General features: G+C 62.1%; 85 protein-coding genes and 4 pseudogenes (1 of these 89 cut by a window edge). 41 read left to right on the top strand and 48 right to left on the bottom strand.

Features of this window, described 5'->3' with window-relative positions; translation table 11 throughout:
- A partial coding sequence (locus WOC76_RS24515; RefSeq protein ID WP_445928490.1) for a multicopper oxidase domain-containing protein occupies positions 1-84 on the top strand: 84 nt, incomplete at its 5' end.
- 74 nt (positions 85-158) lie between these two features.
- Entirely contained in the window at positions 159-932 is a 774-nt protein-coding gene (locus WOC76_RS24140) for a bestrophin-like domain (RefSeq protein WP_341387347.1), read from the top strand.
- Here WOC76_RS24140 and WOC76_RS24135 read toward each other — a convergent pair.
- Positions 910-1,935 carry an AraC family transcriptional regulator gene (locus WOC76_RS24135; RefSeq protein WP_341387348.1) on the bottom strand — a complete coding sequence of 342 codons (1,026 nt, stop codon included), beginning with the start codon at positions 1,933-1,935 and terminating at the stop codon, positions 910-912. The genes WOC76_RS24140 and WOC76_RS24135 overlap by 23 nt on opposite strands.
- Positions 1,936-2,276: 341 nt before the next feature.
- Between WOC76_RS24135 and WOC76_RS24130 the strand changes: the two genes are divergently transcribed.
- From WOC76_RS24130 to WOC76_RS24120, 3 genes are read left to right on the top strand one after another with little or no spacing between them, the layout of a single operon-like run.
- Entirely contained in the window at positions 2,277-2,642 is a 366-nt protein-coding gene (locus WOC76_RS24130) for a group I truncated hemoglobin (protein ID WP_341387349.1), read from the top strand.
- 4 nt (positions 2,643-2,646) lie between these two features.
- A complete protein-coding gene (locus WOC76_RS24125) occupies positions 2,647-3,603 on the top strand; it encodes an FAD-binding oxidoreductase (RefSeq protein WP_341387350.1) in 957 nt (318 codons plus the stop codon).
- Positions 3,603-4,133: an HPP family protein gene (locus tag WOC76_RS24120; protein WP_341387351.1), complete on the top strand. Its 531-nt coding sequence runs from the start codon at positions 3,603-3,605 to the stop codon at positions 4,131-4,133. Before WOC76_RS24125 ends, WOC76_RS24120 begins: the two co-directional genes overlap by 1 nt.
- Before the next feature lie 19 nt (positions 4,134-4,152).
- On the opposite strand, the gene WOC76_RS24115 is transcribed toward WOC76_RS24120, so the two are convergent.
- The 7 genes from WOC76_RS24115 to WOC76_RS24085 all read right to left on the bottom strand — a co-directional run bounded on the left by WOC76_RS24115 (position 4,153) and on the right by WOC76_RS24085 (position 10,063).
- Positions 4,153-4,773: a DUF3280 domain-containing protein gene (locus WOC76_RS24115; protein ID WP_341387352.1), complete on the bottom strand. Its 621-nt coding sequence runs from the start codon at positions 4,771-4,773 to the stop codon at positions 4,153-4,155.
- Between the two features lie 80 nt (positions 4,774-4,853).
- A complete protein-coding gene (locus WOC76_RS24110; RefSeq protein ID WP_341387353.1) occupies positions 4,854-5,519 on the bottom strand; it encodes a response regulator transcription factor in 666 nt (221 codons plus the stop codon).
- A complete protein-coding gene (locus WOC76_RS24105) occupies positions 5,516-6,892 on the bottom strand; it encodes a sensor histidine kinase (protein ID WP_341387354.1) in 1,377 nt (458 codons plus the stop codon). The genes WOC76_RS24110 and WOC76_RS24105 overlap by 4 nt, the downstream gene beginning before the upstream one ends.
- 140 nt (positions 6,893-7,032) lie before the next feature.
- On the bottom strand, positions 7,033-7,209 hold the full coding sequence (locus WOC76_RS24100) for a hypothetical protein (RefSeq protein ID WP_341387355.1): 177 nt from the start codon (positions 7,207-7,209) through the stop codon (positions 7,033-7,035).
- Positions 7,210-7,588: 379 nt separating this feature from the next.
- A complete protein-coding gene (locus WOC76_RS24095; protein WP_341387356.1) occupies positions 7,589-7,864 on the bottom strand; it encodes a hypothetical protein in 276 nt (91 codons plus the stop codon).
- Between the two features lie 68 nt (positions 7,865-7,932).
- Complete coding sequence (locus tag WOC76_RS24090) at positions 7,933-9,483, bottom strand: alpha/beta hydrolase (RefSeq protein WP_341431643.1); 1,551 nt, start codon at positions 9,481-9,483, stop codon at positions 7,933-7,935.
- A gap of 43 nt (positions 9,484-9,526) precedes the next feature.
- Positions 9,527-10,063, bottom strand: a complete 537-nt coding sequence (locus WOC76_RS24085) for a hypothetical protein (protein ID WP_341387358.1) — start codon at positions 10,061-10,063, stop codon at positions 9,527-9,529.
- A gap of 404 nt (positions 10,064-10,467) precedes the next feature.
- On the opposite strand from WOC76_RS24085, the gene repA reads away from it, so the two are divergent.
- From repA to WOC76_RS24065, 4 genes are all read left to right on the top strand, one after another.
- Entirely contained in the window at positions 10,468-11,682 is a 1,215-nt protein-coding gene (gene repA, locus WOC76_RS24080) for a plasmid partitioning protein RepA (RefSeq protein ID WP_341387359.1), read from the top strand.
- Positions 11,679-12,719, top strand: a complete 1,041-nt coding sequence (repB, locus tag WOC76_RS24075) for a plasmid partitioning protein RepB (RefSeq protein WP_341387360.1) — start codon at positions 11,679-11,681, stop codon at positions 12,717-12,719. The genes repA and repB overlap by 4 nt, the downstream gene beginning before the upstream one ends.
- A gap of 187 nt (positions 12,720-12,906) precedes the next feature.
- Positions 12,907-14,223 (top strand): plasmid replication protein RepC, encoded by a 1,317-nt coding sequence (gene repC, locus WOC76_RS24070; RefSeq protein WP_341431642.1) that lies wholly within the window; start codon positions 12,907-12,909, stop codon positions 14,221-14,223.
- A 199-nt stretch (positions 14,224-14,422) separates the two neighbouring features.
- On the top strand, positions 14,423-14,842 hold the full coding sequence (locus WOC76_RS24065; RefSeq protein WP_341387361.1) for a DUF1403 family protein: 420 nt from the start codon (positions 14,423-14,425) through the stop codon (positions 14,840-14,842).
- A gap of 234 nt (positions 14,843-15,076) precedes the next feature.
- Here WOC76_RS24065 and WOC76_RS24060 read toward each other — a convergent pair whose 3' ends face one another.
- A complete protein-coding gene (locus WOC76_RS24060; RefSeq protein ID WP_341387362.1) occupies positions 15,077-15,598 on the bottom strand; it encodes a SagB/ThcOx family dehydrogenase in 522 nt (173 codons plus the stop codon).
- A gap of 150 nt (positions 15,599-15,748) precedes the next feature.
- Positions 15,749-15,964: a hypothetical protein gene (locus WOC76_RS24055; protein WP_341387363.1), complete on the bottom strand. Its 216-nt coding sequence runs from the start codon at positions 15,962-15,964 to the stop codon at positions 15,749-15,751.
- Between the two features lie 224 nt (positions 15,965-16,188).
- Between WOC76_RS24055 and acsA the strand changes: the two genes are divergently transcribed.
- The 6 genes from acsA to WOC76_RS24025 are packed head-to-tail and all read left to right on the top strand — an operon-like array spanning position 16,189 to position 22,196.
- A complete protein-coding gene (gene acsA / locus WOC76_RS24050) occupies positions 16,189-17,970 on the top strand; it encodes an acetate--CoA ligase (protein WP_341387364.1) in 1,782 nt (593 codons plus the stop codon).
- Complete coding sequence (gene pdhA / locus WOC76_RS24045; protein WP_341387365.1) at positions 17,967-18,953, top strand: pyruvate dehydrogenase (acetyl-transferring) E1 component subunit alpha; 987 nt, start codon at positions 17,967-17,969, stop codon at positions 18,951-18,953. The genes acsA and pdhA overlap by 4 nt, the downstream gene beginning before the upstream one ends.
- A complete protein-coding gene (locus WOC76_RS24040) occupies positions 18,950-19,945 on the top strand; it encodes an alpha-ketoacid dehydrogenase subunit beta (protein WP_341387366.1) in 996 nt (331 codons plus the stop codon). The genes pdhA and WOC76_RS24040 overlap by 4 nt, the downstream gene beginning before the upstream one ends.
- On the top strand, positions 19,942-21,108 hold the full coding sequence (locus tag WOC76_RS24035; RefSeq protein WP_341387367.1) for a dihydrolipoamide acetyltransferase family protein: 1,167 nt from the start codon (positions 19,942-19,944) through the stop codon (positions 21,106-21,108). The genes WOC76_RS24040 and WOC76_RS24035 overlap by 4 nt, the downstream gene beginning before the upstream one ends.
- Positions 21,105-21,368: an acyl carrier protein gene (locus tag WOC76_RS24030; RefSeq protein ID WP_341387368.1), complete on the top strand. Its 264-nt coding sequence runs from the start codon at positions 21,105-21,107 to the stop codon at positions 21,366-21,368. Before WOC76_RS24035 ends, WOC76_RS24030 begins: the two co-directional genes overlap by 4 nt.
- A gap of 9 nt (positions 21,369-21,377) precedes the next feature.
- On the top strand, positions 21,378-22,196 hold the full coding sequence (locus WOC76_RS24025; protein WP_341387369.1) for an ROK family protein: 819 nt from the start codon (positions 21,378-21,380) through the stop codon (positions 22,194-22,196).
- Here the strand turns inward: WOC76_RS24025 and WOC76_RS24020 are convergent.
- Positions 22,188-23,978, bottom strand: coding sequence for an ABC transporter ATP-binding protein/permease (locus tag WOC76_RS24020; RefSeq protein ID WP_341387370.1), 1,791 nt, complete (start codon positions 23,976-23,978; stop codon positions 22,188-22,190). The two genes, WOC76_RS24025 and WOC76_RS24020, sit on opposite strands and share 9 nt — an antisense overlap.
- Positions 23,960-24,211, bottom strand: coding sequence for a hypothetical protein (locus tag WOC76_RS24015; RefSeq protein WP_341387371.1), 252 nt, complete (start codon positions 24,209-24,211; stop codon positions 23,960-23,962). The genes WOC76_RS24020 and WOC76_RS24015 overlap by 19 nt, the downstream gene beginning before the upstream one ends.
- On the opposite strand from WOC76_RS24015, the gene WOC76_RS24010 reads away from it, so the two are divergent.
- The gene (locus WOC76_RS24010; RefSeq protein ID WP_341387372.1) at positions 24,210-26,381 is read left to right on the top strand and encodes a glycoside hydrolase family 3 N-terminal domain-containing protein; all 2,172 of its coding nucleotides are present in this window, start codon (positions 24,210-24,212) and stop codon (positions 26,379-26,381) included. The two genes, WOC76_RS24015 and WOC76_RS24010, sit on opposite strands and share 2 nt — an antisense overlap.
- Here WOC76_RS24010 and WOC76_RS24005 read toward each other — a convergent pair.
- From WOC76_RS24005 to WOC76_RS23995, 3 genes are all read right to left on the bottom strand, one after another.
- Positions 26,362-27,945 (bottom strand): alpha-amylase family glycosyl hydrolase, encoded by a 1,584-nt coding sequence (locus tag WOC76_RS24005; protein ID WP_341431641.1) that lies wholly within the window; start codon positions 27,943-27,945, stop codon positions 26,362-26,364. The two genes, WOC76_RS24010 and WOC76_RS24005, sit on opposite strands and share 20 nt — an antisense overlap.
- 77 nt (positions 27,946-28,022) lie before the next feature.
- On the bottom strand, positions 28,023-29,144 hold the full coding sequence (locus WOC76_RS24000) for a DNA topoisomerase IV subunit A (protein WP_341387374.1): 1,122 nt from the start codon (positions 29,142-29,144) through the stop codon (positions 28,023-28,025).
- On the bottom strand, positions 29,141-30,814 hold the full coding sequence (locus tag WOC76_RS23995) for a DNA topoisomerase VI subunit B (protein ID WP_341387375.1): 1,674 nt from the start codon (positions 30,812-30,814) through the stop codon (positions 29,141-29,143). The genes WOC76_RS24000 and WOC76_RS23995 overlap by 4 nt, the downstream gene beginning before the upstream one ends.
- Positions 30,815-30,963: 149 nt before the next feature.
- On the opposite strand from WOC76_RS23995, the gene polX reads away from it, so the two are divergent.
- The gene (polX, locus tag WOC76_RS23990; RefSeq protein WP_341387376.1) at positions 30,964-32,733 is read left to right on the top strand and encodes a DNA polymerase/3'-5' exonuclease PolX; all 1,770 of its coding nucleotides are present in this window, start codon (positions 30,964-30,966) and stop codon (positions 32,731-32,733) included.
- 60 nt (positions 32,734-32,793) lie between these two features.
- On the opposite strand, the gene WOC76_RS23985 is transcribed toward polX, so the two are convergent.
- Both WOC76_RS23985 and WOC76_RS23980 read right to left on the bottom strand, forming a co-directional pair.
- Complete coding sequence (locus tag WOC76_RS23985) at positions 32,794-35,664, bottom strand: discoidin domain-containing protein (RefSeq protein WP_341387377.1); 2,871 nt, start codon at positions 35,662-35,664, stop codon at positions 32,794-32,796.
- Positions 35,665-36,019: 355 nt separating this feature from the next.
- Positions 36,020-36,394 (bottom strand): hypothetical protein, encoded by a 375-nt coding sequence (locus tag WOC76_RS23980; RefSeq protein ID WP_341387378.1) that lies wholly within the window; start codon positions 36,392-36,394, stop codon positions 36,020-36,022.
- A gap of 149 nt (positions 36,395-36,543) precedes the next feature.
- Between WOC76_RS23980 and WOC76_RS23975 the strand changes: the two genes are divergently transcribed.
- The gene (locus tag WOC76_RS23975) at positions 36,544-36,720 is read left to right on the top strand and encodes a hypothetical protein (protein ID WP_341387379.1); all 177 of its coding nucleotides are present in this window, start codon (positions 36,544-36,546) and stop codon (positions 36,718-36,720) included.
- Between the two features lie 6 nt (positions 36,721-36,726).
- The gene (rtcA, locus tag WOC76_RS23970; protein WP_341387380.1) at positions 36,727-37,848 is read left to right on the top strand and encodes an RNA 3'-terminal phosphate cyclase; all 1,122 of its coding nucleotides are present in this window, start codon (positions 36,727-36,729) and stop codon (positions 37,846-37,848) included.
- 28 nt (positions 37,849-37,876) lie between these two features.
- On the opposite strand, the gene WOC76_RS23965 is transcribed toward rtcA, so the two are convergent.
- On the bottom strand, positions 37,877-38,416 hold the full coding sequence (locus tag WOC76_RS23965) for a hypothetical protein (protein WP_341387381.1): 540 nt from the start codon (positions 38,414-38,416) through the stop codon (positions 37,877-37,879).
- Positions 38,417-38,469: 53 nt separating this feature from the next.
- On the opposite strand from WOC76_RS23965, the gene thpR reads away from it, so the two are divergent.
- Together thpR and WOC76_RS23955 are read left to right on the top strand one after the other, a co-directional pair.
- Complete coding sequence (gene thpR / locus WOC76_RS23960) at positions 38,470-39,099, top strand: RNA 2',3'-cyclic phosphodiesterase (RefSeq protein ID WP_341431640.1); 630 nt, start codon at positions 38,470-38,472, stop codon at positions 39,097-39,099.
- A 94-nt stretch (positions 39,100-39,193) separates the two neighbouring features.
- Positions 39,194-40,318 (top strand): CapA family protein, encoded by a 1,125-nt coding sequence (locus WOC76_RS23955; RefSeq protein WP_341387383.1) that lies wholly within the window; start codon positions 39,194-39,196, stop codon positions 40,316-40,318.
- A 115-nt stretch (positions 40,319-40,433) separates the two neighbouring features.
- Here the strand turns inward: WOC76_RS23955 and WOC76_RS23950 are convergent, their stop codons facing one another.
- Positions 40,434-41,279, bottom strand: a complete 846-nt coding sequence (locus WOC76_RS23950; protein ID WP_341387384.1) for an SDH family Clp fold serine proteinase — start codon at positions 41,277-41,279, stop codon at positions 40,434-40,436.
- A gap of 59 nt (positions 41,280-41,338) precedes the next feature.
- Between WOC76_RS23950 and WOC76_RS24510 the strand changes: the two genes are divergently transcribed.
- Both WOC76_RS24510 and WOC76_RS23940 read left to right on the top strand, forming a co-directional pair.
- Entirely contained in the window at positions 41,339-41,701 is a 363-nt protein-coding gene (locus tag WOC76_RS24510; protein ID WP_445928488.1) for an MTH938/NDUFAF3 family protein, read from the top strand.
- Between the two features lie 67 nt (positions 41,702-41,768).
- A complete protein-coding gene (locus tag WOC76_RS23940) occupies positions 41,769-41,942 on the top strand; it encodes a hypothetical protein (RefSeq protein WP_341387386.1) in 174 nt (57 codons plus the stop codon).
- 70 nt (positions 41,943-42,012) lie between these two features.
- On the opposite strand, the gene WOC76_RS23935 is transcribed toward WOC76_RS23940, so the two are convergent.
- From WOC76_RS23935 to WOC76_RS23910, 6 genes are all read right to left on the bottom strand, one after another.
- On the bottom strand, positions 42,013-42,804 hold the full coding sequence (locus tag WOC76_RS23935) for a DODA-type extradiol aromatic ring-opening family dioxygenase (RefSeq protein WP_341387387.1): 792 nt from the start codon (positions 42,802-42,804) through the stop codon (positions 42,013-42,015).
- 135 nt (positions 42,805-42,939) lie between these two features.
- A complete protein-coding gene (locus WOC76_RS23930) occupies positions 42,940-43,260 on the bottom strand; it encodes a DoxX family protein (protein ID WP_341387388.1) in 321 nt (106 codons plus the stop codon).
- A gap of 161 nt (positions 43,261-43,421) precedes the next feature.
- Entirely contained in the window at positions 43,422-44,807 is a 1,386-nt protein-coding gene (locus WOC76_RS23925) for a TolC family outer membrane protein (RefSeq protein ID WP_341431645.1), read from the bottom strand.
- Positions 44,808-44,901: 94 nt separating this feature from the next.
- Positions 44,902-46,437, bottom strand: a complete 1,536-nt coding sequence (locus tag WOC76_RS23920) for a DHA2 family efflux MFS transporter permease subunit (protein WP_341387391.1) — start codon at positions 46,435-46,437, stop codon at positions 44,902-44,904.
- Complete coding sequence (locus WOC76_RS23915; protein ID WP_341387392.1) at positions 46,434-47,567, bottom strand: HlyD family secretion protein; 1,134 nt, start codon at positions 47,565-47,567, stop codon at positions 46,434-46,436. The genes WOC76_RS23920 and WOC76_RS23915 overlap by 4 nt, the downstream gene beginning before the upstream one ends.
- Positions 47,560-48,033: a MarR family winged helix-turn-helix transcriptional regulator gene (locus WOC76_RS23910; RefSeq protein WP_341387393.1), complete on the bottom strand. Its 474-nt coding sequence runs from the start codon at positions 48,031-48,033 to the stop codon at positions 47,560-47,562. Before WOC76_RS23910 ends, WOC76_RS23915 begins: the two co-directional genes overlap by 8 nt.
- Positions 48,034-48,206: 173 nt before the next feature.
- Here WOC76_RS23910 and WOC76_RS23905 point away from each other — a divergent pair.
- The 3 genes and pseudogenes from WOC76_RS23905 to WOC76_RS23895 form a co-directional block, all read left to right on the top strand.
- Positions 48,207-48,386, top strand: a pseudogene (locus tag WOC76_RS23905) (hypothetical protein); the annotation flags it as partial.
- 228 nt (positions 48,387-48,614) lie between these two features.
- Positions 48,615-50,147 (top strand): FAD-dependent oxidoreductase, encoded by a 1,533-nt coding sequence (locus tag WOC76_RS23900; RefSeq protein WP_341387394.1) that lies wholly within the window; start codon positions 48,615-48,617, stop codon positions 50,145-50,147.
- An 899-nt stretch (positions 50,148-51,046) separates the two neighbouring features.
- A complete protein-coding gene (locus tag WOC76_RS23895; RefSeq protein ID WP_341387395.1) occupies positions 51,047-52,498 on the top strand; it encodes a ferredoxin reductase family protein in 1,452 nt (483 codons plus the stop codon).
- Here WOC76_RS23895 and WOC76_RS23890 read toward each other — a convergent pair whose 3' ends face one another.
- On the bottom strand, positions 52,499-52,747 hold the full coding sequence (locus tag WOC76_RS23890; RefSeq protein WP_341387396.1) for a hypothetical protein: 249 nt from the start codon (positions 52,745-52,747) through the stop codon (positions 52,499-52,501).
- A 154-nt stretch (positions 52,748-52,901) separates the two neighbouring features.
- Here WOC76_RS23890 and WOC76_RS23885 point away from each other — a divergent pair, with 154 nt between their 5' ends.
- Together WOC76_RS23885 and WOC76_RS23880 are read left to right on the top strand one after the other, a co-directional pair.
- Positions 52,902-54,671, top strand: a complete 1,770-nt coding sequence (locus WOC76_RS23885; protein WP_341387397.1) for a cation:proton antiporter domain-containing protein — start codon at positions 52,902-52,904, stop codon at positions 54,669-54,671.
- 107 nt (positions 54,672-54,778) lie between these two features.
- Complete coding sequence (locus WOC76_RS23880; protein ID WP_341387398.1) at positions 54,779-54,913, top strand: hypothetical protein; 135 nt, start codon at positions 54,779-54,781, stop codon at positions 54,911-54,913.
- Between the two features lie 284 nt (positions 54,914-55,197).
- On the opposite strand, the gene WOC76_RS23875 is transcribed toward WOC76_RS23880, so the two are convergent.
- Together WOC76_RS23875 and WOC76_RS23870 are read right to left on the bottom strand one after the other, a co-directional pair.
- Positions 55,198-56,760 (bottom strand): SulP family inorganic anion transporter, encoded by a 1,563-nt coding sequence (locus WOC76_RS23875; protein ID WP_341387399.1) that lies wholly within the window; start codon positions 56,758-56,760, stop codon positions 55,198-55,200.
- Positions 56,761-56,787: 27 nt separating this feature from the next.
- Positions 56,788-57,291 (bottom strand): carbonic anhydrase, encoded by a 504-nt coding sequence (locus WOC76_RS23870; protein WP_341431644.1) that lies wholly within the window; start codon positions 57,289-57,291, stop codon positions 56,788-56,790.
- Between WOC76_RS23870 and WOC76_RS23865 the strand changes: the two genes are divergently transcribed.
- Positions 57,199-57,498, top strand: coding sequence for a hypothetical protein (locus WOC76_RS23865; protein ID WP_341387446.1), 300 nt, complete (start codon positions 57,199-57,201; stop codon positions 57,496-57,498). The two genes, WOC76_RS23870 and WOC76_RS23865, sit on opposite strands and share 93 nt — an antisense overlap.
- Positions 57,499-57,996: 498 nt before the next feature.
- Here WOC76_RS23865 and WOC76_RS23860 read toward each other — a convergent pair whose 3' ends face one another.
- The 4 genes from WOC76_RS23860 to WOC76_RS23845 all read right to left on the bottom strand — a co-directional run bounded on the left by WOC76_RS23860 (position 57,997) and on the right by WOC76_RS23845 (position 61,169).
- Positions 57,997-58,233, bottom strand: coding sequence for a thioredoxin (locus WOC76_RS23860; protein ID WP_341387400.1), 237 nt, complete (start codon positions 58,231-58,233; stop codon positions 57,997-57,999).
- 12 nt (positions 58,234-58,245) lie between these two features.
- Positions 58,246-58,998 (bottom strand): MarR family winged helix-turn-helix transcriptional regulator, encoded by a 753-nt coding sequence (locus WOC76_RS23855; RefSeq protein ID WP_341387401.1) that lies wholly within the window; start codon positions 58,996-58,998, stop codon positions 58,246-58,248.
- Positions 58,999-59,676: 678 nt separating this feature from the next.
- Entirely contained in the window at positions 59,677-60,222 is a 546-nt protein-coding gene (locus WOC76_RS23850; protein WP_341387402.1) for an NADPH-dependent FMN reductase, read from the bottom strand.
- Positions 60,223-60,230: 8 nt separating this feature from the next.
- Entirely contained in the window at positions 60,231-61,169 is a 939-nt protein-coding gene (locus tag WOC76_RS23845) for an NAD-dependent epimerase/dehydratase family protein (RefSeq protein WP_341431639.1), read from the bottom strand.
- A gap of 195 nt (positions 61,170-61,364) precedes the next feature.
- On the opposite strand from WOC76_RS23845, the gene WOC76_RS23840 reads away from it, so the two are divergent.
- The 3 genes from WOC76_RS23840 to WOC76_RS23835 all read left to right on the top strand — a co-directional run bounded on the left by WOC76_RS23840 (position 61,365) and on the right by WOC76_RS23835 (position 63,444).
- Entirely contained in the window at positions 61,365-62,402 is a 1,038-nt protein-coding gene (locus tag WOC76_RS23840) for a LysR family transcriptional regulator (protein WP_341431638.1), read from the top strand.
- A gap of 109 nt (positions 62,403-62,511) precedes the next feature.
- The gene (locus WOC76_RS24505; RefSeq protein WP_445928487.1) at positions 62,512-62,697 is read left to right on the top strand and encodes a DUF6522 family protein; all 186 of its coding nucleotides are present in this window, start codon (positions 62,512-62,514) and stop codon (positions 62,695-62,697) included.
- Between the two features lie 96 nt (positions 62,698-62,793).
- A complete protein-coding gene (locus tag WOC76_RS23835) occupies positions 62,794-63,444 on the top strand; it encodes a DUF488 domain-containing protein (protein WP_445928486.1) in 651 nt (216 codons plus the stop codon).
- A 197-nt stretch (positions 63,445-63,641) separates the two neighbouring features.
- On the opposite strand, the gene WOC76_RS23830 is transcribed toward WOC76_RS23835, so the two are convergent.
- The 4 genes from WOC76_RS23830 to WOC76_RS23815 form a co-directional block, all read right to left on the bottom strand.
- Positions 63,642-64,757, bottom strand: coding sequence for a DNA-3-methyladenine glycosylase family protein (locus WOC76_RS23830; protein WP_341387404.1), 1,116 nt, complete (start codon positions 64,755-64,757; stop codon positions 63,642-63,644).
- A 30-nt stretch (positions 64,758-64,787) separates the two neighbouring features.
- Complete coding sequence (locus WOC76_RS23825; RefSeq protein WP_341387405.1) at positions 64,788-65,426, bottom strand: DUF2231 domain-containing protein; 639 nt, start codon at positions 65,424-65,426, stop codon at positions 64,788-64,790.
- 565 nt (positions 65,427-65,991) lie between these two features.
- Positions 65,992-66,276, bottom strand: a complete 285-nt coding sequence (locus WOC76_RS23820; protein WP_341431637.1) for a hypothetical protein — start codon at positions 66,274-66,276, stop codon at positions 65,992-65,994.
- 213 nt (positions 66,277-66,489) lie between these two features.
- Positions 66,490-67,153 (bottom strand): IS6 family transposase gene (locus WOC76_RS23815; RefSeq protein WP_341387407.1). Its coding sequence is split into 2 segments (ribosomal slippage): positions 66,490-66,727 and positions 66,726-67,153, totalling 666 coding nucleotides; the frame shifts between segments, so codons are not numbered across the junction.
- Between the two features lie 365 nt (positions 67,154-67,518).
- Between WOC76_RS23815 and WOC76_RS23810 the strand changes: the two genes are divergently transcribed.
- Together WOC76_RS23810 and WOC76_RS23805 are read left to right on the top strand one after the other, a co-directional pair.
- Positions 67,519-69,366, top strand: a complete 1,848-nt coding sequence (locus WOC76_RS23810) for an OprO/OprP family phosphate-selective porin (RefSeq protein ID WP_341387408.1) — start codon at positions 67,519-67,521, stop codon at positions 69,364-69,366.
- A gap of 64 nt (positions 69,367-69,430) precedes the next feature.
- On the top strand, positions 69,431-70,189 hold the full coding sequence (locus WOC76_RS23805; protein ID WP_341431636.1) for an IS5 family transposase: 759 nt from the start codon (positions 69,431-69,433) through the stop codon (positions 70,187-70,189).
- A gap of 35 nt (positions 70,190-70,224) precedes the next feature.
- On the opposite strand, the gene WOC76_RS23800 is transcribed toward WOC76_RS23805, so the two are convergent.
- Both WOC76_RS23800 and WOC76_RS23795 read right to left on the bottom strand, forming a co-directional pair.
- A complete protein-coding gene (locus WOC76_RS23800) occupies positions 70,225-71,565 on the bottom strand; it encodes an ATP-binding protein (protein ID WP_341387410.1) in 1,341 nt (446 codons plus the stop codon).
- On the bottom strand, positions 71,562-72,221 hold the full coding sequence (locus WOC76_RS23795; protein WP_341387411.1) for a response regulator: 660 nt from the start codon (positions 72,219-72,221) through the stop codon (positions 71,562-71,564). Before WOC76_RS23795 ends, WOC76_RS23800 begins: the two co-directional genes overlap by 4 nt.
- 109 nt (positions 72,222-72,330) lie before the next feature.
- On the opposite strand from WOC76_RS23795, the gene WOC76_RS23790 reads away from it, so the two are divergent.
- The 3 genes and pseudogenes from WOC76_RS23790 to WOC76_RS23780 all read left to right on the top strand — a co-directional run bounded on the left by WOC76_RS23790 (position 72,331) and on the right by WOC76_RS23780 (position 75,404).
- On the top strand, positions 72,331-74,007 hold the full coding sequence (locus WOC76_RS23790) for a bifunctional metallophosphatase/5'-nucleotidase (protein WP_341387412.1): 1,677 nt from the start codon (positions 72,331-72,333) through the stop codon (positions 74,005-74,007).
- A 197-nt stretch (positions 74,008-74,204) separates the two neighbouring features.
- A pseudogene (locus tag WOC76_RS23785) lies at positions 74,205-74,540 on the top strand (IS6 family transposase); the annotation flags it as partial.
- 192 nt (positions 74,541-74,732) lie between these two features.
- A complete protein-coding gene (locus WOC76_RS23780; RefSeq protein WP_341431635.1) occupies positions 74,733-75,404 on the top strand; it encodes a DsbA family oxidoreductase in 672 nt (223 codons plus the stop codon).
- A 56-nt stretch (positions 75,405-75,460) separates the two neighbouring features.
- On the opposite strand, the gene WOC76_RS23775 is transcribed toward WOC76_RS23780, so the two are convergent.
- The 5 genes from WOC76_RS23775 to WOC76_RS23755 form a co-directional block, all read right to left on the bottom strand.
- Entirely contained in the window at positions 75,461-77,386 is a 1,926-nt protein-coding gene (locus WOC76_RS23775; protein ID WP_341387414.1) for an outer membrane protein, read from the bottom strand.
- A 763-nt stretch (positions 77,387-78,149) separates the two neighbouring features.
- Positions 78,150-79,682, bottom strand: coding sequence for an efflux transporter outer membrane subunit (locus WOC76_RS23770; RefSeq protein ID WP_341387415.1), 1,533 nt, complete (start codon positions 79,680-79,682; stop codon positions 78,150-78,152).
- Complete coding sequence (locus WOC76_RS23765; RefSeq protein WP_341431634.1) at positions 79,679-80,806, bottom strand: efflux RND transporter periplasmic adaptor subunit; 1,128 nt, start codon at positions 80,804-80,806, stop codon at positions 79,679-79,681. Before WOC76_RS23765 ends, WOC76_RS23770 begins: the two co-directional genes overlap by 4 nt.
- A 94-nt stretch (positions 80,807-80,900) precedes the next feature.
- Entirely contained in the window at positions 80,901-84,050 is a 3,150-nt protein-coding gene (locus tag WOC76_RS23760; RefSeq protein WP_341431633.1) for an efflux RND transporter permease subunit, read from the bottom strand.
- A gap of 605 nt (positions 84,051-84,655) precedes the next feature.
- Positions 84,656-85,768 carry an efflux RND transporter periplasmic adaptor subunit gene (locus tag WOC76_RS23755; protein WP_341387417.1) on the bottom strand — a complete coding sequence of 371 codons (1,113 nt, stop codon included), beginning with the start codon at positions 85,766-85,768 and terminating at the stop codon, positions 84,656-84,658.
- A 615-nt stretch (positions 85,769-86,383) separates the two neighbouring features.
- On the opposite strand from WOC76_RS23755, the gene WOC76_RS23750 reads away from it, so the two are divergent.
- Complete coding sequence (locus WOC76_RS23750) at positions 86,384-87,088, top strand: response regulator transcription factor (RefSeq protein ID WP_341387418.1); 705 nt, start codon at positions 86,384-86,386, stop codon at positions 87,086-87,088.
- Entirely contained in the window at positions 87,081-88,439 is a 1,359-nt protein-coding gene (locus WOC76_RS23745) for a sensor histidine kinase (RefSeq protein ID WP_341387443.1), read from the top strand. The genes WOC76_RS23750 and WOC76_RS23745 overlap by 8 nt, the downstream gene beginning before the upstream one ends.
- A gap of 55 nt (positions 88,440-88,494) precedes the next feature.
- Here WOC76_RS23745 and WOC76_RS23740 read toward each other — a convergent pair whose 3' ends face one another.
- The gene (locus tag WOC76_RS23740; RefSeq protein WP_341387419.1) at positions 88,495-90,138 is read right to left on the bottom strand and encodes a hypothetical protein; all 1,644 of its coding nucleotides are present in this window, start codon (positions 90,136-90,138) and stop codon (positions 88,495-88,497) included.
- A gap of 1,549 nt (positions 90,139-91,687) precedes the next feature.
- Here WOC76_RS23740 and WOC76_RS23735 point away from each other — a divergent pair.
- Positions 91,688-92,010: pseudogene (locus tag WOC76_RS23735) on the top strand (integrase core domain-containing protein); the annotation flags it as partial.
- A 995-nt stretch (positions 92,011-93,005) separates the two neighbouring features.
- Here WOC76_RS23735 and WOC76_RS24500 read toward each other — a convergent pair.
- From WOC76_RS24500 to WOC76_RS23720, 3 genes are all read right to left on the bottom strand, one after another.
- The gene (locus WOC76_RS24500; protein ID WP_445928489.1) at positions 93,006-93,332 is read right to left on the bottom strand and encodes a transposase; all 327 of its coding nucleotides are present in this window, start codon (positions 93,330-93,332) and stop codon (positions 93,006-93,008) included.
- A 25-nt stretch (positions 93,333-93,357) separates the two neighbouring features.
- On the bottom strand, positions 93,358-93,726 hold the full coding sequence (locus WOC76_RS23725) for a VOC family protein (RefSeq protein WP_341387420.1): 369 nt from the start codon (positions 93,724-93,726) through the stop codon (positions 93,358-93,360).
- Between the two features lie 114 nt (positions 93,727-93,840).
- A complete protein-coding gene (locus WOC76_RS23720; RefSeq protein WP_341387421.1) occupies positions 93,841-96,048 on the bottom strand; it encodes a PQQ-dependent dehydrogenase, methanol/ethanol family in 2,208 nt (735 codons plus the stop codon).
- 364 nt (positions 96,049-96,412) lie between these two features.
- Between WOC76_RS23720 and WOC76_RS23715 the strand changes: the two genes are divergently transcribed.
- A complete protein-coding gene (locus WOC76_RS23715; RefSeq protein ID WP_341387422.1) occupies positions 96,413-98,500 on the top strand; it encodes an adenylate/guanylate cyclase domain-containing protein in 2,088 nt (695 codons plus the stop codon).
- Here WOC76_RS23715 and WOC76_RS23710 read toward each other — a convergent pair.
- Positions 98,400-98,623: pseudogene (locus WOC76_RS23710) on the bottom strand (SAM-dependent methyltransferase) (its annotated part continues 88 nt past the right edge of the window); the annotation flags it as partial. The gene WOC76_RS23715 and the pseudogene WOC76_RS23710 sit on opposite strands and share 101 nt — an antisense overlap.

Here is a 98,623-nt window from a genome sequence, read left to right as displayed (position 1 = left end):
GAGTTCGTCTATCACTGTCACATCCTCGAACATGAGGACAGCGGCATGATGGCGAAAATCCAGGTGGTTCCGGCGCCCCGCTGAGTCGGGGCGAACGGGCGCGTCCTGCGGCCGGGCGGCGACGTCCGGCCGAATCTTCTCGGCGCAGGAAATGGGAAATGCTCGATCACCTTGCTCTCGATCACTATCCGGTCGGCGTCGCCGCGATCGCGCTGTCGGTCGCGATCGTTCTCGCCTGCCAGATCGCGATGAGAAAGATCATCAGCCCCGAGACCCTGAAGAAGGCGCATGAGGTCGGGGGCTATTATCTGGCGCTCGTCGGCACGTTCTACGCCGTTCTTCTGGGCCTCGTCGTGCTCGACGCCATGGCGAAATTCCAGACCGCCGAGAAGACGGTGCAAAACGAGGCGAAGGCGCTGCTCTCCATTCTGTCCCTTGCCGAACAGTTCCCGCGCGAACAGGCGTCGATCAAGGCCTTCGTGCGGGACTATGCGCGCGAGGTCGCCGCCGACGAATGGGCGCGCATGGAAAAAGGCGAAATCAGCCAAAGGGCCCAGAACGATCTGCTGGCGCTCGCCCATCTCGTCAAGGGCCTCGACCCCAAGACCCAGAATCAGCAGTCCGTGCACGCCGCCATGCTGTCGGAAAGCATTTCCCTGTGGGAGAGCCGGCTCGAGCGAACACGGGTGTCGAACTTCGGCGTTCCGAGCGCCGAATGGACGGTCCTGCTCGTCGGGGCGCTGATCACGATCGCCTTCACCTTTTTCTTCACGATCGAGAGTCACGGCATCCATCTGATCATGCGCGGCATGGTCACGCTGCTGATCGCGATGAGTCTCTACCTCGTTCTCCTCTTCGGCTCGCCCTTCTCGGGCGACCTCAAGGTTTCCGAGCGCCCCTTCCTCTTCGTCACGGATGTCGCGTCGCATTAGAGCGCCGGCGCTTGCGCGTCTCCTGCGGGCTCTCGCCGAAGAGCGATTTGTAATAAGCGGCGAATCTCGACGCGGAGGAAAAGCCCAGATCGAACGACAGCTCCGTGATGCTCGCGGCGTCGCGATCGCGGCTCAGCCGCTCATGGGCGATGTTGAGCCGCTCGCGTCTCTGCCAGGCCATCGGGGAGCAGCCGAATTTCCGCAGGAAGGCGTATTGCAGGCCGCGCGCCGAGAGGCCGCTGATCTTTTCCATCTCGGTCTTGGTCAGCGGTCTGTTGAGCCGGTTGCGCATGGCCTCGCACACCGCGTCGATGGCGCCGGGCGTGAAGCCCGCGGCGCGTCCGTGGTCCCCCGCATCCTCCGCGACGAGATCCGGCGCGAGCCAGCAGGCGAGCTGCCGGTAGAACCAGTCGTCGACGCCGATCCGTTCGAGAAGGGCGGGGTTCGCGCCGAGCGCGTCGATGTAGTTGCACAGATGACGAAAGGCCGCGACGAAATTGATGGAGCGGCATTCGAGGTCGAGAAGCCGCGCCTCCTCGGCGCAGCACTCGACGTCGTCGGCCCGCGCCGCGCCGCGCATGGCGGAGAGGGTGGCCCTGAGCCGCGCGGAATCGATCCGCGCGATGAGGACGGAGCGGGTCTGGGTGATCCCGTAACGGTAGTCGCAATTGAACAGCAGAAGCGCCCGCCGCGCCGCGCCCCACTGATACTGTCGCGGGCCGATGCGCAGGGTCGTGGCGCCGAAGAACGGCACGAGGAGAAAGGTGTCGTCGGGCGTCTTGATGCCGAGCCGCATGGGCGTCGACGCCGCCGCGCTGAGTTCGAGCCCATTGACCCGGATCGTCGACATTTTGTGACGAAACCGCGTCTCGCGGCTCGCCGACTCGTAGATTTCGATGCGGCCGAGCGCGCCCGCCGCAAGGGCGGCCGCCTGATCGGGATCGGTCGCATGGCGGGCCTGGTTCTCGCCAAAGGCGAGCGGCGGCAAGGGAGTGGAGCTCACGGATCTCTGCATCGGCGATCAAGGCGCAATCTGGCGGCAGGCCGGACATGGCGGCCGCGCCCCCCGGCGCGCGGCCGATCATATGCGCGCCCGCAAGCTTTGCAACTGGACGTTTTTCTTGAACAAAATCGCCGTCAGTGGCGGCGCGCCGGGCTTTGCCGGACCGGCGCCTCGCTTTGCCGAACCGGCGCCTCGCTTTGCCGAAACCGTGTCGCCCGGCCGTCCCCGAACGTCCTAGTCTGACGCTGATCGTCAGCCGCGCAGGCTGGCGCATGGGTTTCGCGAAGAGATGGGTTTCGCGAAGGCGCATGGGTTTCGCGAAGGGGAAGAGAGAAACACGAATGTCCAGCCTTTATGAACGTCTGGGCGGCGAGAAGGCCGTCAACGCCGCCGTCGAGCTTTTCTATCGCCGCGTTCTCGCCGACGGCCGCATCGCGCGCTTTTTCGAGGACGTGGACATGGAGGACCAGATCGCCAAGCAGAAGAGCTTTCTGACCATGGCGTTCGGCGGCCCCAACAAATACACCGGCAAGGACATGCGCAACGCCCACAGGCGCCTCGTCGAGAAGGGCCTGAACGATTCGCATGTCGATGCGGTGATCGACAATCTCAACACGACGCTGCGCCAGCTCGGCGTGCCCGAGACGGAAGTGAAGGAAGTGGCGGCGCTCGCCAATTCGGTGCGCGACGACGTTCTCGGGCGCTGACCCCTTGTCGCTGCTCACCTACATGGATCGCCCGGTGCCGATCGCGCCGGGCGAAACGGTTCTCGAGGCGCTGCTGCGCGCCGGGATCGAGGCGAAAAGCTCCTGCCGCGCCGGAACCTGCCAGACGTGCATGCATCGCGCCGTCTCGGGAACGCCGCCGGAGGCGTCGCAGCGGGGCCTCACCGAGGCGCAAAAGGCGATGGGCTTTTTCCTGCCCTGCGTCTGCAAGCCCGAGACGCCGCTCGCCATCGCGCCGCGGGACGACGCCGGCGCCCGCCGCGAGGCCGTGGTGCGCTCGCTCGAGCGGCTCTCGCACGACATCATCCGGCTGCGGATCGAGGCCGACGACTTCGACTACCGCCCCGGCCAGTTCCTCGAACTCATCGCCGACGACGACCTCAAGCGTCATTATTCGCTCGCGAGCCATCCCGAGGACGATCCCTACCTCGAAATGCACATCCGGCTGCACGAGAACGGCCGCATGAGCCGGCGGCTGACGGAGCGCCTCGCGCCCGGCCACAGGCTGCATGTCGCCGGCCCCTCGGGAACCTGCTTCTACGAGGGCGTCGACCCGGATCAGCCGCTCGTGCTGATCGGCGCCGGCACCGGACTCGCGCCGCTCTACGGCGTGCTGCGCGACGCGCTGAAGCGCGGCCACCGCGGGCCGATCCGCCTCTATCACGGCGCGCGCGACCCGCGCGGCCTCTATTTGCGTGACGAGCTGGAGGCCCTTGCCGGGAGCCGCGAGAACCTCACATACCGGCCTTGCGCGCTCGACGCGGATGCGCATCTTCGCGGCGACGTGGCGGCGGTGGCGCTCGAATCGGAGACGGGTCTCGAACACTCGGCCTTTTTCCTCTGTGGCGGCGAGAATCTCGTGAAGCGGCTGAAACGCGACCTTTTCATGCGCGGGGCGAGTCTGCGGGCGATCCGCGCCGACGCGTTCACGCCGGGCGCCTGATGGACCACACTCCCGCCGGGGTCGCCTCGAGCCGGTCGCGGCTCCTGTCCCTTGCCTATGCGGCGATCGTGTCGGGGCTGTCCATGGCCGCGATCGGCGGGCTCGGACTCGCCGCCGGCCAGCCGTGGCTTTTCCCGAGCCTCGGGCCGACCATTTTCATTCAGTCCGTCACGCCCGCCGCGCCCGCCGCCCGGACGTGGAACACGATCGCCGGTCACGCCATCGGCGTCTGCGCCGGCTTCGCCGCGCTTTTCGCCTCCGGCGCCCAGGTTGCGCCGGCGGTCATGGCGAGCGGCGCCCTGTCCCCGGCGCGGGTCGCCGCGACCGCCGCCGCGGTGGCGGCGACCGTCGGCCTGCAATTGCTCCTGAAAGCCCAGCATCCGCCCGCCGCGGCGACGACGATGCTCGTCACGCTCGGCGGCCTGAAGCCGGACTGGCGCACGGTCGGCGTCATCGCGGTCGGCGTCGTGTTCATCGCCCTGCTCGGCGCCCTCGTCGTGCAGCGGCATCCCGACCGGGGCCGGGCGTGAGGCCGGCGCGGCGCAAGCGTCAACGATCCGCTCGCGCCGCCAGCCCCTCGCGGCGCCGGCGCGCGGTCTCCGGTTCGACGAGCTCGTAACGGATCAGGAATTTCAGCGCCCGGCTCCAGGACTCGTCCGTCTCGCCGCGCAGATCGGTCTGCGAGACATGGACGAGCGCGCCCGTCCGCGCGTCGCGGATGCGCAGTTCGAGCGTTTGCTCCATGACGCTGATCTTGCGGAAGAAACCGACGAAGGACATTTGCGCGCCGAGCGCGGCTGCGGCGTCCGCGTCGCAGCCGTTGCATTTGCGCAGCCAGTGTCCGGCGACCATGGGGCCCGCGGCGGCGCGCGTGTCGACGAGCTCGAACAGGCCCGATTGCGCCAGCAGTTCGCGGGCGAGCCCGGTCATGCGCTGAAGCCGCGCCGTTTCCGCAGGGCTTTCTCCCGCAATCGGGCCGCCGGCGGTGAAATCGTCGAGCTCCATGTCGAAGACGGCGAGCCTGATGGGCGGCGGCGCCCTATCGGCCCCTTGCGCCACTTGCGCCCCTTGCACCCCTTGCGTCTCTTGCGCCCCTTGCGCGGGAGCGCAGACGAGCGCGAGCCAGGCGGCGGCCGCGGTCGTTGCGATGATTTTTCTCGAGCGCGCCATCGTCGTTCATCCCCTTTGCCGAAAGGACAGCGGGGCTACGATGGACCGCGCGGGCCTCTGTCGCTTCGGCGGGGCTCCCGTCAGCGGCCGGGCAAATCTCCCGCCGCGTCGTCGGTCTCGACGAGACGCGCGGCGAGGGCGAGCCAGACGAGATGCGCATCCGTCCGCGCGCCGATCTTGGACTTGATCTGATAGTGGTAGTTCTGGACGGTCTTGGCGCTGAGATGGAGACAGGCCGCGATCTCCTCCGTCGTTTTGCCGAGCGCGACCAGCCGCAGGATTTCGGTTTCGCGCGGGCCGAGCCCGTCGACGAGGGAGCGCTCCCCGAGCCGTTCGGCGGCGATTTCCCGCGCAATGTCGTCGCCGAGCGCCCGGCCGCCGCGCGCCACGGTCGCCACCGCCTCGATGAGGGCGGCCGCCTCGCCGCTCTTGGAGACATAGCCCGCGGCGCCCGCCTCGAACGCCTTCAGCGCGAAGGCGGAGCCGCTGTGCATGGTGAACACCAGAATGCGGGCGGTCCTGTCCCATTGCCGAATGTGGCGGATGGCCTCCAGCCCGCCGGCGCCGGGCAGGGAGAGATCCATGATCGTCACATCCGGCGCGAGGTCGCGATAGGCCTGATAGGCGGCGGCGGCGGTCGCCGCCTCGCCGACGACGCGGAAGCCCGGACGCCGCTCGAGCAGGCGGCGATAGCCTTCGCGCACGATCGGGTGGTCGTCGACGAGCAGAATGGAAACGCCGCTCATGCCGTGGCGAGCCCCGCGGTCGTGAGCGGTATGCGCGCGGCGACGCGCAGGCCCTGTCCCGAGCGGCCGATCACGAGACTGCCGCCCAGAGCGGCGATGCGCTCGCGCATCCCCAATATGCCGTGGCCGGCGGAGGCGTTGACGCGCGCGGGATCGCCGCCGCCGTCGTCCTCGACCGTCACCGCGATCTGGCCGGCGCCCGCCCCGCTTTCGACGCGCAGCCGCACGTCGCTGGCGCGGCCGTGGCGCATGGCGTTGGTGAGGCACTCCTGCGCGATGCGATAGACGCTGATCGAGACGGCGCGCGGCAGAACGGCGAGATTGCCGGTCACGTCGAGATGAACCCTGGCGGGCGCGCCGGGCCGCGCGTTCCAGCCGGCGACGAGCTGGACGAGACAGGCCTCGAGCCCCAGCTCCTCGAGGTCCTGCGACCGGAGCCGCGCCAGCGCCTCGCGCAGCGTCGTCATCATGCGCCGCGCCGCCTTCGAGATGGAGCGGGCGTCCTCGGCGAGATCGGGGCGGTCGCTTGCGCCCGCCTCTATCGCCGCCGCGAAGGCGAGCGTCGCCGTGAGGCATTGCCCGAATTCGTCGTGAAGGTCGCGCGCCAGCGCGCGCCGCTCCTCCTCCTGGACCTCGAAGAGGCGCTTGGTCAGCGCCATGCGCTCGGCCGCCGTATGGGCGAGGCGCGCGGCGAGATCGTTGACCGCTCTGGCGATGAGCCCGAATTCCGCCGTCGGCGCAGCGGCGATCGGGCGCCAGTCCTTTCCGCCCTCCAGCCGCCGCAGCCCCTCGACGATGGTTTGCGTCGGCGCGAGCGCCCTGGCGATGGCGAGGCCCGCCAGCAGGCAGATCGCCGCGGCCATGGAGGCCGCGACGCCGAGAACGACCGTGATCTGGCCCCAGGCCTGCCGGACGGCCGCGCCGGCGTTGGCGGACGCCACCACGGCGCCCGTCTCGGGCTGCCGGACGGTCAGCTGGCGGACGACCGGCGTCTCGGGGCCGAAGATCGCCCTGTAGGCGCGCGAAAACCATGCGGGCGCCGCCGCGCCCACGCCCTCAAGGCGGCTGCACAGCCGGCGCGGCTCCTCCCCCGCCGGCGCGAAGGCGACGCACACGCCGGGCGAAACGAGCTTCAAGGTGGCGAGCGACTCCCAGTTGGGAACGGGCAGCACCTTGTCGCGGCGCATGCTGCCGCGCCACAGGATTTCCCGCCAGAACAGATTTTCCAGCTCGAAGGCGACGCGGTCGGCCGTGGCGGCGGTTTCGGCCTCGACGCTTCTGTGGGCGTCGATCATGACGAGGGCCGAGGTCGCCGCGAGCGAGACGGCGACGATCACGATGAGCTGGGCAATCAGTCGAACGACGAGACGCATGGACGGCCCTCCGCAGCCGGGCGCGAGTCTAGCCGCCGGCGCATCCGCCGCCAATGCGTGAGACGCCCTGCCCGCAAAGGTCGGGCAAATTGCCTAAAGGCCGCCGCAGCGGCGGGCGGCAAAAGCGCCCGCGAGACGCCCTAGCCGCGTCGGGGCCGCGGCGTTCGGAACCAGTGGAGCAGGGAGAGGCCGGCGGAGATGAGGCCGCAGCCATAGACGACGGCGCCGAGGTTCTGATCCTTGATCCCGTAACTCACCACGGCCAGGGACATGCCCAGAATGGCGACGGCCAGAGGGGCCGCGCTCCGCTCGCTCATTGTGTTTCGCCCTTTTTGGTGTTTCGCCCTTTTTGATGGGCTCCCGGTCGGCTGGCGCAAAGCTGGCGCGTTTCCAGCCGACGCCCCGATCCTATCGGGCAAACGGGCATAAATGGGGCGGCGCGTCAGGCTCGGGATCGATTCTCCGCCGGACTGAAGTCTGCGCGCATTGCGCGCGCCGGCGCCGGGGCTCTGACGTGTGTTTCCAGGCCCTCCTTGCGAGGAGCGGAAACAGAAAGAGGCGTGCGCGCCGCGCATGGCGCGCTCATGCCGAACAATGTTTGCCCCTAATGGGCTGCCTCTGTGGGCTACCTTTGTGGGCTGCCCCGCGGCCGTCCCTCCCACCGTTGATGGCGGGAGGGGCCGGCTTGGGACAAGCTTACTGCTGCTGCGGCTGGTCCGGGCGCTCCTGCGTGCGTCCCGTATGCCTCACGCGCGCGACGCGGCGATGGCGGCGCGAGCCGCGCGTCGGGCTTCTCGGCCGGCTGACGCGCGGCTTATGGCGGAAGCCGGTGAACTGCCGCTCGTTGGACTCGAGCGCCTCGGCGTCCGAAGAGGCGAGAGAAACCAAGGGGACGGCGGCGGCGGCGGCAAAGAGCGCGGTGAGGAACGAACGGCGCGACAGCGTTTCGCGGCCCTCAATTTCATTCGACATTCTGGAAGTCCTCCCATCAATTTATCTGGTCATTGACGGGCGGACTCTGATCGTAATCCCTCCTGCCGTCAAGTTTGCCGGCCGCTTCTTTTGGGCGCGCGGCTGCGCGCCGGCGGCGGCGGCGCGGGCGGCGGCGCCGTCCGGGTTTCGCTCTCCGCGGGCGCCGCGGGCAGGCCCGTGAAGGCGTCGATGCGCTCGAGCAGATAGGGAAAGAACGGATTCGACGACATGCGCAAAAGCGCGTCGAGGCTGACGATGAGCGCGCCGCGCTCGCCGCGCGGGGCGAGCGCGCCGAGGGTGACGCCGAAATCCTCGCTCCCGTCGGGCGTCAGTCCGTAAAGCTCGTCCGTCAGGGGAAAGGGCAGCGCGACATGCGAGAGCGAGAACACGCCCTTCGGATAGAACAGCCCGAGTCGGCGCGTGCGCGCGTCCGTTTGGCCCGCCTCGACGACGCGCTCCTGCGCCTCGTCCGTCCCCTTCCCCGCGTTTTCGACGATCGCGAGGCGGTATGTCCTCGACCGAGGCGGCGCGATCTCGGAAAGCCTGGCGTCGGCGGAGGCGCGCAGCAGCGGGCCGAACTTCTCGTTCCGGTTCACGTCGAACAGCACGAGCTCGCCGCCGTTTTCGGGCAGATGATCGTAAAGGTCCGTCAGGACGCTGCGCGTGTTCACCGTGGCGTCCATCACGGACTGGAAGGTGAGGACCGGCGGCAGCCGGCCCAGCGTCCCCTCGCGCTCCGCCGCGCGCATCTGACGGCTGAGCGCGTCCGTCAGCCGATAGGCCTGCCGCGCGCCGTTCACGGGGAAGGAATTATATTTGAAGGGATTGAATTCCGGCATGATGGCGAGCCAGGCCGCCTTGGCGAAGGCCGGAAGCGCGGCGGGAAGGCCGGCGAGGCCGGCGAAGCGCGCGAAACGGGTGACGCCGACCATGGGCGAAACCAGGATCAGGCGGTCCGCTTGCGCAAGCCCGCCATCGGCCGCGGCGTCGAGCGCATATTTCATCGCAAGCGCGCCGCCGTTCGAGAAGCCCACGATGTCGAGCGGCAGCGGCGCCGGGGCGCGCCGTCGCGCCTCCCGGACCGAGAGTTTCGTCGCCGCCAGCCACTGCCGCCAGTCGGCCTCGGTCAGGGCGGCGGGCGTCGTCCCGTGGCCGGGCAGCCTGATCCCGACCGCGACGAAGCCCCGGTCGCGGTAATGGGCGGCGATGCGCCGCAGGCTGTAGGGAGAGTCGGTCAGCCCGTGCAGCAGGACGACCGCCCCGGCGGGCGGCCCCGCGGGCTCCATGATATAGGAGCGGTTCCAGTCGCGCGCGAACCGCCCCGGCCAGACCGGGCTCTCCTCGAAATAGCGGTTGAACGGAACGCGCTCCTGCGGCGTGAGCTTCTGGCCGACATTTTCGGCCAGCGACCGAAACAGCGCGTCCTCTTTCGCCGTAAAGCCCGCCCAGTCGGTCGCCTCGATCTCCTCGGCGGAAAATTCCGCGGGGGCGTAGAGGTGCCACAGATCGAGCGGCGGGCCGCGCTCGGAAAGGTAAATCCGCGCGCCGAGGAAAATGACCAGCATCAGCGCGAGCAGCGCCGCCGACCATCTGGCCGCCTTGGAGATCAGGGTCCACATTCGATCGAGGCCTCTCCCGCCGCGCCCGCCCGCCGCCGGCGCGCTAGGCCTGGCCGCCACGGTGGGGCCGAAAGGCGACGGAAAAGCCGAAAATGACCAGGCCCACGAGGACCAGCAGGAGCGCCGTCTGCTTGAGCCACGCCATCGCCGGCACGGCGAGCGCCAGCACGACGCCGAGCGCGGCGATGTCGGCGGAGACCTGGACGCCCGCCACGAAGGTTCCGAGCGCCAGCAGCAGCATGAGCGCGAGCCCCGTCGCCGGCCCGTTGAGGAAGGTGTTCACGGACGGCAGCAGCAGGATGGTCATGGCGATCAGAAACGCCAGCCAGTGCAGGGACTGGGTGACGAGGAGCCGCCGCCGGGCGGCCCTGTCGCGGGTCTGGCGCCAGCCGACGGCGACGCAGACGAGGCCGATGGCGACGGCGAGGAACTCCCAATAGCCATAGAGCGGCCGCCCCGACATGCTCGTATAGGCGACGCCCAGCAACGCCAGGATCAGCACGACCAGATAGGGCAGACGCGGGGCGAACCAGGCCAGGAGTCCGCCGGACGACCCCGCCCGCTGCGGTTGGGAGGCCATGGGACGCTCTTGGGGGCTCTCTTGCGGTTTCTCTTGCATGTCGGCGCCGGCTTCCTTGAAAAATCATCGAGGGGCCGCCCCGGAACGGGACAGGGCGGCGGCGGGATGATCGTCCCGGCGGATCGCTCGCGTTCCATGACACGCCCCCGGTCGAGGCGATCTTGTCCGATCGTTTCCCCTGAGTCAAAGCTCGGTCGAGGCGCGCCGCGCGCCGCATCCCGCTGTGCTCCCGGTGGGCGCATCCCCTTGCGTTTGCTGGCCTCGGCCAGTTTTTCCCCACCCCCCGAATTGGCCGTATGGTTGACGGCCGTTAAGGATAAACCGCTTGCCGGAATCGGCGAATCGTGAGTTCTTGACGGAACAAATTGCATTTCTGGGCGAAAAGCGTATCGGAGAAAAATATCGTGGCGGCGGCCTCTCTGCGTCGAGACATAGTGACATCGGATGCGCGCATTTCGGCTCATGCGCGCCTTCTGTCCGAGCAATTGCAGAAGCTCGGCGCCCGGCTGTTTCCGCCCGACAGCCAGAAGGCGCTGCGCTCCTTCTCGTCCGGCGAGGCGGCGAAGCTTTTGCATGTCTCGGACGGCTATCTGCGGCAATTGTCGCTCGACGGCGTCGGGCCGACGCCGGCGACGACGCCGTCCGGGCGGCGCTCCTATACGCTCGCGCAGATCAACGAGCTGCGGGTCCATATCGCCGGCGCCAAGCCGCGCGAGGCGCAGAAGATCCTGCCGCAGCGCCGCCCGGGCGAGAAATTGCAGATCCTCGCCTGCGCCAATTTCAAGGGCGGTTCGGCCAAGACGACGACGGCGCTCTATCTCGCCCAATATCTCGCCCTCTCGGGATTTCGCGTGCTCGCCGTCGATCTCGATCCGCAGGCCTCGCTCTCGGCCATGCTCGGCCTTCAGCCCGAATTCGACCTCGGCGAGGGCGATACGATCTATGGCGCGATCCGCTACGACGGCCGGCGTCGGCCGGCGCGCGAGGTGGTGCGCAAGACCTATTTCGACGGACTCGATCTCGTGCCCGGCAATCTCGAACTGATGGAGTTCGAGCACGAGACGCCCCAGGCTCTCGCGCGCGGCCTGCGCCCCGAGGGCGGCATGTTCTTCGAGCGGCTCGGCCGCGCGCTCGACGAGGTCGGCGAGAATTACGACATCGTCGTCATCGACTGCCCGCCGCAGCTCGGCTACCTCACGCTCGGCGCGCTCTGCGCCGCGACCGCCCTGCTCGTCACCATTCATCCGCAGATGGTCGATGTGGCGTCCATGTCGCAATTCCTGCTGATGGCCTCCGACCTCATGGCCGTGGTGCGCAAGGCCGGGGGCGACCTCACCCATGATTTCATCCGCTATGTCGTGACCCGCCACGAGCCGCATGACGGGCCGCAATCGCAGATCGTCGCGCTGCTGCGCGGCCTCTTCGGCGACGAAGTGCTCGCCGCGACGGTGTGGAAATCCACCGCCATCGCCGATGCGGGGCTCTCCAAGCAATCGCTCTACGAACTGGAGCGCAGCGCCGTCGGCCGCGCCACCTACGACCGCGCCATCGAATCGCTCGAGGCCGTGAACAGCGAAATTCTCGGCCTGATCCTTTCCGCCTGGGGGAGGCCGTCATGAGCCGCCGCAATCTTTTGACCAATCTTCTGGGAAGCGAGCCGCCCGGCCGGTTGGCCGCGGCCAACCCGGAGGCGCCGGCGTCGGGGGGCGAGTTGGCCGCGGCCAACTCCAGCGGCGCCCCTTCACCTGCTGCTCCCCCTCCCCGGCCCCGCGCGCCCGCCGGCGCCGTGCGGGCGATGAGCCTCACCCTCGACCGGATCGAGGAAGAATCCCGCGCCCTGCGCGCCGCCATGGCGACCGGCGCGGCGATCGTCGATCTCGATCCCGAAACGATCGAGCCCGCCTTCATCCGCGACCGGCTCGACGAGGCGGCCGGCCCTGATTTCGAGGCGCTGAAGGAATCGATTCGCGCCCATGGCCAGAGCGTGCCGATCCTGGTGCGGCCGCATCCCGACGCGGAGGGCCGCTACCAGGCCGTCTATGGCCATCGCCGGCTGCGCGCGGCGCGGGAGCTCGGCCTCAAGGCGCGCGCCGTGGTGCGGCGGCTCGACGATCGGGAGCTCGTCATCGCGCAGGGCGTCGAGAATTCGGCGCGGCGCGATCTCTCCTTCATCGAGCGGGCGCTCTTCGCGCGCGCCCTGGAGGCCTCGGGCTATGACCGGCCGGCGATCATGGCGGCGCTTTCCACCGACAAGACCGAACTTTCCAAGATGATCGCCACGGCGCGCGCCCTGCCCGAGACGATCGTGCGCGCCATCGGCCCCGCCCCGCGCGCCGGGCGGCGGCGCTGGATGCAGCTGTCCGAACTGATGAAGAGCCGAGAGGCGGCGCGGCGCGTCGAAACCGCGCTGGTCGGACTCGATCCCGAGGCCGATACGGACGCGCGGTTCGTGCGGGCGCTGGCCGCGGCCATGGCGCCGGCCCCGCGTCCCGCCCCCGAGACGATCCGCGGCGCGGATGGCGCGGCGCTGGCGCGGGTCAAGCGCGACGGCGCGGCGACGCTTCTGAGATTCGACGAGAAGACGGCGCCCGACTTCGCCGATTTCGTCGCCGCGCGGCTCGCCGCGCTCTACGAGGAATTCCGCCGGCGCGACTAGCGCCGTCGGTTTGTCGAAACCAGCAGAAGGAAGAGAGCGCAAAAGAAAAAGGCCCCCGAAACGTCTCCGCCCGGAAGCCCTTCTCGATGTGTCGCAACTGAGAGAATCGCGACTTCCGCAAAATTTGTCAAGCGTGGCGCCTGTTTCGGCGAGCGGATTTCTTTTGCCCAATCGAGGGCGACACATCATGAACGAGGCGACGACGCCCTTCGGGCGGCGGCCGTTGTCGCTCGCCGTCGTGGCGAGCCAGGCGGCGGCGAAGGCCTTTGTGCAGGCGGCGGGGGAGGCCCCCGCGGTGACGCACAAATGGCGGCTGTTTCGCGCGGCGACCGAGGCGAAGGCGCGGCTCGGCGTCGGCGACCGGACGCTTTCCGTGCTCTATGCGCTATTGAGCTTCCATCCGGAAACGGCGCTGACCCCGCCGCCGCGCGAGGATGCGGCGCGGGCGGCGCTCACCGTCTTTCCCTCGAACCGGGAATTGTCGCTGCGCGCCCATGGAATGGCGCCGGCGACGCTGCGCCGTCACCTCGCGGCGCTCATCGAGGCGGGGCTGATCCTGCGGCGCGACTCGGCCAATGGCAAGCGCTTCGCCCGGCGCGGCGCGGATGGCGACGTCGCCGAGGCCTTCGGCTTCGATCTGACGCCGCTCGTCATGCGCGCCGCCGAGATCGAGCGCCTGGCCGGCGAGGCGCGCGCCGAGGCCCGCGCCCGCGCGCTGGCGCGCGAAAAAATCACGCTGCTGCGCCGGGACGTCGCCAAGATGATCGAGACCGGCCTGACCGAGGGGGTTCCGGGCGATTGGGCGGGGCTGAGCCAGCAGCTCGCGCAGCTCGTCGCGGAGCCCCTGCGGCTGCTGACGGCGGAACAGACCGCGTCGCGGGGGGCGGCTCTCGCCACTCTCGCCGAAGCGGCCCGCAAGCTGCTGGAATCCTTCGTTTCGCGCCAAAATATGAGCGCCAATGAGTCCCATAACGAGCGCCATATACAGAATCAAATCACAAATGCTTTCGATTCTGAACCACGCCTGCGATGCGTCGGGGCCGCGGCGCTCGAAACCAAATCCGCGACGCACGCTCCCGACCCGGAGCCCGAGTCGGGAGCGAAGTTGGAGCCCGATTTCGACTCCATGCCGGCCGAAGCGGAGACAACGGGGCGGGGCCGGGCCTTTCCGCTCGGCATGGTGCTCTCCGCCTGTCCCGACATTTCCGATTTCGCGCCGGGGGGGATTTCGCGCTGGCGCGATCTGCAAGACGCCGCCGAGGTCGCGCGCGCGGCGCTCGGCGTCTCGCCCGACGCCTGGGCTCAGGCCCGCGAGGTTCTGGGCGCCGACGACGCGGCGGCCGCCGTCGCGGCCATTCTCCAGCGTGGGCCGGATATTTCGAGTCCCGGCGGTTATTTGCGCGCATTGACCGCAAAGGCGCGGGCAGGGGAGTTTTCGCTCGGGCCGCTGCTGATGGCGCTGCTGCGCGGCAAGGCGGGGCGGGAACGCAGGAGGGCAGGGTGAGGGCGACGCGCGCCAGAAAATCCGACGCCTCGGCGGACCGTGGGCGGTCCCAAAGCGCGCGGCTTAGCCCGGAAAGGCGGGCGTTTCGGCGCGCGCGCCGCAATGTCCGATAAGCGCACATTATCGGACATCCAGACAGGGCGACGGGCCCGGCGCATTGGTCCCGAAACTCCGTGACAAAGCGCCGCCGATTCTTCCCATGCATGCGCTTGATTCGACCTTCGCGTTCATGCTCGTTTCCGCCGCGAAACGCTCCTCCCGCGCACGTCGCGGCGCGGCGGCATTAGCGACGCAAGGGTCTGAAATTCAACCGCTTCCACGCTGGACGCGGTCGCAAAGCAACGATCCTGGCGCGGCAGCTTTTCCGACGGGCGCCGGCCTCGCGCTGTTCGATGCGATGCTGCGCAGCGGGCCGGACGGCGCCGGGCCGGTCTTCGCTGGCTGTTTGCGCCAGCGCTTCGCGCTGCGCGCCGCTGACTCCTGCGCGGCGCCGAGCATCTTGCAGGCAGCGGCGAGACCAGCCCGGCCGGGCGGCTGCATCGTGTCTTTCGTCTCTATGCGCCGCAGGGCGGGCGACTCGATGCGGCGATCTTGCGCGCGGCGGGGCTTCTTGGACTAAACGAGGCAATCGATGCCGGCGCCCTCGCGAAATGGTGGCCACGGCGCCCGATCAGCTCACCGCGGCCGCATGGGTTAGCGCCGCGGCGATGAAACTCTGCTTCCCCTCCACAGACGCTGAAATTTTCGCACCCGCTGTTAAAGGACGCTTGGTCAAAGGCGCGCTCAGACTCCTTTTGATTACGTAACCCCAAAAGCCCCGGATTAACTTGATCTTGAGCTATCAACCATGGGCTTATCCCCTAGGATAACCGACCGTTTGCGACAGCAGCACCTCGTGGTCGTGGCTCAGCCCTAAGGCGTTGGCGATCGCCTCCCGGTCGATCCAGGCTCGGATCACGGTTGAAAGCCCATTGCCCGCGGCGAATAGATAAACATTCTGCGAAATCGCGCCGGCCGCGACGGACGCGTAACTCTCGCGAAGAGCGACTGGCACGAGTTTCATGCGGCTGTAATCGGCGACAAAAACCAGGTCCAGGGCCGCCTCGTCGACGAAATCCTGGTAGCCGGTAATGCTTCTCAGATCGCTGGAAGCGATCAGCTCGAGCTGATGCGCCGTGGCGTTATAAAGGTAAGCGCCGGACGGCAGCGCGACATAAACGTCGATCTCCTGGGCGTCGAGCGCCGATGGAGCAGTCCGATGTCCATCCGGCCGGTTCACGCCGTAGGCGGCCCAGAGCAAATTTGCCAGCAACGGCAGCGGCAATTCCTGGCTTGCGAACTCGCGGTCGGATCGGCGCTTGGAGATCGCCTCCATCAAAGGAATGCCGCCTTCCTTTTGTGGCTCCGGCAATATGATGGTCTCCGAAGCGTCGCCTCGCGCCGGCTTTGGACGCAGACGCCCCATCATGCCTAGCGCCAGTTTTGTCAAAGTGCTCATAGCGGCGGCTTCTCCGTCTTTGCACTCTCAATCTCTCCGGCGTGCCGAATGCTTGTCGCATTTCTCGTCGACAGGACAATAATTGATCTTCCAGGGAAGCGTATCGAACGCCGGTTCATAGCCGCGATCGCGGTATTCCTGCTCGGAAACTTCGAGACCGATTCTTCCCACCTCCACGAAAACCGTGTTCGGCTTTCCCTCCTCGCCTTGCGTCCTGTAGCGGCCTTGCGGTTGCTCTGTCATCGCTTCACGTCCCGCGCATGATTGCGAATATGATCGACAACCAGATTGGGCCGACGCGTCAGACAACGCAACCTGCGTGAAAGGTACGCGGCCGGAAGGGATCGCGAAAAGTATATAAGGCCGAGGTGACGCTCGGCCGAAATTAGCTTGATCGCCAGGCCGGCAGATCACACAATAATCACATGAGGAAGCGGCTTTGATGTGCGCCGGGATCGAGAGGCAAGATGGGGCTGCCGAGTGACGGCCTGCGCTACGCCAGCATCCACAAGGATGCGGCCTCGCTCGCGACGGCCCCCAATCTCGCCGACTACGACGCAGCGCGCGCGCAATTTTGCTGGGAGACGGCGCGCGCAAAATTGACGGGTCTTCCGAATGCCGGCGGGTTGAACATCGCCTTCGAATCCGTCGATCGCCATGCAGGCGGCGACAGGAAGGACAAGATTGCAATAAGATGGATTGGCAAGTTCGGCGAACGTCGAAACTATACCTACGCCGAACTTGCGCAATCGACGAGCGGCTTCGCCAACGCCCTGCGATCTCTGGGCGTCGGCGCGGGAGACGCGGTCTTCGTTCTGCTCGGGCGCATTCCTGAACTTTACATCGCCATTCTCGGCGCGCTGAAGGCCAAATGCGTCGTTTCGCCGTTGTTCTCGGCCTTCGGTCCCGAGCCGATCGCCACGCGCATGGAGATCGGCGAGGCGCGCGTCCTCGTCACCACGCAGGCGCTCTACCGGCGCAAGATCGAAGCCTTGCGTCCGCGCCTGCCAAAGCTCGAACACGTCATTCTCGTCGACGCCGAGACAGGTGGCGAGGGCGTGCTGTCCTGGCGCGAGCTGATGCGCGGGGCGGCGACCGTTTTCGACATACCGCCCACCGATCCGGAAGACGTCGCGCTTCTCCATTTCACCAGCGGGACGACCGGCCGGCCGAAAGGCGTCCTGCATGTGCACGACGCCGTGGTGACGCATTACGCGACCGGATTTTTCGCGCTCGATCTCCATGAGGGCGATCGCTTCTGGTGCACGGCGGACCCGGGATGGGTGACGGGCATGAGCTATGGCGTCATCGCGCCGCTCGTGCATGGCGTGACCAATATTGTGGTCGAGGCCGAGTTCGACGCGCAAAGCTGGTATGGCGTTCTTGCCGAAGAGAAGGTCACCGTCTGGTATACGGCGCCGACCGCCATCCGCATGATGATGAAAGCGGGTGAAGAAGCGCTTCATGGTTTCGACCTTTCGTCTCTGCGCTTCGCGGCCAGCGTCGGCGAGCCGCTCAATCCGGAAGCCGTGGTCTGGGGCGCGCAGGCCCTGGGCCTGCCCTTTCACGACAATTGGTGGCAGACGGAAACGGGCGGCATCATGATCGGAAATTTCGCGGTCATGGACATCAAGCCCGGCTCCATGGGACGCCCGCTGCCGGGCGTCGAGGCGCGCATCGCCTTGCGCAAGCCGGACGGAAGCGTCGACATCGTCGATACGCCGGAGAAGGAGGGCGAGCTCGCGCTCAGGCTCGGCTGGCCTTCCATGATGCGCGGCTATCTTCATGAAGAAGAGCGCTACCGCAAATGTTTCGTGGGCGACTGGTATCTCACGGGGGATCTCGCCCGCATCGACGCCGACGGCTATTTCTGGTTCGTGGGCCGCGCCGACGACGTGATCAAATCGTCCGGTCATCTGATCGGGCCTTTCGAGGTCGAAAGCGTATTGATGGAGCATGAAGCCGTGGCCGAGGCGGCGGTGATCGGCAAGCCGGACCCGGTCGCGGGCGAGATCGTCAAGGCGTTCGTCGCCTTGAAACAAGGCTTCGCGGCGGATGAGTCCCTGCGCAAGGAGTTGCTGGGACATGCGCGCAAACGTCTCGGCGCGGCTGTCGCGCCGAAGGAGATCGAGTTTCGCGTCAATCTGCCGAAGACGCGCAGCGGCAAGATCATGCGGCGCCTTCTGAAAGCGCGCGAACTCGGCCTGCCGGAGGGCGACCTGTCGACCCTGGAGAGCGACGAGCGATGACGGAAAAGGTACATCTCGATCATGCGCATCTGTTGCGGATCCTCGAGGCGATGATCCGCATCCGTCGTTTCGAGGCAAAATGCGTCGAGCTCTATCAGGCGCAGAAAATCCTGGGGTTCCTGCATCTCTACGACGGCGAGGAGGCGGTGTCGGTAGGGATCATGGAGGCGCTGACGCCGCAAGATTCCATCATCGCGACCTATCGCGAACATGGTCAGGCGCTCGCCCGCGGCGTCGACGCCGGCTGCCTGATGGCGGAGATGATGGGCAAGCTCAACGGATGCTGCCGCGGGCGCGGCGGCTCGATGCATTTTTTCGACCGGGCGCATCGTTTCTACGGCGGCAACGCCATCGTCGGCGGCGGATTGCCGCTGGCGCTGGGCGTCGCGCTCTCCGACGAATTGTCGAAGCGCGCCGCCGTGACGGCCTGCTTCTTCGGCGAAGGCGCCGTGGACGAGGGAGAATTCCACGAGACGCTCAATCTAGCGAAGCTGTGGCGGCTGCCCATTCTGTTCGTTTGCGAGAACAATCTCTATTCGATGGGCACGGCGGTCGAGCGCGCGGAGGCGGACACGGATTTCGTGCACAAGGCCAGCGGCTACAGGATCGAGGGCGAGCGGGTCGACGGCATGGACGTCGTCGCCGTCGAAAGCGCGGCTCGGCGCGCCGTGGAAAGGGTCCGCGCCACGAGCGATCCGTATTTTCTGGAATGCCGCACCTACCGCTTTCGGGCGCATTCGATGTTCGACGCGCAACTCTATCGCTCGAAGGAAGAGATCGAAGCCTGGCGAAAGAAAGGCCCGATCCTGCGCTTTCAGGGCTGGCTCGAAAGCAATCACCTGATCAGGCCGGAAGAGGTTCAAGCGATCGAGACGAAAGTCGAGGCCGAGATCGCCGCCGCCGTCGTCTTCGCCGAAGCGGGCGCGCTCGAGTCCGTCGCGGAGGTCGAGCGTTTCGTGACAATGACGGAGATTCCCACGTGAGCGAGTCTGCTCCCCTCGCGATCACCTATCGCGAAGCCTGCAAACAGGCGCTGCGTCAGGCGCTTGTGGAAGACTCCCGCGTCTTTCTCATGGGCGAGGACATCGGCCGTTACGGCGGCTGCTATGCGGTGACCAAGGGGCTTCTCGAAGAATTCGGCGACGAGCGGATCCGGGACGCCCCGCTTTCGGAGAGCGCCTTCGTCGGCGCCGGCATCGGCGCGGCGATGACGGGGATGCGGCCGATCATCGAGATCATGACGGTGAATTTCAGCCTTCTGGCGCTGGATCAGATCGTCAACAGCGCCGTGACGATTCCCTATATGTCCGGGGGCCAATTCGCTGTCCCCCTCGTGATCCGCATGGCGACGGGCGGCGGGCGCCGGGTCGCCGCGCAGCATTCGCATAGTTTGGAAGGATGGTATGCGCATATTCCCGGCTTGCGCGTGCTGACGCCGGCGACGATCGATGACGCGCGCTACATGCTCCTCGCCGCGCTCGTCGAGCCCAATCCGACGCTCATTTTCGAGCACGTGATGCTTTACAATATGGAGGGCGTTCTGACGCCCGGCGTGACCTCCGTCGACATCGACCATGCCGCGATCCGCCGCCCGGGGCGCGACGTCAGTCTCATCACTTACGGCGGCGGCCTGTTCAAAACGCTCGACGCCGCCGAGACGCTGGCGAAGGAGGGGATCGAGGCCGAAGTGCTCGATCTGCGCACGCTGCGGCCGCTCGATTCCGACGCGATTCTGGCGTCGGTTAGCAAGACGCGGCGGTGCGTCATTATCGACGAAGCGTGGCGCAGCGGCTCCATCTCGGCGGAAATCGGCATGCGCATCGTCGAAGGGGCCTTCTTCGAACTGGACGCGCCGCTCAGGCGCGTGTGCGGGCGCGAAGTTCCCATGCCCTACGCCGCGCATCTCGAAGACGCCTGCCTGCCGCAGCGAGACGCCATCGTCGCCGCCGCGCGCGACCTCGTGCGGCCGACATGAGTGACTTCAAGATGCCGGCGCTCGGCGCCGACATGGAGGCCGGCACGCTCGTTGAATGGCATGTGAAGCAGGGCGATCGCGTGAAGTCGGGCGACGTCATCGCCGTCGTCGAGACGCAGAAGGGCGCGATCGAAGTCGAAGTCTTCGTCGAGGGCGTCGTCTCGAACATACTGGTTCCCGTCGGCGCGCGCGTCCCGGTCGGAACCGTCCTCGCGCGGATCGACGGCGCGGCGGGCGAGACTGCGCAGCCCGCCGCGGCGGCCGCGCGATCGACGACGCCGCAAGTCGTGGCGGCGCCGATTCCTGTCGCAAGGCCAACCATCGCGACAGGCGCGCGCCTGAAGATCACGCCTGTCGCCCGCCGTCGCGCCGCGGCGCTGAACATCGACGTGACGACGCTGCGCGGCACGGGCGCCGAGGGGGCGATCCGGCTCGCGGATGTGGAGGCGGCGGCCCGCGCCCTTCCAGCCAGCGCGCCGTCGATCAGGCGCGGCGTTGATCTGTCGGAAATGCGCAAGGCCATCGCCGCCGCGATGAGTCGCTCGAAGCGCGAGATTCCCCATTACTATCTCAGCGAAACGGTCGATCTTCACGCCGCGCTCACCTGGCTAGAGAACTTCAATCGCGACCGGGAGCCGCTCGCGCGCATCCTGCCGGCCGTGCTTTTTCTCAAGGCCGCCGCCCTCGCGCTGCGCGCGCAGCCGAAACTGAACGGGTTTTACGAGAGCGGCGCCTTCGTCCCCATGAGCGAGATTCACATCGGCTGGGCCGTGGCGCTTCGCGGCGGCGGGCTGGTGGCGCCGGCGATCAGGGACACGGACAAAAAATCGCTTGCCGACCTCATGTCGTCGATGCGCGATCTGGTCGAACGCGCAAGGCGCGGCGGCTTGCGGGCGTCGGAGCTTACGTCTCCCACAATGACCGTGACGAGCGTCGGCGATCGTGGCGCGGAGACGGTGACAGGCATCATCTACCCGCCCCAGGTGGCGATCGTCGGCTTTGGGCGCATCGTCACGCGCCCCTTTGTCGTCGAGGAAGGGATCGCGCCGCGCCCTCTCGTGACGGTGAGCCTCGCCGCCGATCATCGCGTGACCGACGGCCATCTTGGCGGACTCTATCTCGCCGAGGTTGCGCGTCTTTTGCAGGAGCCCGAAAAATTGTGACCAGTGATGAAATAAGATCGCTTCTTCTCCAACTGATCAGCGACATCGCGCCGGAGGCCGATCCGTCGTCCGTCGCCGACGACGCGGACATTCGCGAGGCCTTCGACCTCGACTCCATGGATTTCGCCAATCTGGTGGTTGCGATACACAAGCGTACAGGGGTGAATATTCCGGAGGTCGACTACCGCAAGCTTTTCACGATCGGCGGCGCCATCGCCTATGTCGAGAAGGCGCTCGGCCAGCCGGATTCCGGTGGTTGAGGCGCGCCCATGCTCATCGCTTTCGACATCGGCGGAACGAAAACGCGTATCGGTCGCGCCGATGGCGCCGACGCGCTCGCCTCTGTAGATATTTTTCACACGCCGCCTGCTTATCGGGAGGGGCTCGGCGCGCTGGTCGACGCGGTGAAAAGAATCGCGGGCGGAACGCCGCGCGGCGTCGCGGTGGGCGCGCCCGGCGTTCTCTCGCGAGACAAGCGCCGGATCGTCAATGCGCCCAATCTCCCGGACTGGAGCGGCGCCGCTCTCGCGGATGATCTCGAATCGGCGCTGGGCGCGGCCGTGATCATGGAAAACGACACGGCTCTGGTCGGTCTCGGCGAGGCGACGGTCGGGGCCGGAAGAGGCGCCGCCATCGTCGCCTATGTGACGATCTCGACGGGGGTGAATGGCGCGCGCATCGTCGACGGCGCGCTCGACCGCGCGGCGTTCGGATTTGAGATTGGCGAACAGCTCATGGGCCGTGACGCGAGCGCCCGCACCCTGGAGGCGCTTGTTTCAGGCCGGGCGATTGAAGACCGCTTCGGCGCGCCGCCCGCCTCGCTCGGCGAAGACCATCCGGTTTGGGAGGAATTGGCCGAGATCGTCGCGATTGGAGTGCACAATACGATCGCCTACTGGTCTCCCGAGAGAATCGTCCTCGGCGGCTCCATGATGGGCGACGTGGGCATTCGTCTCGATCGCATCGAAGCGCGCCTCGCAGCTGTCAAACGCAAGAATCCAGTCCTCCCAGAACTGCGGCGCGCCGCTCTCGGCGACCTTGGCGGGCTGTGGGGCGGGCTTGTTCGTCTGAGGGGACCCTTAGACTGAAGTCGCCGACCGTCCCTCGGCGCCGTCGTTTTCAGGGCGAAGACTCAGGCTGATCAGGCGGTCGAAGAAATCATATGTTTGCTCCACGCCGCTGATCGCGAGCACGGACGTCTGCGGCAACTCTTTGCGCAAGGCATCGAACAGTGCGCGGCGCGTTTGCGGGGACAAGGTGTCGAGCGCCGTGTCGATTACCACCCAGCGCGGTCCGTGAAGCAGGAGCCGCGCGAAGGCCAGTCCCTGCTGTTCGGGGTCACTCAGCTCCTTTTCCCAGGGCGCCGCCGTGTCGAGCGCGGAGACGAGGTGCGGCAGGCCCATCGCGTTGAGAGCCGCGCGAAAATCGGCGTCGCCGAACTTATCTGGCGGATAGGGATAGGCGAGAATGTCGCGCAGCGAGCCGCCCGGAAGATAGGGATGCTTCGGCATGAACATGACGCCTTCGGCCGGGAGTTCGACATGGCCGGTTCCCCAGGGCCACAGTCCCGCCAAGGCGCGAAAAAGGCTGGTCTTGCCTGAACTCGGCCCGCCGACGATCACGACGCGCTCGCCTCGAGAGATTTCGAGGCGCCGCGCGCTCACGCTGCTGCGCCCCGGGGGAAGCAGCACGTTCACGTCGTCGAGAACGATGCGGTCGCCTGTTTCGACGATCTCGATTCGCTGCAGGTCTCTCTCGACGCGATCAATCTCGGTCAGGGCGCGCCGGAATTCGCTCACGCGCAGAAGCGTCGCTTTCCAGTCGGCGATCAGACTGGCGTTATCGACAAACCAGCGCAGCGACTGCTGGACCTGCGTGAAGGCGCCGACCGCCATCAGCAATCCGCCGAAGGTCAGATTCCCGGCGAAATAGGCGGGCGCCGCGACGATGACCGGCGCGACGATCGTGAACCAGCCATAACCCGAGGTCACCCACGCGAGCCGCGTCGTTGCGCCAACGAGCCGCCGCAGGACGTCGAGAAGCCGGTCGAATTCGAGGTCGAGACGGCCGCGCTCCTGTGCTTCGCCGCGATAGACGGCGACGCCATCGCAATTCTGGTTCACCCGCACGAGAGAGAAGCGCATGTCGGATTCGCGCGCATAATGCTCGGCGTTGAGATCGACGAGAGGCTTGCCCACGCGCCAGCTCGCCAGCGACGCAAGACCGGCGTAGAGAAGCGCGGACCACACCATATAGCCGGGAACGACGAAGCTCGACCCCTCGACAGTGAAGCTGACGCCAGCTGAGAGCGACCAGAGCACGCCGATGAAGCTGACGAGCAGCAAGGTCGCCTGAAAAAGCCCGACGCCGAGATCGGTGGAGAGCTCGGTCAAACGGCGCGCGTCCTCGTGAATGCGCTGATCGGGATTGATCCCGATCTGTCCTGCGTTGGCGATCATGAAAGCCCGCCGCGGCGACAGCCACTGCTCGAACAGGTCGCGCGACACGATCTCGCGCAATTTGAGTTTCATCATCAAATTGAGCCAGGTCTGGCTGACGTTGAGGACAAGGAGCGTCCCCGCGATGATCGCATAGACGCCGAGCTGAAAGCCGAAGGCCGGAATGTCCCTGCGGTTGATGGCGTCGAAAAACGGCTCGTTCCACGCATTGAGACGGATCTGCGCATAGGCCGTCGCGCCGACGACCGCGACGAGCGCCGCGACGAGCCAGAGCAGCCTGGCGCCCTCGCCCGACGCGCGGATCATGCGGATCAATGCCGCGAACCGCGATGAGACGCTACTGGCGCTTACGGAAGCCCCCGTGGTCAGATGGGCGTCGTCCGATTGCGGCGTCATGGGAGTGTCGTCCATTGTTCCGGCATTTCTTGAAGCTTTGCAAAACAATCGTCATCATTGCAGCGCCGGGGCCACTGCGGCAATGAGAAAAAATAGCGCGCCTGACATGGCGCTTCGCTCGCGTCGTCGCGATTGGCTATGATTTTCGCCGGCGTCTTTCCGAAAACGCGCGCTTGGGGAGGCGCGACAATTTCGGCGCTCTCATTCCCTTCGTCAAAGAGGGGAACAAACTGACCGGATTTCGGCATGGGCAGGGTCGACTGGCTGCTATCGAAGATGACTCTTCAGGAGAAGGTGGGCCAGCTCAATCTGGTGACCGCCGGGCAGGTCGTCACCGGCCCGTCGGGGTCGGGCGACGTCATGGCGAATGTGCGCGCCGGCACTGTCGGCGGCGTCTTCAATATCTGGGGGCGCGAGCCCGTGGCGGTCCTGCAGAGGGCCGCTGTCGAGGAAAGCCGTCTCGGCGTCCCGCTCTTCTTCGGGCTCGACGTGCTGCACGGCTTCAAAACGATCTTCCCGTCTCCGCTCGCCGAGGCCGGCGCTTTCGATCCGCTTCTATGGGAGGAAACGGCTCGCGCCGCCGCCGAGGAGGCCGCAAGCGAAGGGATCGACTTGACCTTTGCCCCCATGCTCGACATCTGCCGCGACTCGCGCTGGGGACGCATCGTCGAGGGGCCCGGCGAAGACCCGCTGGTCGGAGCAAAATTCGCGCAAGCGAAAATACGCGGCTTTCAGGGCGCCGGACTGTCGAGCAGCGTCGCGCTCGCCGCGACCGCCAAGCATTTCTGCGGGGGCGGCGCCGCGCAGGCGGGACGCGATTACGCGGCGATCGACATGTCGGACCGCGAGCTTCACGAAACCTATCTGCCGCCTTTTGCGGCGGCCGTCGCGGCCGGCTGCGCCGCCGTCATGCCCGCCTTCAACAGTCTCGCAGGCATCCCCCTGACGGCGCATGGCGCGCTCGTCACCGGATGGCTGCGGGAGAAGCGCGGCTTCGACGGAGTCGTGGTCAGCGATTACACCGCGATCGCCGAACTCGTCGAACATGGCGTCGCGGCCGACGAGGTGGAGGCGGCGGCGCTTGCGCTGAAGGCGGGCGTCGATATGGACATGGTGAGCGGATGTTATCTGCGCCTGCCAGAGGCTCTGTCGCGCGGCCTCGTCGCCGAGGCCGACATAGACGCCGCCGCGCGCAGGGTTCTCGCGCTCAAGGAAAAGCTCGGCCTGCTCGACGATCCCTATTTGCGGCTCGCCCCGGCGCGCGCGCCTCGCAAGACATGGAGTGAACTGGCGCTGGACGCCGCGCGACGATCCATCGTTCTCCTGATGAACCGGGACGCGCTTCCGCTCGACGCAAACATCCGCCGTCTCGCGGTCGTCGGACCGCTTGCCGATGCGCGAGCGGAGATGCTGGGCCCGTGGTCGGCGGCGGGCGATCCGGCGAAAGCCGTCACGACGCTCGACGCGTTGCGAGCCACCTGGACGCAGGGAGACGTCTTGCATCACAGGGGCGTCGATATCGATGGCGGCGACGCGAGCGGGATCGGCGCCGCCCGCGCCTTGTGCGAAACGGCCGACGCTATCGTGCTCTGCCTCGGGGAATCAGCCGGCATGAGCGGAGAAGCCGCAAGCCGCGCCATGCCGGGTCTTCCCGGCCGCCAGCGCGAACTTGCCGAGGCCGCCCTGAGCGCCGGGCCGCCTGTCGTCCTGGTGTTGTCTTCCGGCCGGCCTCTGATGATTGCCGATCTGATCGAACGGGCGGCGGCGGTCGTGGCGAGCTGGCAGCTCGGCGATCGGACCGGCGACGCCATTGCCGATGTCTTGCTCGGGCGTTTCAATCCGAGCGGACGCCTCGCCGTCACCTGGCCGCGCGACGTCGGCCAAATCCCCCTTCATTACGCGCAGCGATCGACCGGCCGGCCGCCGCAATCGACGGATCCCTTCACCAGCAAATATCTCGATTTGCCCAACGATCCGCTTTTCCATTTCGGATACGGCCTGTCCTTCGCGAGCGTCAGCCTGAAGAATCTGCGCGCGACGCCGGAAGAATTCGATGACGCGCCTGTCAGAATAGAGGTCGAGGCCTCGAATGACGGAAAGGTCGCGACAGAGGCGACGATCTTTCTTTTCCTTCACGACGCCGTCGCCAGCGTCGCGCGCCCTGTGATGGAACTGAAGGAATGGGCCAAGGTTGCGCTCGCTCCCGGTGAAGCCCGCACCGTTTCCTTCCTGCTCGACCGCAGCCATTTCCAGTTTCTCGACAGAACCCTCGAGCCTGTCGTCGAAGCCGGCGACTTCGACGTGAGGGTTGGTCTCGACGCAGACAGCAGATCGGCGCTCGAAACCCGGATTCGGCTGCGTGGCCCCACGCTCGCCGCAGATCGCCCGTCGGACGCGATTACGGACGTTCCAGGATGAGTCCCTCGTCGGGTCGAAGCGTTACAACCTCTCCCGCGCGCTCGCCCTTGCGATCCGCGTGGGTCGAGAGGGCAATCTCCGCAGAGTCGAGTCCGAGCCCTTCGACGCAACGCGGCTCGTTGGAGAAATTGAGCAAGATCGCGATCCGTTCGTCGCCGAAGACGCGTTCGTAAGCGAGGACGTCGTCGTCAGACCGCAAGGGGCGCCATGCGCCCCGTTCGAGCGCCTCATGTCCGCGTCGGTAATGCAACAGTTCTCTTACCAGCAGAAGAATCGAGCGCTCGTCGTCGCGCATGACGGAGACATTGCGGCTGCTGTGATCGGGCGACAACGGAAGCCAGGGCTCCCGGCCGGAAAAGCCCGCAAAGGGGCCTTCGTCCCATTGCATTGGCGTTCGTGACGGATCGCGTCCCACATCGGGACCAGACTCGCGAAGCGCCCATGTGTCCCTTGTTCTCTCGGGCGGAACAGGCACGTTCCCGAGGCCGATCTCGTCGCCGTAATAGAGCGTCGGCGTTCCGCGCAGCGTCAAGACCAACATTGCGGCGATCGGCGTCTGCGCCTCGCCTACGCGCACGGCGACGCGCGGCCGGTCGTGATTGCTCAGCACCCAGTTCGGCCATGCGCCTTCAGGCAAGGCCGCTTCATATTTTTCGATGACACGACGGATGTCATCGGCCGACCAGCGCGCGTCGAGGAGCTGGAAATTGAACGGAAGATGCAGCCCCCGAAGGCCCTCGCCGTAATAGCGCACAAGCCTGTCGAGAGAGAGATACAATTCGCCGATGAGAAGCCGATCGCCGCCGAATTCGTCGACAACATGTCGCAGGCCGGCGATGATCTCCTGCACTTCCGGCCGATCCGAGGAATAGGTCTGCATCAGCCGCTGAATGTCCGGACCGCGCCCGTCATAGTTTGGATTTGGCGGGTTGTCCCGGAAAGCTGCATCCTTAACGAGATGCGATGCGACGTCGATGCGAAATCCGTCGACGCCGCGCTTAAGCCAGAAGCGAAGCACGTTGTGCATCGCATTGCGAACTTCAAGATTACGCCAATTCAGGTCCGGCTGCTCTTCGAGAAAAGCGTGATAATAATATTGTTGCGTTTCTTCGTCGAAGGTCCAGCCGCTGCCGCCGAAATGGCTGACCCAATTGTTCGGCGGCCCGCCGCCGGGAGCCGGATCGCGCCAGATATACCAGTCTCTCTTCGGGTCGTCCCGCGATCGCCGGCTCGACAGAAACCACGGATGCTGATTGGAGCTATGGTTTGGAACGAAATCGAGGATCACTCTGAGCCCCCGCGCATGCGCCTCTGTCAGCAGGGCGTCGAAACAGTCGATCGCTCCAAAGAGCGGGTCGACGTCGCAGTAATCCGAGACGTCGTAGCCAAAGTCCTTCATTGGCGATTTGTAAAACGGCGAGAGCCAGATCGCGTCGACGCCGAGCCAGACCAGATAGTTGAGGCGATCACGAACGCCCTTGAGGTCGCCGACCCCATCGTCGTCCGAGTCCTGGAAAGAGCGCGGATAGATGTGGTAGATGACCGCCTTTTTCCACCAGACCATGAGCGTTTCCATCCTAGCGACATCTGACGGTCAAGTTGCGCTTGCTTTTGTTCCCGCCAAATGGACGAGCGCGCCGCCTACGGTAAAAAGCCACTGACCTCCGCAAGCTTTCGCGGCAGATATTCGTCGATTACATAGTTCAGGCCCCATTTGGCGAGCGCCTGCTGTTCAGCTCGCACGCCCATGTCGAGCAACTGCTTGATCGCAGCCACCCAGCGTGGATGGGCGACGATGAAGGGGTCGTTGCGCAATGCGTCCTTCGCCCGCTTGATGTCGACAGGCGTCAATGGATGCGTCGCATCCTCAAGGCCGAAGTCGATAATGTCCTGCGGGGTGACGCCCAGGAATTGCGCGCGCGGCACGCAGAGAAAGCGGTTGACATGCGCGGCGTTCCCGGACCCCGCCTTCAGCGTACGGTAGATGTTGGTGAAGCCGTAAGGGTCGCAGTCGACAAAGCAATAGACCGGCAGCTCGTGCCTGTCGGATAGAAGGCGAATGAAGCGCCGCGTCGCGCGGGTTGGCACGCCGCCCATCTCCACGATGATGCACTGGGCGCGTTCCCAGAAGCGGTGATTGTTGAGGCGCTGGAACATGCCGCCGGTTTCGATGGCGAGAATGAAGCGCGCGTCCGTCCGGAAGGCGAGATGTTCGGCCGAGCGCGGAATGCTGTAGGCGCCGACGCCGAGCCTGGCGCAGTCGATCTCGATCGTCTCCCCGGTAGCCGCGCTCTTATCGACAATGACGAGGCGCCCCGCGACCGAGCCGCCGTGCGACTCGGGATAAAACCGGAGGTTCTCACGCGACAGGCCATGCAGCGAGGCGATCGCCTCGATGTCGTCCATGATGGCGTCCGACTCAGCCTGTTCGTCGAATCGGCAGTCGCCCCAGTTCTTGCTGATGTAATAGGCCTCTCGCTTGGTGGCGAAATCATTGCTTGCCACCATCGCCCGCGAGGCCGCCATCAACCGCAGCGTCTGGGCGAAGGCACGCGCCGTATTGACGGTCAGAGCGCGGACCTGTTCCTTCTTGCCAAGTTCGAGATATCCGACCTCCTTGTTATAGCTGACGTTCTCGAGGCTGCGCGTCGGCGTGCGGATCGCCGGCAGGGCGCCGCTCTCGATCGCGGCGCGCACCTGGCTGGCGATCGATTCGATGAGATCGATTGTGCGTCTGTCCTGTTCGCTTCCGTCCTCTTTCATGAGCTTCGCCTCTTGGCGGCCCGGTTCGCATGCAGCGCGTCGTCGAGCCGCGCGACGACGCCGTCGCGGGTCCCGTCGTCCAACCCAAGGATCTCCTGAAGGGCGACGCCGATATGCGGCAGGTATGTCTCGATATAGGCGCGCTGCTCATATTCATGCTGCAGAGTGCGCTCCCGTTGCAGGAAATGCGACAGACGCCGCGCGCATTGCTGCAAGCCCAGTTTGATCTCCCGGACAAGCTCAGGGTAGGGTTCGATGGCCTCCTTGGCTTCGGAGGTGTAAGGAACCCAGACCGAGGCGACATGGACGAGGATCGCCATCGGGGCGATGGGCAGGGCGCCTTTCGGCTGATGCAGGCCATAGGCGCGCCAATTGGTCTGCAGGACGGACTTGGTGATGGCGCAGCTTGACTGCTGATAGAGCAGGGGCACGCGGTTGGCGAAGCGCAGCAGCCGAACCGGCTCGTCCCTGCGTGCGATGAGGTGCGGCGCCGGGTCTGATTCCGCGGACTGCTTCTTGCGCATGCGCCCGGAAGCGACGTCGACGTCGATCTCCGCTTCGCCCGGACGGGCGAAGGCGATCGCGACCTCCACCAGGAACGGATTGCCCCGGTAGCTCGCCGGCGGGCGCGTCGCCGCCGTATAGAACTCGGCGGGCAGTTCCTTGCGCAGTCCCTCGAGGAGCTGCGCCTCGCCGATCGGGACGAGGCAATCTGGACGCGGCTTTTGGACACGAGCCTTCTGCAGGGCGCGATGCAGGGCGTTCGCCTGAGCATGGGCGATATGCGCCGGATAGGAGCGCTCGCTCAACGGCTTGCCTGCGAGCTGGATGATCTCGCGCGCCGTCTTTTCGCCGACACAGGAAAACTCATCGACCAGGAACTGGAGTAGCGAGCGGCTTTTGGCGCCGTTCAGCATCTGAATGAGCCGCCCGAGTTCGACGCCACCCGGATGGGGTTTGATTTCCTTTGGCCGGGGCGGAAGCTCGTCGCAGGCGCGGGCGAAGAATAGCTCCTTGCCGCGGGGACCTTTGTAAATGATCGACACATGCGGATTGGCGATGGCCGTCAGCTTCAGATAGGCCTCGACAGAATGCGGCCCGCCCTGATCGACGCCCTCCAACTCCATCTCAACCCGCGTGCCGTGCGGGCGGCTCCAGGCGATGCGTTTTCTCTTATGAATGTCGGGGCGGTTGTTGGCCGTGTCGATCGAGACGTAGAGCTCGGAGGCCAGCGGCTCGCCTTCGATCCGGCTGATGATGTGCAGCGGCTTGCCGACGGTCAGCTGGCCATACATGCCCGCCGCTGAAATTCCCATGCCCTGCTGGCCGCGGGACTGGCTGAGCTTGTGGAATTTCGAGCCATAAAGCAGCTTGCCGAAAATGCGCGCGATCTGACTTTCGACGATGCCGGGGCCATTGTCCTCGACCGCGACCCATGACCGCTCGAAACGCCCCCGCACCTCGACCGTGATCTCCGGCAGCACACCGGCTTCCTCGCAGGCGTCAAGGGCATTGTCGACCGCCTCTTTGACGGCGGTCACCAGGGACTTGGCTGGCGTATCGAAGCCGAGCAGATGGCGGTTCTTGAGAAAGAACTCCGAAACGGAGATTTCTTTCTGCCTGCCGGCCATTTCCTGAGCGGTCGCCGCCGCCGCCTGTCGATCGGACATTTGTCTCACGGGTGGAGTAGCGTCGCATACGCCTGTCCAAAACCGAGCCTAGCGGGTTGCCGCTCAATGTAAAGGCGCTGCAAAAAATCTCGCAAAGCCATGACAGCGCGCTTATTGTCGATTCATGCGCTCGACCGGGCGAGGGCAGAATGCCGGTTCAAAACGCTGAAATCGCCGCGATGTTCGATCAGGCGGCGGAGCTTCTGGAGATCAAGGGCGACAACCCGTTCCGGATCAGAGCCTATCGCCGCGCCGCGCGCACGATCGAGAGCCTGCCGACAAGCGCCTCCGCGATGCTGGGTTCAGGTGAAGAGCTTTCAGAGCTGCCCGGCGTCGGGGAGGATCTCGCAGGGAAAATCGCCGACATTGTCAAAAAGGGCAAATTCACGCTCCTCGAAAAGCTCAAACGCGAAATGCCCGGAGGGCTCGCGAAGCTGCTCGAGATTCCAGGGATGGGCCCCAAGCGCGTCAGGCTTCTCTTCGACGAGCTGGGCGTGAGTTCTCTCGACGACCTGCGCCGCGCGGCGAAAGCCGGCCGCTTGCAGGAACTGCGCGGCTTCGGGCCCAAGATGGAGCATAGCATTCTCGACGCGCTTGCAAAGCCGAAGACGGCGACAGGGAGATTCAAGCTTCCAGTCGCCGAAGCGGAGGCGAAGGCGCTTCTCGACTGGCTCGCGCGCGGCAAGCTCTGCAAGCGCCTTGTCGCGGCTGGCAGCTTTCGCCGCCGTCAGGAGACCGTCGGCGATCTCGACATATTGGCGACGGCAGAAGCGGGCCCCGCCGTTGGCGACCGGCTCGCTGCTTATGAGAATACAGCCCAGGTGCTGGCGCATGGACCGACACGTACGACGGTCAGATTGCGCTCGGGGCTGCAGGTCGATCTCCGCGTCGTTGCGGATGAAAGCTATGGCGCGGCGTTGATGTATTTCACCGGGTCAAAGGCTCACAACATCGCGCTGCGCAATCTCGCCAATGCGCGCGGATGGAAACTCAACGAGTATGGCCTGTTCGACGGCGACAGGCGCATCGCCGGCGTCAGCGAAGAAGAGATCTACAAAAAGCTCAGGCTCGCCTTCGTGCCACCCGAGTTGCGCGAGGATCGCGGCGAAGTCGAACTGGCCGAAAAGAAGGCTTTGCCGGAACTTGTTTCCCTGAGCGACATTCGCGGCGATCTCCATGTGCATTCCGACTGGACGGACGGGGTGGCGTCGATCGAGGAGATGGCGATCGCGGCGCAGGCACGCGGTTACGCCTATCTGGCGCTGACCGACCATAGTCGTCGCGTTACTGTCGCGCATGGGCTCACCCCGGAGCGATTGATGCGGCAGATCGGCGAGATCGACGACCTCAACGCGAAGCTGCAAGGCATTACCCTTCTCAAAGGCGTCGAAGTCGACATATTGGCGGATGGCGGCCTCGATCTGCCGGACAAGATTCTCGAGCGACTCGATATTGTGGTGGCGTCGGTGCATTACAAATTTGACCTCCCGCGCGACGCGCAGACCGAGCGCGTGCTTCGCGCCATGGAGAATCCGCACGTCTCGATCATCGGTCATCCAACAGGACGTCTGATTGGCGAACGTGACGCCTATGACATCAACATGGAGCAGATTCTGCGCGCGGCGCGGGCACGCGGCTGCGTGATGGAGATCAACGCCGCGCCCGACCGGCTCGATCTCAATGACGTGCACGCCCACATGGCGAAAATGATCGGCGTCAAAGTGGCGATTTCGACGGACGCGCATTCCGTCTTTGGCCTGGACTGCATGCGCTTCGGCGTTGATCAGGCGCGGCGTGGCTGGCTAGAGCGTGAAGATGTGATAAATACGCGTCCCTTGTCGACGCTCATGGAAACGCTGCAACGGCGAAGCCGCCCGGGCCGCAGGGCCAAGCCGCGAAGTGGAGGCAGTGGCTCGTGAAGGATTTGCCCCTGTCCAACCGTAGCAAGCCAAGCGCCAAGCGCCGATCGGCGGGTGGCGTCAGAAGTCGATCACGAGCCTGGTCATGGCGGACACTGAGATGACGTCATCTTCGATTTCGCAGCGCTTTCCATCGGCTCGCGCTTGCTTCACGCCCGGATATCGGACGGTGATTCTTTCTGGCGCTGGCCCCGTAAGCGTCATGTCCACCATTGCGCAAGATGGCCCGCGCTGCGCTCTCAGATTGACAACGCCGAAGGTGGTTGGCAGATCGCGCAGCGTGATCCCTTCACCCTGCCACCAGGAGTCGGGGACGGCACGGAACAATTCGAGCGTCGCTCCATTTTCCCGCAACAGCATGCGGCGGATCGCGGTAGCGAACTCCGCGCCGACCCAGCTGTGCGGCATGTCGCCAATGTAATCCGGCGATCGCGGCGCCGCCCAGGCAACCTCGGCCGACTCTCGCCAGCCGCTCGGCCGTCGGCAGGCGAGCGCGGCCGACAATAGTCGAAACGCATCTTCAAAACGACCCAAGGACACGAAGGCGTTGAGGTTCCGTATCGCGTACGGCGGATAGGATCCCTCGAAGTCAGGCTTGCCGAACAGCTTGATGCGGGCTGCGGAAATATCATATGTCACCTGAACGAATTCAGTCGGCAGCACGTCTTCCACTCGGCAGGGCTCGAAGGCGATGGAGGTCGAGGTTGGATCGACGTCCTCACGATCGGCGGAGCCATGGATCACGCCCGTGCCCAGGTCTTCGGTGGTCATGCGTATCGAGCGCGCGAGATTTGCGGCGAACTCCGCCCCCTTCGCTTTCGCATGCGCCGCTATAGCCGTGTCGCCGATCTGCCTGGCGAGATACTCGCAATTTCGCCAGGCGCTCAAGGCGAAATAATTGTCCCAGTAGCTGTAGGAAGGTTTGCTGTAGCCCTCATGACTGATGGAGGGAGGCAGGAGGCCATGGAACCGCGACGCCGGCCCATGTAGCACATTCGTCCTTGCGCAAAGCTCCTCAATGAAATTTGTCGCCCGAACGACCGCATCGAAAATTGCGTCGAGGAAGTCGCGGTCGCGGGTGGTGCGGTAAACGTCCGCGGCGATTCCGACAAACTCGCCCTGTGAATCAAACTCGATGTCGCTCCCATAGCCGCGATAGACGCCGCCATCGATTTCGAGAATCGGCGGCACCATGCCGTTTTCATAAATACGTTTGGCGTACCAGATGACGTAGGCTTTGGCCTCTTCTGCCAAGCCGGCCCAGAGCAGGGCAAGCGCTTGCGATGCGCCGTCGCGAATCCAGGTGCGGTCGTAATTTCGGGGACCGGGCTTAAAAGCATGGTCCGTTGCGTTGACGAGAATATACGAGGTTTGCGCTTCGACTGTGTCGCTGACTTCCCGGTCCCCGACCGTGATCTTTCGCGGCCCGATTTTCTCCCGCCAGAATCGTAGGACGTTATCGTAAACAGCGTCGAAGTCCACGTCCGGTCGTGGCGTGACCTTGTCCCGCATCGGCGACGACATGACGACGGCGAGAGTGTCCCCCGGTGCGAGTCGAAAGCCGAACTCGCAGGCGGCGCTGAGCAGCCCGGAGTCCGACCGAAGGCTCCGAGCGGTCTCTTCGGGCGCAGTCCCGATCAGTCTCACGACGTCGCCGTCATCGAAGTCCGCGATCGAGACGACGTCGGGCTCGCGTGAAACCGCGAAAAATACTTTATCGTTGACCCAGACCTCCCGGCCATCGACGGCGATGGCGTTGATGGCCGCGTGGCCGCCATGTTGCCAGTATGGATTGATCTGGACAGGGCGCACCGCGAGGACGAGCGCGCCCTCCTGCAAAGAGCTGCCGCGATTGGTGACGCGGTATTCGACCAGCGCTTCCCCCGCATCGGCGAGAGCTGTTGCGACGAGCTCGACGCCATGGAGGGACCAGACCACGCGCGGGATCGGCAGCGACCCTTCGGCAAGGGATTGGCTGACGGCGTCGCTGGCGGGGGCGCCCTGCAAGAGCCCGCTTAGCCGGAGCAAGGGCGTGATTTGAGGCGCTCGGGCTTTCGGTTCGAGGTTTCCATATTCGTCGAAGAGCGCTTCCTCGGTATGATCTGTTTCCCCCACCACGGTCCAATACACCTGGCGCCCCAGAAGCGCCTGTGGGTAAAGATCGGTACGCCCCGCCCGAGCGCCGCGTTCCAATTGTCCGATGGGCATGCGGTCCTTGTTGAGGACGCGAAGTTTGAGTTCGATGACGACGGCGCCCTCGGGCGAGCTGGTCTCGTGAACAGTCAGGCGGAAGTGGCGAGCGATCGTGGAGCGCCACCAGAAGCTATCGCTGCCGCCGCTGCCGAGCGTGATGCGGCCCACAGTGCGAAAGTTGACGCCATCATCCGAGAGAGAGGCGGAGAAATCCGTTCCATAAGTCTTTCCCCACGCGATAAGCGCGCCCAGCGGGAAGCGGGGATAACCGAAGTCAACCGTAATGCTCTCCCCAGCGCGGAGCGTCACGGGCGCATGCCCAAGCGCTGCGACGCGTCCTTCCTCGGCAACCAATGGAGCATTGGCGGGATCGTAGAGATTGATCTCGATGATTTCGAGCGACCGCGCCGGTCCCCGATCGTCACATGTCCATCGCAGGAAGCGAACCGGGGTTGGCGGGAAAGCGAAGATTTCCTGCCCGCCTTCGCCATGGCGCGTGCGGCACAGATGCGCCCAGATTTTGCCGTCGAGCGAGGCTTCGAACCCATATATGATCGGGGCCTGCTGGCCCCAATAAACTTCGAGCCCGCCGAGGATGGCTCTTTCGCCCAGATCGATTTCCAGCCAGGTCCTGGTGGCTCCCACGGGCCACGACGTCGTATAATTATCGTCGGTAGCAAGCCGCGGATCGCCGCTGCTGGCCGTGATTCTCCACTGATGTTTGGGCGGGACGTTCACAGCGCTTATTTGGGGCGTTAGTTCGACCCGAACCTAACAACCATTTCCGATTTTGTCTCTGCCGAAGAGGCCGGGGCTCGATGAATGCTCGCCTCGCGGCGTTAGCTTTTATGCAGCGCTCAGTAAAAGTTCAAGCTTGTGCTCACGTGGTCTCGAGCGATCACCCTATAATTTGATAGGAGCTCGTTTCGAATGGGTCAGGGGATCTTACACCGCCGCCTGGCACGGTCGTGCTGTTTTCGGCTGGCGGCCAGAACTCGTTAGCCGCGAACTGAACGAGGCCCCATGCGCGCCAGGCAGAGCGAGGAGCGCCGAGATACTCATGCGTATCGCAGCCATGCGCGCCATGCCGGTTCTATTCGACGCCCGGTTCGCCACCCTCGTCGCAACAGGAGCCGCGCTCCTGAACGCCGGGCGGGATCATGGCTTCGCAGATCTCGCGGGCTTCTGCCTCCGTCGCCGCAAAACCTGACCCGGCATTGAAGGGCGTGCCATCCGGCGCGATCAGGACCATCCAAAACCAGCGCCCCGCGTTGGCGCCGTAGAGGTAGCGGTAGATGCGGGCGAGCGCGCGGCCGGCGTCGTCGGATAACGTCCAGTCGTTCCTGGCGACGCCCGCTGTTCCATCAGGCCGCTTGAATGAGGTCCGGCGCCAGTTTCGCCTCGTCATGCCGGGATGATAGGCCGGCCCGGCCAAAACGGAAACACGCGCCCGAGGGCGCGGGCGCAAGCTACAAGGCACGCCAACGCCATAGGTCGAGCGGATCGAGGGGCTTCATTTCTCACGTCGCCTGATTGTTGGTATGCTAGTCCCTTAGGCGCAAACGCCGCAAATGAAAGCAACGAGGTCATCCCATGTGGCGAGAAGCGACAACGGACATGCGCGGGCCCAGAAAGCCGAAGCGGCCCGATGCCTATTCAGAAGGCGAAGACGAGGCTCCGAAACTCATCGAAACAGAAATGGCGGATGTGGAGCGGGAGCTTCCCGAGACGGGGAACGAGCCAGTCGAACAGCTCGAAACCGACGAAACGGAGTCCCCGATCTTCGAGGAATAAACAGTCTTGCCAGCTGGTGGTTCTGCACACGGGATATGGCCGGCGGAACTTCGCGTCATCGATGGCTCGCACGGCGAAGGCGGCGGCCAGATTTTGAGGACCGCGCTCAGTCTCTCGATCGTGACGGCGCGCGGCTTTCGCCTCGAAAACATCCGCGCCAACCGACGCAATCCCGGCCTGCGCCCGCAACATCTTGCGGCGGTGAGAGCGGCGGCGGCGATCAGTGGCGCGGCTGTTTCCGGAGACGCGCTTGGCTCGACCGAGTTCACCTTCGCTCCCGGCCACGCCGGAAGGAGCGGCGATTACGTTTTCGACGTCGCCGCAACAGCGGAACGCGGCAGCGCCGGCTCGGTGACTCTCATCCTTCAAACGCTCGTTCTTCCGCTGGCGCTTGCCGAGGGCGCCTCCACCTTGCTGGCGCGTGGGGGAACGCATGTCGACTTGTCGCCGCCCTTCGACCACTTTGCCAATTCCTATTTGCCGGCGTTGCGACAAATGGGCTTTTGCTTCGACGCCCAACTGAACCGTTGGGGCTGGCGCCCGGCGGGCGGCGGCGAAGTGGCGTGTCGGATCGCTCCGGCGCGGGTGGAGCGCGGCGCAAACCCGCCGATGCCGCTCACGCTGGTCCGGCGCGGTCCCTTGCGGCGCATCGCCGGTCGCGCCGCCGCGGCGAACCTTCCGGAACACATTCCGCAGCGCATGGCCGACCGGGCGCGGGAGTCGCTCTGCGCGCTTGGCGTCCCGGTCGACATCAAGGCGCGATGCGTTAGCGCCGCTTGCCCGGGAGCCGGCATATTTCTGACCGCCGAGTATGAGGCGTTGGCGGTAAGCTTTTCCGCGCTCGGTCGATTGGGGAAGCCATCCGAGGCCGTCGCGGATGCGGCGGTCGCCGCCTTCTTCGAGCACCATGTTTCGGGGGCGGCGGTCGAGCCCTTTCTGTCTGATCAATTGCTGGCGCCGCTCGCGCTCGCGACAGGCCCTTCGACCTTTACTGTGGCGGAACCAACGGCGCACCTTCTGACAAACGCCTGGACGATCGGCCAATTCGGCGTCGCCGACATCACGGTCGACTCCGGGCGGCCGCGCCACGTCCGGGTTGCCCCGCGCCCCTGCCGGGCGCCGAGGTGATTGGCGGCGCGTCTTCTCACGGCGGAGACTAGTCCGGCCGCAACAGGCGATGGCGGGCGAGATCCTCCCGGCTCCATAGGCCCAGGCCGGCGCGACGGTCGAGCGTGTCAATCGCGATGATGACCTCGGGATCGGAAAAAGAAATAGAGCCGGGCGTTCCTGCTTGCCTCAAGGCCTCCAAGAGGGCGTCATTCATAAAGCGCTCAACGTCTGGCGTCGGCAGGTCGGAAGCGGTTCCACGATGGTGAAAGCGCACGTGAAAGGAGCGCCCCGCCAGTCGTGGCGCCCATTGGAGCAGCCTCTCCCTGGCTTTTTGCCGAAAATCATCGGCAGACACAAAATCGAAATTGCCGAGCGCCGGGGCGATCCGCGAGATCGCGTCAAGCAGGGCGGGCGCCTCCGCCGTACGCTTTTCCATGGACTCGAGCAGCGCCAAAGGATCGGCGACGGTCATAACAAGCACATTGTGGTAGGGGCTACCGGTGACGGCGCCAAATTCTCGCAAAGCGCGGAGCGCCCGTTTATAGCCATCCTGATAGATGGTAATGACGACGTTCCAGTCCTTCATCGACTGCTTCCTTAAAACGAGAACTCGGGGAAAGCCTGAAGGCTTCGAGGTAGATGCCGGAAAATGAACACGACCACGCGATTGCGAGTGGTGTCGGAAAACCGCCTCAAGGGATGCGCGTCTTTCTAGGGGTTAAGATAGCGCCCGACCTCTCCGATCAACTGGCGAGGCTCGTAAAAGAGCTGCGGGAGGAACAGGTCAAATTCGTCTCGCCTGGAGATGTTCATCTCACGATGGTTCCTCCGTGGAATGAAATGTCAATAGATGAAGCAATCCAGAAGATGCGTTTGATTGTCTCTAAATTCGGCCCATTCCCACTCGAGTTGCGGCGCCTCAATTACGGCCCGGAGGCGAAACGGCCTCGCCTGTTATGGGCGGAGTGCGCGGCGCCGGATGAGGCCGTAGCCTTGCGGGGCGCGCTTCTCGATCTGTTCGGCCAAAACGACGACCGGCCATTTCGGCCGCATATCACGCTTGCCCGTCTTCGCGGAAATGGCGCGGCGATCGCGCGCCGACACCCGATCGACCGGCCGCTGTCCTTCGTGCAATATGTCGAATCCGTTGAGCTCTTCCGATCGCCGCCTGCCGGCGCGACGGGCTACCAAGTTCTCGCGTCGGCGCCGCTCGCAGAGCGCGCCCCTTCCGCTTCCAGCGTCGAGTCCACCCCGGACGCGGACCAGTGAAGAGGGATAACATCGCTCAATCAAGGCCATGACGCGGGGGGTGTCTTGCGCAAGGCGCCTCTCTGGCGAGATGGAACATCCAGGACCTGAATGAATGCGTTCCCCCTCGATCAAGCTGTTCCTTTGCGGGGATGTAATGACGGGACGTGGCGTCGACCAAATCCTGCCCTATCCCTGCAACCCGCGTCTTCACGAGGAATATATGGCCTCGGCCGAAGGATATGTGAGACTTGCGGAGGAGGCGCATGGCGAAATTCCGAGATCCGCGCCGTTTCCTTATATCTGGGGCGCAGCGCTCCCGGAGTTCGAGCGCGCGAAACCTGACCTGCGCATCATCAACCTAGAGACAAGCATCACGCGAAGCGAAAGCTATTTCCCCAAGGGCATAAATTACCGAATGAGCCCGGAGAACGCCGGCTGCCTGACTTCTGCGGGCGTGGACTGTTGCGTGCTCGCCAATAACCATGTCCTGGATTGGGGACGGGAGGGTTTATTCGATACGCTCGAGACCCTCCAACGGTTAAGAATAAAATTCGCCGGGGCCGGGCGCGGCCTGGCAGATGCTTGGGCGCCAGCGACGTTCGAAATTCCCGGCAGAGGACGCGTCCTCATTTTTTCCTGCGCTTGCGTCTCGAGTGGAGCGCCAATGAGCTGGGCAGCGAAATCTGATGTCGCCGGTATTGCGCTGTTGACGAGTTTTTCGGAGCGCAATGTATCGCGGATTGTTCATTCAATATCGCGCAGGGTCGAGCCCGGCGACGTCGTCGTTCTTTCCGTGCACTGTGGACCGAACTGGGGCTATGAGGTTTCCGATGAAGATCGAAACTTTGCTCATCGATTGATTGACGACACACCAATTTCTGTGTTGCATTGCCATTCCTCGCATCATCCGAAAGGGATTGAGGTCTACCGTGATCGCCTCATCCTTTATGGCTGTGGCGATTTTCTGAATGATTACGAGGGAATTTCCGGCTACGAGGAATATAGAGGGGATTTGGCGTTGATGTATTTCGTCGAAGTTGAGGCAGGGACGGGCTTCCTGCATGCGCTCGAGATGACGCCACTGCAAATCAGAGGGTTTCGTCTAAGCCGGCCAACTACGGCGGATGTCGGTTGGCTTCAACACAAACTTGACCACGAAAGCCGCAAACTGGGCGCGCGCGTCTCTTCGAGCTCCGGTGAGCGGCTCGCGCTTTCCTGGCGGGACCAAACCGTCTGACGCGCCTTAGGGGTTTTGCGGCGACCGTGCTGAGCCCGTCTTATTCTCCTCGACCCGAAGGCGCCTGCTGCAACCGGGCGCCAAAAGACGGCCGGCGCCGAAGCTGACTTTCAGTTTATTTCCGCGATGGATCGCTTTTCGCCGCGTTCCCCCGCCGAGTCGTGTTCGGAAGATATTCAACGCTTGGCGTTCCAATAATGGGTTGAGGATATAGAGCGATTAGGTCGAGAATTTCATTGGGGATGTTCGTCGTCACCGGCAGACCAAGCTTTTTTGCCTGCCGATACGTGATCGCAAAGTCATGTGTCCAGGCCCCACTCGTGAGACTTTCTGACACCATTTCAATCGCTGACGCGTCGAGTTTATCGGCTAATAGTTCCCCAACAATATCTCCGAGCTGAGAAATGGCCTTTTCAGCAAGATCGGCGAGTATAATCGTGTCATCATCAATTTCAGCAATTGGCTTTCGCTGAATCACCTTGAGGATCGACGCTGCCGGAAGGTCGTCGATCTGAGGGTCGATAGGTCCCAGAACTGCATGGGGGGACATAATGATTTCGTTAGCTGCGAGAGCGATAAGAGTTCCTCCGGACATTGCGTAATGGGGCACGAAAATCGTCACTTTTCCAGCGTGGTCTTTCAAAGCTCGCGCGATCTGGGTAGCGGCGAGATAAAGTCCGCCTGGCGTGTGAAGTATAAAATCGATGGGCGTCTCGGGGTCTGTCAAATGAATGCCGCGCATGATCTCTTCGAGATCATTCATGTTCAAGAATTTGACGACCGGGATTCCGAAAAGATTGATCGACTCCTCACGGTGGATCAATGAAATCACCCGCGTATGCCGCTGCTTCTCAATTGCAAAAATCGCTCTGCGCCGCAAAACCTCGACGTATCGTTGGCGTGCTACTGGGAAAATGATCACGCAGAAAGTGATTACCAATAGCATCGCTTCAATGCTCATTCTCGATCTCCGTTCAAGAAGCGCCCGCGTAAGCGGCGTTGCAGATTCGAGGAGGATAGGTGGATTCGGGAGCTAAACCGCAGTTGTGGTTAAGGTTACGCTTTGGCGGCCCAGGCGAACGAAACACCGTGCTTGTATCACTTACAAAGACTTGCCAAACTGCCTCGGTCAAGAGTGGGTGCGCTCGGGCTTCCCAGTGTCTCGCGCGCCTGTTTACTGGGCGCGGCCGCCTCCATCGCGACGACCACGAAGTCGTGATCGTTGGAACAGGCCAACACGACAACGTGCGCCTTTCTCCTGAGGCTAGCGAATATTTGAGCAAAAAAGGTTGCGTCGTCCTGCTCCAGCCGACGCCTGAAGCCATTCATTCGTTCAACGAGATGCGCAAGAGAAAGGTCGGCCTCATGCATGTGACCTGCTGACGGCGAGCAGGCGAGGATCCATTCGCTGCGAGGTTTCCTTCATCCCTCACACGTGGCGGTGTTCGAGATGGAAAACGAACTTTTGAATGTCGAAACCCGCTACAAGGGATGGACAACCCTTTCGATCGCACGCATTCGCTTGCCCAGCGGACAAATCATCCAGCGCGTGATGACGGCGATCAGCGCAATCTTCGTCGCGGCGTCGTTGATGAGGTTCCGCAAGGCAATCGTCAGCGTGTAGTGGTGCGTAAGAGCGAGGCCGTTTCGTGAGCTTTACAGTTCGGAATGTCTAAATGCATTGCGTTGCGCCGCTATCCGAACCGATAGCTCGTGGCTGTGACGCCCCCGAACAGACCCCGCTCATGATAGGTCTGCGTCGCCGTGTCATTTTCAGCTGCGCCCAGCGCGACGAAAAGGGGAGCCAAGTGATCCTCGCGCGGATGGCAGACGCGGGCATAAGGAGCGTGCTCCCAGGCCATCACGGAGGCAGAGCGTCGCTCCGGCGCACTGGACAGCGCATCGGATAGCCACTTATCGAAGGTCTCCGAAGGCGTTCGGGCTCCCGGTCCGAATAGCGCGAGGTTGTGATAGCTCAAGCCAGAGCCGATGATAAGCACGCCTTCTGTTCGTAGAGGGGCGAGGGCCCGTCCAAGCGCGAAGTGCCTGGCGGGATCGTAGCCTGATTGCAGCGAGAGCTGTAAGACTGGCGTCTCGGCATTCGGATACATGATGTAGAGCGGGACGAAGGCGCCGTGGTCAAACCCTCGCGTGTCATCGAGCCGCGTCGGCAGACCGGCCGCGCGGATCAGTTCTGCTGCCTTCACAGCGATGCCAGGCGCGCCCGGAGCCGGGTAGACGACGCGATACGTTTCCGGCGGAAAACCGGAGTAATCATAGATCATGGGCGGCCGGCTTGCCGACATGACGGCAAAATCGGGCCCTTCCCAGTGGCCTGAGATGACGAGCACCGCCTTCGGTTTAGCAGGCAACTCCTTCGGAATCCGGGCACGCGAGGCTTCGAGGTCGGCGAACCGTCGTCGCCATTCTGGCATCCAGGGCCATGGCCCGCCGCCATGGGAGATGAAATAGGTTGGGAGTCGCAAGGGAGCCCTCCGACGGTTAGGAAAGGAGAGAAAAGATTCCGCCAGGGCGTGCCAGCAGTCGGCAAGCCATGAAGGGCGTCGCCGCCTCTCCGGGAGGCAGAAACGAACGCCCCTTCGTGCTCGTCCCCGCCGGTTTTAGATCTCGCGGCCGATCAGCGCGTCACCTGAGTAACGACCTCCGCCGCGGATGACATAGTTTAGTGCGACAATCCCCCAAAAGAGGGGATATTCGAAGCCGCCGCTCATCCAGAAAAAGCCCGAACCCAGATGGACCCTGAAGACCGCGGTGAACATCAGTGCGAACACAAGCGCTGCGATGGGCCGGGTCAGAAAGCCGACAGCCAGGAAGATCCCGCCGACAAATTCGATCAGGCCGGCAAGAAGAGCGACAGAAGGAGGAAGCGCGAGTTTTGTCGCGAAATACTGGCCGGTCGCTTCGAGGCCGTAGCCGCCCATGCTCGATCGGGATCGGGCAGCCCGCTCCGCCGGAGGTTATGAGCCCGCCTGAGAGGAAGTCGCCATAGCCATCTGTCAGGGCCTAGATCGTCCACTCGCGCCGCGGAAGGCGCTTCCCGACCCGCATCCTTGTTTGTGTCGCCGGCTTGGATTTCCTTATGCTAACGCCCGTCCGGCGTGTCCGTGCCCCACCACTTGGTCTTCACCTGCTCGTAATGGATTGCCGGATCATACAAACTTACGTTTAGATCAAGTTCCTGTGCAGAAAGTCGGCCAATCGAGCCGAGCACCGCATAGGAGGCCACGACGCGGTCGCGCTGGGAGATGACGAGGCTCACGCGCGCATTCAGCAGCGCCTGCTGCGCGTTCAGCACGTCCAGCGTGGTGCGCTGCCCGACCTTGGCTTCCTCCCGGACGCCCGCGAGCGCCGTCTCCGCCGCCTTCACCGCCGCCTGCCCGGAGATGATCGAGGCTTTCGCCGTCTCGAGCAGACCGTAGCTCGACACCACGCTGGCGCGCACGCTGTCGCGCTGCAGATCGGCGTTGAGGCGCGCCTGTCCCACCTGTTCCTTGGCCTGACGGATGGAGGCGTATTCCGCGCCGCCCTGGTAGAGCGGAATGTTGAGCTGGGCCGCCGCCAGCGCCGAAAACTGGCGGGTGCCGGGGATGCCTAGGAAGGAGTCGTACTGGTTGGAGACCTGCGCGTTGACCGAAAGATTGGGCATCAGCGCGCTCTCAGCCACCTTCACGGCAAGCTCGGCCGCATCGACCTGATGCAGCGCCGAGACAACGCCCGGATGCTCGACCAGTGCGATCTGAATGGAGTCGTTCAGCGATTTGGGGAGCAGCGGCTCGACGGAGGCGCCCGGCTGAAGATTTTTCGGCTCGTCGCCGATGATCTGCCGGTAATTGGCGATGCTGTTCTTGAGTTGCGCCTGCGCGGCGTAAAACTCGGAACGCGACTGCGCCAGCGACGCCTCGGCCTGGGCGACGTCTGTGCGCGTCACCTCGCCGACCTGGAAACGGTCGCGGGTCTGCTTGAGCTGCTGCTCCAGCACGGCGATGTTGTTCTTGCGCAGATTCATTACGGCCGTGTCGCGCAGCACGTTCATGTAGGCGGTGGCGCCGTTCTGCAGGATCGCCTGCTCGGTGAGGCGCATGGTGGCGCGGGCGGCGAAGATGTTCGACTCCGCCTGCTTCACGGAGTTCTCGGTACGGTTGCCGTCGAAAATATTCTGCTGGAGGTTCAAGGTCGTGCCGCGCGGCCACCCCGTGTATTCCTCGATGGTGTATTGGCGCTTCCCGGTATCCGGATTGCGCCCCCCCGGGAATCGCAGATTGGCGTATTGAGGCCCGGCCGACGCCTGAATATTGGCCTTGGGGCGCATCCCCGCCAGCGCCTTCGGCGCATCCTCGTCGCGCACGCGGACGGCCGCGCGGCTCTGGTTGAGGTCCGGGTTGCCCGCATAGGCGCGGGCAAGTGACGAACGGAGCGTCTCCGCCGAGAGCGGTCCAGTCATTCCGATTAATAAGCCGCCGAGCGCCATGGCGAAAAGGAGCGTCTCCGTGCAGCGGGCAAAGCGGCAAACGGTCCGTATGGTCTCCGTCTCCGTCTTCATAACGATCTCTTGCCTTGCATTTTCACTCCAGCGCCAGATCGACTTGCGGGTCTGAACGCGTCGGCGATTTCGACGAACCAAGCGTCAGAACGAGCGGAAGTGTGGCGATCAAGAGAAATTTCAACAGCCGGAAGTCGCCTGAATAAGCAATGATCGCGGCTTGTTGCGAGACGAGAGCGTCGAGCATGGCGCGACCCTCGTCGGTCATGACGTCGAACTGAACTCTTGGACCAACGGCGTCCAGGGACCCCGTGAAGGGCGTCACAAATTCGACGAGACGCGCATGGGCTTGGATCGTTCCCTGGGTCAATTGGGCGATCACGATCGAAATGCCGACAGAGCTGCCGATGTTTCTTACAAGGGTGAGCATTGCGGCGCCCTCGGTTCGCAATATGTTGGGCAAGGTCGCGAAGGCGACGGTGTTCAGCGGAACAAAGACGAGGCCGAGACCGAACCCCTGCAGGACGCCAGCGAAAATTATGGCGCTGGAGGAGGTTTGGTCGGTAAAGCCCTCCATTTGGTGAAGGGTTATGGCGGCGAGCGAGAGCCCGCAAAACACGAGGTAGCGCGCCTCCACCAGGGAAAGCAGCCGGCCAACGATCAACATCGCCACAAGCGTGCCACCGCCGCGCGCTGCGAGAAGAAAGCCGGCAGTCAGGATGGGATAGCCGACGACGTTCTGCATGTAAGGCGTCACCAGCGCCATCGTCGCGAAAAGAACCACGCCGATGACGGCCATGAAGATGCAGCCGACGACGAAATTACGGTCCCGAAACATGCTGAAGCGAATGAAGGGCGACGCCGTCGTCAGCGAGTGCGCGAAGAAGAAGTAGAAACCTGCAAGAGCGACGAGCGCCTCGACGAGGATTTCGCGCGAGTCGAACCACCCCGCATTTTCGCCACGATCCAGCATGAGCTGTGTCGCCGCAAGGCCGACGGCGAGGGCGAGAAAGCCAAACCAGTCGAAGCGACGGGCTTTATCGAGCTCGGAGTCCCGCATAAAGGCTAGGAGGCCGAGCACGGTCAAAACGCCAATCGGGAGGTTGATGAAGAAGACCCAGCGCCAATTGTAGTTGTCCGTCAACCAGGCGCCGAGCGTCGGCCCCATGATGGGGCCAAGCATGACGCCGACGCCCCAGATCGCCATGGCGGCCCCCCGTTCCTGCGCGGAGTAGGCGTCGAGCATGACTGCCTGGGAAAGCGGCACGAGGGCGGCGCCAAAGGCGCCCTGCAACAGCCGGAAGGCGACTATCTGACCAATGCTCTGGGCAAAGCCGCACAGCATTGACGCGAACGTGAAGCCAGCCACGGAAACGAGGAAAAGCCGCTTGCGCCCGAAACGTTCAGCCATCCAGCCGATCGGCGCGGTCATGACGGCGGCCGCGACGATGTAGGACGTCAAAACCCAGTTGATCTGATCGAGCGATGCCGAAAGGCTGCCCTGCATATGCGGCAGAGCGACATTGGCGATCGTCGTATCGAGCGCCTGCATGATTGTCGCGCTCATGGCGCAGACCGTCACCATGCCGCGTTGCGCGCCCCGCGCGGGCGCGGTCATTGCGTCTCCTCCTCCGCAAAGCTTTGGCCGGCCCCAATGAGCGAGGCGAGGCTGCGCTGGCGTTTCGTGTCGATCTCGACGGTGACGCTCATTCCGGCGCGTAAGGCCGAGAGCTTCTGACCAGGCTCGAATTCAATGCGGATCGGCACGCGCTGGACGACCTTTACCCAGTTTCCATTGGCGTTTTGCGGCGGCAGGAGTGCGAATTGCGCGCCCGTGCCAGGTCCGAGGGACGCCACATGGCCGTGGAAGGCATGTCCAGGAAAAGTGTCTACGGCAATCTCGACCTTCTGTCCGATGCGGAGATTCGTAATATCCGTTTCCTTTGGATTCGCGTCGACCCATGGCCTGGAGTCGTCCACGATGCTGAGGATCGGCGTCCCGGCGGTCACGAATCTGCCGAGCTGGATATTGTCGACCTGAGTCGCCACGCCGGAAATCGGCGCCTTGACAATCGTATGATCGAGATCGCGCTGCGCCTGATCCAGAGTCGCCTTGGCCTGCCGATAAGATGGAAAATCCTCGATGGTCAGATCAGGATCGCCTTGCAACTGGTTCAGCGTCTCGGCCAATTGCTGTCGCACCGGCTGCAATTGCAGTTCTGCCGCCAACAGAGCGGCGCTGGCGTCCTCGAGGTCCGCCTGCGTGCTGAACTGGCGCGCGGCCAGTCCACTCTTGCGGTCATAGATGCGCCGTTTGACTGAGACCGCCTGCTCACCGAGCTGGACCAGCCGGCTCAGCGATTTGTGGTTCGACCTGAGATTGGCGAACTCGGCGCGGACCATATCGACCCTGCTTTGCGCCTGGCGCAGGGCAAATTCGAAGGATGTGGGATCGATGCGAAAGAGTTCGTCGCCCGCGGCGACATGCTGCCCCTCGCGCACGAGCGCGCCGCTGATCTTTGCTGAAACGTCCGGCGTAACGAGAACCTTGCGCGCGCCGATGTAGGCGTTGTCGGTCGAAATATATCGGCCGCCTGCGAGATAGAGCGCCACGCCCGCCATTGCGGCGGCCGCAGGGACGCCGACCATGAGCAAAAGCCGAAGGCGCTGTCGAGCCAGCGCGAAGATGCGCTTCGCGTGGACGGGATTCGTAAAGCGCTGCGCCGCCTCCGCGCCTGCATCAGCCATAGCGCACCTCCGCTTCTGAATCCTTCCGGTGCGCCGCGCGGCGGAGGTTGTCCTTGATCGCCAGAAGATTTGAGAGAAGTCGCGCCGTTTCCGCGTCGCAGAGCCCCTCGAATGCCTCCTCCATTAATTCATTGCCCGCTTTGCCCAGGCGTTTCAGAAGCGGCCGCGCCGCGGGCGTGAGGTAGAGCCGCTTGGCGCGGCGGTCTTCCACGTCGGCCCGTCGCTCGATCAAGCCGCTTTCGCTAAGGCCGTCGAGAAGACGCGTCAGCGTGATGGCTTGGAGATCGAGCATTTCAGCGAGTTCGGATTGTTTCAGGCCCTCGGAACGTTCGAGCCGCGCCAGAACCGCCCATTTCGCGCGGGTTACGCCGAATTGGGCGACTTTCTGGTCCGCGCATGTTCGAAACAGGCGCGCGACGTCGCTCAGCGTGAAGGCGAGGTCCCGCTTTTGGTCAGCCGTTGTCATTGCCTGCGTCCCCCTAGTTCGTTCGCTACATATCAAGCCTACATATAATAAGCAAGCTTGGTATCTGTAGGCGCTAGGCCCGGGGGCAGCGTAAGGGCTATGGCGCTCGCTTACCGGGCGGCGCGGGCCGCGCCCGGCGAGGCATTCCAAGGATACGATCAATGTGACGGACCCCGTGGAGCAACGGACAGACGGAGGGCCAGATCAATCGATTGAAGGCGCTCGAGCAATCGATGTATGGTCGAGCCAGCATTGAATTGCTTCGTGCGTGGATGATGCGACTTGCACCAAGAGTGAAACAGGCCCGCTTTCGGTTGCGACCAGAACCGCCCGCTTGCTCAGGGTCCTTTTGAGCTGCTCGCGACGGGGCGATCGGTTAATCCGCGTTATAGTGCAGACTCAGAAGGGTTTTTGCTCAGAGGCTCCCCAATTACGCGGCGCATCAGGGACCCAGACCGTCGCTTGCGTTACGGTGCTTCAACGGAAGTATTGACTTGATCTCCGGGTCGAGCAGACGCCGAACAGGTCCGTCATTGGGCCAAGAGAATTTGCTGCCGCGCGAACTACTAAGGGAGATGGAAATGGCTGAAGATCAAGCGGCGCCCGGTGGCCCCGATCTTACAGAAGGCATCGCGCTAACGGAGCTTCCGGATGGCGGCAAATTGGTCGGTCATGTTGGCGAGGAAAAAGTGCTCCTAGCTCGCCTCGGGACGGAAGTGTTTGCGGTCGGCGCTCATTGCACTCATTATGGCGCACCCCTCGTCGACGGGTTGGTAGTCGACGGCTCCGTGCACTGCCCCTGGCATCACGCATGTTTTGACCTCCGAACTGGCAAAGTCTCGCACGGCCCGGCTTTCGGTCCGATTGCGTGCTGGTCGGTCGAGCAGCGCGAAAATAAGATCTTCGTAAAAGAAAAGCTTCAGGCGATGGCGCCATCACGTGCCGCGGCCTCGGGAAATGTTCCCGAAAAGATTGTAATCGTCGGTGGCGGCGGCGCTGGATTCGCAGCAGCTGAGAGACTGCGCCGTGAAGGCTACCAGGGAAGCATTGTCGTGTTGAGTAACGACGATGTGGCGCCGATCGACCGAACCAATTTGTCCAAAGATTATCTCGCGGGCAACGCGCCTGAAGACTGGCTTCCACTGAGACCGAACACCTTCTATGCCGAGAATGACATTGAACTACGGCTCGGCGTGAACGCAAGCGGTATTGATACGCGCTTAAAGGAGCTCGCGCTCGCCGATGGGGGCAAGCTTTCCTATGATCGCTTGCTGCTTGCCACGGGCTGCGAGCCAATCCGGCCAACAATCCCAGGCGCCAATCTCCCACATGTTCGTACACTACGTTCACTAGCTGATTGCCGGGCTATTATTGGACTTGCTAATACGACGAACCACGCGGTTGTGCTCGGCGCGAGTTTTATTGGCTTGGAAGTTGCGGCCTCCTTGCGCGCTCGTGGGCTTGAGGTCCATGTGGTGGCGCCGGAGAAAAGGCCGTTGGAGCGCATTCTTGGCGTGCAGATGGGCGATTTCGTGCGTAGCCTCCATGAGGAGCACGGAGTGGTTTTTCACCTTGAAGACGTCGCGCTTTCCATCGATGAACACCAAGTGCTGTTGAGAAGCGGCGTCTCGCTTGAAGCGGGGCTGGTAGTCGTAGGCATCGGCGTGCGGCCGAGAATCGAACTCGCAGAAATGGCCGGTCTCAAAATTGATCGCGGTGTTGTCGTGGACGCATATCTCGAAACGAGCGTCCCTGGGATCTTCGCGGCTGGCGATATCGCTCGCTGGCCCGACCCGCATAGCGGCGAGAACATTCGAGTCGAGCATTGGGCGGTCGCAGTGCGGCAGGGCCAAACTGCGGCGCACAACATGCTTGGGCGAGCGGACGAATTTGCCGCCGCTCCATTCTTCTGGAGCCAACATTACGATATTCCAATCAAGTACGTGGGCTATGCAGACAAATGGGACGAACTCGAGATCGAGGGTGATATCTCCCACGAGGACTGCCTTTTGCGGTTCAAAAACAAGGGTCGCACGCTCGCTGTCGCCACCCTCTTTCGTGACACCGAAAGTCTACTCGCCGAGGTTATAATGGAGCGTATGGATAAGCGTTGACCAAGAAGCCTATGCCGATCGCGGTTTTCAGCGCGTGATCCAAGCTAGCAGGCTGTCGACGAAAAGGCTCGCACTAGCTCGCTATCCAGCGGCTAACCAAAAGTCATCGGCATTGAGGGCCGTGGATAAGAGCAAAGCTGAACTTGCGAATAGACCACCACATTACCGCGCGGGTCGGCTCCTTCAATGAAGGCAGAGTTTAGGGTTGCCGTTTGAGCCGCCCATTTTTCCTAGTTGGCGGCTTCGCTTAACGAGCAAGCTGAAATCTGATAAAGACAGACGGGTGATGACGCCGTGATCTCGTCGATCTGCTCTCGTTCTCCTGCTTGTAGGAACAACGATAACGTCTACTGAAGAGACCCGCGTCGATCACACGCGGAGTCGAAATGTCCATTCGGAAAGCAGAGCTCTTGGAGATGTCAGTTCGAGCAAGCTCGCCGGCGTTATTGCTCTCGTCTTCAGCTTTGCGGTGGGCCCCACGGTGGCCGAAACGCCGGACGAAACCTTTAAGGCGCTCGGTCTCGCCAAAACCGCCTCCCCCAAGGAGCTCTATGACGCGCTAAGGAAGCGCTACAACGACCCCGGCGAAGGCGCGGGCAAGGGTTCCTTCTCGCAATACTGGGAGCCAATCCCGATTTCGAAATACCTCAACCGAAGCGAAGTAATTCGGGAGCCTCGGTTGGACTACCTCGCCGCTTCGCTTGTGAATGTTGATTGCTTTGGGATTCCGCCTCATTGTTCCGAAATACCATAAGCAAATATCGGTCGATGCGAAGGGAGCCAGATCGCCGCCGATAGGGCCCCTCTGCTTTTAAGTTTCTAGAAATCAGAGCGCTAGCTCAAACGTGACGAGGGACCACTCCATCAGTTTTCACAGCCGCGACCCCCTGAGGTAGAAGATGGCCCTTTCCGACCGCGCCGCCGCCGCCCGGCGCTCTGGGATTCCCGGCAAGGCGCTCGCGATCCTCTATCTTATTGCCGCCGCGGCGCCGCTTCTCGCCGCTTGGGCGGCGGGTATCGAACCGGAGAGCCACTGGTCCGAACTCGGCGCCGGACTCGCCATGATCTCGGGCGCCATGTTTTTTCTCCAATTCTGGAGTTCGGGCCGGTTCGAGACGCTTTCCGGACGCGTCGGCATAGATCGGACCATGGGCTTCCATCGCATCGCCGCCGTCGTGGCGCTGCTGATCGCATTTGCGCATCCGCTCGCGCCGCTGGTCCCCGCATTCATTGACGACCCGCAAGGAGCCTTCGTTCTGCTCAGCCAAATGCTGGTTCGGCCCCGCCTGCTATCCGGCGCCTTATCGCTTACAGGGCTTGTCGTTCTCGTTGGTTTCGCGTTGCTGCGGACGCGCCGCGGCGTGCGCTACGAATTCTGGCGCGCGACACATGGGCCGCTCGCTGTCGTCGTCGCGGGACTCATTCTCCACCACGCGCTGACGAACGGAGATTACAGCAGCGCGCCTTTGCCCGAGGCGGTCTGGCTGCTGCTCGGCGGCGGGGCGCTGCTGACGCTTTTTTCCACCTATGCCGTGCGGCCCTGGCGCATGTGGCGACAGGGATGGGTCGTCGAGTCGGTCGAACCGATGGCGGACCATGTCTGGCAGATCGTCCTGCGCGCGCCGCAGCGACGCGCATTTCGGTTTCGCGCCGGCCAATTTCTATGGCTGACCATCGAGCCGAATAGCCCACCCTTCCACGACCATCCATTTTCAATCGCCTCGTCGCCGCAGATGCTGCCGCAATTGCGCCTGATCATTCGCGAAGCAGGCGATTGCACCAACGCCTTCGGCGCGATCGAGCCCGGCCGCCGCGTGGCCATCGATGGGCCGCATGGCGGATTCATTCTGCCATCCGGTGGCGCGAATGTCGTCATGATCGCTGGTGGCGTCGGCGTCGCGCCCCTCGTCGGCATTCTTGAGGAGGCCGCCGACAGCGGCGACGCGCGCGCCTTCCGCCTCCTCTACGCCGGCCGCACTCCCGGCTCGCTCGCGGGGCTGCGGCTCATCGAGAGTCTCTCCCGGCGCCTTGATCTGCACATTGTCAAAGTGGTCGACGCCTTGGCTGAGTTGCCGGCCTTTGAACAGGGTCCGATTGACCGCCGCCACATAGAGGAGATCCTCTCAGGCCTTCCGCCGAAAGACACCTGCTGCCTCGTCTGCGGACCGGCCGCAATGATGGAGATCGCGATAGACGCCCTGCTCGATATCGGCGTCCCCGCCGAGCATATTTTATACGAACGCTTCGATTATGCGGCCGGACGCAGCGCGTTGGATAAAAGCCGGCGCAACCAAGCTCTGGCGGTCATTGCGACAGTCCTCGCCGTCGCCGCGGCCTTCGCCTTGCGCTGATCAAGGCCGCGACAGGCCGACGAGATAGTCCACGAGCTTCGCGCGGACTTCCGGGTCGAGCTTTTGGTGCGTCTCCAGGAATCGGCCGAGCTTTGCGCCTTTCTCCTCCGCCGTGGCGCCTTCCAGCTTTCGAGCAAGTCTACCGGCGCTGGCATGGCATGTCGCGCAATATTGTTCATAGGCTTCCTTCGTGGCGCCGTGGCCTACGAAAATCAGACTGGCGCCGACGAGCGTGATGAACTTGACCATTTTTCCATTCCCCTTTCCATTACTTTGCCGCGTCGTCGAGAGGTGGAGTGTGTCAGGTCATCTCTCGACCCCATCCGTACAAAGGATAACGATTGGCTGACTTGGCTCGGCGCTCAAGCCGAGGCCCAATGCAGAGTTAATGGGAGAAGAGTGATTGGTCACGACGATTAACGTTCCGGTTTACAGTGACGCTCTAGTTGTTCTCGGGACGGCCGGAGTCGTCGTGCCTCTGATGCGTTACCTAGGACTTAGCCCTGTGCTCGGTTATCTCGGGGCTGGCGTCTTACTTGGTCCAAATGGGCTTGGCTCATTCATCGCCCAGTTGCCGGCCCTCTACTGGTTCACCGTAGTCGACCCGGAGAATGTGAAAGGGATCGCTGATCTCGGGGTTGTATTTCTCCTATTTCTCATTGGGCTGGAACTTTCCTTCGACCGCTTGCTGGCCATGCGCCGGCTTGTTTTCGGATTAGGCGGGTTACAGTTCGTTATCACGGCCTTCCTGTTATCGTTGGTCATTGGAGCGACGGGACAGGCAACTCCGTCGATCGCACTCGTTCTCGGATCGAGCCTCGCCTTGTCATCGACCGCGATCGTCTTGGAAGTTCTTTCGTCCCAAGGGAGACTTACCAGCAGCGTCGGGAGGGCGAGCTTCGCGATCCTCTTGGCGCAAGACCTGGCCGTCATCCCAATACTAATGTTGATTTCGGTTCTTGGCGCACACGCCGAAGGCTCCCTGGTGTCGAGCGTCGGTCAAGCGCTATTCAATGCCGCAACCGCTATCGGGCTCATCATTTTGGTTGGACGGATTGTCCTGCGACCGCTTTTCCGGATCGTCGGGGCCGTTCAGTCCGCAGAACTGCTAACGGCTGCGGTGCTGTTCGTCATCATCGGAACAGGCGTGCTTGCTGCTGTGGAGGGGCTTTCCATGGCGCTCGGAGCCTTTGTTTCCGGCCTTCTCTTGGCGGAGACGGAGTACCGCAAGGCCATAGAGGCCATTGTCGAGCCATTCAAAGGATTGTTGCTGGGAGTTTTCTTTTTCACGGTAGGGATGGGTTTGGATCTTCGCGACCTCGCACGTGATCCATTAGCCATTCTCGCACTCGTGTTTGGCCTTATTGCGTTAAAAGCGATTATAATCGCGACACTTTCGCGCGCCTTTGATTTGCCGTGGCATTCAGCGATCGAAACTGGCCTCCTCTTGGGGCCAGGAGGAGAGTTTGCTTTTGTCGCGGTAGGGATGGGCTCGACGCTTGGACTTATTTCAACGCAGATGACAGCATTCGTGCTCGCGGGCGCCTCCGTGACGATGGCTCTCATTCCGGCGCTATCGGTTGTTGCTCGACATTTCAGTGCGCAGGTCGCCCGCGCCCATGATGTCGGCCTCGCATTGAAAGCCGCGCCAGGTCAGCAGCGCGGGCACGCGATTGTTGTCGGTCACGGGAGAGTCGGAAAGGTGGTTACATCTTTCCTCAAAGAGCACGAGGTGCCGCACGTCGCCACTGATAGCAATCCACATCTCGTGGCGGAAGACCGACAACGCGGACTTGAAGTATTTTTTGGAGATGCGACGCAAACGGGATTTTTGAGAGCTTGCGGCATTATGGATGCCGAAGCCCTTATTGTGACGACAGGGTCTCAATCGACGGCAGACGCCATCGTGCTCGGGGCCCGGCAGGTCCGGCCGGACATTCTGATTGTCGCGCGCGCAAGAGATACAGCACATGCGCGTCATCTCTATTCCATTGGGGTAAGCGATGCTGTTCCGGAAACGGTCGAGGCGAGCCTCCAAATCTCAGAGGCGGCCCTCGTCGGGTTGGGGGTTCCTATGGGGTTCGTTATCGCCTCGGTGCACGAAAAGCGGGATAAATTCCGAGCGGAATTGCGTCGGGCTGCAAAATCTGGCGAAGTAGAGGACGATCTCTAGGCTGTCCTTCACGCCGCCGTAGGGTTCCGCCGCGGCCCAAGTGGCCCACGCGCGGAATCGGTGTCGGCATTCAAATCGAGCGCGAAAAGGAAATTGTGCTCACGGGAGTGTCGACCGATCTCAAGGACAAGATGCTCGAAGAGATTGCGGAGGCCGCCGAGTTGGCCTCCGCCGGCCATGGCCTCTCCTTTGTTGTGCCTATCCAGGAAATCGTCGGCGTTGTGCATCTTGTTGAGCAATAGTCACAAGCCGAGCCATAGCAGGGTCGCATGTGATGTCCTTGCGGTAAGAAGCTGGTAAAGATTTTCGTGCGGGTTGCGACCCGTGTGTTGCCTCTTCAGTGACATCCCGCGTCCTTGCTTCCTAAATATAGGAAACGGCGGAACCGCCACAACACCGAGGCCCGTGGCCTTGCTCGTGGCAGTCCCTTTCCGATGGAGGTTGCAAAATGCGCGCTCCTCTCGTCCCGCTACAGCGCGTGGATATGTGGCGACGCATTGAAGATTTCGCAGCAGTGCAACCAGATTCAAGCGACCACCGCCAGCGCCGCGCTCTTCTCGACTCTCGGGAGGTCCTTCAAAATGACGCGGATGTTGCTGTCGCCTGCGGCTTTCATGAAATCCTCGAGGGTTTCCATGATGTCGCGATCAATAAAAGTCGCCCGGGTTCCGTCGATCACGACGAAACTGTCTCCCTCTATCTCCTCGAGAATGTTGCGGAGAGGCGCCTTGTTGAGGAACGAGACATCTTTCTGCAGCCGCAACAGGTAATGATTTCCGTCGCGGGTAAGCGTGAACGCTGAGTGGTAATTGGTGCGAAGCACGAAGAAAAGACCAACCGCCATGCCGATCGCCATCCCCTTGAGAAGATCAGTCAGAAGGATGGCCGCGATCGTGACTGCGAAAGGCGCGAACTGCTCGAATCCCTTTTCGAATTGTTCAGCCACGAGTTTTGGCTTGGCCAGCTTGTAGCCGGTGAGCAGAAGCACTGCCGCAAGGCAAGCGAGCGGGATCATGTTCAGCACACTGGCGAGGAACATGACGCTCAACAGCAGAAGCACGCCATGCACAATGCAAGCGACCTTGGTGTGCGCCCCGGCGTTGATGCTGGCGGAGCTGCGCACGATTACCGCTGTGATGGGTAGCCCGCCCATCATACCGCTCACGAAATTGCCGACGCCTTGCGCCTTGAGCTCCTGATTGGTGGGGGCTGTGCGCTTGAGTGGATCGAGCTTGTCGACGGCCTCGAGACTGAGCAGGGTTTCAAGACTGCCGACAAGCGCAAGAGTCGCCGCCGTCACGTAGATATGGTAGTCGGTCAGCAATCCAAAATCTGGCAAGTGGATTTGTCCCGCGAACTGGCGGGCGCCGAAGATTTGCGGCAGCGTCACGAGATGCTGTGGGGAAATCGCGAAGAAAGGCGCCACGGCCTGCGCGGCCAGGTTGAAGAGAATGCCAAAGAACACGGCGACCAGCGGGCCCGGCACAAGCGCGAGGATTCGGTTTCCCCGTATCCTGTCGGTGTCCCACAGAAGCAAGATTGCGAGCGAGACCAAGGAGACGATTGTGGATCCGGGCGAGATGGAGTTCAGCGACGACCAGACAAAGGAAAACGTCCCATTGGCGCCGTTTTCGAGGAAGGACAGATCGCTGTCGGCCTCCGCGTCATAGCCGATCGCATGCGGCAACTGCTTTACGATCAGGATCAGGCCGATTGCGGCCAGCATGCCCTTGATGACGGCGGATGGAAAATAGGCGCCGATCACGCCCGCGCGGGCATAGCCCATGCCGATCTGAAAGAGGCCGGAGAGCGCGACTGCCAGGACGGCGCCGCTGAGGCCGAATTTCTCCACCGCCGCGGCGACAATGACAGTAAGGCCGGCCGCCGGGCCGGAAACGCTCAGTTGTGAGCCACTGACGACGGAAACGACGAGACCGCCGACAATGCCAGCGATGACGCCGGAAAAAGGTGGAGCCCCGGAGGCGACCGCGATTCCAAGACAGAGCGGCAGGGCCACAAGAAACACGACGACCCCCGCGGGGATATCGTGGTCCAGATAACGCGTGTAATAATCGAGATGCTTGCGCATGACGTTCGGTGCCTCCTCTTGAAGCTTTTAGTACGCCTGCTCTGCGGGCTCATCGTCCCACCGGTAGATCGGGTCCATCGTGCTCTCGGGACCCAGCGTGATGAGCTGCTTCAAAAGGCCGTCGTCGAGCGCATAAACCCATCCATGAATCATTGGGCGTTGCTCACTTCGCCAGGCATTCTGAACGATCGATGAGAAGGCGAGGTTGTTGACTTGCTCGATGACGTTGAGCTCGACGAGGCGGTTGGTCTTGGCGTCGATGCAATTGATGGCGTCGAGTTCGTTGCGATGGAGGCGATAAACATCTTTCACGTGCAGCAGCCATTTGTTCAGCAGCGTGAAATCCGACCGCTGACGTGACAAAGCCGCTTTCACGCCGCCACAATTGTAATGGCCGCAGACGATAATGTGCTTCACCTTCAGAACTTGAACGGCATATTGCACGACGCCGAGGCAATTGAGGTCGGTGGCGACGACTTGGTTGGCGATATTGCGATGTGCGAAAATCAGGCCGGGTTCAGCATTGACGATAATATCCGCCGGGACGCGGCTGTCCGCGCAACCGATCCAGAGGAATTCTGGTTGCTGGCCGTGCGCGAGTTGTTCGAAAAATTCGGGCTTGCGGCGTGTTGTCTCTTCGGCCCAAGCCTTGTTTTCAAGGAGGAGTTTCTCATGCGATCTCATCTGATGTCCGCGTGCTACGCAGCCAAACCAGAATTTGGCCTGCTCGACCTGTGAATCTTCGCCCTTATTTGAAAGTCAAATAGCGGCGGAGGGTGCGACTGTCAGAATTGTATCGAAGATTTCGGTCCGATCATCGATCCACGAGGATTCTAATTTGTGATACCAGCAGATATTTTTTTACTATTTGTTGTTGTTCATGGCTTTTCGTTACCTGCTCATCACAGGCGTGTTGATAGCGGAGCTTGGTGCAGATCGAGGGGATAAAGTCGGTCGCTACTACAATTCAGCGAAAGAGATGCAGCAATCATCTGCGTCGCTGAGCCTGGGAAGGGTAATTGAGCGTTAGACCGTTTCTCGTGAGCGCCTGAATCCGAAGGCTTCGCGACGAGGTAGAATTTTGAAACCAACTTTAATAGTGTCAGGTTTGTCTCAACCCTCGTTAAAGGTGAGCTCGATGCTGAAAATCTTTGGGTGTAGTTGATCTTGACGATTTCCGGCGCTGCGACGCGGGCCATTGAGGAAGGCCCGCGCGCGATAGCAGGCGGGCGGGCGCTATTTCAGGGCGGTGAGATCGGCTCCGAAATTGATGTGATACGCCTGACCGTCGATGACGAAGGCCGGCACTGATTTCACGCCTGCCGCTTCGGCCTCGGCTATCCGGTTCTTCGCCTGGCCGAGATGCACGATCTCAATCTCGTATTGCTTCGGATCGAGCTTCTCGGCGAACTGACGCTCAGCATCGACACAGACCGGGCAGCCAGCGTGATAGAAAATTGCTTTGCGGGTCATGGCGCTTCAGTCCTATTTGCGTGCCTCGCCTCTTGGGGACAGGCGACTCTCTTCGAGCGGCCGAAGATCTGAGCGGGACGCAATATCCATTGCGTCGTATCCCGTGTTAAGTTCAGGGAACGTCGTCGTGAAGCTTCTCCAGAGAACCGCCTCGTCGGATGGCGATAGCGCTTCATGGTCGCTGCAATCGAGACGCAGACTCTGGGTTCCGAAAGCCGCCCCGACATAATCGCAATGGTGCGGCGTCTTTGATTCGTTATGGACGTTGGGGCGGAAATACCGGCAGGTGACGCACATGCGTTGGGGCGAAAGCGCGCCGGCGATTTGAAGCGCGCGGATCGTTTTGATGACCAGTTGCAGTAACTCGGTTTGTTCCTGATCTGACAATGTTTCAAGCGCGCGCTCGGTCGCGGTTATGACGAGACCGATCCCTCGGACGATGTCGCGCCCGGCTTGGGTGATGCGCATGGCTACGGCGCGGGCGTCCTCTGGATCGGGCGCCTTTGTCAGCAGGCCCTTGCGAACGAGAGCCGCGACCGAGTCCGTTGCCGTAGGCTGAGACACGCCGAGCTGCGCGGCGATTGCCCCCACGCGCACGCCTTTTTCCGCGCGGCCGGCGATATAGGTCAGCACATGGGCCTGCGTCGGATTAAGCCCGGCTGTCCCGGCGATCGCCCATTGATCCGCGCGCATGACGGCGCAGATGCGATCGAGACCGTCGCGAATCCGGCGGGTTATTTGGGGCTCTGGCGGAACTGAGGTCATACCTTATGCATAGGACGCCTATGTAATGACGTCAAGAGCAATTTGAAGTGGGGACTGCGGTGGAAACGCGAGCGCTGAGCATTTGCGCGTTTTGCTGCCGGCCATCGTCGCTGGCTCGGCCTATCGGGGCGCGGTGGAAAGATCGTTTGGGCGTTTCCGCGATTCAATGACCGTCAAGAGGCCTGGCTTTTCGCGGCCGGAGGCCGCGAGTCTTAGGCGAAAGGGCGGACAAAGTGTCGACCCGACTTAAACGGAGCTTTGCCAAGAACCACGCTCTTGCATCAGAAGTGGGCCGCAAAGGCGCGCATGCGTCGCACGGTTCGCATAGAGCTTGATATGCCATTCGACCTGAGCGCGGGCCAGCGCGCTCAGGCCGATTAAGCTGATAAAGAGGCGACAATCAGCCGGATGGTTATTGCGCTTCGTAGTTGGCATGGCAAGCTCTGCCGCGTGCACCATGTTCCAGCGACATATGCGAATGTGAATGTTCCACTCTAAGCGGCTTGTCCTCATCCCGATCCACATGCGAGAAGCCTTCGATCTTCCGACCGCGAGGTTGGAACGCGGATCTCAATCAAAGCGGCCTCGCGCTGCTGGCCGCGTGGCGCAGGTCGCGCGCCCGAACGGCGCATCGCCCCAAACGGCATTGGAGTCGCAAGCGCCCACGCCCCTCAATAATCAGGCGCGTTGAATTGCGGCGAGGATAGTTAACAAGGCTGCACCTAACTTCTCGGACAACGCCAAATCAGATACGATGGCATGCGTGTCCCGGTCTCTTGCTTTTCCTTCAATTGGGACAGTGAGGGACGCCGCCTCAATGAGGCTGGCGGACATTGTGGCGAGGGTTTCGCGAAGTTGGGCGTCTGCATGGACCGCGCGCGGAGAGGTGTTGATCAGCGCCACGGGCTTTTGGGGAAATTCAATGCTGCCGACGAGCCAGTCGAGCGCGTTTTTCAAGGAGCCCGGAACGCCATGCGCGTATTCCGGCGAGCAGATGACCACGCCGTCGCTTCTACGGACGTTTTCGCGTAGCTCGCCAACTTCGCGGGGAAGAAGATGGGGAGCATCGGCGCGATCGAGATCCGGATTGAAATGGGGCAAGCTTGCAAGCCGATCGTAGAGAACAAAGTGGACGCCGGGCGGCGCAAGCAACGCCATTGCCTTTAGCGTCGCCGTATTTGTGGAAGCGCATCGCAAACTGCCAGAAATCGCTAGTAAGCGCATCGCCGCCTCTATGCGTCACTTGCAAAAGCTCGAGTCGTGGCGGCGGCTCCGACCTCCAGCGGCGTCGGGTCGGACCAAAAGCGAGACGAGAACTTGCGCGCATCGACCCGATAGGGACGATCCCAAAGAAAACGCATCTCGGCCATTTCGCGCAGTAGCGGGGAACCCAGCCCAAGGACTGGCAGGAGTGCCAGCGGCAAAGCAAAAATGCTCGGCGCGCTACCGAGCGCGTGGGCGCCGAGGGAGAGAATCTCGCGGGGCGTGCGTGTTGGCGCGCAGGGGAGATGCCAAGCGTGGCCGTAATCGTCGTCCGGCGCATCGAGCAGGGTGACGACGCCACGTGCGACATCCGGGACATAAGCAAAATCATGCTGCGTGTCTGGCGGCGCCAGCAAAAAGGCGCGCTTCCTTTCCGCGATTGCGCCGAAGGCGTTCGCGCCCAAATGAGATAAAGAGACGCCGGGTCCATAAAAATCTGAGGCGCGTAAAGCCGCTACCCGAGTTCGTCCGGCTTCCGCCGCCGCCATCCAGATGCGGGTCGCCTCGACGCGAACGGCCGGCTTCACGCCGAAAGGAACAAGGGGCATATCCTCCCGCAAGGGCTCGTCTTGTGGACCATACATGTAAAGATTATCGACAAAAACCATACGCGCCCGCGTCCCCTCGCAAGCTGTGATAAAATTGGTCATTGCCCGTGGCCAGGCAATACGCCAGAAATCCCCGTCGTAGGGAAATCCCACCGCGACGACGATTTGCTGCGCGCCTTTTGTCGCCCGTCCCACAGCTTCGGCGTCGAGGACGTCGCAAACCATGAAACTGGCGCCTTGGGGTAGATCAGGCGGGGCGTGGCGCTGCGCAACGCGAACGGAGACCCCTTGCGCGAGAAGCCGCCGCGTCGTCTCCCTTCCGACCGGGCCGAAGCCAAAGATAGTAATATCAGTGCTCATCTGCCTCTACTTTCAGCCTTACGATATTAGCGTGGCGCGCGCTCCCTCGTGGGCGAGGCTGGGTCTCCGCGCCTACCAATGGTGAGCTCTTCGGCCCGGTAAAAACTCAAATCGGAGCGGCGGCGGTAGCTCTCTTCTCCATCGAGATGTTGTGCGAGCGTATCGCCGCGCCTTGCATATCCAAAATGCATTGTTATGATCTGCACTATGCGCGAAACGAATTTGGCCGGCGTCGATCTTAATCTTTTACCCGCGCTCCACGCCTTGCTGTGGCGGCGCAGCGTCACGCGCGCCGCCGAAGACGTCGGGCTCAGCCAGCCCGCTATGAGTCGCGCGCTCGCGCGGTTGCGGGATCTGCTCGGGGACCGGCTCCTCGTTCGTACGCGCGAAGGCTTTGCGTTGACTCCGAAAGCGCAAGCGCTGGCGCCGCACGTCATCGCAGCGCTCGATGCCCTGAAGCCGGTATTTAATCCGACGCCATTCGATCCCACAAAAGAGCGCCGAGTTTTGCGCGTCGCCGCAGCCGATAATCAGTCGATCTTGCTCGGCCCAGCGATCATGAGCCGTCTGTCGCGCGAGGCCCCCCTGGTCGATCTTTGTTTCGAGCCCTACGGCGACGTTCTCAAGCGATTGGAGCGCGGCGCGCTCGATCTCGCTTTCGCATTGGCGACCACGCCTCTCCCGCCTGGGGCCGTGAGCGAGACCGTCGCACGTGATGAACTTGCGCTTATTTTGCGCCGAGGTCATCCGGCCGCGAAGCGCCGATGGAAACTCGAAGATTACGGTCGCTTCGATCATGTCGGCGTCGCGCTGCTTGGCGATGGAACTTCCGAAATTGACGCCATGCTTGCCGCGAAAGGCGTGTCCCGCCGCATGGCCTTCACCGCGCCGCATTTTACAGCCGCGCTCGCCTGCGTTGCTGCGACCGATATGGTGACGACTCTCTCGGCCACCTTCGCTCGCCGTTTTGCCGATTATTTCGACCTTGTTCTGTTGAAGCCGCCTTTTAAGAGCATAGCATTGCCGATGACCCTCGTTTCCTCTCAGATTAAGGCTACCGACCCCCTGCTAAAGTGGTTCTGCGCGCTTGTGCGTGATGAGGCTAAGCAAATCTACGAAGGAAAAATCCGGCCGCGCGGACAGTCAGAAGCGCTAGGGACCATAGGTGAAACTCGGCAAACGGCGAGGCCTGTAGTCCCTGCCAGGAATCGGCAGAATCTTGGAGGCGTTTAGTCCTTCCACTTAATTCGCTGTCTACCAAAGTTATCAAGGAGGACCCGCAGGGGCGACGGCATCAGGCTCGGCATTCGATAAGGCCTATGCGAGCAATGAGGCGGCCGATGTGATTTCCGAGGGGCTGCGAATTGAACCACAAAACATCCACTTCCTGATGCGGAGCGGTGGACTCACCAGTATCTGCGAAAAACGGGAAAATTCTGATGCGAACCAGTTTCGGTTGAAATTCGTTTTCAAGAATCGACGCGGCGACAAGCCTTTTCCCTCTGCGTTAAGAAGACCCGGAGTCTGATCCACATGACCTCTGAAGTTGAACAGCCTTTGCTCGTCATGGGGCGTCGATTGGTGCGGGCGCGACGAGTTAGCCTACCTCACGCTTGCGTGAATTTTGTGGTTCGACGCGCTGTTGTCAGGTAAAGGTCTAGCCTTGGCGCCGCCGTTCTTCACGATCGGGCATTCGACGCGGTCCCTTTCGGATTTTTTAGGTCTCCTTGATCCCTCGCATATTCAGCTCGTCGTCGACGTTCGGTCGATCCCGAGGTCCCGGAGAAATCCGCAATATAACATCGATACGCTGCCAGAGGCGCTTTCCGGGTTCCATATCGATTACAAACACATCCCTGAGCTCGGGGGCCTGCGCCCGCATCTCGATCAAGTTCCGGCGGCGACGAACGCGTTTTGGAGAGAGCGCAGCTTTCGTAATTATGCGGATTATGCATTGAGTGAGAGCTTCCGCTTAGGTCTTGCGAAGTTACGCGAGATGGGTCACGCTCGGACTTGCGCCATCATGTGCGCCGAAGCGCTTTGGTGGCGTTGCCATCGCCGGATCATTGCAGACTATCTCTTGGCCGCTGGCGAAAGCGTTTTTCACATTCTGGGGCCGGGCCACATCGAACCTGCACACATGACAATCGCCGCGAAAACGCAACCAAATGGCTCGCTAACTTATCCTGCCGCTCAAAACTCTTTGCCAGAAAGTTCTAACGCGAGGACGGCGCTGACACGCCCGCTTCGGTCGACTCGATCAGGCGTGCATTAACACTTCCGCGAATGTCAGCGGGACAGTCATGCAGCCGCGCTGCCGAGACGCTGGCATGGAGCCTGTTGTGCGAAAGCGAGCGCGCCGAGACGTCTGGGACTCACCAAACATGCCTTGTTTCTTCCGAAAAACTGCGCCGTGGATTTCGCCCCGGAGCGCGGAAAACGCGTCGGACCGTCTGCTCCTGTGTTGGGTCTTCACGCAGAAGAAGCATGGCGCTGCGCTCCGGACGGCGCGGGGTGAATGAGTCCCTTGGCCAGCAAGGCGCCGCCAAGCGCGCAGAAATAGAGATAGCCCCGGCGATCGCCAAAGCGCTCGATGACGCCGTCGAGTGACGCCGGATCGGACAGGCGCAGGAGACTGACGAGACCGCGCGCCGCGCCAACGTCACCTGGCGGAAACACATCGAGTCGCCCGAAGCCACGCAACAGGACGAGGCTGGCGCTCCAGGGGCCGATGCCTGGCAGCTCGCGGAGCATCTTCAGCGCGTCGCCTGTCGGCGCCCGCGCAATATGTTCCTCGATCAGATCTCCCGCCTCGATAGCTCGAGCGATGTAGCGAAGGGTGTCCGCTTTTCGAAGGCTCAGTCCACATGCTTTCAGGTCCTCAAGGTGAGCCTCGGCGACGGATCGGGCCGTCGGGGACGTATGAAAGGAGCGGCCGGCCTCGTCGATGCAGAGGCCAAAGCGCCCGACTAGCCGCGTTACGTTAGCCAAGCCGGCTTCAAGACTGACTTGTTGAAACGGCACGACATTCAGGAAGGTTTCGAAAAAATCGGCAAAGCGCGGGGGACGCATCCCTCGTAGCGCAACGGCTATTGGGGCTAGGGCTGGCTCTGCCTCGACCAATCGCTGAAGCGGGGCCGGATTTACATCCAGACCTAGCATTCGTCGCAAAAGCCTCTCGATTCGCCGTACTCGTGCGGAAGATCCACCAAGAATCGAATAGCGCACGTCTGGGCTGTCGATGGTTCCCTGGTTTTCAACTGTGGTTACTATTGGATGATCGTCTATTCGAAAGACGCGTAAATAACGCCCGCCCTCCCACCGGTCGATGTGGTTGGTAGGTCGACGCTGCAAAACCCGCACGGTTGCTTCGAGATGGAAGGGCGCTTGCGTGGGAAGACGCTGCCCACCTGTGGTGCTGCGACCTAACCGGGGTTCAGTGCGCTCCTGATCACTAAGCATCGAATCATCTTCCGCACCGTTCGCCAATTTGACGCCACTGAAGCGAGGGAGCGCCATAGCGGCCACGACCGTGAAACCGGATCCTGGGGCGCCTATGAAGAGCTGGCGTCGGAAGATCCCCTCCAAGGCAAGGCGATCTCTCTTCTGGCCGACCGGCTAAGGTTGATTTGTTTGCGACGGGATTGCAGCCGGGGGCCGGCTGGTGGCGGCGCGACGCTTCTCGATCTCGCTGATGATCGCTGGCACAATCTCTCCCTTTCCCACCTCTTCGACCATGTGCTTGACGCCGTGAATCAGGTCTGTTCCGGCCTCCTTGAAAAACGATCTCACGTGACCCCGCTCGAGCCTCGGCGCATCGGGTCGATAAACGCCGCGTGCAGGGGTGACGCCAACCCCCATGTCATAGACGAGCTTGCCGCCGAGATATGCTGTATAGCCGAGGATGCCCATGCCCACTGCGCCGGCGCCGAGATAGGCGTGACTCGGACGCTTCAGTCGTAACCGCCAGAGCGCCATTGAGCTGGCGGCGACCGTCGCGACGAAGTTCAGGGTCCGGTGGGTCTGGAGCATCTCTCGCGATTTGCCCTCAACATTGACCTCCTCGCCGGCGATCAGGCCCGTAACCACAGAGGCGACTGCGCTCGCCGCCGCGGCGCAGATGGCCATCTGCCCGGAGACGAGGAGCGCCTTGTTATTGGTCGCTCGCCCGAGGAGGTCGGTGCCGATCGCCAATGGAAGCAAAGTGATCGGCGCGTGGACAAGGGCCGGATGTATCTCATGAAGGCGTAGGCTCATGGTGACGGCTCCCAACGTGCGGCGAGTGGCTTTGAATTATTTGGCATTCGACGATGGTCCGGAAGACCGGCCAATGCGGCCCCTGTCGAGAGGCGCGGAAGCGAGAGTTTACAGCGAGGCTTGGCGTGCGCTCAGGCAGATCTCTGATCTGCTGACATGGAACGCCGACGCATTAGAGCAGTTCCATCGATCAACAATAAGGGAGCTGTCCGGAAAGTCTGACTCCAACTGAGGGATTGGCTGCGTGCCATCTTGTCGTGATTTCGACCCTAGGCAGCGCCTGATTATCTGCCGCGATTGGTTTCATTGGAGCTCGAGGAGCCTTTCCCGCCAGAATCTCGTGCCTCTCGCGGTGCCGGCGAGCCCACCTTAATCCGAGAGGATTCGATGCCCGCCGTTTGATCACTACTCCCGAACAGGAAATCGGAACGACAAGGATCGCATTGGCGGGGATGCTTAGCCACTATGCGTCCTTCGCGACAGCCTTGGTCTGTCCAATTATCCCAGCCTTCCGCGGCGGCGTAAGTTTGCCTGGATTGTTAGAGAGGCCTGGTCGAGCTGATACTTACGATCCGCCAAATGCCGGGCTTTCGTAGATCCTCCTGATCACTGTTCGACCCATATGTCGAAAAACATCCACCGAAATCGACGCGATCATCATCGCGCCGATCAGGCGCTCGATGTGCCCGCCATAATGAGGAGCGCCTACCGGCCGAAAAATCAGCTTGATGCCCTCTTCGCGGCACGCCCATGCAAGAGCATGGCTGCGAAAATCGGCGCCATTGTCCGCGTGCACGCCGTCGGGCAATCCCGCAGCCGGCCAGGACGCGTCGATCTCGCGCTCCTTCAACCATGCGCTCTTGTCGTAAACCGCGTTCAACATGCAGAGGCCAAGTGAGACGCGCGACGGCTCGTCCATCGACATCGCGAGGCTCGTGCCCAAAGATTCACACATCAAAACGATGGGCCCGTCGGCGAACCCGCGCGCGCGGGCCGCACGATAAAGGGTTCTGTCGCAAATTTTGCTTGAGGACGAGACGCGCGATAGCGGGGTTCTCAAGACTTACGCCGCGAGAGCGTAGAACTGCTTCGCTGGGCGCATTTTACCCGTCGTTCGCAACTGCCCCTTTCGGATCATGTGCATGAGCTCGACGCCTGTGAGCGTCGCCGTGGCTGAGCGAAAGGATTTGAACCCGAGCGCCGGCCGCACCCACCCGCTTGATCGCTCGGCGCCGACGATGTTGTTCAGATATTTCCTTCGCCGGATCTCGATGCCCGCCTCGTGCTCCGCGTTGTAGCTCAATCGCCGCGGTGTTGGCGCCGCTCTTGTCGATCGTGATCTTCTTCGGCGCGCCGTTTTGACCGATCGCTCGGCGCAGGAACCGCAACGCCGCTTTGCGATCCCGCTTTGTCGTCAGGCGGAAGTCCACCGTGGCGCCGGCTTTGTCGACGGCCCGATAGAGATATTTCCAGGAGCCCTTGATCTTCACATAGGTCTCATCCAGCCGCCAGCTGGAGCCGACGGGCCGCTTGCGGGAACGGAACTGACGGTCCAGCGCGGGCGCGAATTTGACGACCCAGCGATTGAGCGTCGAATGGTCGACCTCGATCCCGCGCTCTCCCATCATCTCCTCGAGTTGCCGGTAGCTGATCGGGTAGGCGACATACCACCGCACGCCCCACAGGATCACGTCACGTTCAAAATGGCTGCCTTTGAACTCGATCATTGTGCTATTCCGCCCGCCCTGCTCCCAACCAGCATAACCTAGGCCGATCCCGCAATAAAAAGTTTGCGACAGAACCCGCAAATGCCTGAACGGTGATGATCGCCGCCTGAGGCTCCCAGAAGGCCAAGGAATTTTGACGGCCGTGCTGCAAGGTATTGCCTAAGCCCGACTGTAACTACACTGTTTCGCCAGTGTTGCTGAGCGGCAACTTAGTGCTCTTTTGCCACAATCGAACGGATTATCACGGTTGTATGACAACTGACTTTTGACGATTCGCCGGGGCGCTGATGATAAAGAAACCAATTCCCGCAACTATTGCTCTTTGTGCGGTCTTGGCCTCGTCCGCCGCGAATGCGGCTACAGACGTGAACGCGATCGAGAGCCGCCTGCGCGCGCTCGAGGCGGAGATCGCCAAGTTGCGGAAGGAGGCCAAAGAGGCCAAGGCGCAGGCCGCCGCGGCCGCCAAGGCGACCAACGTCGCCAACGCCGTGGTTGTGAAGGCTGACAACGGCCCGCCGCCGCCGCCGGTCTTCGTGAGTTTGAAGAGCGGCCTCCTCGTTGAGACCGAAGACAGAGCCTTTTCCTTCAAGATTGGCGGACGCCTGTTCGTGGACGGCGCCGCCGCCGCAGGCTCGCCAGGCAATGGATTCCAGGGCAACGTCGGTTTCGGTCAGGCGCGGCTGGAAGTCGAAGGCCGGATGAAGCCCTGGTTCTATAAAATGCAATATGACTTCGCCAACCCGACAGTGCAGCTTTGGAATACAAATCTTCCAAACGCAAACACGCTCACGGGGCTCGCCTTCTGGTCGAGAAACTACGTCACGGACCGCAACTTCCTGTGGGGGGGATGGCGCGACGCTTACATCGGCCTGCAAGACCCGCGTCTTTCTGCGCCGTGGCTTACCGAGCCGGTCTATTTCAAGATTGGTAGCCAATGGGAATCTTTCAGTCTGGAGGGAATTACTTCCTCCAAATTTCGTGACCTGATCGAACGGCCGCTTGCCGTCGACGCTTTCGCTCCGGCCCGCCATATTGGCGCGGCGGTCGGCATGATCGGCAGAGACAACTGGACCGCGCACTTCGGCATCTACTCGTTGAGCTTCCAGGATCTCAACACGCGCCCGGTCAATACCTCGTCAGGAAATATCGGCCCCATTGTGCCGGCCTATAGCGGCTATGGCGTCAGAAACGCCAACTGGTGGCAACCCTGGGGCGGCGGGGCCTATTGGGAGGCTACCGGCCGCGTGACTTGGGCGCCGATCCTGGACGAGCACCGACTCGTCCATATTGGCGTCGCTGGGAGCTACCATCAGCCGAATAACGCCACGGCGTATAGCGACGATCGCAACTCGGCCCCCGGCAACCGTTCTGCTTCGGAAGCCAATGTTCTGTGGACGAACCTCCTGGGCACGCCTGATCTGTCCTGCGGACGCTTCCTTCAGCCTACCGTCTTTCAGACAGCGGGGACGGTTTTGAACCAGTATAACGCCGCTGGCAACTGCATCAAAGACATCGAGAAACTCGACCTCGAAGCGGCGCTCTCCTACAACAACTTCTTCGTTCAGGGCGAATGGCTGGTGGCGAACTACAATCGCAACACCTTTGCGGCCGCCGAGTTCGCGCAGGCCCAGTTGACGCAATTGGGCGCGCCCACGCCGGCTCAAGGGATCTATCTGTCGCCCGGCAATTCCCGTTACGTTGCGAGCGGCGGCTATGTCCAGGGCGAGTGGTGGATCACGGGCGAAGAAAAGTCCCAGTCCTATGACATGAAGGACAAGAATGGCGTGACCTTCGGCCAGCTGAAGATCAAGGACCCCTTCTCCAAGGGCGGGTGGGGCGCCTGGGGTCTGGTCGGCCGCTGGAGCGTTCTCAACCTGAATAACGGGCCGTTCTCGGGAGGCAATATCAACAACGCGCTGTTCTTCGCGAACAATGCTTCCGGCCTGGCCGGCAGTCCGCTTCCGGGAACCCCCGCCCAGATCGCCAACGCCACGCTGCTGCAGAACGCCATCGCCAATTCCGGCATCTATGGTGGTTACCAGCAGAATGTGACGGCCGGCATCAACTGGTATCCGGACAATGGCGTCGCCTTCCAGTTCAACGCCACGCATGTGATGTCGTTGAAGTCGCCGCTGAACTGGAACCCACAGGCGATGTACGAGGGCGGCTCGCATCCGACCTTCCTCGAGCTGCGCACCAAGGTCTATTTCTAGGCTCAGGACCTATTAAATTTGGTTGAGCTATAATTCACAAGGGCTTCTGATTCGGGAGCCCGTGATGACCAAATTGTTTTTGCTGAGCGCACGTCAGATGGCGCGGATATCGCCGTTCTTTCCTCTGGCGCATGTGGTCCCGCGTGTGGATGACCGGCGGGTCGTGAGCGGTATCGTCTATGTCATAAAGAACGGCCTGCAATGGAAAGACGCGCCCAAAGGCTATGGCTCGCACAAGACACTCTATAATCGCTTCATCCGCTGGAGCCGGCTTGGGGTCTTTGACCGCATCTTCGCGGCGCTTGCGGCCGAGGGGCCGAAGCCCGAGCGAATCATGATCGACTCGACCCACCAAAGCGCATCGCACAGCGGCGAGCCTCTTAAAAAAGGGGCTCTTTCCCGTTGTATCGGCCGCACAAAAGGCGGGTTGAACTCAAAGCTCCACGTCGTTTGCGACGACGGCGGCAAACCGCTTGCGATGCTACTGACCGAAGGGCAGATGAGCGATCACAAAGGCGCGCGGATAATGCTCGAAGCCCTGCCGGCAGCATCAGCGCTGATCGCCGACAAGGGTTACGATAGCGACTGGTTCCGAGAAGCGCTGAAGGCGCGCGGGACCGAGTCCTGCATTCCGCCAACCAGAAGCCGCAAGACCGCTCTCGATTACGACAGGGCGCTCTACCGCCAGCGCCACAAAATCGAAAACCTTTTCGCCAAACTCAAGGACTGGCGACGCATCTCAACCCGATACGACCGATGCGCCCACACGTTCTTCTCGGCCATCTGCATCGCAGCAGCTGTCGTCTTCTACCTCAATCAATGAGTCCTGACCCTAGGCTTTCAGCGTGAGTATTTCGTCTAACTGCAGACGGCCGTTATCTGGATTTCGGCCCGAAGGCCCTGGGTATCGTCCCTATTGCGCAGATGCAGGGTCGCGCCGCTTCGTCTGACTGCGAGATGGACGATCGCGAGGCCCAGACCGCTTCCCGACGCGCTCTTGTGACGGCCGCGGAAAAACCGCTGCGTGACGAGCGGCAATTCTTCTTCGGGTATGCCGGGCCCCTCGTCTTCCACGAACAGGATCGCGCCCGCCCTCGCGGCGCCCCAACGCACCTTCCCGCCGCTCGGCGTGTGAATGACCGCGTTTTCGTGGAGGTTCCGCAAGGCGAGGGTCAGGAGTTCGCGGTTGGCGCGGACAGTCGTGCCGCAAAGCGCCGGCTCCACCTCGACGCGACGTCCCTTCGACGCGGGTTCGAGGTCGTCGACAATTTCTTCGAGAAGCTCGCCGACTTCCACATCCTCCGCGCGCTCGAGGTCGAGACCTGCGTCGAGCTTCGCCAGAACGAGAAGTTGCCTCACGAGACGCGTCGTGCGTTCCACGGCGAGCAGAATCTGTCGCAGCGCGCGTTCCCTCGCCTCGGGATCGGCGGCGGCGATGGCGACCTGGGCCTGGGTTTTCAGGCCGGCGAGGGGCGTGCGAAGCTCGTGGGCGGCGAAGGCGGTCACCTCGCGCTCGTGCCGGCGCGCAGCCTCGACCTTGGCGAACAGGCCGTTGAGCGCCCGGGCGATCGGCTTGATCTCGGCGGGGGCGTCGTCGACGAGGATCGGGCGCATGTCGTCCGCCCCGCGGCTTTGAAGTTCGGTCGCCATGGATTGCAGCGGACGCAAGCCGCCGCGAATGCTTGCCCAGATGAGAAATCCGAGCAGCGGCGCGACGACCGCGGCTGGCGCCATCAGGCCTCGCATGAGGTCGCCGACGAGCCGCTCGCGCAAGCCGAGCCTGTCGCCGACCAGAATGCGCAAGCCTTTGTCGGCGTCCTGGACGGCGTAGATCCGCCAGGTTTCGCCGTTGATCGTTCGCTCCGAAAATCCCGAGCCGTCCTCGCTCAAATTGGCGTCCGGCGCGCCGGCCGAGCGCGCCACCAGGCGCCCGTCCAGCGACCAGATCTGGCAGGCGAGCTGGCGCTGATAATTCAGGAGCTCGGGATGGGCGAGCGGCGCGGCGACGGCTCCCTGCATTTGCGCGTCGCCGGCCGTCACCAGCGAACCGACCATACGGGCGGCCTCCCGAAGGCGCGTGTCGAGCACGCGCTCGATCTCGGCTTTGGTATGGACGTAGATCCACCCCGCCGCTCCCAGCCAGATCGCCCCCGTCGCAACGGCGAGAATGAGGAACACGCGCCAGCGCAGCGACGTCACGGCGCCCTCATCCGGTAGCCGAGCCCTCTGACCGTCTCGATGATCTCGCGCCCGAGCTTCGATCGCAGATTGTGCACGTGAACCTCGATCGCGTTGCTCTCCACTTCCTCCTGCCAGCCGTAGAGACGATCCTCGATCTCGGTTTTCGACAGGATGACGCCGGGCCGCTCCATCAAGGCCGACAGCACGGCGAACTCCCGCCGGGAGACGCCGATCGGCTGGCCGCGCGCCGTGACCGTCAGGCGGGCGGGATCGAGAACGATCCCGCCGGCGTTCAGCACGGGCGCCGCGCGCCCTTCTCCACGCCGCGCCACGGCCCGAAGCCGGGCCGCGAGCTCGTCGAGGTCGAAAGGCTTGCCGAGGTAGTCGTCGGCGCCTGCGTCGAGACCCTGGATGCGGCTCGTCACATCGTCGAGCGCGGTCAGAAGAAGGACCGGCGTGCGATCGCCGGCCGCGCGGAGCTCTTCGAGGAGCGCCAGGCCCGATCCATCCGGCAGCATGACGTCGAGCGCCACCGCGTCGAATTGCGCAACCTCGAGCGCGGCGCGCGCGTCGGCGCAGCTTCCGAGCACATCCACGGTCGCGCCGGCGAGCCTCAGCCCGGCGCCGAGTCCGTCCGCCAGGATGGGATCATCTTCAACGACGAGCAGCCGCATGCTTTCTCCTTTGCCCGGTTCGTTCCAGCCCAGCCTTAAGGCCGACTTAAGGTGGAATTCGAGACTGGCGTCGTCGATCAAGACAAACGCGCAGACGAAAGGGCGAATTATGACCAAATCCTGGACGCGCAGGCGCTTCATGGCCTCGGCGGGCCTGTCGGCGATCGGGCTCGGGCTTTCGAGCCCCGCCGCCGTCGTCTCGGCCAGGGCGCTTTTCGGCGCCGAGGGCAAGGGCAGGCGCGTGACGTTGCTGCACTTCACGGACACGCACGCCCAACTGGAAGCGCACCCGGAATATCTTCCCGGCGCCGATCCGGAAATCCAGATGATGGGCGGTTACGCCCGACTGAAAACCGCTATCGAGGAGGAGCGGCGAAACTGCGACGGCCCGTGTTTCCTGTTCGACGGCGGCGACGACTTCCAGGGCTCCGGCCCGGCGACGTGGTCTCGCGGCGAAGTCGTGCTCGGCCCGCTCGATGCGCTTGGCCTCGACGTTTTCGTCCCGGGCAATTGGGAGCCGGCCTATGGCCCCGAGCGGTTCAAGGAAACCATGGCTCGGCTGAGCTGCCCGGTCGTCTGTTACAATTTCCACGACACGGAAAGCGGCAAGCGCCTGTTCGAGCCGTCTGTGACGATCGAGCGGCAGGGCGTGAAAATCGCCGTGGTCGGCATTACCGACATCGGCGCGAGCAAGCGTCATCCGCCCGCCGAATTTCGAGGGATGGACACGACCCGGATGGAGGGCTTACGCGATTTCGTCAAGGCGCTGCGGGCGCGGGAACGGCCGGACCTCGTCGTCGCCCTCACGCATACCGGCCTGTCGATCTCGCGCCAGATCGGCCGGGAAATCCCCGAGTTCGACGTGGTTCTGTCGGGCCATTCGCACGAGCGCACGGCGCGGCCGATTCTCGAAGGCGAAGTCGTCGTCGTCGAACCGGGCTGTTTCGGGTCGTTCCTGAGCAGGCTCGACGTCGTTCTCGGACCCGCCGGCGGCGTTGTCGGCCACGAGTTTCGCCTCATCCCGATCCTGCCCGATCGCTACGAGGAAGACAGGACGGTGAAAGCCCTGGTCGACAGCGCGCTCGCCCCCTATCGCGCGCGGATGGGCGAAGTTGTCGGGAAGACCGAAAGCCTGTTGATGCGTTACGACGTGCTGGAGAACACGGCGGACGATTTCATCACCGACGCCGTGCGCGAGGCGGCCAAGGCCGACATCGGCTTCTCCAACGGCTTCCGCTTCGGCGCGCCCATCCCCCCGGCGAATGTCACCGAGGCCGATCTGTGGAACCTCTTGCCGATGGACGCCCGTTTGAAGACCGGCTGGATCACCGGCAAGGAGCTCAAGGATTATCTGGAAAACGAGCTGGAGCTCGTATTCTCGAAAGACCCCTGGAAACTCAATGGCGGATGGGGGCCGCGCGCCTCCGGTCTGACGCTCCTGTTCAAGGCGCGGGCGGAGAAGGGCCGGCGCGTCGTCTCCTTGAAGGTCGGCGGTCGCGACGTCGAGGACGAACGGCGCTACACGATCGCAGGCTGCGAACGCCCGGGAGAACCCATCGACGTCATCTGCCGCCATCGCGGCAGCCACGACGCCGAGGTTCTCCCGATCACGGTCCATCAGGCGCTGCGCGACTACTTTAAGGCCCATCCGGTAATCGCACCCCGACGCGAGGGACGCGAGAGGGCACTTGATCTTCCCTCTGTCGTGTTTAGCCAGGATGCAGTGCTCGCGGGCGGCGACGTCTACAGGGCCGCGACGACGCCTTCGGGTCTGCCGCCGACATAGGCCGCCGCGGGGCGTTCGTCGAACGGGCTTGCTCGAGGGGGCGCGGCGTTCTGTTTCATATCGGTGGCGAGGCGCCAGCTCGCCGAAGAAGGTCACGATCGACAAGAGCGCCGCCAACACCGCTGCGATCGAGAGTAGGCGAAGGAAATAACTGAACAACATCGTCGGCGCCGAGCGATCAAGCGGGTGGGTGCGGTCGGCGCGACGTCTGGCATCTCGACGAGGTCGTTGTCTCGATCAACGGCGAGAGGCGCTATCTCTGGCGGGCCATCGACCAGGATGGCTACGTCCTCGACGAGATCGTCCAGGTTCGCCGCAACGCCAAGGCCGCCCAGCGATTGCTACCTAAAGCGCCTCTCCCATAAGCAGGGCTTCCACCCTCGACGCATGGTCAGCGACAAGCTCGGCTCCTGTGCCGTAGCGCAGCGGAAGACTCTGCCGAACGTGAGTATCGATCCCACAAGGGTTTGAACAACCGAGCCGAAAATTCCCATGTCCCATTGCGAAAAATGGAGCGAGCGATGCAGGGGTTCCATCATGGGGTGGGTCACTTCGTCATGCCCTTATGGAATCCGCAAGGCTACATGCGCAACGTCGTGGAGTCGGTCCGCATGATTTCTCAATGATGGAGCCGTGGCGTGCTATCATGCCCCCGTGTCTGACGAGGATGCCGCGGTCATCGTCAACTATCTGTCTCAAACCTATTGAACCAGGAGAGGCCCGAGGTGGAACGAATTCCGATCTTCTATTTTTCCGACGTGCTCTGCGTCTGGGCCTTTTTCGCTGAACCACGGCTCGAGGCCGTGCGGCGGTCCTTTGGCGAGCAGGTGTTGCTGGAGTTCAAATTCTGTTCCGTATTCGGCGACACGACGCGGAAGATCGCGACGGCTTGGAGCGCCAGGGGCGGATACGAAGGATTCGCCGATCACCTCCACCACTCAGCCGAACGGTTCCCCGAGACGCGTCTTCATGCCGATATCTGGCGAAAGGTTCGGCCCGCGTCGTCGCTTCCACCTCATCTCTATCTCAAAGCGGTCCAGTTGAGCGAAAAAGAGAACGGCGTACAGGGTACGTTCGAGCGCGCCTTATGCAAGATGCGCGAGGCGTTTTTTCTCGACGGTCTCGATATCGCGCGGCAGGACGTTCAGCTCGAGATCGGACGCCAGGCCGGCGCCGATAATGAACTGGTCTTGCGGTTCATCGCAGACGGCCGCGCGCACGCCTCACTGAGCGCCGATTACGAAGACGCCCAAACGCTGCGTGTGGAGGGCAGCCCGACCATGATCCTGAACGAAGGACGTCAGAAGCTTTATGGAAACGTCGGCTATCGAATCATCGAAGCCAACATCCAGGAATTGCTGCGCGAGCCGAACCCGGATCAGGCGAGCTGGTGCTAGGTCGGCGGGGGCCGACGCAGACTGCATCGCCTGGTGACCTCGGGATCGTCTTCAACTCAGTAATTCGCGACGACGGGAGTCGGAACGCCCCAATCGAGATGGTAATTCACGCCGGCGCGGATGATTTGCCCATTGAACGGAGCCTGATAATTTACGGTGGAGAACTGGCCGCTGGCGGATGTATAATACAAAGGTAGTCCTGCCTTCGCCGTTTGCGCGGCGCCAAGGTCGTAATGAAGATATTCCGCCTTGACGCTCCATTTGGGGAGAAACATCCACTCGACGCCGGCGCCGGCGGCCCATCCAGGGCTCATGTCGACATAGCCGAGCCAGCTTCCGCCCAGGTTGAGCGCCGGCTTGAGGGCGGGGCTGAAATAGGTCGCCGTGAGATCGGTTTCTCCGAAGGCGAACCCACCCGTTCCATAGATCAGCGCAGCCGGCGTCACGAGATAGCCCAAGCGCGCACGTATCGTGCCAAGATCGCGCTGGTCGCGCCCTGCCTGAAGATAGGCAGACGGAGAGCCCTGCTGGGAAACCAAGCTGTTTACGCCACCGGCTGCGCCTTGAAGATCGGCTTCCAAGCCCGCAACCATCTTCTCCTGAAATTGATAATTGTAGCCTACCTGACCGCCGCCGAAGAACCCTCTGCTATTGAGGTTGATATTGGACGGAAGCGCGCCGGATCGCCACAAGGAAACCAACCCGCCAGCGCCCTCGTAGCTGAAGGTGGCGTTGGTGTCTCCGGCTGTAATATAGCCGGCGTTGGCGCCAAAGTAGAGACCGGCCCACGACATGATCGGCAATAGGTCGAAAGCTTTCTCACGCTTGAACACGGGCGATGTGGAGGCGACCATATTCGCTTGCGGCTCGCCAACCTTCCAACGGAGCGCCAGGCCTGCTTGCCAGTTCTTGGAGAGCTGGGGTCCGTTGAGACTCTGATAGACGGGCGCGCCCCCTTCGATGCCGATCGAAAACCCTGGCGCGCCAAACAGCTTCCCGTCGATGTCAGCGCCGGCGTATAGTTCGATCCGCTTCCCGCCGTAGAAGTTTGGATTGGCGCTTTGCAGCTTGCCCAGCATCAGCCAATCCGCTCCGGCGATCGGGCTCTGAATGTTGAAGTTGGCGCGAATGGTTGTCGTTAAGCCCGGGAACCACGAGTAGCCGCCCCAGGCGTTCAGCTCCTGATAGTTGCCCCACATATACCCTTGAGGATTATAAGCGAGGGGAAGGCGAGCGCGATAGGAAAGACCCCAGGACCATGGCGCAATCGCCCCGGCGTACATGATTCCCGGGAGCACATCGTACGTGCCTGTTCCCGATTGCATGCCGTAGAAGGCCCGGGCGATCGTGTATCCGCCGGCGGGCTGCAAGAGCGCGCCGCCCAGATTGTGATTGCTTCCTGTGGGAAAGGACATTCCGACATTAATCTTGATGCGGTTGACCGCGTCCTCGTAAGCTCGCCAAATGAGGACTGCGGAAGAGTCCTGGAGGCCGTCCGTCCCCGGAAAGCTCATTCCACGCGGAACGAGATTGGACTCTCCATAAAAGGTCATGAGGTCGGAATGCTTTTCGATCATGCCCGTGGCGAGCACGACCGAGAGATTTTTCGCAAGACCATAGGCAAGCGTCATAGTCTGCGCTTCGATGAACTGGTTTTGAGGCACAATGCGCAGATTGGAGGCCAACGGGCTCCAGAACCAGGGCGTCGTCGACACGATATATTGTGACGAAACGCCTTTCGCGCCGATGAGCGAATGTGCGTTATTCGCGAAAGTCGGAATGACGGACAGCGTCGCCTTCCCCGGGTCGGGCATGTTGTCGCCAAATACGGAAAGCGGGACCGGCGGCGGTGGCGGCCGCCTTTCATCGGAAGCAAAAGACGGGACGATAAAGGCGTCTTCCGCCCATGCCGGCGCGCAGGCTGTATTAAATCCGCCGACACAGAGCGCGACGCAGACCGCGTGAACCTCTCTTTTTCGCATTCGTTGCTCCGAGTCAGAATCGTGACTCAGCGCCCGAGACGGCCGTCGGTTGGATTTCCCGTCTCTGATAATCGTGAGTGCGCCGAGAACTTCGTTCTGCGTTTAAGCGATGCAACGGCGCGAAGACGCTAAATTTATTTTTATTGAAGACAGGAAAGGGTGTTCAGCCCAAGAGAGGTCGCGAGGCGCTCGTTGGTGCAAACGGCCTTCCCGCGAGGGCTGTCCCCTTTGGCGCCGTAGCGGCGACTCGGACGACCGGGGCATCCTCGAGCGGTTGTCGCCAATAAGGTGATCGTCCGCCTTATCGGGGCGGCGATCAGGCGGTCTGCATTGCGTCGCTTGTCATGAAGCTGATTGGAACGCGGATATCACCGTGCGCTTCCTTCGGCGCAACTATCACTTTGATGCGTCGCGGGCCAAAAGCTCCGGTTTCCGGGCTCGGTGGATGGAACAGGCGCGACCCTCAGACAATGGCCGGAATGTTTCCACCAATCGGAGAACTGATCAAGTTTATCCACAGGAACCGAGCCACGCGCTGAGCGTCTCCAGTAGATGCATTCTCCACATATGACCGTCAGACTCGTGTCGAGAGAGATTGCGCGCCACTCTCCGCAAACATCGTCGCGGTGGGTCCTTGCCCAATGCGCAATTTCATTGGGCTCGTTGCTCGGCTTGGGCGCTCGACGCCGGCAATTCCCCCCTTCCTGATCGAGGCGCCGCCAGAACGCGCATCCTTCGCACGTTGAATTCTGACCGAACTGACTCATTTGCCAACCCCGCTGTCGCTCATGGCGTGAATGGGAAGCTCAGGCGGTGGTTCGGTCTCCTCGATGTCATGCGTCAGCCATCCGCCGCCCAACGCCAGCATGAGAGCGACATATGCCTGTAGTCGACGCGCCTTCAACGCCACGAGAGAATCCTGAGCGTCAAGGGCTGCTGTCTGCGCGGTGATGACGTCCAGGTAGCTCGTTGCGCCCTCCTTGTAGAGCGTGAGGGAGGCATCCAGCGCTTTTTGCGCCGCTGTCGCCGCCGTGCTCATGCTTTGAACCTCTTTCGACAACCAGCGCAAATCCGCCAGGCCGTCCTCCACTTCCTGAATGGAACGGAGCACTGCGCCCCTGTATTCGGCGACAGTTTGCACGTAAGCGGCCTCTGCTCCCTGTAGGTCCGCCGCACGAGCCCCGCCATCGAATATTGGCAGCGTTATCGCTGGGCCGAGCGACCAGAAACTGTTTCTGAAATTTAGGAGGCTCAGGCCCGTATCCTGGGTGCCGCCGGAAAGATTAATTGTCAGACGTGGAAAAAAGGCCGCCCGGGCGACCCCAATTGTCTGATTGGCGGCTGCGACTCGCCGTTCCGCGGCTGCGATATCCGGCCGTCTCTCCAGTAGCGAGAGCGGCACGGTTGGCGGAGGCGACGGCGGGGCCATCGAAAGCTGAGCAGGTCGTATGGAAAAGGAAGACGCTGGCTTGCCGACCAGTGTCGCGATCGCATGCTCATACATTGCCCTGCGTGCCATCAAATCGGCCAATCGTGAACGAGCCACCTCGAGTTGCGCTTCTGCTCGAAGCACGTCGGGCGGCGCGCCAATATTGCCCTTGACGAGCGTTTTGGTCATTTCGAGACTTACGCGAAAGCTCTCGACGACGCGGTTGAAAAGCGCAATCTCATTGTCCAGACCTCGAAGCGCGATGTAGGTGCGCGCAAGCTCCGCCTGCAAGCTCAAACGAATCGATTCGAGATCGGCGGCGCTGGCCTGGAACTGCGCCTCCCGGGCCGCGAGCGCGTTTCTGACGCGCCCCCACAGGTCGACTTCATAGCTCGATTGCAGGCTCAGTATGTTATTGCCGTAATGATCCGGCTGGTTGAAGGGCCGATTGTCGAGATGCGCCTGCTCGTAGCCCTGTGGGGTGGGCACTCTGTTCGATGTGCGAAGCGGGCGATGAGCCGACTGCTTGTTTGCGGAGTAACTATTGTTGAAATCGATCGTGGGGAAAAGCCCAGCTTCAGCTCGCGCGACATATGACCGCGCCTGTTCGAGCACCGCGACATGCGCGACGAGCGTCTGATTGCTGACGTCGATCTCAGGCTCCAGCTCGTTGAGCGTTCCGTCCTTCAAACTGATCCACCACGGGCCTCTCGCCTCGTCGTCGCGGGGCCGAGCCACCGCCCAGGATTTTGCTTCCTTGAACTTGACGGGGATCTCCGCCACCGGAGGCGCGTAATCCGGGGCTAAATTGCAGGCGCCGAGGCTTGAACAAAGGAGGAGCGCGAGCCCCAGCTTGGAGGCTTTCATTCCTTGCCGCCCTCACGACGCGGCTGTCCGGCTAACCGATCGGCGCTTGCCTGAGGGGGCGCAATAACCGCCTCGCCCTCTTGCAGCGTTTCGGATGGAAAGTTGACGACGCGGTCGGAGACGTGAACGCCTGCGGAGACTTCGACTTCGGAGCCGAGGTCGCGATCGATCGTCAGCTTTCTGAAAGCGATCCTCTGGTCTGCGTCTACGACGGCGACCTGGATTTGATTGTCGCGAAACAGCAGGGCGGTCGCCGGAATTCTCACAACGTTCGCCCTCTTGGGAAGTTCGAACCGCACTTCCGCAAAGGAGCCCGGCAACAGCGCGCCGCTGTCGTTATTCGTGAGCAACTGAACGAGCAAGGTTCGCGAATTGGCTTCGATGGCGTCAGAAGTCGCTGTGACCTTCGCCTCGAAGGTCCGCCCCGGATATTGCGGCAAGCTGAGCGCGGCCTTCATCCCTTGCCTGATCTGAGGCGCAAGAGATTGCGGAACGCGGACGTAAACACGTAGTTGATGGATATCCGCGATGTCGAAGAGCTCGACTGGATGCGCTGGGCCGACCAGCACGCCAACGTCGATCCTGCGCGCGGTCACGACGCCAGCGAAAGGCGCCGTCACCTCGGTAAAGCTTTTGAGCGCCTGGAGCCTGTTGAGATTACCCCGCGCGACTGCGACCTCGGCGTCCTTTGCATTGGCTTCGCCGCTTTTTTCATCGACGCTCTGCTGCGACACGACGGTCGACGCGCGGAGAGCGGCCCAGCGTTTGGATGTCAAACGAGCGAGCTGCGCATGAGCCTCGGCCTTTTCGAGTTGGCCCTTGGCTTCCTGATATTGCTGATCCAGCTCGGGCGCGTCGATGACGGCCAACGTCTCGCCCGCTTTCACGCGCGCGCCGATGTCATATTTCCATTCTTTTACATAGCCATTCACACGGGCCCGAATCTGCGCCTCATTGAGGGCCTTTATCTCGCCCGGCAATGTCAAGCCATCGTCTGCGCTTCCCAGCTTGAGAGTCGCCAGCTCAACCGAAGGCGTTGCTTGTGCTTCGGTCCATTGGGCGAGCCGGTCATGCTCCAGCCGACGGCTGATGACGCCGAACGCCGCCAGACCGGCCGCGATCAAGGCGGCGACGAAAAATCGGCCCTTGTTCGATCGTCTCGTCCTTGGTGAACCCGACGCCAACGACTCGCTTTCATCTGAGGGCGTCCGATCGTCCTTACTCCCCATTTGGCGGGCCAGACCGGTTTGTTGCGTGAACAAGGCTGAAGATCACGGGCACGAGGAATAGCGTGGCGATCGTCGAGCAGATAAGGCCGCCGATCACCGCGCGTCCAAGCGGCGCATTCTGCTCGGCGCTCAGGGCCATGGGGGCCATCCCGATTATCATTGCGAGAGAGGTCATCAAGACTGGACGAAAGCGGGTGAAACCTGCGTCTACAGCTGAGAGGACCGAGTCACGCCCCTCCGCCAGACTCGTACGCGCAAAGCTGACCACCAAGATACTATTGGCCGTCGCCACGCCCATACACATAATCGCCCCAGTCAGGGCCGGAACCGAGAGGGTCGTGTAGCTTAGAAAAAGCATCCACACAATCCCCGCCAAAGCGGTCGGCAGGGCGCATACGATAACAAATGCGTCGAGCCAGGACTGAAAATTGACGACGATGAGAAGGTAGATCAAAACAATGGCGAAGGCCAGGCCAACGTAGAGCTGCCCATAGGCGGCGGTCATCGTCTGAACTTGGCCGCGCAGGACAACGGTCGACCCCGGCGGCGTCTGCTTCGCAGTGTTCCGCAGGATCTCCTGTATATCGCCGGCGACGCCGCCTAGATCGCGCCCTTGAACGCTTGCGTAGATATCGATGGAGGGCTGCACATTATAGTGAGACACAACTGCGTCGCTTTGGCTCCGGCTTATATCAGCGATGCCGGCCAGAATTTGCGAGCCCTTTGACGAAGAGATCGGGATGGACTGCAGCGCGCCCAAGCTGTCGAGCCAATTTTGCGGCGTTTGGGCGACGATAGGGTAGGACACTCCATTGTCGGGATTGAGCCAGAAGCTTGGCGATGTCTGAATGCTTCCCGCCAGATTGATCTGCATATTCGTCGCCACGTCCTTCTCAGTCAGACCGACAAGCGAGGCGATCGAGCGATCCACATTGACGTTCAGGGTCGGCGCATTGAAAGCCTGCTGAATACGCGCATCCGCTATGCCCGGAACTTTGACGAGTTTCCTCAGCACCTCTTCGGCATAGGCGCGGTTCGCCGCGATCTTGTTGCCGCTGATCTGAATATCCACCGGAGACGGCAAGCCGAAGTTCAGGATTTGCGTGACGATATCGGCCGGCAGAAAAGCAAATGCCACGCTGGGAAAGAGCCTCGGCAGTCTTTCACGGAGCAATCTGGTGACGTCCTCGGCGTTCTTCTCTTCGCCTTCCTTCAAAGTTAACAGGATGTCCGCGTCGCTTACGCCGATCGTGCCCGAATTTCCATAGGCGAGATTGATGCCGCTGATCGGGAGCCCGATGTTGTCGACGACGGAGTCAACCGAATTCGCCGGCGCCAGGTCACGAATGGCGCTTTCAATTCTGTCGCATAAAGCCGCCGTATCCTCGATCCGCGTTCCCGTCGGCGCACGGACATGTAGCTTTAACTGCCGTGCTTCGACAGGCGGAAAGAAGTTTTGGCCTAGGAAAGGCGCCAGGGCGAAGGAGAGAGCGAGGACGATGAAAAACGACGCGGCGAATCGGTTCGGGTTCTCCATCGCCATATACAAAAGTTCTTTGTACCGAGACCTGACGGCTTCGAAGCGACGCTCGAAGGCGCGCTGAAATCTGGAAAGAGGGTTCTTTGTCTGCTTCTGCTCGTTGTCCTGACCGTGAACCGGCGCAACAAGCAAATAACGGGCAAGCGTCGAAACAAGCGTGCGCGACAGTATATAAGAGGCGATGAGCGCGAAGAGAACAGCCTCCGCCATGGGCCTGAAAAGGTATCCGGCGACGCCTCCCAGGCTGAACATTGGCAAGAACACGATGCAAATACAGAGCAAGGAGACTGTCGCCGGGATTATGATCTGGCGAGCGCCATCCATAATCGCGTCCTCTATTTCCTTCCCTTGCTCCAAATGCCAATTCATGTTCTCGATTGTAACCGTGGCGTCATCCACCAGAATGCCGACGGCAAGCGCCAGACCGCCGAGTGTCATCACATTTATTGTCTCGCCGATCAGGGCGAGCGCTGCGATTGACGCCAGGATGGCCAATGGAATTGAAGTGACGATAATCAGCGTGGAACGCCAACTGCCGAGAAACAGCAAGATCATAAGGCCGGTCAAGCCGGCGGCGAGGACGCCCTCGGCGACAACGGCGGATACGGCGGAGTTGACGAAGCTGGACTGGTCTCCAACGGCCACAAGCTGAATTTCAGGAGGTAGGCCTTCCCGGATCTTGGGCAGTAAGGACTTGACGCCGTTGATGACGTCGAGAGTAGACGCAGAGCCAGACTTCTGGATGGTCATCAGTACTGCAGACCCGCCATCGACCCGCACGATGTTCGTTTGAGGGGGGCTTCCATCGTGAACGTAGGCGACGTCTCTTATATAAAGGATCGTTCCGTCAGTCTCCTTGATAGGAAGATTATTGAGCTCAGTAATCCGTCTGGGCGCATCGTTGAGGGAAACGATATACTCGTAGGATCCAATTTTTTGGGTTCCCACGGGGATGATCAAGTTTTGTTTGGCGATCGCGTCTACGACATCCTGAGCCGAGAGCCCGACGGCGCGCAATTTCTTGGGATCGACGTCGACTTGAACCTGACGCACCTTGCCGCCGTATGGCGAGGGCACAGCGGCGCCCGCGACGGTCGCAAGCTGAGGCCGAATGAAATTCTGCGCGTAGTCGAAGAGCTGTGTTTCCGACAGCGATCTGCTTGATAAAGCGAGCTGAATTACAGGTACGCTCGAGGCGTTGAAGGTTAGGACGTAAGGAGGCGTAATTCCCGGCGGAAGAAACTTAAGTACGGTTTGCGAAGCCGCGGTTATCTGCGCCAGCGCCGTGTCAATCTTGACGGTGGGCTGGAAATAGATCTTCACCACGCCATAACCGGGCAGAGACTGAGATTCGATATGTTCGATATCATTCACCTGCGCGCTTAGAGCGCGCTCATAGTAGTAAATGATCCGTCCTGACATGTCGACGGAGGGAAGGCCGTTATAAGTCCAGACAGCACTGACGACGGGAATGCCGATGTTCGGAAAGATATCTGTTGGAGTCGCCTTCCAAGCTCTAGCCCCGAATATGAGAATGAGCGTCGCTAAGACAAGGAACGTATAGGGGCGCTGGAGCGCGATCCGAACTATAGCAAGCATTCGAGCTCCGACCCTATGACCCCCGCCGGCGCATTGACTTCTGAAGTCCTATCGTGCGGACCTACGCCTTGTCAATTTACTGACACGTAACCATAGCCTTAAGAATAGAGCAAGCTTTGAGCGCGATCCATCTGGTTTTCCCGCGGTGATATCTGAAATCAATTCTCCTCAACAATAAAGCATTCGAAGTCTCGGTCGTCGCCATAACGAACGGTGCGCGATTCGTAGTAGCCGCACGGATCACGAACGTCACACTGGCCGGCGTAATGCGGGTGGGAGTGGCACGGCGGCCTTAAGCCGCGTGTCCCCCGTCCAGTTAACGACTGCGCGGCGCCAGGGGTAAGCAACACAGACGTCAATGCTAGGTCGATCACAAGCCTCGACAGATTTGGGCGCCTGGATCCCCAGGATTTCGCGCTTCCATTACTTTCTTCGGGCGTGTTTCGCATTGCGCACCTCGAAATGTCGTTGGATTATCGAAATAACGCATGCAAAGTTACGGTCCCACTAAAAGGTTTTTTAGATATCTTTCGGGCAGCAGGCGTAGAGAAGAATCGTTGTGAGGATGAGGCAAACTCGGGGCCCGACGTGATCCGAGCAGCGGGTCAGCCCGACCGCCGCCTATCTGCAGTTCGCACATCGTGCCTGATTATTTCTCCGTCCTGCAAGAATCGGCTGGGAAAGTTGACGATGCGGTCGGAGACGTGAACGCCTGCGGAAACTTCGACTTCGGAGCCGAGGTCGCGATCGATCGTCAGCTTTCTGAAAGCGATCCTCTGGTCTGCGTCTACGACGGCGACCTGGATTTGATTGTCGCGAAACAGCAGGGCGGTCGCCGGAATTCTCACAACGTTCGCCCTCTTGGGAAGTTCGAACCGCACTTCCGCAAAGGAGCCCGGCAACAGCGCGCCGCTGTCGTTATTCGTGAGCAACTGAACGAGCAAGGTTCGCGAATTGGCTTCGATGGCGTCGGAAGTCGCTGTGACCTTCGCCTCGAAGGTCCGCCCCGGATATTGCGGCAAGCTGAGCGCGGCCTTCATCCCTTGCCTGATCTGAGGCGCAAGAGATTGCGGAACGCGGACGTAAACGCGTAGTTGATGGATATCCGCGATGTCGAAGAGCTCGACTGGATGCGCTGGGCCGACCAGCACGCCAACGTCGATCCTGCGCGCCGTCACGACGCCAGCGAAAGGCGCCGTCACCTCGGTAAAGCTTTTGAGCGCCTGGAGCCTGTGGAGGTTTGCTTCGGCAGAGCCGACTTCCGCCTGTCTGGCAGCCCGTTCTCCTCCCTTTTCGTCGGCGCTCTGCTGCGATACGACAGCGGACGCGCGGAGAGTGGCCCAGCGTTTCGATGTCAATCGAGCGAGCTGCGCGTGAGCCTCAGCTGTTTCGAGTTGGCCCTTGGCTTCCTGATATTGCTGATCCAGCTCGGGCGCGTCGATGACGGCCAACGTCTCGCCCGCTTTCACGCGCGCGCCGATGTCATATTTCCATTCCTTTACATAGCCATTCACACGGGCCCGAATCTTCGCCTCATTGAGGGCCTTTATCTCGCCCGGCAATGTCAAGCCGTCATCGGCGCTTCCCAGCTTGAGAGTCGCCAGCTCCACCTGATCCGTCGCCTTTGCCTTGGTCCATTGCGTCGTACGGTGGAGTTCGGCTGGGCTTGTTACGAAGACGACAGCCGCCACGCAAGTCGCAAGGATCGACGCTTTCAAATACCTTCGCTTGACTGATCTTAATTTCCTCGACGGAGGCGAGGCCTCTCGTCGCGCTTCAGGCAGGATCTCATCACTTGTCATCAATGCCCACGAAGTGGAATGCCGGGATTTGCCCCTAATCGAAGTGTGTCCTCCCCGGGCGATCGAGAGCGCCGAAGGGCCTTGGACGAAAGAATGGGTACTCCGAAACTACACGTGACCGATAATAAATTCTTTTTAAATCATGCAGGCCGTCTCCCGCGCGGCAGCCTTCCTCCTACGCAAGCAGGCATGGGAAAACTGCATCAATCGACAAAGCACGTGGTCGCGTTGGCGGCTTCCCCTTGCGACCCTGGATGCTAAGGCGAATACTTGACTTATGCACTATCGCTTGATCAGATGAAATGGAATAGCTATTTCGTTCTCATCGCCCTTAAGGGTAAAGCTTAACAATGGACAGGTCAATTAGGGGTCTACTCAATACGAGCGCGCGTAGGAGCGCGCAGGAAGCGACCCTGTTGTCCAGTGCGTCTGAAGCGTCTCAGTCCCTCCTTTCCCCGCATAGCTATTATCGCGCTTCATTTGTAGCGTTGCGGCCGCACGGGGCTAAACGATCGCCTGAACATGACAAGTATGACTGAACACGCCGCCCACAACCCACGATTCAACGTTCTCCTGATTGACGATGACACGGAGCTTGCAGCTGTCCTCATCAAGGAGCTCGAGAAGCGAAACTACATCGTCTCCCATGCTCGCGATAGCAACGAGGCGGTTGCGCGGATGGGCGAACAGCGCTTTGACTTGCTTATACTCGACAGGATGTTGCCGGGGGCCGACGGGATAAACTTGATTGAGACGTTTCGCAGCCATAACCCCGCGAGTCCGATCCTAGTTATAAGCGCGCTGGATCATGTCGATGAGCGGGTTTTCGGCCTGCAATCGGGCGCCGATGACTATTTGATAAAGCCATTCAGTTATGCGGAGCTCGGGGCGAGGGTCGACGCCTTGATTCGCCGTTCATCCCTGCACCCAATAACTAAACTTCAGGTCGGCCCCCTCACGCTTGATTTGCTGAACCGAGTGGCCATTCTCCGCGGAGAGGAGATCGAGCTTTCTGCACGGGAATATCAGTTGCTCGAGTATTTCATGGCCCGGCCAGGACAATTGATCACGAAGCAAATGCTCCTGCAAAACGTATGGAAATATCGGTTTCCGGTCGAGACCAATGTTGTGGATGTCCACCTCAGCAAGCTCCGGCAAAAAATCGAGAAAAAGGATGGTCCCTGTTTTATTCGAAATGTAAGAGCGCAGGGATACGTGTTTGGGGACGATGCTTAAACTTTCTTGGCCGACATTCAAGCTTGCAGCTTTTGCAGCCGCGGCTTACGTCTCGGCAAGCGTTGTTACCTTTGCTCTTATGCATTGGAAGATTTCCTCTGAGGAACTCGAGCGCTTCGAGACGCTGCTGGAGCTGCAAGGATCCGCCTTGTCGGTCCAATTTTCCGGACAGACACAGTCTGATCTAGACGACAAGACCTTCAATAAGACCTATCGATTGACCCGATCCGGTTTGTTTGGGTCGGACGGCGCCCGCCTGCAAGGCAATCTGCGCAAGATTCCCAGCGATTTGCCCCTGGACGGAAAAGCTCTTTTAGTCAACAGGGCCAATCGGTCTAACGGCGATGAAAGCCAGATGATCTATGTCGGCATCCGTTTGCCTGATCAACGCATTCTGGTGATTGGCCGCGACACGCCTGAGGTCATTCAGCTAGATAAGATTGTAAGAAACGCGTTGGTCGAGGGTGTGATCCCGGTATCTCTAGTTTTCGTCGGAATTGGCGCGATTGTCAGCCGCCAAATCAAAGGCCGTCTAAAAGATGCGCAATCCTGCTTGGATGACATCAAGTCAGGGCATCTCAAAAGGCGCTTGCATCTAAGCTCCGCGAATGACGAGCTGGATAGTCTTTCCATGTCTGTTAACGAGATGTTGGAAGAACTCGAGCGGGCGATAAGCGAGTTGCACCACGTTGGAGACCACATAGCCCATGATCTCCGAACCCCGCTTTGTCGAGTTCGGGCTCACCTCGAGATCGCTCAAAACGCCGTTAGCCTGCCCGAGGATCTGCGTGATTCAATTAGTTTGGCCGCCAGTGGCGTCGATCAGATGCTTGCAACGACGACAGCAATGCTTCGCGCCGCGCGGATTGAAGCAGGTAGAAGTCGAGCTTATTTCCGCGAAGTCAATCTTCTGGAGATTGCAACGGAGCTCTTTGACTTTTACGAGCCCCTCGCCAGCAGCAAAGGGCTGAAGCTAACCTTGCATGCGGATGGTCCGCTGCCCGTGCAGGGCGACAGGGAGCTTTTGATGGAGGCGGTCTCCAACCTGATCGACAACGCAATCAAGTTCACGCCCGCGCCGGGCCTGATCGAAATAACACTTTGCAAGCGAGCACAGAACCCCGTGGTGAGAATTCGCGATACGGGACTCGGAATACCCAATGATCGCCGCTCAAATGTATTCCAGCGCTTCTACCGGGACCCAGAACGCAGCGATACGCCGGGAACGGGGCTCGGACTCGCCCTGGTTGCGTCCATCGGAAAGCTGCATGGCTTCGAGATCGAGATAAGGGATGGCTTGCCCGGCTGCATTTTCGAGCTGATCTTCAAGCAAGAGGGGCGCAATCTCTGATCCGGAGCGCCCGGCGCAAAGCCGGGAGCTCGATTTCATTTGGCGGCGCGGATAATTACTTTATCGTAGCTAAAATGCCGGATGGCCCGTCGAACGGATAATAGCGAAGGCTCGTGTAAACCATGTTTTCGGCGCCTCTCGGTGTCCCGCCCCAACCAACGAAAGCGTCTCTTACGGTGTAGGAATATTGCGCGCCGGCTCTGATCTTTCCGAAGGGGCCCTGAGCGACCGTGTGCCAGACGCCACCCGTGAGTTGGCGAAGCGACTTGGTTTGCCCGGAGCAAGGAAATACGGCGGCGTTGGTCCACACGCCGTTCAGCGCCGCTTCACTTTCGAAGCCGCAGCCGACATTGTTGTAAAGCGGGTTGCCATAGCCGCCGACAAAAAGCGTGTTGCCGACTGCGCTCCATTGTGGGCTCTTGCTCGCAAATTCCCCGCCGACAAATGCATAGAGGTCTGTCTGCGGCGTCGCGTGGAGGGTAAGTCCGGCCATGGCGATGCGTTCGTTGATGAGCAGCGGGGCGCCCGAGAGCTGATAGGTTGCGTCTGGAAGACCGCCAGATCCATAGTTGCCGATGCCATTGCCAATCATGCCGGACGCCTGAAAATCGAGCAGCTTCGGGATCACCTGGACGACGATGCCGCCGCCGCCGCCACCGCCCCACTGGCTATGATTGCCCCAATAGGCGCGACCCGTCACGTCACGCAGAAGTCCGAAGCCCTCGATATGAATCTTGTGATCCACCAATTCCCCATCCCAGGCCAGTTTGCCGATCATGTCCGGCATGCGCGTGAAGGAATAAGGAACGGAGGGGTTGAAAAGGCCGCCGCCGGCGGGGGCGGCCAATAGAATTGGCGTTCCAATAAAGGGCAGCGCCGTCGTGCCGATGAATGGCGCGCCCGGCATGACATATGTCGTTGCGCTGCTTTCGAGCGACAGAGCCGCCCAGAACTGTTTGTTGAAATCCTTGGTGATGCGTATGCCGGGTTGTCGCGCCCAATTATAGCCAGGCATATATTGATGGTCGATGACCGGCGGCTGGAGAGATGTGTCTGGACGTATTCCGACCGAGTTCATCGTGACCATCGACCACATCTGACCCGCCGCTACGTGAAGGCCATATTGCTCGAAATCGACATTCCCATATGCCTGACGCAAACGTAGATTGTAGGAATTGCTCGTGTTCGAGTTCGCCGTTTGAGCGGCGCCCAGAAAGTCTACCTCTCCATAGGCCATGAGATGCGTCTGCTTGTCGATATCGGCCTTGATCATCAAAGCTGGACGCGTTGAGCGCGCGGTCGCCCGCCATTCGGATGTGTGGCTGGGGGCAGTAAAGCCGTAGGGAATATTTTGGAACGGGGTGTTGACATCGGCGCCCATCCAGTGGTCGCGATAGACCGTTTCCATCGCGAAGAAGCCAGCTGGAGTCATCTCCAACCCTTTGAAATAGAAATGATCGGGTCCGGGAAGGCCAGCAAGGGCAGGCTTCGCGCCTTCGGCCTTATCGGTGTTCGCGCGCGCCTTCTGCGTTTTAGCCGCCCGGTCTTGTTCGTTTACCTTCGCCTCGAGCTGTTTGAGCCGGGCCTTGAGGAGCCGTATTTCGTCGGCTGTCGTATCTGCGTGCGCCTGCGTGGGCAATGTCAAGGCGAGCAGGCAGGCGCTCGCCTTTAGCCTCTTCCGACGGATGGTGTTGGTCATCGATAACCCCTGGAAATGCAGCCAGAGCAAAGGTTGTCGGGGAGAGCGATATCCAAAGGTCGGAAGGCGATATACTAAAATTCTTTTTAGAGGTGATGAATAAGTCGGTTACAACGAAGAACATGCATGCAATCGTGAAGATGTGTCCAGATTGTATCTGGCGGTGAGCCTGTCTGAATGCAATCTCAATTGTCATATGACTGTCACAAATCGGAAATGGCGTCGAATCTCCGGCGTGAAGATCAGAGTGGACACGCAGGATATCTTCGATTTTGAAGATCCGAGCGCAGGTATTGTAAAACTTGCTAGTCGATCTGGATGCGCCGAGGTTTCGCATCATGGATGCCGGCGTCATCAAGGCGGCGGGAGCCGATATTAAAAAATACTTTAATATCGACGCGCCCATGATGCGCTTCCATCGTCGTCGTGCTGTCATCAAACTATAGTGCGCGCCAGGCTTGTCCCAGATTGCGCCGGGAGTGATCTCAGGCGCTCTCAACCGGAAAGACTGCAGAGGACGGAGGCGAGAGAGTCGGGCCATCAAAAAACGTTCATACAGTCTTGTTGCCAAGTAACAGGGTCGTATTAGGTATCATTGAGATTCTATATAAGCAGTCGGAAATCGAGGTGGCCAATGTCACTGGCTAGGAAGCGCGGTATTTTCACCTCGGTCTGTGTGGCCGTGATCGGATCGACCTCTCCGTCGGTCCTCCTTGCTGACACCTGCCCTTGGGGTGGCGATAACTCGCAGTCTATACGTTGCTTCGATTGCATGGTGCGGGTTTGGACGCCGCACGGATGGAAACTCGTGAACGCTTGCGAGCGGCGCGGCTATTCGTGGCGCGATCCATAATCGAAAAGCGCCGAAGTTTGTCGATTCCGGCGTTGGCTCCGCCTGCGACAGCGACGCGTTGTATCTGTACAGTCGAGAACTGAGCTGCAAAGGCGCGTCATCAGGTTCTTCAGGACGATCAATAAGTAAAGAAGATTTTAGTGGTGGTCTCAATAAAGCGAGTGGTACGCTTTTTACATGTCTCTTAGGAGACCAAGATCATCATCGCCAGTGGCGAGCTCTGCCTGTTGGAGGCTAAAATGTCTATTATCTCAGGTCGCAGAATGGCCATAGCAGTAATTGCGGCGTGTGTGGGCGCGGGCATGTCGCCTACAGAGACTCTCGCGCGCGTTTCCCACCGTCACAGCGCGGCGCGCGCTCATAGCGCGCCTAGTTATGGCTATGTCGCGCAGCCGGTAGTAGTGTTCCGCGCGCCGCCGCCTTTCCAGTACTCGCCGCCGCTTCAAAGCGCGGGAGGTTGTGATATCGCGAGAGATTGGAATTGCTGAGCTGATCTCTCGGTTGAATCCCGGCCCACGAGGAGTCACGGCGAGCGCCGCCATGCACGCGCTCGCCTGATTGCGCTCCACTGGCGCTTGCATTAAGGTTAGTTGCTGGAAGCGCAAGAGAAATCATCTTCGACGGTTGATGTTTCCGGGCGGCAAACCCTGAACGCCGCCTACGATCCGCGGGCCAATCCGTTTCCGTTCGGCCCGACGACCCGAAATCGTTGAGTCCACCCAGTTCAACAGCCTCGACTTCACGAGCGTGCTGCTGGATGCGAAAGTCGCCATCAGCATGGACGGCAAGGGGCTCGGCGCCACAATGTTGCGGTCGAGCGGATGTGGCGCAGCGTGAAACATGAGGAGGTCTATCTGCGCGCCTACGACACCGTGCCCGCGGCGCGCGCCTCCATCAGCCGATATCCGGCCTTTTACAACGAGCGGCGCCCGCACTCGGCGCTTGGCAGGCGCACGCCCCACGAGCCCTACTTTGGTTTTAGGGTCAAGCGGGTGATCAAATCTGGACACAAGCCTTAATCCGGCAGGAGATCAGACTCGCAGTTGTCGCTCCGTTTTCGAGGGTAAGGTCGGGACATCGCTAAAGCTAATACAGTAATCATAGCCCGCAAGAGGGTGTCCGCGGAAATTACAGAGCTGGGGGCAAAGCTGCCAACCAAGCCGAACGCACCACGTCGGAGACCTGCGTTTTAAAAGCCCTGCACTCAACGGAAGTCCGCGGCGTGAGGCCGCCGCGAAGGTCATGTCATCATATGAAACATAGCGGCCCGAAAGTGTCCCAATTTCAAAACTGATGCAATGAAAGTTCAGTCCCCATCCGGCGCGCCTGCTCCCGCCGCGCCCTCCAAAACGATCCCGCCTGAGGGGTCCTGAGGCCTTGCATTACGCAATGGAGGGTATCCCCAATAGCCACCCGCTAACGAGCCCGACCGGACCGACCGCGGGGTTGAGGGAAAGATTGCCTGACGGTCATAGCAGCGACAATCCCGAGCAAGGGCAGATCCCGTGCCCGCAAGGGCGATAAACAAGAGCCCAAGTAAGTTTAATCTCAACATTACCCTTTTCTCCCGTTATCTGGGCAAACCCAAACGTGTGCGCAGACTTGCGCGGTTTCCACTCAGCAGCTCCAGTCTCTGGCGTTATCGCAGCTCGCTTCGACACTCCTGCTGTCTCTGACGCACATATGCGGATAACGGGACAGGCTTGCCTAGAACTGCGAAGAACTTCTTCCCAAAGTTAATGCATTGAACGGATGCGAGCGTCGTGTGCAACCGTTCATTAGCCTCCATCCTTGCGGCGTCCATATCCGCACCATGCAATCGAAGCACTGGATCGATTGCGAGTTATCCCCACCCCAAGGGCAGGTATCGGCGTAGCCGATCGAAGGAAGGGCTAAGCTGCTCAGAGCGATACAGACTGTGGCAAGGAGAGGGCGCCTCATCATTGACATTGGCCACCTCAATTCTCTGAGTACAAAGCTCCTCACTCTCAAAACCTAAATTCACCTTGCTCATTTACAATACGGTTCGGAGTAAAATGTTTTTTAGCACACGCTTCGATGATCTGCGCCTTTGCAATACACTATTGTAAAAGCTAGATGGTGTTATGCACTTTGGAGCATGAATTCTGCGGCTCGCTTGCTCCATGAGCAGGCGCTCAGAGCGGATTGAGTAGAAGGCTTGCAGCAGCATGGCGCGCAGCAACTTCTCCGGCGGTATAGAAGGCCGGCCTGCCGAGGCGTGGAGCGTCGAAAACTCCCCGGCCAGAGCGGCGAGGGCCTCGTTGGCCAAGTCGCGGATCACCCGCAGAGGATACGATTTCGGAACGCGCGCCGATCGGATCGTAGGTGCGCCGGCGCACGCCCGGTCACTGGCGGGCGGTCATCAGCTCCATGAGATGGCCGTCGGGGCTTTCGAAATAGACGCCTCGGCCGCCGCCCCAGTCGTTGAGCTTTCCGTCGTCCCGGCTCCAGGGCGCGCTCCCGAAGACCACGCCTTTTTGTTTCACGCGGTCGAAAATGGCGTCGAATTCGAGGTCGCCGACGTGGAACGCATAATGATGGGCGTCGAACGCGGCGGCGTCGGAGAACAGCAGGGTCAGCGTTTCGTTGACGCGCACGGGCGCGAAATGGCCGCTCTTTTCCTCCTGGGGCAAACCGAAAACCTCGGCGAACCAGCGCGCCGCATCCTGCCTGTCGTGAGCAGGGACGATCGTATGGTCGAGGGTGATGGTCATCGCCGCGTCTCTCGTCAGGAACGCCGACCTTTCATCGGGCCCCTATCAGGTAAGCCGCTTCAGCCCCTGCGCAACAATCCGGCAGCGGCTTGGCGACCTGTTTGGCGCCCTGTTTCATTTGCGCCCTGCGCCGTTCCCGAGCCCCGCCTTCGACGCGTCCTGCCGGTCGTAGGCCTGCCAGCTCTGGTCGATGATGTAAGCATGGATGTTCTCGACGTCCGTCTCGCTCAAAATGTCGTCGAAAGGCACCATTCCTTGCGAGGCGAGAGCGCCGCCGAGCAGAATGTCCCTGAAGAGGGCGTGGGTCGCCTCGGTCATCTTTCTCAAATCCGGCGTGATATTCGGGCCAAAGGCATGGCAGCGCGAGCATTCGCCGATGAACGCCGCCTCCCCGGATCGAATCTGCGCCGGCGTGGCGTTGCGGGCGGGCGGTCTGGGGAAGGGCGCGTCGCGGCGCGGCGGCGGCATGGGGAGCGCGCCGCCATCGAGCTTGAACGCGAGGATGCGATTCGAATTCTCGAATTTCGACGCCGCGCTCGAGGGCGGGATCTCGCCGACGCCGAAGCCGGTTCCGCCGTAACCGGTCTGGACGGCGACATACTGAACGCCATCGACCGCATAGGCGATCGGGGCCGCCATGATATGGCTTCCGGTCTGAATGGTCTTGAGGATTTTTCCCGTATCGGCGGCATAGACTCGAAATGCGCCGTCGCCACAGCCCTGGAAGACGAGATTGGCGGCGGTGCTCATCGCGCCGCCGTCATATCCGCGCATGCCGGAGCTCGTCTCCTGCTCCCACACGAGCTTTTGCGCCACGGGGTCCCAAGCCCTCATGAGCTCCCGCACGAGCCTGACCTTGCGCCCGGCCTCGAGCCTCTTGCGGTCCGGCAACGGCCCATAAAGCGGCGCGAGCGCCGCCGGGTCATAGGACGCGTCCGGCGAAAGGCCCAAGGCGGAAAGGAAGCCGTTGACGAAGCGAATGCGCCCGCCATTGTGCTGGAGATCGATCCATATGCTCGGCGCGTCTATGACGGGGATATAGACGAGGCCGGTCGACGGGCTGAACGACATGGGCTGCCAACTGTGTCCGCCCGCCCAGGAGGGGTAGACGTTTTTCGGCCCGGAATACCAGTCGGCGTCGCTCGAAAGGTTCGGTCGCCCGGTCCTGGCGTCGATGCCCGTAGCCCAATTCGTGAAGGTGTAGGGCTTTGCAGAAATCAGTTCGCCCGTGCGGCGGTCGAGAACGAAGAAAAAGCCGTTCTTGTTGGCCTGCATGAGGACGGCGCGCGTTGCGCCGCCGATGGGCAGATCGGCGAGAACGAGCTTCTGCGTCGCGTCGAAATCCCAGTGATCTCCCGGCGTCGTCTGATAATGCCAGGCGAGCCGGCCCGTGTCCGCGTGCAAGGCGAGGATCGAGGCTGTGAAGAGCGCATCCTTCGACGGTCCCGCGCTCAGCCTCAGATCATAGGGCGTGGGGTTGGCGGTTCCAAAATAAACGAGCTTGAGATCGTCGTCATAGGCGAAGCCGTCCCAGGCGGTTCCCCCGCCCTGATAGTCGGGGGATCGATTCGGGCTCCATGTCGCGGCGGCGCGCGCCATGGCCTCGTCCTCGGGCGGCCGGCCCGGCGCGCCGGGGACGGTGTAAAAGCGCCAGGCGAGCCTGCCCGTCTCGATCTCATAGGCGGAAACGTAACCGCGCACGCCGCCCTTGTTCATATCGGCGCCGCTGTTGCCGACGACCGCGAGATCGCCGGCGACATAAACGGCGCCGGTGCTCGAATAGGGGAGCGTGTGGTCGACGATCGTATCCGCGCTCCAAAGCTCCTTGCCGGTTCCCGCGTCGAGGGCGTGGAGACGCCCGTCGACGGAGGCGACGAGCACTTTGCCCTTCCAGACCGCCACGCCACGGTTGACGAGGTCACAGCAGGGGTTGCGCGCGGCGCGCGGGTCGGCCCTGGGGTCGAAACGCCACAGCTCTTTCCCTGTCGAGGCGTCGATCGCATAGACGTAACCCCATGCGCTCGACGCATACATCACGCCGTCGACGACGATCGGGGTCCCTTCCTGACCCCGCGCGGCGCCGAGATCATAGGCCCAGGCAAACCCGAGACGGCCGACGTTGCCGGCGTCGATCTGAGACAGGGGAGAATAATAGGTCTGGTTCTGGTCGCGTCCGAGGGCGAGCCAGTTTTGCGGTTCCGAATTCGCCGCCCGCATCCGAAGGGAATCGACGTCTCCGGCGGCGTGGGACACCGGCGGCGCAAGCGCCGACGCCAGTGTCGTCGAAACGGCCGCGAGCAGGGCGAAGCGCCTGATGTGCATGGTCAGCCTCGAACTATGGCGTGCGACGGTCGATGGGCCGCGGCCTTGTCCTCTCACTCGAAAGCGCGCGACCGGCCCGCCGCGTTCCGGCAGCATATCGAAACCGGGCGAAGGAGTCGGAGCGAAAGAAGCGGCGGCGCCGACGTTCGCCGACCGGCGCGCTTTTCCACCCGCGCAGTTGGCTGGCCTCTGAACTGCGATTCAAGCAGGCGAGGACCCATTCGAGCCAAGCGGTAATGTCGAGACGCGAGCCGATCCGCCAGGCGCGGCAAGGCGCGCGCAGCCCGGCGCCGGCGCCAGCGCGCGTGACGGTGTGTTACACTCGACCTCTCCTCCTGCAACCTGCCCGATAGGTCCACAGACAATGAGCGATGATGAGACGCAGGCCGGCTGGGCCAAAGACCATCCCGGCCTGATCTTCGAATGCGGCCGGGACGCGGACGGAGCCGTTCGTTTTTTCGATGTGACCGGCGGATTGCGGGAGGCGATGGGCGTCGCCGCGCGCGCGGGGCGCGACTGGCTGGAGGGCGAGGACGCAGACGCTTTCGCGCGGGCGCTGGAGAATTCGGCGCGGGATGGCGCGCCCTTCATCATCGACCTGCGGGTCGACGCCGCCGACGGGCGCAGGCTCTGCCTCGAAACGCATGTGGCGCCGCGTGTCGGCGGGGATGGCGCGCCCCGATGGGCGGCGGTCGGGGTCGATGTGACCGAGCGACGGCGCGCGGAGCGCTCGCTCAGCCTGCTGCACAAAGTCGGCGTGGCCATTTCGGAGGCGCCCGATTACGAGACGGCGATCACGGAGACGCTGCGTTACGCCTGCCGCGTGCTGAACGCCGATTACGGCGAAGCCTGGACGCCGGACCATACGGATTCGAAGCTTGCGCTCTGTTCGGTCGTCGACGACGGGCATCCGGGCTGGACGCCCTTCGCGGCGGCGCAACGGGAAACCTCCCATGAGATGGACAGGAGCCCGATCGGGCTTTCGTGGCGAACGCGCCGCGCGCTGTGGGCGGATGACGTCGAGACGCTGATCGACGCCGCGCAGCGATGCGCCGCGCCGCCGGCCCATGCGCGGCGTCTGTCCGTCTATGTGCAGCCGATCGCCGCGAATGACGGCGTCATCGCCCTCTTCGTCTTCTATCTCGACCGGCGCGCGGTCAGCGGCCTCATCGAGAATTTCAAGACGGCGGCCGATCAGCTCGCCACCGTTCTCCAGCGCCGGCGGATCGAGCAGGAGCTGGAATACGCCAACATCATCGTCGAGCAGAGCCCGACCGTGATCTACAGAGCGCTCGCCATCGAGGGCGCGCCGCGGGTCTATACCTCGAGAAACGTCACGCGCTTCGGCTACTCTGTCGAGGATTGCAAAATGGGACGCTTCAATTTTCCCGATTTCGTGCATGCCGACGACCGGCCGCGCGTGCTGCAGGAGGTCTTGCGCATGATCGAGGGCGACGAGGATGTGTTCGAACAGGACTACCGCCTCATCGCCGCGGATGGCGCGGTGCATCATATTCACGACCGCACGGTGGCGATCCGAGACGCGAATGGGACGATCACGCACTGGCAGGGCGCCCTGACCGACATCACCGAGCGCTGGCTCGCCCAGCACAGGCTGTCGGAAGCCAATGCGAAGCTCGAGGATCTGTCCGTCAAGCTGTCGAAATATGTGTCGCCGCAGATCTATCGATCGATCTTCAGCGGCGAGCAGTCGGGAGAAATTTGCGCCCGGCGGAAAAAGCTCACCATCTTCTTTTCCGACATCGCCGATTTCACGCGCACGACGGACGCGCTCGAATCCGAGGAGCTGACCGGCTTTCTGAACCATTATCTGACCGAGATGTCCAAGATCGCGCTCTCTTACGGCGCGACGATCGACAAATATATCGGCGACGCCATCCTCGCATTTTTCGGAGACCCGGAAACGCGGGGCGTCAGGGAGGACGCGCTCGCCTGCGTGCGCATGGCCATGGCCATGCAATCGCGCATGCGCGCGCTCCAGCGCGAGTGGCGCGGCCTCGGCGCAGAGAACCCGTTTCAGTTGCGCATCGGCGTCAATACGGGCTTCTGCACCGTCGGCAATTTCGGCAGCGAAGATCGCATGGATTACACCGTGATCGGCGGAGAGGTGAATCTGGCGGCGCGGCTGCAGTCCCATTCGGAACTCGGCGGCGTGCTCATCGGGCACGAAACCTATTCGCTGGTGAAGGACGAGATCCCGTCGGAAGAACTGGAGCCCATCACCGTCAAGGGCTTCGCCAAGCCGGTCCGCGTGTATCGCGTGCTGGCCGTGGGCGCCGACGCCGCGGCCGGCGCCGACGTCCTTCATTATCAGCGCCCCGGCGCGCTGATCAACGTCGATTTCGACCGCCTCGCCGAGGACGATCTCGCGACCTTGCGAAAGATCGCCGACATGCTGAACAGCCGCCTGTCTCCGGCTGAAGGAAAATGACGCGGCTCCGGCGCTCGCGCAAGGTCGCGAAATAGACCGGCCAATAGTCTCGCCCGATGGCCTCGATCATCTCGATCGAAACGATGCGGTCGAAGACGCCGGCGACGTCGCGATAGTCCTCGA

The organism is Methylocystis sp. IM3, assembly GCF_038070105.1.
GTDB lineage: Bacteria > Pseudomonadota > Alphaproteobacteria > Rhizobiales > Beijerinckiaceae > Methylocystis.
This window is presented reverse-complemented; position numbering and strand designations above follow the sequence as displayed.

What these genes read in the sequence shown, in the direction of transcription:
- WOC76_RS23790 (WP_341387412.1), top strand. Translation starts at nt 72,331, where the DNA reads ATGACCAAATCCTGGACGCGCAGGCGCTTCATGGCCTCGGCGGGCCTG.
- pdhA (WP_341387365.1), top strand. Translation starts at nt 17,967, where the DNA reads ATGACGGAAAAGGTACATCTCGATCATGCGCATCTGTTGCGGATCCTC.
- WOC76_RS23825 (WP_341387405.1), bottom strand. Translation starts at nt 65,426, where the DNA reads ATGAGCCTACGCCTTCATGAGATACATCCGGCCCTTGTCCACGCGCCG.
- WOC76_RS23715 (WP_341387422.1), top strand. Translation starts at nt 96,413, where the DNA reads ATGAGCGATGATGAGACGCAGGCCGGCTGGGCCAAAGACCATCCCGGC.
- WOC76_RS23875 (WP_341387399.1), bottom strand. Translation starts at nt 56,760, where the DNA reads ATGCGCAAGCATCTCGATTATTACACGCGTTATCTGGACCACGATATC.
- WOC76_RS23750 (WP_341387418.1), top strand. Translation starts at nt 86,384, where the DNA reads ATGACTGAACACGCCGCCCACAACCCACGATTCAACGTTCTCCTGATT.
- WOC76_RS24020 (WP_341387370.1), bottom strand. Translation starts at nt 23,978, where the DNA reads ATGGACGACACTCCCATGACGCCGCAATCGGACGACGCCCATCTGACC.
- WOC76_RS23955 (WP_341387383.1), top strand. Translation starts at nt 39,194, where the DNA reads ATGCGTTCCCCCTCGATCAAGCTGTTCCTTTGCGGGGATGTAATGACG.
- WOC76_RS23725 (WP_341387420.1), bottom strand. Translation starts at nt 93,726, where the DNA reads ATGACCATCACCCTCGACCATACGATCGTCCCTGCTCACGACAGGCAG.
- WOC76_RS23920 (WP_341387391.1), bottom strand. Translation starts at nt 46,437, where the DNA reads ATGACCGCGCCCGCGCGGGGCGCGCAACGCGGCATGGTGACGGTCTGC.
- WOC76_RS24010 (WP_341387372.1), top strand. Translation starts at nt 24,210, where the DNA reads ATGGGCAGGGTCGACTGGCTGCTATCGAAGATGACTCTTCAGGAGAAG.
- WOC76_RS24095 (WP_341387356.1), bottom strand. Translation starts at nt 7,864, where the DNA reads ATGTCGAATGAAATTGAGGGCCGCGAAACGCTGTCGCGCCGTTCGTTC.
- WOC76_RS24035 (WP_341387367.1), top strand. Translation starts at nt 19,942, where the DNA reads ATGAGTGACTTCAAGATGCCGGCGCTCGGCGCCGACATGGAGGCCGGC.
- WOC76_RS23855 (WP_341387401.1), bottom strand. Translation starts at nt 58,998, where the DNA reads ATGACCTCAGTTCCGCCAGAGCCCCAAATAACCCGCCGGATTCGCGAC.
- WOC76_RS23895 (WP_341387395.1), top strand. Translation starts at nt 51,047, where the DNA reads ATGGCCCTTTCCGACCGCGCCGCCGCCGCCCGGCGCTCTGGGATTCCC.
- WOC76_RS24000 (WP_341387374.1), bottom strand. Translation starts at nt 29,144, where the DNA reads ATGAAAGAGGACGGAAGCGAACAGGACAGACGCACAATCGATCTCATC.
- WOC76_RS24130 (WP_341387349.1), top strand. Translation starts at nt 2,277, where the DNA reads ATGTCCAGCCTTTATGAACGTCTGGGCGGCGAGAAGGCCGTCAACGCC.
- WOC76_RS23930 (WP_341387388.1), bottom strand. Translation starts at nt 43,260, where the DNA reads ATGGGCGGCTACGGCCTCGAAGCGACCGGCCAGTATTTCGCGACAAAA.
- WOC76_RS23805 (WP_341431636.1), top strand. Translation starts at nt 69,431, where the DNA reads ATGACCAAATTGTTTTTGCTGAGCGCACGTCAGATGGCGCGGATATCG.
- thpR (WP_341431640.1), top strand. Translation starts at nt 38,470, where the DNA reads ATGCCGGAAAATGAACACGACCACGCGATTGCGAGTGGTGTCGGAAAA.
- WOC76_RS23940 (WP_341387386.1), top strand. Translation starts at nt 41,769, where the DNA reads ATGGAAAACGAACTTTTGAATGTCGAAACCCGCTACAAGGGATGGACA.
- WOC76_RS23845 (WP_341431639.1), bottom strand. Translation starts at nt 61,169, where the DNA reads ATGAGCACTGATATTACTATCTTTGGCTTCGGCCCGGTCGGAAGGGAG.
- WOC76_RS24120 (WP_341387351.1), top strand. Translation starts at nt 3,603, where the DNA reads ATGGACCACACTCCCGCCGGGGTCGCCTCGAGCCGGTCGCGGCTCCTG.
- WOC76_RS24005 (WP_341431641.1), bottom strand. Translation starts at nt 27,945, where the DNA reads ATGGTCTGGTGGAAAAAGGCGGTCATCTACCACATCTATCCGCGCTCT.
- WOC76_RS23850 (WP_341387402.1), bottom strand. Translation starts at nt 60,222, where the DNA reads ATGCGCTTACTAGCGATTTCTGGCAGTTTGCGATGCGCTTCCACAAAT.
- WOC76_RS23720 (WP_341387421.1), bottom strand. Translation starts at nt 96,048, where the DNA reads ATGCACATCAGGCGCTTCGCCCTGCTCGCGGCCGTTTCGACGACACTG.
- WOC76_RS23975 (WP_341387379.1), top strand. Translation starts at nt 36,544, where the DNA reads ATGCGCGGGCCCAGAAAGCCGAAGCGGCCCGATGCCTATTCAGAAGGC.
- repB (WP_341387360.1), top strand. Translation starts at nt 11,679, where the DNA reads ATGAGCCGCCGCAATCTTTTGACCAATCTTCTGGGAAGCGAGCCGCCC.
- WOC76_RS23925 (WP_341431645.1), bottom strand. Translation starts at nt 44,807, where the DNA reads ATGGCGCTCGGCGGCTTATTAATCGGAATGACTGGACCGCTCTCGGCG.
- WOC76_RS23860 (WP_341387400.1), bottom strand. Translation starts at nt 58,233, where the DNA reads ATGACCCGCAAAGCAATTTTCTATCACGCTGGCTGCCCGGTCTGTGTC.
- WOC76_RS23795 (WP_341387411.1), bottom strand. Translation starts at nt 72,221, where the DNA reads ATGCGGCTGCTCGTCGTTGAAGATGATCCCATCCTGGCGGACGGACTC.
- WOC76_RS24055 (WP_341387363.1), bottom strand. Translation starts at nt 15,964, where the DNA reads ATGACAGAGCAACCGCAAGGCCGCTACAGGACGCAAGGCGAGGAGGGA.
- WOC76_RS24110 (WP_341387353.1), bottom strand. Translation starts at nt 5,519, where the DNA reads ATGAGCGGCGTTTCCATTCTGCTCGTCGACGACCACCCGATCGTGCGC.
- WOC76_RS24140 (WP_341387347.1), top strand. Translation starts at nt 159, where the DNA reads ATGCTCGATCACCTTGCTCTCGATCACTATCCGGTCGGCGTCGCCGCG.
- repC (WP_341431642.1), top strand. Translation starts at nt 12,907, where the DNA reads ATGAACGAGGCGACGACGCCCTTCGGGCGGCGGCCGTTGTCGCTCGCC.
- WOC76_RS24100 (WP_341387355.1), bottom strand. Translation starts at nt 7,209, where the DNA reads ATGAGCGAGCGGAGCGCGGCCCCTCTGGCCGTCGCCATTCTGGGCATG.
- WOC76_RS23900 (WP_341387394.1), top strand. Translation starts at nt 48,615, where the DNA reads ATGGCTGAAGATCAAGCGGCGCCCGGTGGCCCCGATCTTACAGAAGGC.
- WOC76_RS23915 (WP_341387392.1), bottom strand. Translation starts at nt 47,567, where the DNA reads ATGGCTGATGCAGGCGCGGAGGCGGCGCAGCGCTTTACGAATCCCGTC.
- WOC76_RS23840 (WP_341431638.1), top strand. Translation starts at nt 61,365, where the DNA reads ATGATCTGCACTATGCGCGAAACGAATTTGGCCGGCGTCGATCTTAAT.
- WOC76_RS24085 (WP_341387358.1), bottom strand. Translation starts at nt 10,063, where the DNA reads ATGGCCTCCCAACCGCAGCGGGCGGGGTCGTCCGGCGGACTCCTGGCC.
- WOC76_RS23965 (WP_341387381.1), bottom strand. Translation starts at nt 38,416, where the DNA reads ATGAAGGACTGGAACGTCGTCATTACCATCTATCAGGATGGCTATAAA.
- WOC76_RS24105 (WP_341387354.1), bottom strand. Translation starts at nt 6,892, where the DNA reads ATGCGTCTCGTCGTTCGACTGATTGCCCAGCTCATCGTGATCGTCGCC.
- WOC76_RS24060 (WP_341387362.1), bottom strand. Translation starts at nt 15,598, where the DNA reads ATGGAGGCGATCTCCAAGCGCCGATCCGACCGCGAGTTCGCAAGCCAG.
- WOC76_RS23760 (WP_341431633.1), bottom strand. Translation starts at nt 84,050, where the DNA reads ATGCTTGCTATAGTTCGGATCGCGCTCCAGCGCCCCTATACGTTCCTT.
- WOC76_RS24115 (WP_341387352.1), bottom strand. Translation starts at nt 4,773, where the DNA reads ATGGCGCGCTCGAGAAAAATCATCGCAACGACCGCGGCCGCCGCCTGG.
- WOC76_RS24015 (WP_341387371.1), bottom strand. Translation starts at nt 24,211, where the DNA reads ATGCCGAAATCCGGTCAGTTTGTTCCCCTCTTTGACGAAGGGAATGAG.
- WOC76_RS23950 (WP_341387384.1), bottom strand. Translation starts at nt 41,279, where the DNA reads ATGAGCATTGAAGCGATGCTATTGGTAATCACTTTCTGCGTGATCATT.
- WOC76_RS23910 (WP_341387393.1), bottom strand. Translation starts at nt 48,033, where the DNA reads ATGACAACGGCTGACCAAAAGCGGGACCTCGCCTTCACGCTGAGCGAC.
- polX (WP_341387376.1), top strand. Translation starts at nt 30,964, where the DNA reads ATGCCGGTTCAAAACGCTGAAATCGCCGCGATGTTCGATCAGGCGGCG.
- WOC76_RS23775 (WP_341387414.1), bottom strand. Translation starts at nt 77,386, where the DNA reads ATGCGAAAAAGAGAGGTTCACGCGGTCTGCGTCGCGCTCTGTGTCGGC.
- WOC76_RS23745 (WP_341387443.1), top strand. Translation starts at nt 87,081, where the DNA reads ATGCTTAAACTTTCTTGGCCGACATTCAAGCTTGCAGCTTTTGCAGCC.
- WOC76_RS23995 (WP_341387375.1), bottom strand. Translation starts at nt 30,814, where the DNA reads ATGTCCGATCGACAGGCGGCGGCGGCGACCGCTCAGGAAATGGCCGGC.
- WOC76_RS24065 (WP_341387361.1), top strand. Translation starts at nt 14,423, where the DNA reads ATGCATGCGCTTGATTCGACCTTCGCGTTCATGCTCGTTTCCGCCGCG.
- acsA (WP_341387364.1), top strand. Translation starts at nt 16,189, where the DNA reads ATGGGGCTGCCGAGTGACGGCCTGCGCTACGCCAGCATCCACAAGGAT.
- WOC76_RS23890 (WP_341387396.1), bottom strand. Translation starts at nt 52,747, where the DNA reads ATGGTCAAGTTCATCACGCTCGTCGGCGCCAGTCTGATTTTCGTAGGC.
- WOC76_RS24090 (WP_341431643.1), bottom strand. Translation starts at nt 9,483, where the DNA reads ATGTGGACCCTGATCTCCAAGGCGGCCAGATGGTCGGCGGCGCTGCTC.
- WOC76_RS24025 (WP_341387369.1), top strand. Translation starts at nt 21,378, where the DNA reads ATGCTCATCGCTTTCGACATCGGCGGAACGAAAACGCGTATCGGTCGC.
- WOC76_RS23770 (WP_341387415.1), bottom strand. Translation starts at nt 79,682, where the DNA reads ATGAAAGCCTCCAAGCTGGGGCTCGCGCTCCTCCTTTGTTCAAGCCTC.
- WOC76_RS23740 (WP_341387419.1), bottom strand. Translation starts at nt 90,138, where the DNA reads ATGACCAACACCATCCGTCGGAAGAGGCTAAAGGCGAGCGCCTGCCTG.